The sequence below is a fragment of the Xanthomonas sp. genome (assembly GCF_017163755.1).
Lineage (GTDB): Bacteria > Pseudomonadota > Gammaproteobacteria > Xanthomonadales > Xanthomonadaceae > Xanthomonas_A.
Window position 1 is genome coordinate 57,030 of record NZ_JAFIWC010000014.1, and the last position, 81,049, is coordinate 138,078.

Annotated in this window: 61 protein-coding genes and 1 tRNA gene; 20 read left to right on the forward strand and 42 right to left on the reverse strand. The window is 68.5% G+C overall.

The window, feature by feature from the left end:
- Positions 1-11 precede the first annotated feature (11 nt).
- The 4 genes from JR065_RS11025 to JR065_RS11040 all read left to right on the forward strand — a co-directional run bounded on the left by JR065_RS11025 (position 12) and on the right by JR065_RS11040 (position 8,032).
- Positions 12-2,714, forward strand: a complete 2,703-nt coding sequence (locus tag JR065_RS11025) for a TonB-dependent receptor (RefSeq protein WP_206234203.1) — start codon at positions 12-14, stop codon at positions 2,712-2,714.
- 420 nt (positions 2,715-3,134) lie between these two features.
- Positions 3,135-6,026 (forward strand): TonB-dependent receptor, encoded by a 2,892-nt coding sequence (locus tag JR065_RS11030; RefSeq protein ID WP_206234205.1) that lies wholly within the window; start codon positions 3,135-3,137, stop codon positions 6,024-6,026.
- 96 nt (positions 6,027-6,122) lie between these two features.
- On the forward strand, positions 6,123-7,712 hold the full coding sequence (locus JR065_RS11035; RefSeq protein ID WP_206234206.1) for an alpha-N-arabinofuranosidase: 1,590 nt from the start codon (positions 6,123-6,125) through the stop codon (positions 7,710-7,712).
- Positions 7,713-7,774: 62 nt separating this feature from the next.
- Positions 7,775-8,032: a hypothetical protein gene (locus JR065_RS11040; RefSeq protein ID WP_206234207.1), complete on the forward strand. Its 258-nt coding sequence runs from the start codon at positions 7,775-7,777 to the stop codon at positions 8,030-8,032.
- On the opposite strand, the gene fusA is transcribed toward JR065_RS11040, so the two are convergent.
- Positions 8,008-10,044, reverse strand: a complete 2,037-nt coding sequence (fusA, locus tag JR065_RS11045; protein WP_206234208.1) for an elongation factor G — start codon at positions 10,042-10,044, stop codon at positions 8,008-8,010. The genes JR065_RS11040 and fusA overlap by 25 nt on opposite strands.
- Positions 10,045-10,995: 951 nt before the next feature.
- Here fusA and JR065_RS11050 point away from each other — a divergent pair.
- Positions 10,996-12,264, forward strand: coding sequence for a cation:proton antiporter (locus JR065_RS11050; protein ID WP_206234210.1), 1,269 nt, complete (start codon positions 10,996-10,998; stop codon positions 12,262-12,264).
- 211 nt (positions 12,265-12,475) lie between these two features.
- Here JR065_RS11050 and JR065_RS11055 read toward each other — a convergent pair whose 3' ends face one another.
- Positions 12,476-13,159, reverse strand: a complete 684-nt coding sequence (locus JR065_RS11055) for a hypothetical protein (RefSeq protein WP_206234211.1) — start codon at positions 13,157-13,159, stop codon at positions 12,476-12,478.
- Between the two features lie 304 nt (positions 13,160-13,463).
- On the reverse strand, positions 13,464-14,399 hold the full coding sequence (locus tag JR065_RS11060; RefSeq protein ID WP_206234212.1) for a LysR family transcriptional regulator: 936 nt from the start codon (positions 14,397-14,399) through the stop codon (positions 13,464-13,466).
- Between the two features lie 142 nt (positions 14,400-14,541).
- Between JR065_RS11060 and JR065_RS11065 the strand changes: the two genes are divergently transcribed.
- Positions 14,542-14,808, forward strand: a complete 267-nt coding sequence (locus JR065_RS11065; protein ID WP_206234213.1) for a DUF2798 domain-containing protein — start codon at positions 14,542-14,544, stop codon at positions 14,806-14,808.
- A 135-nt stretch (positions 14,809-14,943) separates the two neighbouring features.
- Here JR065_RS11065 and JR065_RS11070 read toward each other — a convergent pair whose 3' ends face one another.
- From JR065_RS11070 to araD1, 12 genes are all read right to left on the reverse strand, one after another.
- On the reverse strand, positions 14,944-15,663 hold the full coding sequence (locus tag JR065_RS11070; RefSeq protein WP_206234214.1) for a hypothetical protein: 720 nt from the start codon (positions 15,661-15,663) through the stop codon (positions 14,944-14,946).
- 96 nt (positions 15,664-15,759) lie between these two features.
- Positions 15,760-16,380 carry a glutathione S-transferase family protein gene (locus JR065_RS11075; protein WP_206234216.1) on the reverse strand — a complete coding sequence of 207 codons (621 nt, stop codon included), beginning with the start codon at positions 16,378-16,380 and terminating at the stop codon, positions 15,760-15,762.
- A gap of 207 nt (positions 16,381-16,587) precedes the next feature.
- Entirely contained in the window at positions 16,588-17,667 is a 1,080-nt protein-coding gene (locus JR065_RS11080; RefSeq protein WP_206234217.1) for an arabinan endo-1,5-alpha-L-arabinosidase, read from the reverse strand.
- On the reverse strand, positions 17,664-18,629 hold the full coding sequence (locus JR065_RS11085; RefSeq protein ID WP_206234218.1) for a glycoside hydrolase family 43 protein: 966 nt from the start codon (positions 18,627-18,629) through the stop codon (positions 17,664-17,666). The genes JR065_RS11080 and JR065_RS11085 overlap by 4 nt, the downstream gene beginning before the upstream one ends.
- Before the next feature lie 21 nt (positions 18,630-18,650).
- Positions 18,651-20,027, reverse strand: coding sequence for an MFS transporter (locus JR065_RS11090; RefSeq protein ID WP_206234219.1), 1,377 nt, complete (start codon positions 20,025-20,027; stop codon positions 18,651-18,653).
- A 142-nt stretch (positions 20,028-20,169) separates the two neighbouring features.
- Positions 20,170-22,131 (reverse strand): glycoside hydrolase family 127 protein, encoded by a 1,962-nt coding sequence (locus JR065_RS11095; protein ID WP_206234220.1) that lies wholly within the window; start codon positions 22,129-22,131, stop codon positions 20,170-20,172.
- Complete coding sequence (gene yjfF, locus JR065_RS11100) at positions 22,128-23,156, reverse strand: galactofuranose ABC transporter, permease protein YjfF (RefSeq protein WP_206234222.1); 1,029 nt, start codon at positions 23,154-23,156, stop codon at positions 22,128-22,130. Before yjfF ends, JR065_RS11095 begins: the two co-directional genes overlap by 4 nt.
- Positions 23,153-24,208: an ABC transporter permease gene (locus JR065_RS11105; protein WP_206234223.1), complete on the reverse strand. Its 1,056-nt coding sequence runs from the start codon at positions 24,206-24,208 to the stop codon at positions 23,153-23,155. Before JR065_RS11105 ends, yjfF begins: the two co-directional genes overlap by 4 nt.
- Positions 24,205-25,716, reverse strand: coding sequence for a sugar ABC transporter ATP-binding protein (locus tag JR065_RS11110; protein ID WP_206234224.1), 1,512 nt, complete (start codon positions 25,714-25,716; stop codon positions 24,205-24,207). The genes JR065_RS11105 and JR065_RS11110 overlap by 4 nt, the downstream gene beginning before the upstream one ends.
- A 143-nt stretch (positions 25,717-25,859) precedes the next feature.
- A complete protein-coding gene (locus tag JR065_RS11115) occupies positions 25,860-26,852 on the reverse strand; it encodes an ABC transporter substrate-binding protein (RefSeq protein WP_206234225.1) in 993 nt (330 codons plus the stop codon).
- A 98-nt stretch (positions 26,853-26,950) separates the two neighbouring features.
- Entirely contained in the window at positions 26,951-28,390 is a 1,440-nt protein-coding gene (locus JR065_RS11120) for an aldehyde dehydrogenase family protein (protein ID WP_206234226.1), read from the reverse strand.
- Positions 28,391-28,420: 30 nt separating this feature from the next.
- Positions 28,421-29,428: an AraD1 family protein gene (gene araD1 / locus JR065_RS11125; RefSeq protein ID WP_206234228.1), complete on the reverse strand. Its 1,008-nt coding sequence runs from the start codon at positions 29,426-29,428 to the stop codon at positions 28,421-28,423.
- A 152-nt stretch (positions 29,429-29,580) separates the two neighbouring features.
- Here araD1 and JR065_RS11130 point away from each other — a divergent pair, with 152 nt between their 5' ends.
- The 3 genes from JR065_RS11130 (at position 29,581) to JR065_RS11140 (ending at position 33,776) form a co-directional block, all read left to right on the forward strand.
- Positions 29,581-30,570 (forward strand): LysR family transcriptional regulator, encoded by a 990-nt coding sequence (locus JR065_RS11130; protein WP_206234229.1) that lies wholly within the window; start codon positions 29,581-29,583, stop codon positions 30,568-30,570.
- 562 nt (positions 30,571-31,132) lie between these two features.
- Positions 31,133-32,857, forward strand: a complete 1,725-nt coding sequence (locus JR065_RS11135; RefSeq protein WP_206234230.1) for an IlvD/Edd family dehydratase — start codon at positions 31,133-31,135, stop codon at positions 32,855-32,857.
- Between the two features lie 7 nt (positions 32,858-32,864).
- On the forward strand, positions 32,865-33,776 hold the full coding sequence (locus JR065_RS11140) for an SMP-30/gluconolactonase/LRE family protein (protein WP_206234232.1): 912 nt from the start codon (positions 32,865-32,867) through the stop codon (positions 33,774-33,776).
- A 514-nt stretch (positions 33,777-34,290) separates the two neighbouring features.
- On the opposite strand, the gene JR065_RS11145 is transcribed toward JR065_RS11140, so the two are convergent.
- Positions 34,291-35,139 (reverse strand): class I SAM-dependent methyltransferase, encoded by an 849-nt coding sequence (locus JR065_RS11145; protein ID WP_429001859.1) that lies wholly within the window; start codon positions 35,137-35,139, stop codon positions 34,291-34,293.
- A 225-nt stretch (positions 35,140-35,364) separates the two neighbouring features.
- Here JR065_RS11145 and JR065_RS11150 point away from each other — a divergent pair, with 225 nt between their 5' ends.
- A complete protein-coding gene (locus JR065_RS11150) occupies positions 35,365-35,892 on the forward strand; it encodes an RNA polymerase sigma factor (RefSeq protein ID WP_241093550.1) in 528 nt (175 codons plus the stop codon).
- Complete coding sequence (locus JR065_RS11155) at positions 35,889-36,944, forward strand: FecR domain-containing protein (RefSeq protein ID WP_206234235.1); 1,056 nt, start codon at positions 35,889-35,891, stop codon at positions 36,942-36,944. Before JR065_RS11150 ends, JR065_RS11155 begins: the two co-directional genes overlap by 4 nt.
- 633 nt (positions 36,945-37,577) lie before the next feature.
- On the opposite strand, the gene JR065_RS11160 is transcribed toward JR065_RS11155, so the two are convergent.
- The 21 genes from JR065_RS11160 to murJ form a co-directional block, all read right to left on the reverse strand.
- A complete protein-coding gene (locus JR065_RS11160) occupies positions 37,578-37,976 on the reverse strand; it encodes a DUF805 domain-containing protein (protein WP_206234236.1) in 399 nt (132 codons plus the stop codon).
- 414 nt (positions 37,977-38,390) lie between these two features.
- Positions 38,391-39,776, reverse strand: coding sequence for a DNA repair protein RadA (gene radA, locus JR065_RS11165; protein WP_206234237.1), 1,386 nt, complete (start codon positions 39,774-39,776; stop codon positions 38,391-38,393).
- A gap of 330 nt (positions 39,777-40,106) precedes the next feature.
- Complete coding sequence (locus JR065_RS11170; RefSeq protein WP_206234238.1) at positions 40,107-40,766, reverse strand: pentapeptide repeat-containing protein; 660 nt, start codon at positions 40,764-40,766, stop codon at positions 40,107-40,109.
- Between the two features lie 248 nt (positions 40,767-41,014).
- Complete coding sequence (locus JR065_RS11175) at positions 41,015-41,854, reverse strand: leucine-rich repeat domain-containing protein (RefSeq protein WP_206234240.1); 840 nt, start codon at positions 41,852-41,854, stop codon at positions 41,015-41,017.
- A gap of 92 nt (positions 41,855-41,946) precedes the next feature.
- Positions 41,947-42,594 (reverse strand): hypothetical protein, encoded by a 648-nt coding sequence (locus tag JR065_RS11180; protein WP_206234241.1) that lies wholly within the window; start codon positions 42,592-42,594, stop codon positions 41,947-41,949.
- A gap of 414 nt (positions 42,595-43,008) precedes the next feature.
- Positions 43,009-43,377, reverse strand: coding sequence for an immunity 22 family protein (locus JR065_RS11185; RefSeq protein ID WP_206234243.1), 369 nt, complete (start codon positions 43,375-43,377; stop codon positions 43,009-43,011).
- 1 nt (position 43,378) lies between these two features.
- Positions 43,379-48,223, reverse strand: coding sequence for an RHS repeat-associated core domain-containing protein (locus JR065_RS11190; RefSeq protein WP_206234244.1), 4,845 nt, complete (start codon positions 48,221-48,223; stop codon positions 43,379-43,381).
- 13 nt (positions 48,224-48,236) lie between these two features.
- Positions 48,237-48,365 carry a hypothetical protein gene (locus JR065_RS21715; RefSeq protein ID WP_277420141.1) on the reverse strand — a complete coding sequence of 43 codons (129 nt, stop codon included), beginning with the start codon at positions 48,363-48,365 and terminating at the stop codon, positions 48,237-48,239.
- A complete protein-coding gene (locus JR065_RS11195; protein WP_206234245.1) occupies positions 48,362-49,990 on the reverse strand; it encodes a hypothetical protein in 1,629 nt (542 codons plus the stop codon). The genes JR065_RS21715 and JR065_RS11195 overlap by 4 nt, the downstream gene beginning before the upstream one ends.
- Before the next feature lie 22 nt (positions 49,991-50,012).
- On the reverse strand, positions 50,013-52,256 hold the full coding sequence (locus JR065_RS11200; RefSeq protein WP_206234246.1) for a type VI secretion system tip protein TssI/VgrG: 2,244 nt from the start codon (positions 52,254-52,256) through the stop codon (positions 50,013-50,015).
- 533 nt (positions 52,257-52,789) lie between these two features.
- Positions 52,790-54,682 (reverse strand): M61 family metallopeptidase, encoded by a 1,893-nt coding sequence (locus JR065_RS11205; protein WP_206234248.1) that lies wholly within the window; start codon positions 54,680-54,682, stop codon positions 52,790-52,792.
- 188 nt (positions 54,683-54,870) lie between these two features.
- Positions 54,871-55,209, reverse strand: coding sequence for a cytochrome o ubiquinol oxidase subunit IV (cyoD, locus tag JR065_RS11210; RefSeq protein ID WP_206234249.1), 339 nt, complete (start codon positions 55,207-55,209; stop codon positions 54,871-54,873).
- Positions 55,209-55,832: a cytochrome o ubiquinol oxidase subunit III gene (gene cyoC / locus JR065_RS11215; protein ID WP_206234250.1), complete on the reverse strand. Its 624-nt coding sequence runs from the start codon at positions 55,830-55,832 to the stop codon at positions 55,209-55,211. The genes cyoD and cyoC overlap by 1 nt, the downstream gene beginning before the upstream one ends.
- A 1-nt stretch (position 55,833) precedes the next feature.
- On the reverse strand, positions 55,834-57,834 hold the full coding sequence (gene cyoB, locus JR065_RS11220) for a cytochrome o ubiquinol oxidase subunit I (protein ID WP_206234251.1): 2,001 nt from the start codon (positions 57,832-57,834) through the stop codon (positions 55,834-55,836).
- Positions 57,834-58,778, reverse strand: a complete 945-nt coding sequence (gene cyoA, locus JR065_RS11225) for a ubiquinol oxidase subunit II (protein ID WP_206234253.1) — start codon at positions 58,776-58,778, stop codon at positions 57,834-57,836. The genes cyoB and cyoA overlap by 1 nt, the downstream gene beginning before the upstream one ends.
- Before the next feature lie 403 nt (positions 58,779-59,181).
- A tRNA-Thr gene (locus JR065_RS11230) sits at positions 59,182-59,257 on the reverse strand.
- Between the two features lie 35 nt (positions 59,258-59,292).
- Positions 59,293-60,243: a 4-hydroxy-3-methylbut-2-enyl diphosphate reductase gene (gene ispH, locus JR065_RS11235; protein WP_206234254.1), complete on the reverse strand. Its 951-nt coding sequence runs from the start codon at positions 60,241-60,243 to the stop codon at positions 59,293-59,295.
- Between the two features lie 58 nt (positions 60,244-60,301).
- Positions 60,302-60,805, reverse strand: a complete 504-nt coding sequence (gene lspA / locus JR065_RS11240; RefSeq protein ID WP_206234255.1) for a signal peptidase II — start codon at positions 60,803-60,805, stop codon at positions 60,302-60,304.
- A gap of 129 nt (positions 60,806-60,934) precedes the next feature.
- Positions 60,935-63,766 (reverse strand): isoleucine--tRNA ligase, encoded by a 2,832-nt coding sequence (gene ileS / locus JR065_RS11245; protein ID WP_206234280.1) that lies wholly within the window; start codon positions 63,764-63,766, stop codon positions 60,935-60,937.
- A 6-nt stretch (positions 63,767-63,772) separates the two neighbouring features.
- Complete coding sequence (locus JR065_RS11250; RefSeq protein ID WP_206234256.1) at positions 63,773-64,801, reverse strand: bifunctional riboflavin kinase/FAD synthetase; 1,029 nt, start codon at positions 64,799-64,801, stop codon at positions 63,773-63,775.
- 217 nt (positions 64,802-65,018) lie between these two features.
- The gene (gene murJ / locus JR065_RS11255) at positions 65,019-66,611 is read right to left on the reverse strand and encodes a murein biosynthesis integral membrane protein MurJ (RefSeq protein WP_206234281.1); all 1,593 of its coding nucleotides are present in this window, start codon (positions 66,609-66,611) and stop codon (positions 65,019-65,021) included.
- Between the two features lie 116 nt (positions 66,612-66,727).
- On the opposite strand from murJ, the gene rpsT reads away from it, so the two are divergent.
- Positions 66,728-67,000 carry a 30S ribosomal protein S20 gene (gene rpsT, locus JR065_RS11260; protein ID WP_003469619.1) on the forward strand — a complete coding sequence of 91 codons (273 nt, stop codon included), beginning with the start codon at positions 66,728-66,730 and terminating at the stop codon, positions 66,998-67,000.
- Between the two features lie 112 nt (positions 67,001-67,112).
- Here rpsT and cgtA read toward each other — a convergent pair whose 3' ends face one another.
- From cgtA to rplU, 3 genes are all read right to left on the reverse strand, one after another.
- Positions 67,113-68,168, reverse strand: coding sequence for an Obg family GTPase CgtA (cgtA, locus tag JR065_RS11265; RefSeq protein WP_206234258.1), 1,056 nt, complete (start codon positions 68,166-68,168; stop codon positions 67,113-67,115).
- 365 nt (positions 68,169-68,533) lie between these two features.
- Positions 68,534-68,809: a 50S ribosomal protein L27 gene (gene rpmA / locus JR065_RS11270; protein ID WP_206234259.1), complete on the reverse strand. Its 276-nt coding sequence runs from the start codon at positions 68,807-68,809 to the stop codon at positions 68,534-68,536.
- A gap of 12 nt (positions 68,810-68,821) precedes the next feature.
- The gene (gene rplU / locus JR065_RS11275) at positions 68,822-69,142 is read right to left on the reverse strand and encodes a 50S ribosomal protein L21 (RefSeq protein ID WP_206234261.1); all 321 of its coding nucleotides are present in this window, start codon (positions 69,140-69,142) and stop codon (positions 68,822-68,824) included.
- A gap of 282 nt (positions 69,143-69,424) precedes the next feature.
- Between rplU and uvrA the strand changes: the two genes are divergently transcribed.
- Complete coding sequence (gene uvrA, locus JR065_RS11280) at positions 69,425-72,391, forward strand: excinuclease ABC subunit UvrA (protein WP_206234262.1); 2,967 nt, start codon at positions 69,425-69,427, stop codon at positions 72,389-72,391.
- Entirely contained in the window at positions 72,388-72,819 is a 432-nt protein-coding gene (locus tag JR065_RS11285) for an acyl-CoA thioesterase (protein WP_206234264.1), read from the forward strand. The genes uvrA and JR065_RS11285 overlap by 4 nt, the downstream gene beginning before the upstream one ends.
- Before the next feature lie 646 nt (positions 72,820-73,465).
- Here the strand turns inward: JR065_RS11285 and JR065_RS11290 are convergent.
- Entirely contained in the window at positions 73,466-73,951 is a 486-nt protein-coding gene (locus JR065_RS11290) for a copper chaperone PCu(A)C (protein ID WP_206234282.1), read from the reverse strand.
- Between the two features lie 48 nt (positions 73,952-73,999).
- Between JR065_RS11290 and JR065_RS11295 the strand changes: the two genes are divergently transcribed.
- The 4 genes from JR065_RS11295 (at position 74,000) to JR065_RS11310 (ending at position 77,577) form a co-directional block, all read left to right on the forward strand.
- Positions 74,000-74,779 (forward strand): enoyl-CoA hydratase/isomerase family protein, encoded by a 780-nt coding sequence (locus JR065_RS11295; RefSeq protein WP_206234265.1) that lies wholly within the window; start codon positions 74,000-74,002, stop codon positions 74,777-74,779.
- A gap of 72 nt (positions 74,780-74,851) precedes the next feature.
- Positions 74,852-75,760, forward strand: a complete 909-nt coding sequence (tesB, locus tag JR065_RS11300; RefSeq protein WP_206234266.1) for an acyl-CoA thioesterase II — start codon at positions 74,852-74,854, stop codon at positions 75,758-75,760.
- 10 nt (positions 75,761-75,770) lie between these two features.
- The gene (locus tag JR065_RS11305; protein ID WP_206234267.1) at positions 75,771-76,286 is read left to right on the forward strand and encodes a pathogenicity-like protein; all 516 of its coding nucleotides are present in this window, start codon (positions 75,771-75,773) and stop codon (positions 76,284-76,286) included.
- A 67-nt stretch (positions 76,287-76,353) separates the two neighbouring features.
- Positions 76,354-77,577: an RNA polymerase sigma factor gene (locus JR065_RS11310; protein WP_206234268.1), complete on the forward strand. Its 1,224-nt coding sequence runs from the start codon at positions 76,354-76,356 to the stop codon at positions 77,575-77,577.
- Between the two features lie 491 nt (positions 77,578-78,068).
- On the opposite strand, the gene JR065_RS11315 is transcribed toward JR065_RS11310, so the two are convergent.
- A complete protein-coding gene (locus JR065_RS11315) occupies positions 78,069-78,674 on the reverse strand; it encodes an EF-hand domain-containing protein (RefSeq protein WP_206234269.1) in 606 nt (201 codons plus the stop codon).
- A gap of 220 nt (positions 78,675-78,894) precedes the next feature.
- Here JR065_RS11315 and JR065_RS11320 point away from each other — a divergent pair, with 220 nt between their 5' ends.
- Together JR065_RS11320 and JR065_RS11325 are read left to right on the forward strand one after the other, a co-directional pair.
- A complete protein-coding gene (locus tag JR065_RS11320; RefSeq protein WP_206234270.1) occupies positions 78,895-79,656 on the forward strand; it encodes an arginyltransferase in 762 nt (253 codons plus the stop codon).
- 55 nt (positions 79,657-79,711) lie between these two features.
- The gene (locus JR065_RS11325) at positions 79,712-80,950 is read left to right on the forward strand and encodes an endonuclease/exonuclease/phosphatase family protein (protein ID WP_206234272.1); all 1,239 of its coding nucleotides are present in this window, start codon (positions 79,712-79,714) and stop codon (positions 80,948-80,950) included.
- Positions 80,951-81,049 lie beyond the last annotated feature (99 nt).

An 81,049-nucleotide genomic window follows, 5' to 3' on the forward strand; every position in this document is an offset into this window, starting at 1 on the left:
GGGTTACCGCGATGCATAACGTGATCAGCAACATTCCACGGCGCACGCGCCTGTCGCACGCCGCGCTGCCGGCGGCGCTGGCCCTCGCGCTGGCGGTTCCCGCCGCGAACGCACAGACCTCACAGGCCGCCGCCGCGCCGCCGAGCAGCCGCTGCCCCACCGCCGACGATCCGGACGCGTCGTGCGCGGCGGCCACGCAACTGGACACCGTCGAGGTCAAGGGCGTGCGCGGCAGCATCGCCAGCGCGATCGCGCTGAAGCAGGGCAATACCCAGATCACCGACTCGATCGTCGCCGAGGACGTCGGCAAGCTGCCCGACAACAGCGTCGCCGCCGCGTTGCAGCGCGTCAGCGGCGTGCAGGTGGCGCGCAGCGCCGGCGAGGTCAACACCGTGCTGGTGCGCGGCCTGCCCGACGTGGTGACCACGCTCAACGGCCGCAACGTGTTCACCACCACCGGGCGCAGCATGGCGCTGGCCGACATCCCGGCCGACCTGCTGCAGCGCGTGGACGTGTACAAGACCAGCGGCGCGGAGAACATCGAAGGCGGCATCGGCGGGCTGATCGACGTGCGCCTGCGCCGGCCGTTCGACTTCCAGGACGACTGGACCCTGGCCGGCAGCGCACGCGCGCTGTACAGCCGCAACTCCGGCGAGGCCGACCCCAATGGCAGCCTGACCGCGAACAAGCTGTGGGACAGCGACGCCGGCAGGTTCGGGGTGATGGCCAGCGTCTCCTACCAGTCGCAGCGGTACCAGGAAAGCAACACCTTCGACGGCATCTACACGCTGAAGGACAACCCGGCCAACCCCGGCGAACAGGTCTACATCCCCGATACGATCGGCTCGATCTACACCATCGGCGACCGCGACCGCCGCTCGGCCAACCTGACCTTCCAGTGGGCGCCGAACGAGAACACCCAGCTGTACTTCGAGAACTTCTACGTCGGCTACGACAACGACTCGCAGGTCAACTTCTGGATCCCGCTGCCGACCCTGGTCAACGCCGACAACGCGGTCGGCGTGACCACCAAGCCCGGCACCAACGTCGCCCAGAGCATCACCGCGCGCGATCTGTTCACGCTGACCAGCAACCAGGCCTACGCCAACAGCTCCGACACCTACCAGAGCGCGATCGGCGGCAGCTGGAAGGGCGAGCGGCTGAGCCTGTCCAGCGACCTGGCCTATACCTACAGCAAGGCCGACAACCGCAGCTTCATCCTGGACACGGCGTTCATCGCGCCGCTGATCACGATGGGCTTCGACAACAAGGGCGCCTCCGACGCGCGGGTCAGCAACGCCGACGGCAGCGCCTACGACGTGTCCGACGCGTCCAACTACTGGCTGCACCAGTACTACGACGCGTGGAGCCGGCAGGAAGGCAAGGACTGGTCGTGGAAGGGCGACGGCAGCTTCCGCCTCGACGCCGGCCCGATCGACACGCTGGACTTCGGCTTCCGCGCCAGCCGCCGCGAGGCCAAGAACGTCGCCGCCGACACCGGCGGGCGCACCAACGTCAGCGGCGCCACCGTGTTCGTCGACGACCTGCCCGGTCTGGCCGCGACCACGCCGAGCAATTTCCTCAACGGCGAGCGGTCGGTGTCCACCTCGCAGTGGATGGTGGCCGACCGCGGCTACCTGCTCGCCAACGCGGCGCTGATCCGCGCGGCGATGGGCTACGACGCCGCCGCGCCGGCGGAGAACCCGGCGCTGTACTTCAACGACAAGGAAGACAGCTACGCCGCCTACCTGCAGGCGCGCTACTCGGCCAGCGTGGGCGGCATGAGCCTGGACGGCGCGGTCGGCGTGCGCGCGGTGAAGCTGGATGCGCAGCTGGACGGCACCCAGATCGTCGACGGCGCCGATACCCCGGTCAGCATCGACAAGAGCGACACCGAACTGCTGCCCAGCTTCAGCGCCAACCTGTCGATCCGCGACGACCTGCTGCTGCGCGCCTCGTACGGCAAGTCGATCACCCGCGCCAGCTTCGCCGCGCTCAATCCGCAGCTGTCGCTGTTCCAGGCCACCGCCACCGTGCCGGCGACCGGCAGCGGCGGCAATCCGGACCTGGACCCGGTCACGTCGGAGAACCTGGACCTGTCGCTGGAATGGTATTTCCGCCCCGGTTCGCTGCTGTCGGCCGCGGCGTTCCACCGCCGCATCGACGGCTACATCCAGACCTACGCCAGCGACGAGGTCATCGACGGGGTGACCTACTCGGTCAGCCGCCCGCGCAATACCGGCAACGGCACGCTCAAGGGCATCGAGCTGGCCTATACCCAGTTCTACGACTTCCTGCCCGGCTGGCTGTCCGGCTTCGGCACCCAGCTCAACGCCACCTTCATCGACGCGCAGACCGAATCGCCGAGCGGCGAAATGCAGGACCTGGTCAACGTCTCCGACCGCGCCTACAACGCCGTGCTGATCTACCAGAAAGGGGCGTTCTCCAGCCGCCTGGCCTACAACTGGCGCAGCGAGTACGCGCTCAGCTACACCGCCAGCGGCGACCAGCCGCAATCGATCTACGTGGCGCCGACCGATTCGCTGGACTTCGCGATGAACTACGACATCGACGACGACATCACCGTGTCGCTGGAAGCGACCAACCTGCTCGGCCAGGTCACCCGCAACTACTTCGGCGACTCGTACCGGTTCCCGCGCGACATCGGGGTCATGGAACGCACGTTCTCGTTGGGACTGCGCTTCCGGTTCTGAGCGGCGGCCGCATCGCGATGGACGAAGGACGCTGCGGCGTCCTTCGTTTTCATGGCCACGCAGCGCCGCCGTTGCGTGCGCCGGGCGGCCGTTGCGCCGCGGCACCCGACGCATTGCCGCCGCGGCGCCGCCTGCAGGCGCCGGTGCCGCCGACGCGGGCGATTGTGCCGACCACGCTGCGCCTGCGCGGGAAACCGGCACACAACGCCGCCTGCGCGGCCACGCGCGGAATACCAATAACCATATCGAAACGGCTATTTAATTCATTAGTCGGTTATCCCGCGCCTGCCTATGCTCAGGCCGCGATCGAATTTCCCCCCACGACGATCGCACTCGACGCCAGCGTCCGTGCTCCGTCGCGGCGGCGTCGGTCGCCCGCGAGGCGCGTAGCTGGCCGCGCATCGAAACCTGGGAGGGGTCATGTCGAACAAGGGGAACGTCTCAACCTGCCGCCGGCCGCTGCCGGCGCTGCTGCCGGCCGCGCTGGCACTGGCGCTGTCGCCGCTGGCGCTCGCGCAACAACCGCCGGCACCGGCAACCGGCACCGCCGCCACCGCGCGCTGCCCCACCGCCGCCGACCGCGACGCCCCGTGCCCGCCCGCGGCCGCCAGCGAGGCCACCGAGCTGGACAAGGTCGAGGTGCGCGGCGTGCGCGGCAGCCTGATCAGCGCGCAGGCGATCAAGCAGAGCACGCGGCAGATCGTCGATGCGATCGTCGCCGAGGACATCGGCAAGTTCCCCGACAACAACGTGGTCGAAGCGCTGCAGCGGGTGACCGGCGTGCAGACCACCGGGCGCGGCAGCGGCGAAGTGTCGCAGGTCACCATCCGCGGCCTGGGCGACGCGTCGACCACGGTCAACGGGCGGCAGATGTTCACCTCCACCGGGCGCTCGGTGGCGCTGGCCGACATCCCGGCCAGCCTGCTGTCGGAGGTCACCGTGTACAAGACCCGCTCGGCCGACCTGATCGAAGGCGGCATCGCCGGCCAGATCGACATCCGCACCCACCGCCCGTTCGATTTCGACGGCGCCCGGGTCGCGGTCGCCAGCCGCGGCATCTACGCCAGCAACACCGAGAAGGTCGACCCCAACCTCAGCGCGCTGTTCAGCGACCGCTGGAACACCGACGCGGGCGAATTCGGCGCGCTGCTGAACCTGTCCTACGCCAAGACCCACTACCGCGACGAGAACATCTGGAACGGCTCGTCGGATCCGTACTACGCCGACAGCTACCAGCGCATCGCCGAGTTCGACGCCGCCGGCAACCGCATCGTCGACCGCGGCACGCCGCTGTCCACCGCCGCCGGCTCCACCTTGAACGTGGACGGCACCGCGCGCGAGTACGTGCTGCTGCGCGACGCGATGGGCGGCTGGAACCACTTCGGCGAGCGCAAGCGCCCGGCGGCGAACCTGGCGCTGCAGTTCAAGCCCAACGACTGGTCCGAGTACTTCTTCGAGGCCTTCTACAACGGCTACCGCAACACCGACTCCAATTCGCTGCTGTTCGCCTTCGTCAACAACCCCGACCGCTACCAGGATTCGGTGCTGTACCCGGGGACCAACGTGGTGAAGGAAAACTACGTCAACAACCCGTACATCTTCACCAGCACCCAGGCGCGTACCGCCAAGACCGATACCTTCCACTACGCGCTGGGCGGCAAGTGGCAGTTCAGCGACGCGTTCAAGGTCAGTTCCGAGGTGGTCTACCAGACCTCCGAATACACCTGGTTCAACCAAATCCAGGACATGGGCAGCGTGCGCTACCGGCTGGGCGTGGATTTCAACCGCAACGGCTCGGGCACCCCGTCGCTGGCGTTTCCCGACAACCCGGCCACCGCCGCGGTCGACGAGAGCGACCTGACCGATCCGCAAGGCTGGGACCTGGCCTGGTACTTCGACCAGCACGGCAAGGACACCGGCGATGCGCTGACCTGGCAGACCGACGCCGAGTACCGCCTGGGCGAGGGCTTCTTCGAGAACCTCACCTTCGGCCTGCGCCTGGACCGCCGCACCGCCACCTCGCAGGCCGGCGACCGCTCCGCGTCCTGCGGCGCGGTGGCCAGCTGCGCCGGGACCAGCGCGGTGTCCGCGCATCCGCAGCTGTACCGCACCACGCCGTTCGACTTCTACGAAGGCGAGGCGACCTTTCCGCGCAAGTGGATCGTCGCCGACTACGCCTACCTGCTCTCGCATGCCGACGACATGCGCACGCTGTACGGCTTCGACACCGGCATGCCCGCCTACAACCCGGCGCGCTACTTCGACATCGAGGAAAGCACCTACGCCGCCTACCTGCAGACCGACTTCAGCGCCGAGTTGCCGGTCGGCAGCGTCGACGGCCAGGCCGGCGTACGCGTGGTGCGCACCGATACCGACCTGGGCTACAACACCCTGCTCGGCGACTGGCAGGCGACCAGCCTGAGCAAGCGCCGCACCGACGTGCTGCCCAGCGCGGTGCTGCGCTACCGCCCCACCGACAAGCTGATGGCGCGGCTGGCCTACGGCGAGACCATCAGCCGGCCCTCGTTCGGCCAGCTCAATCCGGCGATGGTGCTGACCCCGCCATCGTCCACCAACGCCAGCTTCGGCTACGCCACCAGCGGCAACGCGAACCTGCAGCCGGTGGAAGCCAAGACCATCGACCTGGCCCTGGAGTACTACTTCAGCGACAGCAACAGCGTCTACGGCGTACTGTTCTGGCGCGACGTGGACGGCTTCATCTTCAACGCCGACCGCAGCATCCAGATCACCGACCGCACGCCCGAGCTCAACGGCAACTACGTGCTGACCTCGCCGCAGAACGCCGGCAGCGGCACGCTGAAGGGGCTGGAACTGGGCTTCCAGTACTTCCTCGACGGGGTGCCGGACTGGCTGCAGGGCTTCGGCGTGCAGGGCAACTACACCTGGATCGACGCGCAGTCCAAGGACCCGCTGTACGACGAGGTCGACACCACCCGCCTGCTCGGCTACCGCACCAACCCGGTGGTCGGCGTGTCCGACTGGTCGTACAGCCTGGTGCTGATGTACGAACGCGGCAAGTTCGGCTCGCGGCTGTCGTGGGTGGACCGCGACGAGTTCCTGACCGGCTACAACTACTGCTGCTCGATGCCGACCCAGGTGTATTCCAAGGGCGAGGCGTCGATGGACTTCCAGCTGAGCTACCAGGTCACGCCCGAGTTGATGCTGACCTTCGATGCGACCAACATCACCGGCGAGAAATACCAGGACTACTACGGCAATGGGAACCTGTTCAACCTGGGTACCAATCTGTACAGCCGGACCTACGCCGTAGGCCTGCGCTACCGGTTCTGATTCCGCTACGCGTACGGCGGCCGCCCCCGCGGCCGCCGCATGCGATCCCACCGCGCGTTCCGCCCGAACGCCATTTTCGTACCAAGGAGGCCACCGATGCAGCTGACCCGTTCCCTGAAGCACGCCGCCACGCGCTGGCGGCGCCTGTTGCCGCTGGCCGCCGCCGCGCTCGCCCTCGCCGCCGGCGTGGCCCATGCCGCCGACGTGGAGGTGCGCGGCACGCTGCGCGCCGACCAGCCCGGCGCCAAGGTGTCGCGCAACATCTTCGGCCAGTTCGCCGAGCACCTGGGCACCGGCATCTACGGCGGCCTGTGGGTCGGCCCCGATTCCAAGATCCCCAATACCCGCGGCTACCGCAACGACGTGGTCGCGGCGCTGAAGGACCTGCAGATCCCCAACGTGCGCTGGCCCGGCGGCTGCTTCGCCGACGAATACCACTGGCGCGACGGCATCGGCCCGCGCGCCAAGCGCCCGACCAGCATCAACACCCACTGGGGCGGCGTGGAGGAACCCAACAGCTTCGGCACCCACGAGTTCATGGACTTCGCCGAGCTGATCGGCACCGAGGCCTACGTGGCCGGCAACGTCGGCAACGCCGCGCCGGACGAGATGGCGCAGTGGGTCGAGTACATGACCGGCCCGGCCCGCTCGACGCTGGCCAAGGAGCGCATCGGCAACGGCCGCCAGCGGCCGTGGAAGGTGCCGTACTTCGGCGTGGGCAACGAGCTGTGGGGCTGCGGCGGCAACATGCGCGTCGAATACGCGGCCGACGTGTACCGCCGCTACCAGACCTTCATCAAGGCCCCGGCCGGCACCACCATCCTGAAGATCGCACCGGGCCCGAACAACGACGACTACCACTGGACCGAGGTGATGATGCGCGAGGCCGCCAAGTTCATGGACGGCCTGAGCCTGCACTACTACACCCTGCCCGGCGGCGGCTGGCCGCCGCGCGCCTCGTCCACCGACTTCGACGAGACGCTGTGGATCGAGACGCTGTCGCGCACGCTGCGCATGGACGAGCTGATCGCCAAGCACAGCGCGGTGATGGACAAGTACGACCCGGACAAGAAGGTGGCGCTGGTCGTGGACGAATGGGGCACCTGGTACAAGGGCCTGCCCGGCTCCAACCCTGGCTTCCTGCACCAGCAGAACACGCTGCGCGACGCGCTGGTGGCCTCGCTCAACCTGGACATCTTCACCGCCCACGCCGAGCGCGTGCGCATGGCCAACATCGCGCAGATGATCAACGTGCTGCAGGCGATGGTCCTCACCGACGGCGACAAGATGCTGCTGACGCCCACCTACCACGTGTTCATGATGTACAAGCCGTACCAGGACGCGACCTACCTGCCGTTGCAGATCAAGACGCCGGACTACAGGCACGACCAGTACACGGTGCCCGCCGTGCACGGCTCGGCGGTGAAGGCCAAGGACGGGCACGTCTACGTGGCGCTGACCAACCTGGATCCGAACCGCGCCGCGGACGTGTCGGTGCAGGTCAGCGGCGTGCAGGCCGGCGGCGTCAGCGGGCAGATCCTCACCGCGCCGGCGATGACCGCGCTCAACACCTTCGAGCAGCCGCAGGCGGTGAAGCCGGCCGCGTTCGGCGGCGCGCGCCTACAGGACGGCACGCTGAAGGTGGCGCTGCCGGCCAAGGCGATCGTGATGCTGAAGCTGCAGTAGCCGCGCACGGTCGCCGCCGGTCCTTGCGTCTCTCGTGCGGGGCGGGCGGACTACCGCGGACCATGCCGATGCACATCGGCATGGTCCTTTTTCGAGCGCCACGCCGCGCCTCGACCGGCACCGGCACCGGCATCGGAACAGGCTCGATCCGGATGACGCCGGTGGCGGGAATGGCTCCCGCATGCGTGACCGCCGGCAATGACCGGCCGCAGAAAGCGCTCGCGGCGACATGCGACGCAAAAAAAGAGGAGCCGGACTCCCGGCTCCTCATGCCCTTCCCTCTGCGACGGACGGCTTACGCCGCCCTGACCGCCTCGTAGCCGCTGAAGCTCACGCTGGCCGACGCGCGCCCCTGGGTCAGCGAGCGCAGCGCGGTGGCATAGGCCTGCAGGCGGGCCAACGGCGCCTGCGCGATCACCTCCGCGCGCGCGCCCCGGTCCTCGATCGCCACCACGCGGCCGTCGCGCCGTTGCAGATCGCCGACCACGTCGCCGACATTGCCTGCCGGGGTGTCGATCGCCAGCGCCATCACCGGCTCCAGCACCACGGTGCCGGCCTGCGCCAGCGCCGCTTTCACCGCGTCGGCCGCCGCGCGCTGGAACGCCAGGTCCGACGAATCCACCGCATGCGCCTGGCCATCGACCAGGGCGACCTCGATGCCGACCACCGGATGGCCGTGCGGCCCTTCCGCCAGCGCGTCGCGCACGCCCTTCTCCACCGCCGCGACATAGACCTTGGGCACCACGCCGCCGCTGCTGCGGTCGACGAAGACGATGCCGCCGTCGCCGCGCGGCGCGACATCCAGCACCACCCGCGCGAACTGGCCATGGCCGCCGGTCTGCTTGGACAGCTTGCCCTCCACGCCGCGCGCCTGCGTGCGCGGGGTTTCCTGGTAGGCCACGCGCGGCGAGCCGGTGCGCACGTCCACCTGCCACTCGCTGCGCAGGCGTTCCACCATCACCTCCAGGTGCAGCTCGCCCATGCCCCAGACCACGGTCTCGCCGGTCTGGGAGTCGGTGTCGACGCGGAACGATGGATCCTCCTGCGCCAGACGCGCCAGGCCCTGGCCGAGCCGGATCAGCTCGCCGGCGTTGGCCGCGCTCAGCCGCCACGACAGCACCGCCGGCTGCGCCTGGATGCTGTCCAGCGCCAGCTTCCGCGCTGCATCGCTGAGCGTCTCGCCGCTGACCGCGTCCTTCCAGCCCAGCACCGCGACGATCTCGCCGGCGCAGGCCTGCTGCACGTCATGGGTGCGATCGGCCTGCACCACCGCCAGGCGCCCGATCCGGCGCGTGCGCCGCGCGTGCGATGCCCAGACCGCGTCGCCGACGCGCAGCGTGCCCGAATAGACCCGCACGAACGCGAGCGGCGCGTGCGCCTGGTGCGCGATCTTGAACACCAGCGCCGCCAGCGGGCCGTCCGGGTCCGCCGCCAGGCGCTGTTCGCCGTCGTCGGCCAGCGCCGCCACCGGCGGGCGGTCCAGCGGCGACGGCAGCCAGTCGACGATCGCGTCGAGCAGCGACTCGATGCCCTTGTTCCTGAACGCCGAGCCGGCGAGCACCGGCACGCCGGCGCCAGCCAGGGTGCCGCGGCGCAACGCCGCGCGCAGTTCGTCCTCGCCGATCGCGCGCCCGTCGAGATAGGCGTTCGCCAGCGCCTCGTCGTGCTCGGCGACCATCGCGATCAGGCGTTCGCGCGGCGCGGCGTGGGCGTCCAGTTCCCCGGCCGCCCACGCGCGCGAGCGCGCCTGGCCGTCGGCGTCCCAGGACACGACGCGGCGGCCGACCAGATCGACCCAGCCGTCGAACGCGCCATCCTCCCCCAGCGGCAGGCCCACCGGCCATGGCGTGGCATCGAGCTTGGCGCGCATCTGCGCCAGCACGCCGTCGAACGAAGCGCCGGCGCGGTCCATCTTGTTGACGAAGGCGACCAGCGGCACGCCGTGCCGGCGCGCCTGGCGCCACACGGTCTCCGATTGCGGCTGCACGCCGTCGACCGCCGAGAACACCACCACGGCGCCGTCGAGCACGCGCAGCGAGCGCTCCACCTCGATCGCGAAATCGATATGCCCGGGGGTGTCGATCAGGGTCAGCCGGTGCGCCGGCTGTTCGCGCGGCGCCCACTGCGTCTGCACGGCGGCCGCGCCGATGGTGATACCGCGCGCGCGCTCGATCGCCGAGAAGTCGGTGGTGGCGGCGCCGTCATGGACCTCGCCGACGCGATGGATCGCGCCGGTGCGCCACAACAGGCGTTCGGTGAGCGTGGTCTTGCCGGCGTCGATGTGGGCGATGATGCCGAGGTTGCGCCAGCGCGACAGGGTTTGAACGTTCATGAGTTTTCTTCCGCAAGTTGCCAACACGGGAGGCCGCATGCCCCTGTTGGCGACGGGGCATGCGGCTAGGGTTTGGGATCGGCGACGCTGTGCATGGCACGTTCTCCTTGGCGATGTCGTACGGTGGAAAGGCAAAAAAAAAGCACCCAATCGGGTGCTCGTCTGCGTCGAATCGGTGGCGTCGGCCCAGCGCTACGGCTGGACCCTCACGATTCCTGGAGGCAGGCGCACCCGGCCCGCGCTCGCGCGTGGGTCGTTCGGCAATATCAGCAGCGGTGCGTGCGGCATGGGAGCATCGTGGTCGATGGACGAGGCGCGCATTCTGGACCCGGCCCGGCGCAGGGTCAACGGAACCGGCGCCTCGCCGCTGGAACAGTCAGGGGCGCTGGGCGCAACGGAGGGGCCGGGACTGGGGACTCGCGACTCGGGACTGGGGACTGGGGACTGGAGACTCGGGACTCGGGACTCGGAAAGGCGGGTCCTGGAGCGTCGCCGCGAGCGGGTTTCCAAACGCGCCGCCCGACGTCCGGCGCGTGTCTGGTGCGGTCGGTATCGCGATGCGCAGGCGCATGCGCATGCGCATGCGTGGACTGTCCGGGTGCTGCGAGGGCTTAGCGGTATCGAACCGTCGGCAAATGTCGTGTGCGGCGATGGGCACGGCGTGCCGGCCCAGAGGATCATCCAGCGTGCGACAGCGCCATGGTCGGCGACCGGCCTTGCCGATGGTGCGGCCGCATCGCGCAGGACCGCAGCGCCACGGTGCGTGCCGGCGCGAGCGCCGCTGGCGGCGGTCCATGCCGCCGTCGGCATCCCGCGGGACAAGGTCGCCGGCGCCGATTGTCCGGTCCTCCGACGCCTGCGCGCGTCCACGGCCGGCGGCGGGGCGACGGCGGCGATGGATTTATCCCCGGTCCGCTCCTATGATCCGCCGACCCATCCAGGAAGCGCCGCATGACCACTCCGCAGATGTCGGTGTATTTCTTTCTGCAAGCGGCAGCGATCCTGCTGATATGTCGCCTGGTGGGGCTGCTGGCCAGGCGCCTGGGCCAGCCGCAGGTGGTCGGCGAGATGATCGCCGGGGTCATGCTCGGCCCGTCGCTGTTCGGCTGGCTGCTGCCGGGCGTGCAGCAGGCGCTGTTCCCCAAGCCCACCCTGGACATGCTGTACGTGGCCGCGCAGTTAGGCGTGGGCCTGTACATGTTCCTGGTCGGCACCGACTTCCGCGGCGACCACTTCCGTGCGCGCTACCGCAGCGCGATGAGCGTGTCGCTGGCCGGCATCGCGGTGCCGTTCGTGCTCGCGTTCGCGCTGGTGCCGTGGCTGCTGCACGTGCCCGGGCTGTTCTCGGCCAAGGCCAAGGTGCTGGAGGCCTCGCTGTTCCTCGGCGCGGCGATCGCCATCACCGCCTTCCCGATGCTGGCGCGGATCATCCACGAGCGCGGGCTCACCGGCAGTTCGCTGGGCACGCTGGCGCTGACCGCCGGCGCGGTGGACGACGCGGCGGCGTGGTGCATCCTGGCCATCGTGCTGGCCAGCTTCGGCGGCAGCTGGGGCAGCGCCTACCTGGCGATCGGCGGCGGCGTGGGCTACGCGCTGTTCATGATGCTGGTCGGCCGCCATTGGCTGCGCCGCCTGGCCGACCACGTGCGTCCGGACCAGCCGCTCAGCGCCGGCGTGCTGTCGGTGGTGCTGATGCTGTTCTGCGTCAGCGCCTGGGCGATGGACGCGATCGGCATCCACGCGGTGTTCGGCGGCTTCCTGCTCGGCGCCTGCCTGCCCAAGGGCGCGCTGACCGAGAAGCTGCGCGAGCAGCTGCAGCCGTTCGTGGTGGTGTTCCTGCTGCCGATGTTCTTCACCTTCTCCGGGCTCAAGACCCAGCTCAGCGTGCTGCTGGATCCGCAGATCCTGCTCGCCGCCGGCGCGATCCTGCTGGCGTCGTTCATGGGCAAGGGCCTGGCCTGCTGGGCCGCGGCGCGGCTGACCGGCGAGAACAACCGCGATGCGATGGCGATCGGCGCGCTGATGAACGCGCGCGGGCTGATGGAGCTGATCATCATCAACATCGGCCTGCAGGCCGGGGTGATCGACCAGGGCCTGTTCTCGATCCTGGTGCTGATGGCGATCCTGTCCACGCTGATGGCCACGCCATTGTTCAACTGGATCATGCGCCGCCCGGGCGCGCGCGCCGGCGAAACGGCGGTGGTCGGCACGTTGCCGTAGGCGCAGCCCGCCTCGTCGCCGGGAAGGACCTGCCCTGGCATGCGATGTTCGGTCCGGGAGGAATCTCGGGTGCGGCGGCAAAATCACCTGCGCGCCGGAGCGCGGGTTCACGCATGGGACGCGCGGCCCGGCGATGTCCGCGTCCACCTTGCCGCATCGCCAGTGCAGCAACGCTTCCCGAACGCGCGCCGGTCCGGCGCGACGGGCGCCATCATTTCCTTAGAAATACCGAAATGTAGATCGTGCCATTGGCGTCGCCCCCGAGCACCGTGTGGGCGTCCGAGAAGCTGTCCCTGAACCAGGGCTCGCCATACGCGGAGGTGACGAGCGTCTGCCAGTCGGCATTCGCCGCCTTCGGCGACACCCCGGGCTTCACCACGGCGCTCATGTAGCACAGGGTCTTGCTGCAGGTGGGCGCCGACACCTCCAGTCCGCCGTACGCGTCTGCGTTCGAGCGCAGATGGGTGTCGAGATTCGCTTCGACCTGCGGCGACCACTCCGCGTCCCGTCCTTCCATCTGATGGAGCGCATGGAGATCCTTGAACAGCGACTCGCCGCCGCCCAGGTCGGCCTGCATCGCACCGACGCGCTTCATGTTGGCTTCGCTGATGGCCGACAAGGTCGAAGAATCGCGCGCCGCCGCCGGACCGACGGGCGCCTGCCGGGCGCTTGCGCTTGTCATGACCGATGCGTTGCCCGGTCCGCCATCCGCCAGGCCATCGGCGGCTCCCGCCTCCCTGGGAGTGGCCGCCAAGGGAACCGCATCCGCCGCGGACCGCGCATTCGCATGCCGGGCGCTACCGCCGGCCTGCGGTTCCTTCCGGAGGTAGAAATATCCGCCGGCCAACGCCGCGACGATCAAGATTCCAGCTACCGCAAGCAGTGGTCTGCGCATGGGGACTCCCTCCGGAACGGAGCCTCGGACTCGGCGCTCCATCCTTTCGATTCGATACCGCGGCCAAGAGAACCAGCTGTAATGCCATGGACCACGAACGTTCGCCGACTGCGCGACGCGGCGGCGAAATCGCCTGGATCGCTGCCATCGTAGCGGCTTTGCCGGCCGCTTGCGCCGCGCGGGCCAGGGGTTTTCGGCCAGCTGTCAGCGTGCTGCCAACCCGTTCGATGCACGCGACGCGCGGCGCAGCCGGCAAGGGGCAATGCGCCGCCCGGCTGCGGCTGGCCGGCGACGATCGCGCCGCTCATCCAGCGCTGGCCACGCGCCATGCCGGCGGCAGGCCGGCGACGATGTGCTCGTGCAAGGCGCGCACCTTGGGAGTGAAGTCGCGGCGATCGGCCACGCACAGGTACAGCCGCATCGGTTCCGGCGCGGCATTGACCTCGCCGCCGGCGTCGAACTCGAACAGCGCGCGCAACGCGCCGCGCTGCAGGTAGGGTTGCGCCACGAACGCCGCCAGCCGGGTGATGCCGCCGCCGGCCGCGGCCATGCCGGCCAGCGCGTCGATGTCGTTGCCGACCAGCGTCGGCACCACTTCGGCGTCGAAGCGCCGTCCGTCGCGGACGAATCCCCAGCGCAGGTAGCGGCCGTCCACCGCCCAGCGCAGCAGCAGGCAGGCGTGGTCCTTCAGCTGTTCCGGCGTCGTTGGGGTGCCGGCACGCGCCAGGTATTCCGGCGCGGCGCAGAACACGAACGGCACCGCGGCGATGCAGCGCGCGACCAGGCCGTCTTCCAGTTGCGGCTCGATGCGGATGCTGACGTCCACGCCTTCCTGCGCGTGGTCGACGCGGTGGTCGGCGCTGAGCAACTCGATCGCCAGGCGCGGGTGGCGCGCGGCCAGCGCCGGCAACAGCGGCGCCAGCACGTGGCGGCCGAACGCGGCGGTGCTGGCCACGCGCAAGCGCCCTTCCGGCGCGGCATGCACGTCGGCGACCGACTGGCGCGCGCGCTCCAGGTCCAGGTCCAGCTGCCGCACCTGCGCCAGGTACAGCGCGCCGCGCTCGGTCAGCGCCAGGCTGCGCGTGGTGCGGTTGAGCAGGCGCACGCCCAGGTGCGCCTCCAGCCGCGCGATGTTCTGGCTCACCGCCGCGGCGCTGATGCCCAGCGCCCTGGCGCCGCCGGCGACGCTGCCGGCGTCGACCGTGTGGATGAAGCTGCGGATGGACTGGAGGATGTTCAAGGAAGGCCGGTATACGCGATGCATTCGTAAGTTGCAGTTTACAAAGTCGCAACGCGCCCTCGCCTACTGCCGCGCGCGGCCCGTTGCTAACGTGCCGCCTCCCGAGCCGTACGGCCCGCCCACTGCCCTTCAGGAGCCACCGATGCAGGAATTCGAAATCGCCGCGCCACCGCGCTGGAAGCTTGGCGTGCGCGCCACCCCGTTCGTGTTCGCGTTCTACATGGCCACGATCATGGCGATGCTGATGTGCCTGGTGATCACCGCGGCCAATGCCGGGTGGAGCGATGGCTACCTGCAGCGCGTGCTCGGCGCCTACCGGCTGGCGATGCCGACCGCGTTCTGCTGCATCCTGGTGGTGCGACCGCTGGTGGTCCGGCTGGTGGCGGCCACGGTGCATCCGCCGCGCTGAGCGTTTTCGCCTGTGTCCTTGCAGTCGGCAGCGTGTATGGGGTCGTCGCGACAATGAAGGGTTCGGTGAGGTCCTGTCGCGGCTGAAGCCGCTCCTACATGTACGGCGGCCCGCCGTGCATCTCGAATCGCCGGCTCACACCGGCGTCAGCCGCCATAGCCCGTAGGGATTGGCGAACAGGTCGCCGGATTGGAACTGGGCGCGGGGTTCGGCCTCGAGCCGATAGCGCGGCGCATCCTCCGCGACGGCAAAGGTGTGGCCCTCGCGCATCGCAGGCGCTTCGGTGAAAAGATACCAGGTGAAGGTGTGCAGCAACGCCACCGGATCGGGCGCCGCCTGCGCATCGATGATCGCGTCCTTCATGCCGAAATGGTGCATGCCGCAGGAATGGACCTGCTCGCCGGTGACGTTCAGCACATACGCGCGATGGGCACTGAAAAAGGCCAGGTCCGCGCACAGTTGGCGCCACGCCCCTGGACCGTGCGCGACGCCGCTGCTCTCGACCTTCACTCCCAGGCCGCCGGCGTCCAGCAGCGCCGCGGCCGCCAGCATCATCGCCTCGGCGCGCGCCCGGGAGCCGCCATCGCCGATCAGGTACACGACCGAGGCGTGCGCGTGGATGCGTGCCATCTCGTCGGACTCGAGCCAATGCGGCCCGGCGGCGGCGAACGCGGCCGCCATGCGCGGGTCGTGCAGCTCGTATTGCAGCTCGAACGCGTCGCCGCTTTCCACCTGCAACAGGACCCGCCCGGCGAACAGATACCCGCCGCTGTCGCGGACGATGCGCGCGACCAGATCCGAGCGGTCCTGCCACGGACCGGGAATGCACAACACGATTTTCGGCGTTTCGATCAAGGGGGCGGCTCCTTGCCGTCGGATGTCGGGAGCGCGCGACCGGAACGGCCGCGCCGCGAAACGGCGCGGCGCTGCTGGTCGCAGACGGCGCCATGCTCAGGTCAGCGGCGTCATCACGCCCTTGCGGTAGGCCGGACGCTGTTGCAGGCGTGCGTACCAGTCCTGCAGATGCGGCAGCGCGGGCCGCACGATCGGCATTTCGAACCAGGCGTAGGCGAAGCTGCCCAGCGGGATGTCGCCCATCGCGAAGCGCTCTCCCGACAGCCACGGCTGCCGCGCCAGCGCGGCATCGGCGATGGCGAGCAGCTCGCCGGAATGCTTCAGCGCCGCGGCGATCCTGGCCTCGTCGCGCGCCTCGGGCGCGGTGCGCAGCGTGCCCCAGAACAGGTCGCGGAAGGCCACGGCGAAGCTGGAGGTGGTCCAGTCCATCCACTTCTCGCCACGCGCGCGCTCGGCCGGATCCTCCGGGTACAGCGTGCCCAGCGCATAGCGCGCCGACAGGTAGCGCACGATGGTGTTGGACTCCCACAACGGCAGCCCGTGATCCTCGATCGCCGGCACCAGGCCGTTGGGGTTCATCGCCCGGTACTCGGGATCGTCGGTCCCGCCGAAGGCGCCGCCGGCTTCGATGGACGCGTAGGCGATGCCGATCTCCTCGGCGCACCACAGCACCTTGCGGACATTGCTCGAGTTGTGCCGGCCCCAGATCTTCAGCATGACGACGCTCCTGACGTGAGCGGCAATTCTACGCCGGCGCGCCGCGTGCGGACCGCGACGCTGCGGACCGGTCGAAAGGGCCGCGCACGCGACCGCGGCCACGTACGCACCCGGTGGACGCGGCTGCGCACGAGCAAGAGCGCCACGCGCGACGGCAGCGCCCGGCGCGCGCGTTGGCCGCTGCGCGCCAGGCACGCGTCCGGCACGCTATTTCTGCAGCGCCTTGGCGTCCACCCGCGGCCATTGCTGCGCATCCCAGCGCAGCGGCAGCACCTTCAGCTTGGGCCGGCCGCCGTCGTTGCCGTCGTAGGCGTGGAACACCAGGTAGTCCTTGCCATTGAAGGTGTAGGCGCTGTTGTGGCCGGGGCCGAACCAGCGCGGCGTGCCTTCCAGCACCAGGCTGCCGCCGCCCTGGTCCAGGCGCTTGCCGTCCTTGTCCAGGTACGGGCCGGTCGCCTCGCGCGCGCGGCCGACCATGATCTTGTAATCGCTCTTGACCCCGCGGCAGCAGTGGTCCCACGACAGGAACAGGTAGTACCAGCCGTTCTTCTTGAACACGAACGGCGCTTCCAGCGCGGCGGGCTCGGGCTCGGCGTCGTCGACCAGCACCGAGCGCTCGCGCTTGGCCAGCGTATGCCACTGCTGCGGCTCGGCCAGGCTGACGCGGTCGGGATTGAGCCGGACCAGCTTCAGCCCGCCCCAGAACGAGCCGAAGCTGAGCCACGGCGTGCCCTGCGCGTCCTCGACCAGGTTCGGATCGATGGCGTTCCACAGGTCGCGCTGCGGCAGCGAGCGGATCAGGATGCCGTGGTCCTTCCAGGCGAAGGCCGGGTCCTTGGGATCGAGCGTGGTGTTGGTGGCCACGCCGATCGCCGAGGTGTTCTTGCCGCCGCTGGAGACGGAGTAGTACAGCGTGTAGACGCCGTCGTGGAAGGAGATGTCCGGCGCCCAGATATGGCCGTTGAAACGCGGCACCACGCCCTCGGTCCAGGCCGGAATCTGCGCGAACACCGGCGGCTCGGCTTTCCAGGTCCGCATGTTCCTCGAGCTGTAGACGCTGATGCCCGGGCCGGTGATGAACAGGTACCAGGTCTTGCCCTGGCGGATCATCACCGGGTCGTGGGCGAGCACGTCGGCGTGGTAGCCCTTGCGCGGCACCGCGATCGGCGGCTGCTCGAGCATCGAGGCGCCGGCGTCGGCGCCGGCCGGCGGGGCCTGCGCGAACGCCTGGCCCGCCAGCAGCACGGCCAGCGCCGCCAGCGTCAGCCGCAGCGATGCGGCGCTCATGCGCCACCGCCGATCTGCGCTTCGCGCTGCGGGCGGCCGAACACCGGCATGCCCTGCGCATCCCACTGCAGCGGCTGCACGCAGGCGTGGCGGTCGGGATTCCACAGCGGGTCGCCCTCGATCTGGCGGTAGTTGCGCGCGTGGTAGACCAGCAGGTCCTGGCGGCCGTCCGCCGAGACGGTGAAGCTGTTGTGGCCGGGGCCGTACACCTGCCGCTCCGCGTCGGTGGCGAACACCGGCTGCGTGGCCTTGTGCCAAGACGCCGGGTCGAGCAGGTCGGCATCCGCGTCGGCCCACAGCAGGCCCATGCAATAGCGTTCGTCGGTGGCGCTGGCCGAGTAGCTGACGAACACCTTGCCATGCCGCACCAGCACCGCCGGGCCCTCGTTGACCAGGAAGCCCTGCACCTCCCACTCCAGTTCCGGGCGGGTCAGCAGCACCGGGGCGCCGGCCAGCTGCGTGGGCGTGGCCATCGGCGCGATGTACAGGTTGGAGTTGCCGGCGATCTGCGGCGCCTTCTGCGCCCACACGTAGTAGCGCTGGCCGCGGTGCTCGAAGGTGGTGGCGTCCAGGCAGAACGCCTCGATGCCGCTGTGCACCTGGCCGAGGAACTCCCAGGGGCCGTCGAGCGGATTGTCGGCGGCGCAGCGCAGCGCGTACATGCGGTGCTGGAACAGGCCGTCGCGGATCTCGCGCGACGGCGCCGCGGCGAAGTACACGTACCAGGCGCCGTCGATGTGGTGCAGCTCCGGCGCCCAGATCAGCGAACTGGCCGGGCCGCTGGCAGGCGCGTGCCAGACCGCGACCGGCGCGGCGCCGGCCAGGTCCTGCAGCGTGGGTGCGCGGCGCAGCTCGATGCGGTCGTATTCGGGCACCGAGGCGGTGAAGTAGTAGTAGCCGTCGCGGTGGCGCAGCACGAATGGATCGGCGCGTTGCGGTATCAGCGGATTGGTGATGTGCATGGCTGCGTGGTCCGTGGATCGTCAGGTGGGTGTGGCCGGAGGGGCGGCCGCCACGCCTCGCAGCGATAGCGGCAACTGGCCCTGGGTGAGCCGGCGGTAGTAGTCGTCGGTGATGCGGTAGCCGAACATCAGCGCGCCCATCAGCGCGTGGAACACGCCGGGAATCACCGACAGCATCAGCGCGATGCCGGTCAGGGTGAAGGCGCTCTGCGGGCGGTCGGGCACGTACTGGTAGTAGGTCAGCAGCCAGCCGACCAGCGCGCCGGCAATGCCCATGCCGGCCTTCTGGCAGAACGAGATGCCGCCGAACGCCAGCCCGGCCACGCGCTTGCCGGTCTTGGCCTCGCCGTAGTCCACCGCCTCGGCGATCGCCGACCAGAACACCGGCGCGTGCAGGTCCACCACGAACGAGATCAGGAAATACAGCACGAACGCCAGCACCGTGTCGCCCGGCTTGACCAGCACGAACATCGCCACGCTGAGCAGCGCCACCAGCAGCTGGCTGTAGCGGAACAGCTTGATCTTGCAGAACGCCTTGGTGATCCAGGTGGAGGCGACCATCGCCAGGATCGCCGCGGCCACGCCGGTGGACAGGAACGCGGACAGCAGCTTGGCGTCGCCGCCCAGGTAGTACTTGGCGTAGTACGCGGCGACCGAGCCGCGCACCACGTAGCCCACCGTGCCGGTGACGCATACCGCGCACAGGATCAGCCACTGGTCGTTGCGCAGCAGCAGGCGCAGCTGTTCCATGAACGGCTTGCGCTCCACCTCGTGCTGCACGCGCTCGGTGGTGGTGAAGAAGCAGAACAGGAACAGCAGCGTGGCCATCGCCCCCATCAGCCCCATCGCCCACTGGTAGCCGCGCGCCAGGTCGCCGCCGCCCCAGGCCACCGCCAGCTGCGGCACCACGATGGTGACCAGGAACGCGGCGACCTTGGCGAAGAACAGCCGGTAGCCGTTGGCCGACAGGCGCTCCTTGGGATCGGCGGTGAGCACGCCGATGATGGAGATGTAGGGAATGGTGACGCCGGTGAAGATCAGCATCACCAGCAGGTAGGTGGCGTAGGCGTAGGCCAGCTTCAGGTTGTAGCTCAGGTCCGGGGTGCTGAAGGTCAGGAACACCGCCAGCCCGAACGGCACCGACAGGAACAGGAAGTACGGACGGTAGCGTCCCCAGCGCGTGTTGATGCGGTCGGTGACGATGCCCATCAGCGGGTCGGTGATCGCGTCGATCATGCGCACGGCGATGAACAGCATCGCCAGGTCCTGCGGCTTGAGGCCGTAGATGTCGGTATAGAAGAAGGTGATGATCAGCATCATCGACGACATCACCACGTTCACGGCCATGTCGCCGGCGCCGAAGCCGACCTTCTCGATCACGCTCAGTTTGTGTTGCATGCGCCCCTCCTGCGAAGCTCACGCGATGGTTCAAGGGCCCGGCCGTGCCCTCCACGCCGGGACGCGGGGCACGCTCAGCCTGGCTGCGGCATGACGCCTCCCCGCGGCCGCGCGCCGCCGCCGTGCATGCGGCGCGCCGGCATCAGAATTGCGGCTTCTTTTCCCACTCGGGCCTCGCTCGGCAATAGACCGAATAGCGTTCGTGGGCGATGCGGTACAGCGGCACCAGGGTCAGCGCGCCGTCGATGCCGTCGGCCTCGAACACCTGGGCCTGGCCGTCGCGCTTGCGCGCCCACAGGTTCTCCGGGGCGAAATACACCGTCGGCAGCTGGCGCCCGACGATCCGGTTCAACGACGGCCGCTGGTCGGACACGTGCAGCTGCACCGGGTCGATGCCGTCGCTGCCCAGCTGCGCGGCCAGCACCAGCGGGCCGTACATCATCGCCTGCAGGCTGGGCTCGTCGGCCAGCGGCGCGGCGTGCAGCGCCATCGGCAGGTCCAGTTCGATGCGGTCGCCGTCGGCGAAGCGGCGCTGCAGCGTCAGGTAGCTGCCCGGCGCCGCCTGCACCGCCTGCGGCACGCCGTTGACGCGCACGCGCACGCCCTGGGTGGCCCAGTACGGGATGCGCAGCCGCAGCGCCATCGGCTGCGCGCGCCTGCACTGGAACTCCAGCGCGGTGCCCTCCTGCTGCGGGAAGCGCGTGCGCTGGACCACGCGCAGGCCGCGCTCGGGCCAGTCCAGCTGCGAGGCGATGAACAGGTTGACGGTGAGCCCGGCATCGTCGCGGAAGTAGATGCTGTCGTTGCTCTTGGCGAACTCTTCGGCGCCGGTGCCGGTGCAGCACCAGAACGAGGCGAACGGGCTGTTGTACAGCTTCCAGTAGCCGGCATCCATCGGCACGAAGTACATCATCATGCCGGCTTCGTCCTGGGTGCCCAGGCGCGCGTTGAACAGCACGCGCTCGTAGTAGTCCATCAGCGCCGCGTCCGGCTGCCAGGTGTACAGGTGCCGGGTCAGCTTGAGCATGTTGTAGCTGCAGCAGCACTCGTGGCTGTGCCCGCTCAGGCGCCCGGCCATGTGGTCCGGCCTGCCGAACAGTTCGTAGTCGCTGGTGCCGCCGGTGCAGTAGGCATGGTGGCCGCTGACCGTGCGCCAGAAGAACTCGGCGATGCCGCGCTGGCGCGGATCGCCGTCGATCTCGTAGGCGCGCGCGGCGGCGACGATCTTCGGGATCTGGGTATTGGCGTGCAACCCGGCCAGCGCGTCGCGCTGCTGCGCCAGCGGCTCGAGCAGCGAGGCCTGCTCGTAGCGCGCCGCCCAGCGCCGGTACTTGGCGTCGCCGCTGTGCAGGTACAGCTCGAGCAGCGACTCGTGCACGCCGCCGAACTCCACGCCGAGGATGCGCTGCCACTGCGCATCGTCGAAGCCGTCCATCCACGCGCCCAGCCAGTCGGCGAAGCGCTGCGCGGTGCGCAGCGCCTGCGCGTTGCCGGCATGGCGGGCCATGTCCAGGTGCCCGGCCAGGATCTTGTGCGCGGTGTAGATCGGCACCCACACCTCCTCGCCGCGGCCGAGCCGGTCGTAGAACGAGGCCGGATACGCGCCGAGGTAGCCGTCGGCGCGCTGGCAGCGCGCCAGTTCGGCGACCAGCGCATCGGCCTTGTCCTTCAGCGCGGCATCGCCGGTGGCCGCGTACAGCAGCGCGCAGGCGGACAGGTAGTGGCCGCCGGCGAAATGCCCGCGGATTTCGCAGCGCGGCGACTCCCAGCCGCCCAGCGGCTCGGCCTGCGAGTCCAGGCCCGCGGTGAGCCGGAAGCTGTGCAGCAGGCGCTCGTTGGGGATCGACATCAGGTAGCGGCGGTCGCGCTCGCGCGCCTGCAGGAACGGGCCGTCCAGCAACTGCACCTGGCCCAGCGCGAACGGCCGCTCGCGCAGTTGCAGGACTGGCTGCCGCTTCGCTGTCGCCGGCGCAGCTGCCGGTGTCGCCGCACCAAGCGCATCGCCTTGCGCCAGCACCCCCAGCGCGGCCAGCGAGGCGCCGCCGTAGTGCAGGAAGTCGCGCCGCGAACAGGCGCCGAAGGCGTCGTCCGTGTGTTCCTTCATGAGTCCACTCCCGTTGTCCGAGTGCGCCGGGTCAACAGCCGCTGCAGCAGGCAGAACACCAGCAGCAGCGCGCCGATCACGATGCGCGTCCACCACGAGCTGAGCGTGCCGTCGAACACGATCAGGGTCTGGATCACGCCGAGGATCAGCACGCCGAACACGGTGCCGACCACGTAGCCGCTGCCGCCGGCCAGCAGCGTGCCGCCGATCACCACCGCGGCGATCGCATCCAGCTCCAGACCCAGCGCATGCAGGCTGTAGCCGGACAGCATGTAGAACGTGCACACCACCCCGGCCAGCGCCGAGCAGAACCCGCTGAAGGCGTAGACCCCGACCTGGGTGGCGGCCACCGGCAGGCCCATCAGCCGCGCCGAGGCTTCGCTGCCGCCCAGCGCATACACGCAGCGGCCGAAGCGCGTGCTGTGCGCCAGCCACATGCCCAGCGCCACCGTGGCCAGCGCGATCAGCGCGCCGATCGACAGCGAGGCGCCGGCACCGATCGGCACGCGGACCTGCGCGATCGCCACGTACAGCGCATTGGCGATCGGAATCGAATCGACGCTGATCAGGGTGCTGGCGCCGCGCGCCAGGAACATGCCGGCCAGGGTCACCACGAACGGCTGCAGCCGGTAGCGCTGGATCAGCGCGCCCATGAACGCGCCGAACAGCGCGCCGAGCAGCAGCACCAGCGGGATCGCCGCCAGCGGCGACCAACCGTGGCGTTCGACCAGCGACGCCGACAGCACCGTGGTGAACGCGATCACCGCGCCTACCGACAGGTCGATGCCGCCGCTGAGGATCACGAAGGTCATGCCGACCGCGGCGATGCACAGGAACGCGTTGTCGATCAGCAGATTGGCCAACACCTGCGGCGACAGGAAGCCGTCGTAGAGCACGCCGCCGGCGCCGGCCATCGCCACGAACAGCGCCACCGTGATCGCCAGCGGCAGCCGCGGGCCATGCAGCAGCGTGCCGGCGCGGCGCAGGCCGCGCGCGGTCTGGATCGGCGCGCTGGCCGCGTTCATCGGCGCGCTCCGGTCGCCGGGCGCAGCACCCAGCCGCGCACGCTGGCGCGGAACGGCGGCGATTGCAGCAGCATCACCGCGAACACCAGCAGCGCCTTGATCAGCATGTTGACCTGCGCCGGCACGCCGATGGCGTAGATCGTCGCGGTCAGGGTCTGGATGATCAGCGCGCCGACCACCGTGCCGGCCAGGCTGAAGCGGCCGCCGTTGAGCAGGGTGCCGCCGAGGGTCACCGCCAGGATCGCGTCCAGCTCCATCAGCTGCCCGGCGTTGTTGGCGTCGGCGCTCTTGACGTTGGAACTGACGATCAAGCCGGCCAGGCCGGCGCTGAAGCTGCAGAACACGTACAGCAGCACCGCAATCAACCGCGCCTTGACCCCCGCCACGCGCGCGGCCACCGGGTTGTGGCCGATCGCGCGCACGAACAGGCCCAGCGCGGTGCGCCCGAGCAGCAGCTGCAGGGCCAGGAACACCGCCGCGACCACGAACAGCGCGAACGGCAGCCCGAGCAGGAAGCCGTTGCCCAGGTAGAAGTACGGCGGGTAGTAGATGGTCAGGATCTGGCCGTCGCCGATCAGCTGCGCGACGCCGCGCCCGGCCACCATCAGGATCAGCGTGGCGATGATCGGCTGCATGCCCACCTTGACCACCAGCAGCCCGTTCCACAGCCCGCACGCGGCGGCGATCAGCAGCGGCGCGGCGATCACCGCCCACAGCGGGAAACGGCTGTGCTCGCCGCCGCCGATCATCCATGCCGCGACCGTGGCGGCGATCGCCACCACCGCGCCGACCGAGATATCCAGGCCGCGCACCGCGATCACCAGGGTCATGCCCAGCGCGACCAGGATCAGCGGCGCGGCGCGGTTGGCGATGTCGACCAGGTTGCCGTACAGGTGCCCGTCGCGCCATTGCAGCGCCAGGAAACCCGGGTTCCACAACCCGTTGCCGAGCAGCAGCAGCGCCAGCGTCGCCAGCGGCCAGAACAGCGGATGGGCGGCGATGCGCGCCGGCAGCCGCGGCGCGGTCGAAGACGGCGTGGCCGCGGCGCTCATGCCGCCGCGTTCCCGGCGATCAGCTCGAACACCGCACGCTCGCCGCAGCCGCCGGGCAACTCGCCGACCAGGCGCCGCTCGCGCAGCACCGCGATGCGGTCGGCGATGCGCTCGAGCTCGCCGATCTCGGCGGAGATGAACAGCACCGCCATGCCCTGCCGGGCCAGCGTCAGGATGCGCATCATGATGTCCTGCTTGGCGGCGATGTCGATGCCGCGGGTGGGTTCGTCGAGGATCAGCAGCCGCGGCTGCGTCGCCAGCCAGCGCGCCAGCACCACCTTCTGCTGGTTGCCGCCGGACAGCAGCCCGACCGGCGTCTCCACGCTGGCGGTCTTGATGCCGAGCAGGTCGACGAACTCGGCGGCGATGCGCCGCTGCTCGCCCGGCGCGAGAAAGCGGCGCAGGCCCATGCGCGCCTGCAACGCCAGCACGATGTTCTCGCGCACCGACAGCTCGGCGACGATGCCTTCGGTCTTGCGCTCTTCCGGGCACAGCGCCAGGCCGTGGCGGACCGCGTCCGGCGGGCCGCGCAGGGCGACGTCGCGGCCGTCGATGGACACGCGCCCGCAATCGGCGCGGTCCAGGCCGAACAGCAGCCGCGCCAGTTCGGTGCGCCCGGCGCCGAGCAGGCCGGCCAGGCCCAGCACCTGGCCGCGGCGCAGCTGCAGGTCGAGCGGATGCAGCTGGCCGCGCCGGCCCAGCCCCTGCGCCTGCAGCACGACCGGCGCGTCCTCGGGCGGCGCCGCGTCCACCGCCGCCGCGGCCTGCGCCACGTCGAGCTCGCGGCCGACCATCGCCGCGATCAGCCGCGGCTGCGGCAGCGCGGCGGCCGGATACTCGCCGACCAGGCGGCCGTTGCGCAGCACGGTGATGCGGTCCGACACCGCGTACACCTGGTCCAGGAAATGGGTGACGAACAGGATCGCCATGCCCTGCTCGCGCAGCGCGCGCATCACCCGGAACAGTTCGGCGACCTCGCCTTCGTCGAGGCTGGAGGTGGGCTCGTCGAGGATCAGCACGCGCGCCGACACGCTCAGCGCGCGCGCGATCGCCACCATCTGCTGCACCGCCACCGGGTAGCTGGACAGCGTGCGGCGCACGTCGATGCGCAGGCCGAGCCGGTCCAGGCACTGCCGCGCCTGGCGGTCGACGCCGCGCCAGTCGATGCGCCGCGGCCAGCCCTTCATCGGGTAGCGGCCAGCGAAGATGTTCTCGGCCACCGACAGGTTCGGGCACAGGTTCACTTCCTGGTACACGGTGCTGATGCCCAGCCGCTGCGCCTGCAGCGGCGAGTCCGGCGCGATGGCCTCGCCGCCGAGCGCGATGCGGCCGGCATCGGGCGCGACCACGCCGGTCAGCAGCTTGATCAAGGTCGACTTGCCGGCGCCGTTCTGGCCCATCACCGCGTGGATCTCGCCGGCGCGCAGGCACAGCGCCACGTCGTCCAGCGCGGCGACGCCGGCATAGGCCTTGCCCAGACCCTGCGCGTGCAGCACGACCGGGTTCATCGGCCGCACCCGGCGCGCGGCCGCGCACTGGCGGCGGCCGGGCGCGCCGCATCCGCGGCCGGGGACCGCGTCGTGCCGCGCCAGCGCGCAATGATCCCGCGTGCGGCTGTACCGGAACCGCGAAGCTTCATCGCCGCGCTCCGTCAGTACTTGCGCCTGGGCAGCTCGGCGGCGGCCTGCTCCTGGGTGTAGACCGACTCCTCGACCCCGATGCGTTTGGGCAGCGGCTTGCCGGCCTTGATGTCGCGGATCGCCTGCACCAGCTGCGGGCCGAGCAGCGGATTGCATTCGACGGTGACGTTGAGCTTGCCGGCCTGCATCGCCTCGAACGCGCCCTTCACCCCGTCGATGGAGATCACCAGGATGTCCTTGCCCGGCTTCAGCCCGGCTTCCTCGATCGCCTGGATCGCGCCGATCGCCATGTCGTCGTTGTGCGCGTACAGCACGTCGATGTTGCGCCCTTCCGCCTTCAGGAACGCCTCCATCACTTCCTTGCCCTTGGCGCGGGTGAAGTCGCCGCTCTGCGAGCGCACCACCTGGAAGCGCGGGTGGGCCGCGATGATCTCCTTGAAGCCGCGCATGCGGTCGATGGCCGGCGCCGAGCCCACCGTGCCCTGCAGCTCGACGATGCGCACCGGCGTGTCGCCGTCCTTCAGCGGCGACTGCTCGAGCAGCCAGCGCCCGGCCTTGCGCCCTTCCTCGACGAAGTCCGACCCGATCAGCGTGGTGTACAGCGTATCGTCGGACACCTTCACCGCGCGGTCGGTCAGCACCACCGGGATGTTCGCCGCCTTGGCCTCGCGCAGCACCGTTTCCCAGCCGGATTCGACCACCGGCGAGAACGCAATCACGTCCACGCGCTGGGCGATGAACGAGCGCAGCGCCTTGATCTGGTTCTCCTGCTTCTGCTGCGCATCGGAGAACTTGAGCTTCATGCCGGCCTGTTCGATCGCCCCCTTCACCGACGCGGTGTTGGCGGTGCGCCATTCGCTCTCGGCGCCGACCTGGCTGAAGCCGACGGTGATCTGCCCCTGCGCCTTGCCCGCGTCGCTGCCGCCGCCGGAACATGCCGCCAACGCCGCGCCCAGCAGCATCGCCAGGCCCAGCGCCGTCGCACGCACTACAGACTTCTGCATAACCCCTCCTCGTTCGTTGCACGCTGGCGGCCGTGCGGCGCTCGGCGCCGCGGCGGCCGCCCACCCTCCCAGGCAGGCGCGCGAGTGGATCGATCAGTTCATCCTGCGGATGTATAGGCCGTCTTGACCGTGGTGTAGAACTCCACCGCGTACCGCCCCTGCTCGCGCGGGCCGTAGCTGGAGGCCTTGCGCCCGCCGAACGGCACGTGCGGATCGACGCCGGCGGTGGGCAGGTTGACCATCACCATGCCGGCCTGCGCATGCCGCTTGAAATGCGTGGCGTACTTCAGCGAGCGGGTGGCGATGCCGGCGCACAGGCCGAATTCGGTGTCGTTGGCCAGCGCCAGCGCGTGCTCGTAGTCGTCGGCCGGCATCACCGCCGCGACCGGGCCGAACACTTCCTCGCGCGCGATGCGGTGCTGCGGCTGCGCGGCGATCAGCGCCGGGCTCATGTAGTAGCCCTTGTGCTCGCATTCCAGCGCCTCGCCGCCGTACACCACCTCCGCGCCTTCCTCGCGGGCGATGCGCACGTAGTCGCGGTCCTGGTCGAACTGGCTGCCGCTGGCGACCGGGCCGATGTCGATGCCCGGGGTCAGCGCATGGCCGATCTTCAGCGTGGCCAGGCGCTTGCCCACCCGCGCGACGAACTCGTCGTACACCGCGCGCTCCACGATCAGCCGGCTGGAGGCGGTGCAGCGCTGGCCGGTGGAGAAGTACGCGCCGTTGACCGCGATCTCCACCGCCACGTCCATGTCCGCGTCGGCCAGCACCACCAGCGGATTCTTGCCGCCCATTTCCAGTTGGATCTTCAGCCCGCGCTCGGCAGCCTGCTTGAGCAGGCGGTTGCCGGTGGGCACCGAGCCGGTGAAGCTCAGCGCGTCGATGCCGCGCTCGGCCACCAGCGCCTGGCCGACGGTGCGGCCGCTGCCGATCACCAGGTTGAACGCGCCGTCGGGCAGCCCGGCGCGGCTGAGGATCTCGGCGATCGCCCAGGCGCAGCCGGGCACGATCTCGGCCGGCTTGAACACCACGGTGTTGCCGTAGGCCAGCGCCGGGGCGATCTTCCACGCCGGGATCGCCAGCGGGAAATTCCACGGCGCGATGATGCCGACCGTGCCCACCGGCTCGCGGGTGATCTCCACGTCCACGCCGGGGCGGGTGGAGGCGAGCTTCTCGCCGGGAATGCGCAGCGCCTCGCCGGCGAAGAACTTGAAGATCTGCCCGGCGCGGGCCGCCTCGCCGATGCTCTCCGGCAGGGTCTTGCCTTCTTCTGAGGCCAGCAGCGTGCCCAGTTCCTGCTTGCGCGCCAGGATCTCGCTGCCGACGAAATCCAGCGCGTCGGCGCGCTGCTGCGGCGTGCTCGCCGCCCATTTCGCCTGCGCCGCGTTGGCCGCGGCGATCGCACCGCGCACCTCGTCGGCGCCGACGCTGCCGTATTCGCCGATCGGCGCCGACAGGTCGGAAGGATTCTCGTCCGCGGCGGTGTCGGTGCCGGCCACCCACTGGCCGTCGATGTAGCTCTGGAAACGCTGGTTCATGCGGGACTCCTGTTGTGGCCGCGCGTGTGGTTACAGCGCGCGCACGCCGCCCAGATCGAACCCGGCGGCGACCCGCTGCAGCGGATTGACCAGCGGCGCGCCCAGTTCGGGCAGTTCGATCTCGAAACGGTCGCCGGGCTGGGCCTGCACGCCGTCGGCGAAGCTCAGCGTGGCGGTGCCGAAGAAATGCAGGTGCACGTCGCCGGGCACGCGATGCGCGGCGTACTTGAAATGGTGGTATTCCAGGTTGGCCAGCGAATGGCACATGTTGGCCTCGCCGGTGACGAATGGCTTCTCCCAGATCACCGCCTCGCCGCGGCGGATGCGGCTGCTGCCGCGCAGGTCGCGCGGCAGCTCGCCGGTGCGCAGCTCCGGGCCGACCGCGCAGGCGCGCAGCTTGGAATGGGCCAGATAGAGATAGTTCTGCCGCTCGGTGACGTGGTCGGAGAACTCGTTGCCGAGCGCGAAGCCGAGCCGGTACGGCACCGCGTCGGCGCCGATCACGTACAGGCCGACCAGTTCCGGCTCCTCGCCGCCGTCCAGCGCGAAATCCGGCGACGGCAGCGGCGCGCCCGGCGCGACCAGGATGCTGCCGTCGCCCTTGTAGAACCATTCCGGCTGCGCGCCGGGCCGGCCGTCGCGCGGAATGCCGCCTTCCACGCCGAGCTGGAAGATCTTCATCGAATCGGTGAGCGTGCCCTGGCTGGCCTGCTGCTGCAGGTTCTGGTGCATCGCGTCGCGGGTGGCGGCGCTGCCCAGGTGGGTCAAGCCGGTACCGGTGACCCGGCAGTGCGCCGGGTCCGGATGGGTCAGCGGCGACAGCACGCGTCCGGCGCCGAGCAGCGCGGCGTAGTCCAGCACGATGTCGCCGAGGTGGCGCTCGGCGTAGTCGGCCAGCGGCAGCCCGGCCTCGATCGCGGCGCCGGCCAGCGCGTAGGTGGACGACACCTCGCGCAGCAGCCGCACCTGGGTGCCGGCCGGGCCGATCGCGCCCACGCTGGGAATACCGGAATCGTCTAGCAGTTGGATCAATCGCATGGAGTCGGTCGCCTGCACGGGCTCGCGGGAAGGAAGATGCAGCGCGCCGGAACGGGCTGCAGGAACGGGCCTATTCTGCTGTCATTGAGCTATATGCAACAAATATCTGTTTTGGCTTAATGTATACGAACATTCATATCTTTTAGGTCGCCATGCCTGCCGCCACGCCCTGGTTCGTCCGCGCCCGCCTGAAGACCCGGCAGCTGATGCTGCTGCTGGCGATCGAGGAGGAAGGCAACATCCACCGCGCCGCCGAGACCCTGAACATGTCGCAGCCGGCGGCGTCCAAGCTGCTGAAGGACCTGGAGGACATGATGGCGGTGCCGCTGTTCGAGCGGCTGCCGCGCGGCATGCGCCCGACCTGGTACGGCGAGGCGATGATCCGGCACGCGCGCATCGCGCTGTCCAGCCTCGGCGAAGCCGGCGCCGAGATCGAGGCGCTGAAGGCCGGCTACTTCGGCAGCGTCAGCGTCGGCGCGATCGCCGGGCCGGCGATGAGCCTGCTGCCGGCGGCGCTGGCCCAGGTCACCGAGCAGCACCCGCTGCTGCGCGTGTCGCTGCTGGTCGACGGCAGCGACGTGCTGCTGGAGCGGCTGGCGCAGAACAAGCTGGACATCCTGGTGGCGCGGCTGTTCGCGCGCCACGACAAGCGCAACCTGCACTACCGCGCGCTGGCCGAGGAAGAGGTCTGCGCGATCGCGCGCCCTGGCCACCCGATCCTGGCGATGCCGCAGCCGTCGCTGCGCGAGCTGGCGGCGGCGGGCTGGATCGTGCCGCCGGACGGCAGCGTGCTGCGCCACCGCTTCGAGCTGATGTTCCAGAACGGCGGACTGGAGGCGCCGCGGCGGGTGATCGAGACCTCGGCGCTGGTGGTGCTGCCGCAGATGCTCCAGCGCAGCGACTACCTGGCGGTGGTGCCGGTGGACGTGGCGCGGCATTTCGCCGATCACGGCAGCGTGGCGATCGTGCCGGTGGAGCTGTCGTGCCGGATGGACTCGTTCGGCATCATCACCCGCACCGACTGGCTGCTGTCGCCAGGCGCGCGGATCATGCTGCAGGCGCTGAAGGACGCCGCCGGCCCGGTCTACGGCTATGTCGCGCCGGCCGAGGACGTGCCGGCGCCGGCGGATGTGCGAGCGTAGGCGGATCCCGGGGCCGCAGCCCTCCGGTGGCGCCTCCGGCCGACCGAGCGCCACCTGTGGGAGCGACGTCACGGCGACGAACGAGGCGGCAGCATTCGGTCGCGGATAGCGTCGGTACAAAACCCACCCTCGCAGCTAAGACCCGACGCGAGCCATCTGTGGGAGCGACTTCAGTCGCGACGAATGGAGCCGCGCGCATTTCGAACAGACTCCGCCAGGGCGGTGCCCTGCCCAGCTGTGGCCCCAGCCGCCTGCGCGCCCGCGCGGCGAAGCCGTCCACCAGCGCCGCACCGGGAGCGGGCCGCCGCCGGTGACCGAGGCCAACCCCTTGCCATGCCCGCAGGCCGCCCTGCCGCGCACCGGAACGACCACCGCAGCCGCGCCGTCATGCCGTTTTCGCGCGAATTTCAACGCATTTTTGCTATACGAGAAAAAATATCGATAGGCAGATATTTGTTATTTTTCAGATATCAATATGCTGGTTAGCATCGCCGACATAAAGTGCAACCGGCGAGCGCCGCCAGGCGTCCCGGCCGTCCCAGGACTCGAGGATTCCGCCAGCATGGGCTCACCCACCAAACCGGTCCGCCGCAGCCAGGCGTGGTTCGGTCGCGAAGGCAAGCAAGGCTTCTACTACCGCAGCTGGCTCAAGAGCGCAGGCCATCCGCACGACATGTTTGACGGCCGCCCGGTGATCGGCATCTGCAACACCTGGTCGGAACTGACTCCGTGCAACGGCCACTTCCGCGAGCTGGCCGAACACGTCAAGCGCGGCGTCTACGAGGCCGGCGGCTTCCCGCTGGAATTCCCGGTGATGTCGCTGGGCGAGACGCAGATGCTGCCGACCGCGATGCTGTTCCGCAACCTGGTCAGCATGGACGTGGAGGAATCGATCCGCGCCAATCCGCTCGACGGCGTGGTGCTGCTGATGGGCTGCGACAAGACCACCCCGGCATTGCTGATGGGCGCGGCCAGCGTCGACCTGCCGACCATCGGCCTGTCCGGCGGCCCGTCGCTGTCGGGCAACTGGCGCGGGCAGCCGCTGGGTTCGGGCACCGGCGTGATCCAGATGTCGGAGATGGTGCGCGCCGGCACCCTGAGCCAGGCCGACTTCGTCGAGGCCGAGGCCTGCATGCAGCGCTCCAAGGGCAGCTGCATGACCATGGGCACCGCCTCGACGATGGCCAGCATGGTCGAGGCGCTGGGCATGTCGCTGCCGGAGAACGCGGCGATCCCGGCGGTGGATTCGCGCCGCGCGCGGCTGGCGCAGCTGACCGGGCGGCGCATCGTGCAGATGGTCGAGGAGGACCTGCGCATGTCGCAGGTGCTGACCCGGCGCGCGTTCGCCAATGCGATCAAGGTCAACGCGGCGATCGGCGGTTCCACCAACGCGGTGATCCACCTGCTGGCCATCGCCGGTCGCCTGGGCGTGGAGCTGACCCTGGAGGACTGGGACCGGCTGGGCTCGCGGCTGCCGTGCCTGGTCAACCTGAAACCGTCGGGCCAGTACCTGATGGAGGACTTCTACTACGCCGGCGGCCTGCCGGCGGTGATGCGCGAGCTCGGTGCCGAGCTCGACCTGGACGCGCCCACGGTCAACGGCCGCACCCTCGGCGAGAACGTCGCGCAGGCGCCGTGCTGGAACCGCGAGGTGATCCGCAGCATCGACGACCCGTTCCGCAAGGAAGCCGGCATCGCCGTGCTGCGCGGCAACCTGGCGCCGGATGGCGCGGTGATCAAGCCGTCGGCCGCCTCCGAACACCTGCTGCGGCATCGCGGCCGCGCGGTGGTGTTCGAGAGCATCGAGGACATGAAGGCGCGCATCGACGACGAGGCGCTGGACATCGACGCCAGCTGCGTGATGGTGCTGAAGAACTGCGGCCCGCGCGGCTACCCCGGCATGGCCGAGGTCGGCAACATGCCGCTGCCGCCCAAGCTGCTGCGCGCCGGCGTCACCGACATGGTGCGCATTTCCGATGCGCGCATGAGCGGCACCGCCTACGGCACCGTGGTGCTGCACACCTCGCCCGAGGCCGCCGCCGGCGGCGCGCTGGCGCTGGTGCGCGACGGCGACATCATCGAGCTGGACGTGCCCGGGCGCTCGCTGCACCTGGAGGTCAGCGACGAGGAGCTGCTGCGCCGCCGCGCCGAATGGACGCCGCCGCAGCCGCCGCAGCGCGGCTGGTGCAAGTTGTACGTCGACCACGTGCAGCAGGCGCACCTGGGCGCGGACCTGGACATCCTGGTCGGCGGCAGCGGCGCGAGCGTCGCCCGCGACTCGCACTGAGCGGCGCATGCACGCCGCGATCCCTGCCGCGCTGTCGCCGCTGCGCTGCGTCTGGCCGCTGGCCGCCACGCTAGGCGAAGGCGCGCTGTGGTCGCAACGCGAGCAGGCGCTGTACTTCGTCGACATCCTCGGCCGCGCGCTGCACCGCTACGCGCCGGGCGACGGGGGCCGCGGCCAGGCGCGCCGCAGCTGGTCGTTCGACGAGGAAATCTCCGCCGTCGCCGAGCGCGAGCGCGGGCCCGGGCTGATCGTGTCGCTGCGCCGGCACCTGGCCCTGTTCGATCCGGCCACCGGCACGCTGCAGCCGCTGCACATGCCCGAGCCCGAGCGCCCCGGCAACCGCTTCAACGACGCCAAGTGCGACGCGCAGGGGCGGCTGTGGGCCGGCAGCACCGACTTCGCCTGCCAGCGGCCCACCGGCGCGCTGTACCGCTACGACCCCGACGGGCGCTGCAGCCGGCACCTGGACGCGGTGCACATCGCCAACGGTCCGACCTGGTCGGCCGACGGGCGCACGCTGTACTTCAACCAGACCGGGCACGGCCAGACCTGGGCGTATCCGTTCGACCCCGACGCCGGCACGCTCGGCGAAGGCAGGCTGTGGCTGCAGCACCAGGACGCCGACGGCGCCCCGGACGGCATGACCACCGATGCGCAAGGCCGCGTGTGGATCGCGCGCTGGGGCGGCGGCGGCGTCAGCTGCCACGATGCCGACGGCCGCCTGCTGGCGCGCATCGAACTGCCCACCGCGCACATCACCAGCTGCGCGTTCGGCGGCCGCGACCTGCGCACGCTGTACGTCACCAGCGCACGCACCGGCCTGGACGAGGCCGCACTGGCCGCGCAGCCGCTGGCCGGCGCGCTATTCGCGATCGACCTGGACGCGCAAGGCGTCGCCGCAGGCCGCTTCGCCGGTTGATCGGTTGCGCCGCCGGTCGATCGGTCGCCGCGGCGTGGTGACGCTGCGGATCGGAGCGTCTTGCTTTGGTCTACCGCAGCAGTCCGGCAGAGTGGCTCCGGGTAGCTCAGGGGCATCGGCCACGCCGGCGCCCTCGATGAATGCTGTCGCGACCGAAGCCGCTCCCACACCGCTTCGCCAAACGCAATCGCCCGCTTTAAATGCTTCGGACTTCAGCTCGCCGCGCACAGTACCAGGCTCGGCAGGAACGGCGCGGCCATTCCGCCACGAGCCTACAGCGCCGAACGCATCGGCTCTCTCTTCAGGTGCCGCCCGGAGCGGCAGCAGGCACGGGCACGGTGCACGCAAATGCGCTCCTCTCGAACATCCATCATGTGGAGAGCGACTTCAGGCTGCGACGGACGGCCGACCTAGAGCCTTGGAACCGGCGAATCCTGTCACGACCGATGCTGCTCCGAAGCCATCCACAGCCGGCCACGGCACTTCGCCGGCGGCGAGCGCCTGCGGCGATGCGCTAACGCGGCGGCAACGTCGCCAGCACGCCATCCAGCGCGAGCTGCGCCTTGAATCCGGCCTTGGCCAGCCGCTTGGCGACTTCGCCGGGCACGTCGCGGCCGCTGGTCAGGCGGTTCGGCGTGCCGGTGTAGTGGAACAGACGCCCGCCGCGGCGCAGGACGCGCGCGAACTGGTCGTAGAACGCCTGCGAATAGAGTTCGCCGGCGATGCCGAAGCGCGGCGGATCGTGCAGGATCGCATCGACCGACGCATCGGCCAGATCGCCGATGGCGTGCAGCACATCGCCGTGGGTCAGCTGCAGGCGTCCGCCATGGGCCGGATCGTCCGCGTCCGGCGACCATGGGTTGAGCGTGCGCAGCCACAGCACGTCCGGGTTCTTCTCGAACGAGCGCAGCTGCGCCACGCCCGCCTCCAGGCACGCGGCAGCGAAGTAGCCCAGGCCGCCGCAGGTATCGAGCACGGTCTTGCCGCGCGGATCGACCAGCGCCACCTTGCGCCTGGCGTCCTCGAACGGCGACACCTGCGCCGACGGCAGCATCTTGATGCCGTCGATCTCGAAGGTGGGCGCGCCATGCTCGGTCGGCACCAGCTTGATCAGCGCGCCGCCGTAGCGGGACGCGGCGGCGAATGCCTCGCCGTCCCAGTAGTAGATCGTGCGCTCCTTGAGCTTCTCCGGGTACGGATAGGCCTGGCCCTGCCACTGCCACTGCTGCGCAGCGACGCTTGCGCTGGCGAGCGAGCGGCCCAGGTCCAGCGAGCCCGACCACGTCGCGGCGCCGGAGGCCGCGGCGGCGCGCAGCGCCTCGGCGATGGGACGGGTCAGCAGAGGGCCGGAATAGTGGCTCACGTAGGCAGGCAGCTCGGGCAGGCCGGCGAGGACCGCGGCACGCGGGGCATCGGCGGCGACGATGGCGGGGACGCATCGTAACCGACCACGCACGCCCCGTGCGCCGGCTCGGACCGGTGCGGCGCCCGGCCGCGTTCGGCACGAAGCCGGCGACGAACCCGCATCGCGTAACCGCAGCGTCATGGAGGTCCCCTAGCCTGCGCCGCTTGGGCGGGGATCGGTTCGATGACGACGGGACACGCAAAACGCGCATGGGCCCGGATGTTCGCCGAACACGGCCCGGTGCTGCGCGGCTTCTTCGCGCGCCGCGGCGCCAACGAGGACGCCGAGGACATGGTGCAGGAAACCTACCTGCGCCTGCTGCGCGCGCACCAGCGCCAGGGCGAGGCGATCGCCAATCCGGAGGCCTACCTGTACACGGTGGCGACGAACCTGGCGCGCGAACAGGCGGTGCGGCGCAAGCAGGCGCCGTTGCGCATCGACGAGATGGAACAGTTCTCGCAGCTGCTGGTGGCGGGGGAAGACGTGGAGGACGCAACCGAACGCCAGCAGCGCCAGCGCCGGCTGCAGGCGCTGCTGGCGACGCTGCCCGCGCGCACCCGCGCGGTGCTGGTGATGCAGTACCGCGACGGCCTGAGCTACAAGCAGATCGCCGAACGCATGGGCGTGTCGGCGCACATGGTCAAGAAGCATGTGGTGCGCGGCCTGTCGGCGTGCCGGCGGGCGATCGCCGAGCGGGAGGACGCTTGGTGAAACGCCTGCCCGCCGCTTCCCATCACGCCACGCGTGAGGCCGCGCACTGGCATGCCATGCAGCGCCAGGACGGCCTGGACCCCAAGCAGCAGGCGCAGTTCCTGGACTGGCTGACCGCCTCGCCCGAGCACCTGCGCGAGTACCTGGCGATCGTGCGCGTGGCCGGCGAGCTCGGCGCCGCGCTGCGCGGCATGGAACTGGACGTGGACGCGCTGCTCGATGCGGAGCGCCGCGATCGCGGCGCGGGCGGCGACAACGTGGTCGCGTTGCCGCTGCCGCGCATCGCACCGCGCGCCATGGCCGCGGCCCCGTCGCCACGCCGCGCGCCACGGCGCGCCTGGAGCGCGGGCCTGGCCGCGACCCTGGCCTGCGCCAGCGCGCTGGCATGGTGGGCGTGGCCGCGCACCGAGGTGTACGTCGCCGCGCACGGCGAGCAACGCACCGTGCTGCTCGCCGATCGCAGCGTGGTGCACCTCAATGCGCAGAGCGAACTGCGCGCCACGCTGAGCCCGTTCCAGCGCCGCATGCACCTGCTGCGCGGCCAGGCCGCATTCGTGGTAGCCCCGGACCGGCGCGCGTTCGACGTGCGCGCCGGCGGACTGCGCATCGAGGACATCGGCACCACCTTCGGCGTCTCGCTGCAGCGCGACCAGGCCCGCATCGACGTCGCAGAAGGACGGGTGCACGTGTGGCGCGACGCGTCCGCGCAGCCGCCGCGGCGCGTGGCGGACCTGGGCGCAGGCCAGAGCGCGCGCATCGATCGCGCCTCGGGCAGGCTGACCATCGCCAACGAGGACGTCGCGGCGATGACCGCCTGGTGGCAACGCCGCATCGTGTTCCGCGACGAGCCGCTGGCGACGGTGGCCGAGGAGTTCAACCGGCTCAACCGCACCCGGCTGGTGATCGAGGATGCGCGCGCCGGGGCGATGCGCCTGACCGGCAACCTGCGCGGCGACGACATCGCCTCGCTGCGCGCCTTCCTCGCCGACCAGCCGACGCTGCGCGTGGCGACCACGCACGACAGCATCCGCGTCAGCAGCCGCCCGCACTAGGTACCGGTCTGTGTGCAGCCGGTACGTCCAGCGGCGCCGTTCGACGCGCGTTCTCGCTATCGCACTCGCGGTAGAGCTTCGCCCAACGCTTCCGCAACAGGCGACCTTCCCACCGCAATGATCGCGGCCGAAGACGCTGAAAAGCCTTGGTTGTCAGCTCTGGATCCCTGTAGGAGCGGCTTCAGCCGCGACCGCATCAGTGGGCGCCATCGATTCCGCAACCAGCGCACGCGCGCCCACCACGGCAGCGACGCGGCCCGGCGCCGGGCGTGGGATCGATCACTGGATGCGCGGTGCGAGGACTTCAGCTCCGCCTGATTCCCGCGACCGGAAAGATGCCGCTTCGATCGTCGCGACTGAAGCCGCTCCTGCAGGCGTCTCGGGGCAGTGTCGCCGACTCACTGCGGGAGCAACGGCTGCCCTCATCGCTACCACGCGCACCGGCCATTTCGGCACCAACTCGCCAGCATCGCTGGCAAATGAGCGCCGACCAGACGCATCGATTGATGGGCACGCGATTGTGGGAGGAGCTTCCGTCCGACCCTTGCAGCATGGATGCCCGCACTGGGCCGCAGCGGCCGCGTCCAGCGCCGTTGCACCGCAGAGCGGCCGGGCGCACCCGGCCGCCTCGCATCAGATCGCGCGAGCGGACTGCTTCGGATCCGGACCGTAGGGGTTCGGGCCGTGGGTGCCTTCCATGAACATGAAGACCATCACCACCACGCCGCCCAGGTAGGGAATCAGGCCCAGCAGCACGTACCAGCCGGACTTGCCTTGGTCGTGGAACCGGCGTACCTGCACCGCCAACGACGGAACGACCATCGCCAACGCATAGATGCATACCAGCGCAAGCGCCGCACCCGACAGCACGCTGGTGCCGTTCTGCCCGCCGACGCCGCCGCCAACCCCGACCAGGACCAGCAGGACCGTCAGCACCACGATATTCAACAGCGTGAACATCCAGTACTCCTTGCGCCGCGAACGCCCGGAGAAATCCGCGTAGCGCTTGAGCGGCATCAACATCCATTCCATTGTGTTTCCCTTGTAGTTTTCCGCTGCCTCACTGCAGCGGGCGGCATGGTGTCATAAATGCGCGGAACTGGAAACGCTTTCATCGAGGGCCTGTTGGTGCCGACTCGGGCTGCGGAAACTCCGCGCAGTTGCGGTGCAACGACCTCGCCACGCGGCATGGCGGGCGGCGCTCCAGCGTCAATGCACTCAGCGCGATCGGAGGCAGGCCCACGCGATGTTTGGTCGGTACGGGAAGAAGAGGACGAGGAAGCCGCGCCCAAACGCCATGGCGCATTCATTACGCCGAACGCCGTCCGGCTTGCTTGTACCCGGTGTCGGGCCGCGCACGGTTGGGACAAGCGGGAAGCCCCTAAGGCATCGCGCGCGGCTGCCGGCTCCGGACAGGCACGCGGCCTGTCCAGCGGCGTAAACAACCTAGTCGCCAGCGGCCTCCAGCGCCTGCGACAGGCGCTCCACCGCCACCACTTCCATGCCCTTCACCACCCCGGTTTTCGGCGCGTTGGCCTTGGGCACGATCGCGCGCTTGAAACCGTGCGTGGCCGCCTCGCGCAGCCGGTCCTCGCCGTTGGGTACCGGGCGGATCTCGCCGGACAGGCCGACCTCGCCGAACGCGATGGTCTTCTCCGCCAGCGGCTTGTCGCGCAGCGACGACAGCACCGCCAGCAGCACCGGCAGATCGGCCGCGGTCTCCTGCACGCGGATGCCGCCGACGACGTTGACGAACACGTCCTGGTCGCCGACCACCACTCCGCCATGCCGATGCAGCACCGCCAGCAGCATCGCCAGCCGGTTCTGCTCCAGGCCCACCGCCACGCGGCGCGGATTGGACAGCGGCGACGCATCGACCAGCGCCTGCACCTCCACCATCAGCGGACGCGTGCCCTCGCGGGTCACCATCACGCAGCTGCCCGGCTGCAGCGCGCTGCCGCCGGACAGGAAGATCGCCGAAGGATTGGAGACCTCCTTCAGGCCCTTCTCGCCCATCGCGAACACGCCCAGCTCGTTGACCGCGCCGAAGCGGTTCTTGAACGCGCGCAGCAGGCGGAACCGGCTGCCGCTCTCGCCTTCGAAATACAGCACCGCATCGACCATGTGCTCGAGCACGCGCGGCCCGGCGATGCCGCCTTCCTTGGTCACGTGGCCGACCAGGAACACCGCGGTGCCGGTTTCCTTGGCGTAGCGCACCAGCCGCGCCGCGCTCTCGCGCACCTGGCTCACCGAGCCGGGTGCGGCGGTCAGCGACTCGGTCCACAGCGTCTGCACCGAGTCGGCCACGATCAGCTTGGGCTTGGCCACGCTGGCGTGCTGCAGGATGTTCTCGATGCCGGTCTCGGCCAACGCGTTCAGGCCGTCCAGCGGCAGGTCCAGGCGCACCGCGCGCCCGGCCACCTGCGCCAGCGATTCCTCGCCGGTGACGTACAGCACCGGCAGCGTGCCGGCCATCTTCGCCAGCGCCTGCAACAGCAGCGTCGACTTGCCGATGCCCGGGTCGCCGCCGATCAGCACCACCGCACCCTCGACCAGGCCGCCGCCGAGCACCCGGTCGAACTCGCCGATGCCGGTGGACACCCGCGCCTGCTCGCTGTGCTGCACGTCCTTGAGCGCGGTGATCTTCGGCGCTTCGGTCTTGCCGGCCCAGCCGCTGCGCCGCGCCGCGGCCGGCGCCTTGGCCCCCGACGCGCTCTCCAGCACGATCTCGCTCAGCGTATTCCACACCCCGCACTCGGCGCACTGGCCCTGCCACTTGTTGTACTCGGCGCCGCATTCGCCGCAGACATAGGCCGTCTTCGCCTTCGCCATCTCACTCGTGCCCGTCGCTAGGAAGGCGCCAGCATAGTGGCTGGCGGTCTCAGGGTCCGCGACGGGGTTCAGAAGCGGCTTTGCCCCCCCGGTCGCTACCGGACCGAACATGCGAAATACGGCTTCCGATTCTCTAACTTGTCTGCTGGCGTGCGCGCGAGCCCCAGTCGAGGCAAGCCGTACTGCGACAGCTGCATTAATTTGAAGCCCTGAGCGGCCGTCCTTCTGTCGGAACGTTGCAGCACGTGCATGGGTTGAAGCGCTTCAACCATGTTGTTGCGCAAACACTGCATTGCCCGCAAGCGCTTCTTGACAACGCTCACGTCCAGATCAAACTCGCAAGTATTTATCGGGATTAAAATCAACCCCCACAACATCTTCGCCGTTTATTTTCATTTTATCCGTAAGACACCCACTAAATATAGCTACGTCAACAGCACCAAAAATTTGGCTTCCGGCAAAAGATACCCCATCCAATTTAGCGCCATCGAACTGACATTCGTCAAAAATACAATGGGAGTAAATTGCCCCAGCCATATTGGCTTCAGAAAAATTGCAGCGCTTGAACTTCGAACCCATCGCTACGGACTTGCCCATTGCGGCGCCCGTAAAATCGCAGTCAACATAGTCTGTGCCTGGACGCATTCCAGTCAGTTTGGCGCCAATAAAGCTGGTCGCCTCAAAACGCCGCGTCACAATCGTACCACGCATATCTATCCCGTCAAACACGCAGCGCAGGAATTCGGACTGACTCAAGGATGCTCCTTCCTTGAAAACGGCATAAGACATGTCTATATCTTCCACCCTCATGTACCTAATGGACTCGTAAACATCGAGCCCACGGAAGTCAGCCTTATGATTGTCGGTAAACCCGAAAGGCGACATAGGCATAGAGCCGAGATTCATCTTGCCAGACGCTTCGCGGACGGCCTTGTTCGCGGCACTCTGCAAGTCCGGCGTCCATCTCGCACGTAAATCCTTCTTTTTCATCAACAAGAGCCTCTTCGCCGGTTTACCGCCGCTAGATCTTCCTGCTAAGAGCCATCGTGCCCAACCTCAAGCCACGGATCCTAGGTTCCAACGAGATATCCAAGCGATTCCTTTAGAAACGACATCCTGGCGCTTTTTTGCGGCTTGCTGGGTGCGAGTACGCGACTCTTTCACTACCGGCCAACCCCTCTAATCCTCTAAACTCCATAGGATCCGGAACTTTATTTTCATCAAGCCAGGATCCAACATTAGGTCGTAGCCCCAATTGTAACCTTATTTATATTCTTTATTTTGTCCGCAATACGGTCAAGCCCAATTTTGCCACACCCGACGATAGTCAGCACCTGCAATCTATCCAATGGCGCGATGGATTCTATGTTCTGTATTTTACAATACTGAATATCAAGCGCCTCAAGGGAAGATAATTTCGACATACTGGAAATATCAATGAGCGAAGTCAAATTCTTCAATCTAAGAGAAGTAATGCCCCGGATATTTTCAATTCCGTTCAGCGTGGTCAGCGACCGACCGCCAGAGAGGCCCAACGACTTTAATGGCAATCCAGAAAGAAATTCAAATACCTCGCTACCTAATGGCAAGCTCAACAAATAGATTTCACTCAAATTTAGCTTCAATACCTCCTTGAGATTGGACAACGACTTTTCAGGGTAAATGGCAACCGAGCCAAGTGAAGGGAAATTTTCCGCCTTGAATTTCAAAGGAGTTTCGGACACCAAATGTTTCAGCCCCGGAAGAACAAGATCCGCAGGCCACTTGACGGCCCCCTTCCCTATGTGAATTTCAAGTCTTTCCACACTTTCCGGGATATCATTGGCAGATAGTTCTGATACTACTAACGGATCAATGTTTCCCGGCCCAATACTTAACACTTTTAAATTAGGCATCTTTGAAATAATTTTTGGAAAATCCACCAGCCCGTCACCAGGCGGCGCCCGCACATGCGCAAAACGCACGTCTGCGAGAAGCCGTTCATCAAAAGGTCTATTAAAAAATATCGGCGAAATAGCCTCGCCAAAAAACTGGTCGTAATTTCGGCTATGCATCACCACGAATTTAGTGGAATCCATTCATCATCCTAGCGGCACTCGAATGTACGCGGCGAATCTACGACCACCCGTTTTCTTTAATGTTTTAACTTTGCATATATTTGCGCAGCACACTAACTCACGCTGCGCATTAGCTTTAGAACTCTAGATAATGTAAACCTATATTCGGAAAAATCGTAATTCCTCCCCCCTCCGTTATCCAAGTTAAGATAAAACCCCTTCGCATTCACACTCGGGTATTCGGATAACGTACTGAAGTCGTCAGACACCAGGCACGGAAACGATGCAAAAAATCTATCGGCTCGAGCCGATAAACTGCTGGGCAGCATCATGTTATTTTTCACCCACGAAACAATTTCGAATTGGAAAAGTTCGACTCCGTGACGCCGCAGATTCTCAAAATAATCCTCCATCATCAAGAAGGAATCATCATCAGCCAGCACAAAAAATCCATTGGCAATTTTGGGGCGATCTACTTGAGCCAACATACGCAACTCATCAGCCAATTCGTCCTTCTTTTCTGGCTCCGAGGGGGTAAACTCAAAATAGTCAGCCGATATTTCGCTTACAAGACGCGCAAGATCTCCTAGGGTCCAGCCACTGTCTGGAGCCGCAGCCACCGAGGACTTCTGGTGGATGATGCGGAGCTTAGCAAAGTCCTCCACTCCGAGGCGATCCTTCGCAAGGCAAAATCCTAGGATATCAGCGCGATTTAGCCGATCAATCTCAGCCTGCTTCGTTACTTGATTGACTTTGATCACCCTTATCCTCTACATGCTGCGCTTCTTCCAGCCGCTCGGCTCATATCGCTGATTTAGATTATTCAAGTCCGCCTTATAGGATGCCGAACCATCCGGTGCTGGCGGTACTCGAACGCACGCGGCACGCCCAGCGGATCCTCCGCGGCGACAGGGTAGCCCTGCGCATAACGATAGGCCCACCGGTAGAGGGGTCAACCCGGTCGCCGGATGTGCAGTTGCAGGCGCTCGATGTGGCCGTGCCGCGACTCGACCTCGATGAAGCGGCCTTGCAGGCGTTAGCCGCTAGAATGCTATTTATATTCATCACGCGCCCATCAACGTACAGGCAGCACCACCCAACGACGAGGCAAAACATCGCACCTGCCCATGCTACTCGCGCGCCATCCCAGCAAGGTGATTTTTAAAGCTCAGTGGTCAAGACTTCCTATACTCATACACTCCCAGAAAGCTCAGCGGAGCGCCCGTAACAGCTGCAGTTGGAGAACCGTCGAAGTCGTATACGACGTATACCGAGTTAACTTTATTTAGGTCGATGGCCGGAGCTAGATTATGCACAAATGACGCCCCCCAAGACAGCTCGCCAAGAGCAGACTCAATATCACCGTCCCTATCCAGATAAACACCCTCGGCAAAATCCTCGTCATACCATTGCACATTCAGATCAGAAATGAAGCGACTGCTAACCGAGTCGCCCTCATATGTTTTCTCCACATAAGAGAAAAATTCGTCCTCGTTATCAAAATATCCCGCCCAAACAGATACCTGCCCAGTATTTTTACTCATATTACCCACACCCTCTTAACCTTAGACCCTCAGGAAGATCATCAACGCCATTTCGAAGCCTATAATTAGCCCAATTATTAAGGCGCCGCTTAAAATCGCCGTACGTTAAACTCGAATCTATTATTCCCAGTATCTCATTATGAGCCGTTGACGATCCAGTTCTACCATGGTTCCAACTTGGATTAATGCCTCCAGTAGATCTCGTCGGCGTTCTCCACGCCCATATTTGCTCCGCGCTGACCCCCCAGCGCTTAAAGACATTAGCCCTACTAACTAATAACCACTCATGCATACCACCAGGATGGCGTAGCCTATTTTTGATTGTGGATGCATGCTGCTCCCAAACAGCGTCGAACTCGTCAGGCGTAAGATTGTTGAACCACTGAGCAAATTCACCATTGGCGACACCTGGAACATCGCCGGTAGTAGGTCGCAACCCCAGAGGATCCGACCACTCCAAGCAATTCAGCGCATAATCGTATAGATTCTCTCCAGCTAACATACGCAAAGGATCAGCAGAAGAGAACGCCCCAAGCTCCGGAAGATAATATCGATGCCTATTATAATTCCAACCTGTGTCGCAATCGAAATATTGCCCTTGGAAGCGCAGATTATTCTCAATAAAGTCCACATGCTGCGTCGCTACACGTCCCCATCCAGCATAGCTGACTGACCACGCGACCGCCCCAAGCGAATCGGTCAAACGTGTTGGGCATCCATTTGCATCGACATGATAGTGATAACTTACTGGCCGCCAAGACATATTTTCAACTGTCTTGCGAGGACAGTATTGGTCGCTTCCAGTTTCTTCACTTCCCTTATCGGCCTCGCCGGCAGGGATGCTGACCTCCGATGACCTAGTGTCATCCACATGAACGCCCGTTGCGGGTGTTTTGCGTGGCTCAGACTGCTCGCCTCCCAGCCACATACCCAACGCGGCCACGTTCGACGGCTTTTGCTTGCCGTCTACCGATGCCTCTTCGGATTTCGCCACGCCAGTTGGCGGATCGATCGAAGCGCCCGATATCGCAGACGTTTTGGTTACCGCGCCCTGTCCCAGCGCCAGGTCTCCGCCCAGCGTGCCCAGCCCGCCCCCGCTAAACGGCTTGCTGGACGTAATGGCTGCCGGCGCCGCCATCGTCGCTGACCTTTCGGCTCCGTCGGCCGACGCCGGTTTGGGTGCGGACGACGCCAGCACGCCCAGCGGCCCGGATGGCGTTCGCTGCGGGGGCGGCACGCCTGCGGAGGCGGATGGTGCGGGAGATTGGACGGAATCCGAGCCACGACCCTCGGCCAATGCGTGCTCTGCCACAGCTGGCGCATCGGATTGCGATGCCGGCAAGGCAGGAGTCGTCGTGGCGGTCGGCGCTTCTTGCAGCGTAGGACCCGGTTCCTTCTCGATCAACGCCAGCGGCACAAAACTGCCCGGGTAATACACGTACTCCCGTGTGCGCTCGTGCAGACGCTTGAGCTTCTCCTGGCGCTTGCGTACCTCGATCAGGTTGGCCACATTGCCCACCCACACCGGCGCCGCATCCGGTTCGTCGTGGGCCTGCTTGACCTCGCCCAGCAGCGCGTCGCCGTCCCAGTAGAACCATGTGGTGTGGGTCGGGTTGCGCTTGAACACGCGGCGGCCCAGCGGATCGTAGCCGTAGTGGGTGGCCTGCCCGGCCTTGCGGCTTTCGGCCAGGCGGTGGTTGGCGTCCCAGAACAGTTCCAGATCGTCGGGTTCCGGGCCGTTCGGGCTGCCCTTGCGGACCAGGTCGCCGGCACGGTCGAACACGTAGTGCACGCCGTCGTAGCTGCCTTCGCGGGTCCACTGCACCTGCTGTTCGTCGTCGCCGCCGACCACCTTTCGCATCTGCACCTGGTGGATGCGCGTGGCCAGGCGGTCGCCGGCCGGATCGTTGAAGAAGCGCTCGATGCGGCCCTTCGGGTCGGTGTGCTGCAGCAGCCGGCCCAGCACGTCGTAGCGGTATTCGTCCACGCCTTGCGCGCTGTCGCGGCGGTGGGTCAGGTTGCCGGCGCGGTCGTAGTCGTAGGTGGTCTCGAACAGCGGCGCGGCATCGCGCAACACGGTCTGCGCAGTCAGCAGGCTGCGGCCGTCGTACGCGAACTGCCTTTGCACCTGCGCGCTGAGCTGTTCGCGGGTGGTGCGGCCCAGCGCGTCGCGCTCGATGGCGATGGGCGCATCGTCGTTGATCGCCACCTCGACCACCTGGTCGCGCAGGTCGTAGGCGAAGGCGATACGGTTGCCGGCGGATGTCTCGCGCAGCACGCGGTTGCCCACTTCGTCGTAGCCGTAGCCGACGCGGAAGCCGTCCTGCACTTCCTCCAGCAACTGCCCCAACGCGTCGAACCTGCGCGTGGCGGTGCGGTGCCGGTTGCGCAGCTCCACCAGCTGGCCGCGCGCATCGTAGGCGAACTGCTCGTGCACCTGCTGGCCCGGCGCGCGCACGTCCGGCACGGTCTTCCTGACGATGCGCCCGAGCGGATCGGTGGCGAAGGCGATGCGCTGGCCAAGCGGGTCGACCGTGGCGGTCAGTCGCCCGGAGGCGTCGTACTGGTAGTGCCGGGACTGGCCCCAGTAGTCGGTTTCCTCGACGATGCGGCCCAGCGGGTCGCGGCGCAGCCGGTACTCCTCGCCGCGCTGGTTGATCACCGCGACCAGTTGCTCTTCGCTGTCGTAGCGGTATTCCACCGCATGCCCGTCCGGCTGCACGCGCTTGCCGATCTGGCCGATGCCCACGTAGTGCAGCCGGGTCTGCGCGCCGGCTTCGTCCACGTAGCGCACCAGCTGGTCCTCGGCGTCGTACTCGCACTGCACCTGCCCGCCGTCGGCCGAGCGCACGCGCAGCAGCCGGCCCTTGGCGTCGTAGTCGTAGTGCGTGGCCTGGCCCAGCGGATCGACCTGCTTGTGCAACCGCCCGAGCGCATCGTGCTCGTAGCGGCTCTCATAGCCCAGCGCGTCGCGCAGCGACGCCAGCAGGCCGTAGCGGTCGTAGCCCAGCCGGGTCTGCGCGCCGCGCGGGTTGCGCTGCGCGACCAGCAGCCCCTGCGCGTCGTAGTCGTAGTACGTGGTGGCGCCCAGCGGGTCGGTCTGCGACTGCAGCAGGCCACGCGCGTCATGCGCCTGGCACCAGGCATGGCCGCCCGGGTCGGTGACCGACAACAGCCGGTCGTCCTCGTCGTAGACCTGGCTCAGCGTGCTGCCGTCGGGGCGGCGCAGGCTCAGCAGGTTGCCGCGCGCGTCGTAGTCGAACTCGGTGCGCAGGCCCTCGGCGTCGGTGACCGCCACGGTGCGGCCGACCTCGTCGTATTCGAACACGGTGACGCCGTCCAGCGCGTCGATCTCGCACAGCGGCAGGCGGTTCTCGTCGAACTTGACCAGCGATACGTGGCCGAGCGAATCGGTCACCTGGGTCTCGCGCAGCAGGTCGTCGTAGGCGAAACGGTAGTCGTACAGGCCGCCGTCGCCCCAGGCGCGCACCACCCGCCATTGCGCGTCGTAGGCGTAGTGGAACGACAGGCCGACGCGGTCGGTATGCCGGACCATGCGGTGCTGGCGGTACTCGAACGTGCGCGGCGCGCCCAGCGGGTCCTCGGCGGCGACCAGGTCGCCCTGCGCGTAACGGTACGTCACCAGCGGATGGGTCAGTCCGGTCGCCGGATCGTGCAGTTGCAGGCGGTCGATGCGGCCGTGCCGCGACTCGACCTCGATGAAGCGGCCCTGCAGGCCGTCCGCGCCGCTCTCGACGATGCGCACCAGGTGGCCGTCGCCGCGTTCGAAGCGCCAATGGTTGCCGCAGGCGTCCTCGATCTGCGCGATCGGCAGCGTCCGCGCGCGCGGCAGCACGCCGATGCCGGTGGCCGGTGCGTAGCCGAAGCGGTAGCGCAGGTCGGACTTGGTGCGCACCAGCAGGTCGGTGCCCTCGCGCAGCAGCCGCGCGCCATCGACGAACTCGAACACCGGCGCGCCGTCGGCCTCCGGCAGCTGCGGAAACACCGCGACGCTGTGGCCGTCGTGGAACAGCACCACGCCATCGGCGTCGATCTCCAGGCGGATGTCGGCCGGCGTCTGCCAGCCGTGGCCGCAGGCGCCGGCCTCGTCGCTGCGCCCGGAGCCGTAGCCGCGCGACCATGCCAGCGGCAGCCGCCCGGGGATCGCGAAGTCCTCGTGCTGCACCGACACGCTGCCGTCGCGGATGTCCACCGGCTCGGCGCGCAGCACCTTGCACTTGAGGAAGCCGGGTTTCATGTTGCCGAACAGCCGCTGGCGCAGCCCCTTGAACGCATCGGCCGCGCGCGTGCCGAGCTTGGAGCGGCGCAGCGCGCCCAGCGCGGCGAAGCCGGCATGGAACGCCAGCGCCATCCACGACACGGTCAGCGGGCCGCCCACCTTGACGTTGGTCGGGATCGCGACGTTGATGCCGGTCGGCAGCCACAGCGAACGCAGCGGCTTCTTCAGCTTCTTGATCCGGAACGGCGGAATCAGCCCGGCCAGGTTGCAATCGAGCACCGGCGCCGCCAGCCGCGAGAACGGGTCGCCGTCGGCCGACACCGTCTTGCTGCCCATGAAGATCTCTTCGCCGTCGAACTGCGGCCCCATCGGCATGCTCAGCTGCGGCGCCCACATGCCCAGCGGGATATGGATGTCCAGCCCGCCGGTGCCGGCGGTGGCGCGCTTGACCCCGTTGACGGTGACCGTGGCGCCGAGGAACGGCAGGTAGTCGAACGGGTCGAGCACGATGCCGATGTGCGGCGTGGGCAGCGGGAACGGCGGCATCGCATACATGTGGATGTCGATGCCCAGCTGCGGATCGAAATGCTTGGCGGCGGTGCTCATCGCTACGCTCCTTCTACAGCGCCCGCGCCAGCGCGCGCAGGAACGCGCGCACGTCGTCGCGATACTCCACGCCCAGCCACACCGCCGCGACCATGCCGATCAGGACGAAGACGGCCAGCACGGCCAGTTTGCGCGAACTCATGCGGTGACCTCGGTCAGTCCGGAGCGACCCGGCGCCTGCGCGTCGCGCGCGGCGGCGGGGGAATCGGTAAGGGCGGACGGATCGGGCAGCGGCTGCGTCGCCGGCGGCTCGGTCCAGGCGGGGATCTCGTTGTCCAGCGGATGGCGGATGTCCGGCAGCCCGTTCCAGGTCGGATGCAGGAACTCGCGTCCCACCGCCACCACCTTGCGGAAGAACTCGTCGCCGCCCTGGATCAGGCGTTCGCGCTCCTGCGCGACGCGGTGGAAGGCCTGTTCGAAGCCGGCGTGCAGCGTGGCCTCGATGCGGTCCAGCTGCGCGCTGTCCGGGCGCGGCCCGAGCTGCGCGGCCTGCGTCTCGGCCTGCGCGTGCAGCGCGGCCACCGCCTCCAGATACGACGTGGCGCACTGCTCGAGCTTCTGCGCGCGCGGCTTGTCCTGCAGCAGCAGCAGGTCCTGCAGCGCCTGCGGCAAGGTGGTGGTGCGGCGGTCCTCGGGCGGCAGCGGCTTGGCCGCGCGGATCGCCTCCAGCCCGTGCACGCGCGCGGCCTCGCGCTGGCCGCCCTGGGCCAGGCAGAACGCGGCCATGCGATAGCCTTCGATCACGAACATCGGATTGGGAATCTCGGCGGCGGCCTTGGCCGCGGCGACGTAGCTCTCCGCGGCGCGGCTGGGCTGGCCGGCGACGAACCAGGTGCCGGCCTCGCCGTACCAGCTCTGCATCACCAGGTCGCGCGCGGCCGGATGCTGCACGGCCAGCGCCTGCAGGCCGCACTCGCGTGCCTGGCGATAGCTGGCGATGGCCTGCGGATACTGCTGTTCCTTCAGCCAGCCGCCGGCCAGCATCATGTTCAGCACCACCTGCTGGTCGGGCCAGCCGTGCCGCTGCGCCAGCGCCAGCGGCCGCTCGACGCGCTGCGCCAGCTGCGTGGCGCTGCCGCGTTCGAGCACCGTCATCAGGTCGCTCAGCATCTGCCGGTAGGCCACCGCGGGCCCCGAACCGCCGGACTGCGCCGCGGTCTCGCGCGCGATGTCGAACATGTCCAGCGGCGGCTCGATGCGCGCGGCGAGCGCCGCGTGCCGCTCCAGCAACGGCTGCCAGCGCGGATCCTCGTGGCTGTCGACCAGCACCAGGCGCAGCGCCGGCGACGGCGCCGCCGCCAGCGCCGCGTCCACCCAGCGCGCGAACGCCTCGCTGGAGGTGGTGCGCTCCGGCTCCAGCACCACCGCCAGATAGCGCAGGTGGGCCTGGTGGTAGGCGGCGAAGGAATCCAGCACCTCGATCGCGCCCAGCGCGCTGTCCGGGTGCGACGGCCCCGGGCCGCGCCAGCCCAGTTCCACGCCCTGCTCGCGCAACGCGCTCTGGCTGCCCAGGTAGCTGGCGTCCAGCGCCTGTTTCAGCGCGCGGCTGTAGCCGAAGCCGGTGTCGAACGGCGTATCCAGACGCAGGAAGTAGTCCGGCGCGTTCCAGTCGCCGGGATGTTTCTGCGCTTCGAAGAACGCGGCCAGCAGGCGCGCGGCGTTGGCCGGCACGCGCCACACCAGCAGGCGCAGCGCAGGGTCCTCGCTGGCCTGCATCCACGCATCGCGCAGCAGCTCGATACGTCGTTCGACCGGATTCTTGCTCACGGTTCGGGCGCCCTCCCAGGCTTCAGCAGTTCAGCTTGATTTCCGAGCCGTTGACCGAAACCCCGGAGCCGTCGATGACGATCACCGAGCCGCCGGCGGAAATGGTGATCTTGTCGCCGAGGATCTCGATCGCCGCGCCCCCCACCGTCGCGGTCAGGTTGCTGCCCGAGGCCAGGGTCATGTTGCCGTTGGACATCACGGTGTGGGTGCCGGTGATGCCCTGCTCCATGTTGCCGTCGACGCTGACCGTGCGCGCGCCGAGGTTGGCGTCCTCCACCGCGCCCTGCACGCTGCGCTTGTCCAGGCCGGTGATGCTGACCTCGCGCCCGGCGCTCAGTTCCTCGGTGACCTTGCCGATCACCTGGCGCAGCGAGGTCTGGGTGACGGTTTCCTTCCACGCGCCGGTGCGCTGGCTGGTGTAGTTGCCGGTCAGGCTAGTGGTGAAGTCGCCGGTGATGGTCTCGGTGTAGCCGGCCGCGGCGATGGTCTTGGTCTCGCCGGCCTGGTAGGTTTCGGTGACCGCGCCGGTGACGCTGGTGCTGCGGGTGCCGGTGACGCCCAGCGTGTCGTTGCCGGTCACGGTGATGCCGCGGTTGGCGCCGACGCTGATGGTCTGGTTGGAGCCCACGTCCATGCTGTGGTTGACCGCCACGCTGGTGCTCTTGTTGTTCTTCACCGTCGCGTTCTGGTCGTTGAGCACGGTGGTGACCATGTCGCGCTGCGCGCGCATGTTCAGCAGCTCGCCGCCGGCGGTGTCGTGCATGGTCATTTCGTTGTAGCCGCCGCCCTTGACCGTCTTGGACTTCAGGCCGCTGACCTCCATGCCGAACGGCGGCATGTTGTCCTCGTTGAACACGCGTCCGGTGATGATCGGCCGGTCCGGATCGCCGTCGAGGAAGTCCACCACCACTTCCTGGCCCACGCGCGGCGGCGACACGCCGCCCATGTCGGCGCCGGCCCACGGGCTGGCGCTGCGGATCCAGCACGAGCTGTTCTCGCGGAACTGGCCCTTGCGGTCCCAGTGGAACTGCACCTTCACCCGCCCGTAGCGGTCCGCGTACAGCTCTTCGCCCGGCGGGCCGACCACGGTGGCGGTCTGCGGCCCGGGCATGCGCTGCTGCGGGGTGTTGCGCAGCGGCCGGTACGGGATCTTGCGCCGCAGCGCGGTGGCGCTGCAGTGATAGGTCGGCGCCTCGGCCTGGCTGTAGTCGCTGGAGAAGTTGTTGCGGCCTTCGCGGTGCAGCTGCACGACGAAGAACTGCCGGTCGTCCTCGCTGCGGCCGATGAAATCCGGATGCCGATCCAGGGTGAAGCAGCCGCCGGCCTGCAGGTCGGTGCTGTTGCCGGCGCCCTCGAACAGCTTGGTCGGCCACGCCGCCTCCTCGCTGCGGATCGCCGCCAGCGCCTCGCCGACGCGGCTGTCGGCGAAGCGCGCCGCGCCGTCGTACTGGTAGCGCTCCAGTTCCGGCAGCACGCCGACCGGGATCGACCGCGCCTTGCTGGCCGACAGCGCGGTGCGCGGCTGCTTGAAATCGAAGCTGCTCACCGCGTGCGCGGTCGGGCCGACCCGGCGCCGCGCCGACCAGCTGTGCAGGCCCGGGGTCTTCAGCACGCCCTGGTCGGACACGAACGCCACCGGCGCCGGCTCGCCCAGCGCCGTGGAGGCGGTGGAGTCGTCGGCCAGCACCATCGTGTGCGCGCCGTCGGCGTGCACGAACGTGTAGTAGATGCCTGCGTCCTCGAGCAGACGCGAGACGAAGGTGAAATCCGATTCGTTGTACTGCACGCAGTACGGCAGCTTGGGGAAGTTGCCGACGTTGAGCTCGTACTTGTAGTCGGCCAGCTGGGGGTATTCCCCGAACACCTGCTCGACGATCTCCAGCACGCTCAGGTCCTGGAAGATGCGGCAGTTGCTGGTGTACTGCAGGAACGCGAACCATGGGGCGACCTCGGCGCGGTACGCGGCCAGTTCGCCCTCGGCGCCGATCAGCGCGAATTCCTTGACGTAGCCGTGCACGACCCGGTCGTCGAACTCGTCGCCGAGGCTGAGCTGGATCGGCTGGCCGACCAGTTGCTTCAGCTCCAGGCGCCGTTGCGCGGACAGCAGGTCGACGGCGAACGCGTAGGGCGCCGAGACCGTCTCCGTGCCTTCGAATCGCTTGACGATGAAGGTGTCCGGATCCAGCGCGGTGGTGACCCGGATCAGGCGGCGATCCTGGCTCAGACGTAGCGCGGCAACTCCACTGGATATCACTTCGGCGTGCACGGTATCTCTCCTGATCCGTTCCATCGCGGGCGTAGCCGGTGCGGCGCCGCCCGCCAATCTCCATACGCGTCGTTGTACCGACTGCATGCTCGTCGTCGCAGCGGTCAGCGAACCCCGCTCACTGCGAATGCGGGCGGCTGCGATGCCGCGACGGGCAACCGGACTTTGCCTGATCCTGCACGCAGGCGCCAGCATTTTTGCCCGCAGGCCGCCGCATCGCGCCCCAGACTGAAGGCATTAAGAGTTGTGCAGGATGCTTAACGCAGCGTCTACCGATCTGTCATCCGATTGTGCTGCCGCCGATGCTGGGCCTGCCGAAGTGGCCACAGCCGCATCGCGCCTGCCGATGCTGCGCCGCGCAATTACGGCAGCGGCCCCCATGCCGCTGCCGACAGCTGGACTTTGACAGCGACCTCGGCGGCATGACCACCAAACCCGCATCGGCTCGCGCTACGAAAAGACCGGCGTAGCCTCCACCTCGCAGATGGCGCCCCCGGTCGCGTCGCAGCGGCAGGCCAACAAGGTCGCCGGCCTCAGCGCGGCTTGAGCAGTTCGCCCAGACGATCCGGCCTTCCGGCGATGCGCTGCAGATGCGGATACCGCAGGCCGCCGCGATAGTCGATCCGCACGCTGTCGTAGCGGTCGTAGCGCTTGAGCAACAGTTCGATCGGCGCCGCCGCGCCCTTGGCCGCCGTGATCGCGTCCTTGATCACGTCGGCGCTGTAGGCGCGGCCGTTCACCGCCACGATCGTGTTGCCGCTGCTCAGGCCGGCGTCGAACGCCGGACCGTCCCACAGCACCTCCTGCACCTCGCCTTTCGCATCGATGTTCAGGCCCAGCGAATAGGTCAGGCTGATGCCCTTGCCTTCGCTCTCGGACGCCTTGACCGCCTCGTTCGGCTCGTCGGTGTAGACCAGCTTCCAGCCGCTGGCCTCGATGCCGCCGGTCAGCGGGCCGTGACCGTCGACGCGGCTGCGCAGGAACGCGGCCCAGTCGTACGCGGCCACGCCATCGAGCGCGGCGACGATGTCGTCGAAGGTGTACGGGTTCACGTCCCAGGCGCCGTCGTGCATGCCGAAGAAGGCCCTGGCGAAATCGTCGATCGAACGCTTGTTGCCGCTCAGCTCGCGCAGCCTGGCGTCCACTTCCAGCCACAGCATCTGTCCGCCGGAATAGTAGTCCTCGCTCAGCTGGTAGTTGCGGTAGGCCCTGGGCCGGCGCATCGACATGGTCGGGTCGTTGGTGGTGTCCTGCAACGTGCGCCACGCCAGGCCGGGACGGCCGCGATCGTAGGTGGCGGCGACGGTGGCGAGCATGTCGCGCGCCTGCGCCACGCTCCACAGGCCCGAGCGCGCCGCCAGCACTTCGCCCCAGAACTGGGTCTGGCCCTCGTACAGCCACAGCAGGCTGTCGCCCATCGGCACGTTGAAGCTCGGCGTGGCCAGGTCGGCGCCGCGCCGGTACTTGCCGTTCCACGAGTGGTTGTACTCGTGCGCGAGCAGGTCGCGCATGGCCCAGCGCTTGTCCCACTCGGTGAAATAGCCGACCGGGCCGCTGTTCTCGCTGGAGCGGTGATGCTCCAGGCCGATGCCGCCGAGGCGGTCGGTCAGCGCCAGCAGGAACTCGTAGCGGTCGAAGTGGCGCGCGCCGTACAGCCGGTCCATCTGCTGCACCAGCGACACGTGCGCCTTCAACTGCTCCGGCGTGGCTTCCAGGTACTTGGCCTCGTCGGCGAACACGTTCAGGTGCACCGGCGCCTTGCCGCCGGCGTCGAGTGCGATGCGCTTGTAGTGCTTGCCGGCGAACATCGGCGAGTCGACCAGGTCGTCGAAGTCGATCGGCTTGAACGTCACCGTGTCGCCGACCCGGCGCTCGGCTTCCAGCGCGGTGGCGTAGCTCCAGCCCGGCGGCAGGGTCACGCTGGCCTGGGTCTTGATGTTGCGCGCGTAGTAGCCGGCCGGATACAGCGCGGTGGTGTTCCACTGCAGGTTGAGCATCTCAGGGGTCATCATCACCCGGCCCTGGCCATCGCCCTGCGAGGACAGGAACTTGAACTCGGCGACGATCTCACTGGCACCCTGCGGCACGTCCACGTCGAACGCGTACACGTCGAACGGATCGCGCCGCCACGGCAGCACCTGGCCACCGGCCTTGACCACCAGCCCGGCGAGCTTGTCGATCGGCCCGGTCGGGGAATGGTTGCCGGGAATCCACTGCGGATACAGCAGGGTCATCGGGCCCGGCCTGGCCGGGATCGTGGCGCGCACGCGGAATATCCGGTGCTGCAGGTCGGTGGCGTCCACGTCGATCTTCAGCGTGCCGGCGAACGGTACGTCCTGCGGTGGAGGCGTCTGCGCCGCGGCCTGGCCGGCGACGGTGGCGGCGGCCAGCAACAGCGACGCCATCCAGGCGGTGGACTTGTTCATGCGGTCTCCAGTGGGTGGGGTACGACAGCTATCGGTCGTCGATGCTATGCCGCGCGGACGCGTGCGCATCCATGCCATAGGTCATGCCCGACGCACCGGCGCGCAGGCACGCGCATGCCTGGCGCTGTCGCCGATACGAAGAAGGCCGCCCGGAGGCGGCCTTTCGAGAACCGGACCTGCGTGGCGGCTCAATGCATCATGTTGACGTTGAGGTTGTGCATGACCCACAGCGAGCCGACCACGACGATGCCGATGATCAGGATCGAGAACAGGCCCACGTGCACGTTGGAGCGCTGCTCCTCGGAACGGTCCATGTGCAGGAAGTAGATCAGATGCACCAGCATCTGCACCGCCGCCAGCACCGCGATCACGATCACGGTGAGGCCCTTGGGGAAGGCGCCGCTCATCACCATCGCGAACGGGATCACGGTGAGGATCACCGCCATCACGAAGCCGATCAGGTAGGACTTCAGGCCGCCGCCATGCGCGTGGCCGGCATGCGTGTCGGAAGAAGGATGATTGGCCATTACAGCGCTCCCAGCAGGTAGACGATGGTGAACACGCCGATCCAGATCACGTCGAGGAAGTGCCAGAACAGGCTCAGGCACGCCAGGCGGGTGCTGTTGCGCGGGGTCAGGCCGTTCTTGGCGATCTGGATCACCAGCACCGCCATCCACAGCAGACCCGAGGCAACGTGCAGGCCGTGGGTGCCGACCAGGGTGAAGAACGCCGACAGGAACGCGCTGCGGCCGGGGCCGGCACCTTGGTGGATCAGGTGCTGGAACTCGAAGATTTCCATGCCCAGGAAGCCCACGCCCAGCGCCGCGGTGACCGCCAGCCAGCCGTACAGGCCGCCGAGGCTGCGCTTGTGCGCGGAGATCATCGCCAGGCCGAAGCTCAGGCTGCTGAACAGCAGCAGGAAGGTCTCCACCAGCACGAACTTCAGGTCGAACAGCTCCTTGGCCGTGGGTCCGTCCACCGTCGCGCCGGCCAATACCGCGTAGGTCGCGAACAGGCCGGCGAAGATGAGGCAGTCGCTCATCAGGTAGACCCAGAAGCCGAAGACGGTGTTGCCGCCGGCGTCGTGGTGCTCGTGCTCGTGGTGGCCGTCCGCGTGCGCGGCGTGATTGTCGAGAGTCGTGGTGGACATGTCAGACCGCCTTCGCGGCCTGCGCCGCCTGTTGCTGTTCCAGCAGCGCGAAACGCTCGTTCTCGATGCGTTCCACCTCTTCCGCCGGCACCCAGTAATCGATGTCGTCGTCGAACGTGCGTGCGATGAACGCGCCGACCATGCCGACCAGGCCCACGATCGCCATCCACCAGATGTGCCAGGTCAGGCCGAAGCCGAGCACCACGCTGAACGCGCCCATCCACACGCCTGCCGAGGTGTTGCGCGGCATATGGATCGGCTCGTACTTGGACGGACGCGCCCAGGCCTTGCCCTTCTGCTTGTCTTCCCAGAACTGGTCGCGGTCGTCCACGTGCGGCAGCACCGCGAAGTTGTAGAACGGCGGCGGCGAGGAGGTGGACCATTCCAGCGTGCGGCCGTCCCACGGATCGCCGCTCAGGTCCAGGTTGTCCTTGCGCTTCCAGACGCTGTAGCCGATCTGCAGCAGGTTCAGGAAGATGCCGACGCCGATGATCGCCGCACCGGCGGCGGCCACCATCAGCCACGGCGCCCACTCCGGATGGTTGTAGCTGTTCATGCGCCGGGTCATGCCCATGAAGCCGAGCACGTACAGCGGCATGAAGGCGACGAAGAAGCCGATGATCCAGCACCAGAACGAGGCCTTGCCCAGCTTCTCGTTGAGCTTGAAGCCGAACGCCTTCGGGAACCAGTAGGTCAGGCCGGCCAGGTAGCCGAACACCACGCCGCCGATGATCACGTTGTGGAAGTGCGCGATCAGGAACAGGCTGTTGTGCAGCACGAAGTCCACCGCCGGGATCGCCAGCATCACCCCGGTCATGCCGCCGATGACGAAGGTGATGATGAAGCCGATCGTCCACAGCACCGGCGAGGTCATGTGCACGCGGCCTCGGAACATGGTGAACAGCCAGTTGAAGATCTTCACCCCGGTGGGGATGGAGATGATCATCGTGGTGATGCCGAAGAAGGCATTGACGTTGGCGCCCGAGCCCATGGTGAAGAAGTGGTGCAGCCACACCACGAACGACAGCACGCCGATGCACGCGGTCGCGTACACCATCGAGGTGTAGCCGAACAGGCGCTTGCGGCAGTACGTGGCGACCAGCTCGGAGAAGATGCCGAAGGCCGGCAGGATCAGGATGTACACCTCCGGGTGGCCCCAGATCCAGATCAGGTTGACGTACATCATGGCGTTGCCGCCGCCGTCGTTGGTGAAGAAGTGCGTGCCCAGGTAGCGGTCCGCGCCCAGCAGCGCCAGCGCCACGGTCAGGATCGGGAACGCGGCGATGATCAGGATGTTGGTGATCAGCGCGGTCCAGGTGAAGATCGGCATGCGCATCAGGGTCATGCCCGGGGTGCGCATGCGCATGATCGTCACGAAGAAGTTCACGCCGGTCAGCAACGTGCCCAGGCCCGATATCTGCAGCGCCCAGATGTAGTAGTCGACGCCGACCCCAGGACTGTATTCCAGCCCCGACAACGGCGGATAGGCCAGCCAGCCGGTCTGCGCGAACTCGCCCACGCCCAGGGAGATGTTGATCAGCGCCGCGCCGGCCACGAACAGCCAGAAGCTCAGCGAGTTCAGGAACGGGAACGCCACGTCGCGCGCGCCGATCTGCAGCGGCACGATCAGGTTCAGCAGGCCGGTCATGAACGGCATGGCCATGAAGAAGATCATGATCACGCCGTGCGCGGTGAAGATCTGGTCGTAGTGGTGCGGCGGCAGGATGCCCTCGCTGCCGCCGTGGGCGATGGCCTGCTGGGTGCGCATCATCGCCGCGTCGGCGAAGCCGCGCAGCAGCATCACCAGCGCCACGACGATGTACATCACGCCGATGCGCTTGTGGTCGACCGAAGTCAGCCACTCGTGCCACAGGTAGCCCCACTTCTTGTACTTGGTGATCGCCGCCATGATCAGCAGGCCGATCAGGCCGGCGCCGGCCAGCGCGCCCATGACGATCGGCTCGTGGTACGGAACCGCCTCGAGCGTGAGTTTGCCTAGCATCACTTGTCTCCAGAAGTGCACATGGCGACCGGCTCAGCAGCCGATGCCGGATGGTCGTCGTGGCCCTGCTTGTGCGGGTGGCCCTTGCCCATCATGTATTTGTCGATCAGCGACTTGAACATGCCGTCCTGCACCGACGAGTAGTACGTCACCGGGTAGTGTTCCTTGTCGTTGCGGTTGGCCGCCAGGACCTGGTACTCGGTCGCGTTGAGCGACTTCGGCGACGCCTTGACCTTGGCCACCCAGGCGTCGAATCCGGCCTGGTCGGTGGCGCGCGCGTCGAAGCGCATCTTCGAGAAGCCATGGCCGCTGTAGTTGGCCGATAGCCCGAAGTAGTCGCCCGCCTCGTTGGCGATCAGGTGCACCTTGGTCTCCATGCCGGCCATGGCGTAGATCTGCGTGCCCAGGTGCGGGATGAAGAACGAGTTCATCACCGAGTCGGAGGTGATCTTGAAGTTCAGCGGCGTATCGACCGGGAACACGATCTCGTTGACCGTGGCGATGCCCTGCTCCGGGTAGATGAACATCCACTTCCAGTCCAGCGACACGGCCTCGATGGTGATCGGCTTGACGTCCGAGTCCAGCGGCTTGTACGGGTCCAGCGCGTGCGAGGAGCGCCAGGTCAGCACCGCCAGCACCAGGATGATCAGGCACGGGATCGACCACACCACCACCTCGATTGCGGTGGAATGCGACCAGTTCGGCTCGTAGCGCGCCTTGGTGTTGGAGGCGCGGTAGCGCCAGGCGAACGCCAGGGTCATCACGATGACCGGGATCACCACCAGCAGCATCAGCACCACGGAGGTGATCAGCAGGGTCTTTTCGTCCTGGCCGATCTGCCCCTTCGGGTTCAGGATGGCCGAATTGCAGCCGGCCAGCAGCGCACTGGCAAGCAGCAACAGACTGGGGCGCAGCACGCGCCCAAGATGTTTCAACGGAATCATCGAACGATCCAATTGCGTAGGGGATGCAACCGCGCATTTGCGGAAGCGCGGAACGGCGTGCAGAGGCCTTCCGCGGTTCCCGCGGCATCCTGGCCGGCGATGCGCGACTAACGACGTATTTTATGCTGCCGTGCGCCATTTCCGAAAGGCTTCGGCCATGATCCGGCGCAATCGGCGCCTGGTTTTGCGTGCGACACATTGCCGCACCTGCAGCTATGCATACGGCCGTCACATCCGCCAACGCAGAGCGGGCACGCGCGCAAGTTCCGTGACGAGACGGCGCTGCTGCAACCCGCACCAGGCGGCGACCGCCGGCCGCGGCGCAGGAAGCTCCGGCGGCGTCCGCGGGTCCATTGCGTGAAACGAAGAAGGCAGCCTTGCGGGCTGCCTTCTTCGCTGCAACTGGTGCCGGAAATAGGAATCGAACCTACGACCTACGCATTACGAATGCGCCGCTCTACCAACTGAGCTATTCCGGCTGAACCGCCAATTCTAGGGGGGCGCCGGGCGCCGGTCAATTGACCAGGCGCAGGCGCAGTTCCTTGGGCAGGGCGAATACCATCGACTCCGGTTCGCCGGCCAGTTCGCCGACGCCGTCGGCGCCCAGTTCGCGCAGCCGCGCGATGACCCCGTCCACCAGCACCTGCGGCGCCGAGGCGCCGGCGGTCAGGCCGATGCGGCGCTTGCCGGCGACCCAGGCCGGGTCGATCTCGTCGGCGCCGTCGATCAGGTAGGACTCCACCCCGTCGCGCCGCGCCAGCTCGCTGAGCCGGTTGGAATTGGAGCTGTTCGGCGAGCCGACCACCAGCACCAGGTCGCACTGCCGGGCCAGGTCGCGCACCGCGTCCTGGCGGTTCTGGGTGGCGTAGCAGATGTCGTCGTTCTTGGGCCCCTGCATCGCCGGGTAGCGCGCGCGCAGCGCGTCGATGATGCCGCGGGTGTCGTCCACCGACAGCGTGGTCTGGGTGGTGTAGGCCAGGTTCTCGGGCTGCTGGATGTCCAGCGTGGCGACCTGCTCGATGTCCTCGACCAGGTAGATGCGCCCGGCGCCGCGTTCGCGGTTCCACTGGCCCATCGTGCCCTCCACTTCGGGGTGGCCGGCATGGCCGATCAGCACCACGTCGCGGCCGGCGCGGCAATGCCGGGCCACTTCGAAATGGACCTTGGTGACCAGCGGGCAGGTCGCGTCGAACACCTTCAGCCCGCGCCGCTCGGCCTCCTGGCGCACCGCCTGGGACACGCCATGGGCGCTGAAGATGACCGTGGAGTCGTCCGGCACCTCGTCCAGCTCCTCGACGAAGATCGCGCCGCGGCGCTTGAGGTCGTCGACCACGAAGCGGTTGTGCACGACCTCGTGGCGCACGTAGATCGGCGCGCCCAGCGTCTCGATGGCGCGCTTGACGATCTCGATCGCGCGGTCGACGCCGGCGCAGAAGCCGCGGGGATTGGCGAGCAGTACGTCCATAAGTTAGACAGTCCGGCCAGGGATGGCCGGTCGCTTCGGCAGGGAGGTGGGCATCGGATTATCCCGCTTTTTGCTTCGGCTTGCCGTCGAACACGCCGAACAGGGCGATGCCGACCGCGCCGGCGACGATCGCCGAGTCGGCCAGGTTGAACGACGGCCAGTAGTGCCCGCGCCAGTGCCACTGGATGAAGTCGACCACGTGGCCGTGCATCAGCCGGTCGATCACGTTGCCGATCGCCCCGCCGATCACCAGCGCATAAGGCACCGCGCTGCGCCAGTCGCGGCGCGGGGTCTTGGCCAGCCACCAGGCCAGCAGGCCGCTGATACCCACCGCCAGCGCGGTGAAGAACCACAGCTGCCAGCCGCCGGCCTGGCTCAGGAAACTGAACGCAGCGCCGGTGTTGTAGGTGCGGTACCAGTTCCAGAAGCCGTCGATCACCGGCACCGCGGTGTACTCGGGCAGGCTGGACAGCACCCAGGCCTTGCTCCACTGGTCCAGGCCGATGACGGCCAGGGACAGCAGCAGCCAGATCAGCGCGGAGGGTTTGGGTCTTGCGGTCATGCGCGGGTTCCGCCTTGGGCGAATGGTGGGGTGGGAGCGCCGGCGCGGAAGGCTTCGGCGCGACGAAGCCGCTCGGCGACGTCGGCGCGGGAGCTCCCCGCCCGGGCAGCGGCGCGGCGGCGCGGCGGATCAGAACCAGCGCCGCTCCTCGCCCGGGCCTTCGATGTTGCTGACGCAGCGGGCGCACAGTTCCGGGTGGGCCGGCTCGGCGCCGACGTCGGCGCGGTGGTGCCAGCAGCGCACGCACTTGTGCTTGGCGGTGGGCTCGGCGCTGACGAAGATCTCGTCGGTGCTGGCCTCGCGCACGTTCACGTCGCCGCTGATGAACAGGAAGCGCAGTTCCTCCTGCAACGGCTGCAGCCTGGCGGCGGTCGCGGCGTCGGCGGCGACGGTGATCTCCGCCTCCAGCGCCGCGCCGATCACCCCGTTGGCGCGCATCGGCTCGAGCACCTTGGCCACCTGCTCGCGCAGCGCCAGCAGCTGCTCGAAGTCGGCCGCGCTCAGCGCCGCGTCGTCCGGCAGCGGCGCCAGGCCTTCGTACCAGGTCGCGAACAGCACGTTGCCGACATGCTCGCCGGGCAGGTAGCCCCACAGCTCGTCGGCGGTGAAGCTCAGCACCGGCGCGATCCAGCGCACGAACGCCTCGGCGACGTGGAACATCGCGCTCTGCGCCGAGCGGCGGCCGCGCGAATCCTCGGCCATCGTGTACAGCCGGTCCTTGGTCGCGTCCAGGTACAGCGAACCCAGGTCCACGCTGCAGAAGTTCAGCAGCGCCTGCACGATCTCGGCGAAGTCGTAGCGCTCGTAGGCGGCCTTGATCCGCTCCTGCAGCTCGTAGGCGCGATGCACGATCCAGCGGTCCAGCGCCACCATCTCCGCCAGCGGCAGCAGGTGCGCGGCCGGCGCGAAGCCGTGCAGGTTGCCGAGCAGGAAGCGCGCGGTGTTGCGCAGGCGCCGGTAGGCGTCGGCGTTGCGCTTGAGGATCTCCTGCGACAGCGACATCTCGTTGCTGTAGTCGGCCGAGGCGATCCACAGGCGCAGGATGTCCGCGCCCAGGGTCTTCATGATGTCCTGCGGCTCGATTCCGTTGCCGAGCGACTTGGACATCTTGCGGCCGTGCTCGTCCACGGTGAAGCCGTGGGTCAGGCATTGCCGGTACGGCGCCGCCTTGTCCAGCGCCACGCCGGTCAGCAGCGAGGACTGGAACCAGCCGCGGTGCTGGTCCGAGCCCTCCAGGTACAGGTCGGCCGGCTTGGGGATGCCGCGCTCGGCCAGCACCGCCTCGTGGGTGACGCCGGAGTCGAACCACACGTCGAGGATGTCGGTGATCTTGTCGTAGTCGGCGGCCTCCTCGCCGAGCAGTTCGGCCGCGTCGAGCGTGTACCACACGTCCACCCCGCTCTCCTCGACGCGGTCGGCGACCTGGCGCATCAGCTCGGTGCTGCGCGGATGCGGCTCGCCGGTCTCGCGGTGCACGAACAGCGCGATCGGCACGCCCCAGGTGCGCTGCCGCGAGATGGTCCAGTCCGGGCGCCCGGCGACCATGCCGGCGATGCGCGCCTGGCCCCAGGCGGGATACCAGTGCACGCCTTCGATCGCCTGCAGCGCGTCGGCGCGCAGGTTCGCCTGCTCCATCGAGATGAACCACTGCGGGGTGGCGCGGAACGCGATCGGGGTCTTGTGCCGCCAGCAGTGCGGATAGCTGTGGGTCATCGTCGCGTACGCCAGCAGCGCGCCGCGCGCGGCCAGCACCTCGGCGAGGGTGTCGTTGGCCTTCCAGATGTGCAGTCCGGCCAGCGCCACGCCATCGGCCGGCGGCGTCGACGGCAGGTACACGCCGCGGCCGTCGATCGGGTTGATCTGCGCGGCGGTATAGCGCTCGATCAGGCCGTACTGCTTGGCCGCGACGTAGTCCTCCTGGCCGTGGCCGGGCGCGGTATGCACCGCGCCGGTGCCGTCCTGGTCGGAGACGTGGTCGCCCAGGATCAGCGGGATGTCGCGCTCGTCGTAGAACGGATGCGCCAGCAGCTGGTGCTCCAGCGCCGCGCCGGCCGCATGGCCATGCGCCACCAGTTCGTTGACCCCGTAGCGCTGCAGCGCACGCTCGGCCAGCGCCGCGGCCAGCACCAGCCAGCGGCGGCGGCCGTCGCGCGGCGGGCCCTCGACCAGCGCATAGTCCAGCTGCGGCCCGAGCGACACCGCCAGCGAGGCCGGCAGCGTCCACGGCGTGGTGGTCCAGATCGGCACCGCCACCTCGGTGTCCTCGGGCAGGCTCGCCCCGAACAGCGCGGCCAGCGCCGCGCCGTCGCGCGCCACGTAGGCCACGTCCACCGCCGGCGACTGCTTGTCGGCGTACTCGATCTCGGCCTCGGCCAGCGCCGAGCCGCAGTCGAAGCACCAGTGCACCGGCTTCACCCCACGGGTGAGATGGCCGTTCTCGACGATCCTGGCCAGCGCGCGGATTTCGTTGGCCTCGAAATGGAAGTCCAGCGTGCGGTACGGGTTGTCCCAGTCGCCGATAACGCCCAGGCGCTTGAAGTCGCGGCGCTGGATCTCGATCTGCTCGTTGGCGTATTCGCGGCACTTCTGCCGGAACTGCGCCGCGTCCAGCTTGACCCCGACCTTGCCGAACTTCTTCTCGATCGCGATCTCGATCGGCAGGCCATGGCAGTCCCAGCCCGGGATGTACGGCGCATCGAAGCCGGCCAGGTACTTGGACTTGACGATGATGTCCTTGAGGATCTTGTTGACCGCGTGGCCGAGGTGGATCGCGCCGTTGGCGTACGGCGGGCCGTCGTGCAGCACGAACAGCGGCCGGTCCTGGGCGTTGTCGCGCAGCCGCGCGTACAGGCCCTCGCTCTCCCACCGCGCCAGGATGTCCGGCTCGCGCTTGGGCAGATCGCCGCGCATCGGGAAGTCCGTCGCCGGCAGGTGGAGGGTGGCTTTGTAGTCTTGGGTCACGGGCATCTACCGTTGTGCAGCATCAATTGAAGAGTCCGCACATGGATGTGCGGGCTGTTGCGAAGGACTCGCACTATCGGCACCCGCAGACGGGCGTGCGGACGCCTGCTCGGAAATCAGCAGGCCGCGCGCCCGTTCGGCGTCGCGGTGCATCTGCTCGGTCAGCGCCTGCAGACCGGAGAACTTCTCCTCGTCGCGCAGCTTGGCGACGAATTCCACTTCGATGTGCCGCCCGTACAGGTCGCCGTCGAAGTCGAACAGATGCGCCTCCAGCAACGGCTCCACGCCCTGCACCGTGGGCCGGGTGCCGAAGCTGGACACCGAGGGCCATGGCCGCGCCGACACGCCGTGCACCCAGGTCGCATAGATGCCCGACAGCGCCGGCGTGCGGGTGAAGCGCAGGTTGGCGGTGGGATAGCCCAGCGTGCGCCCCAGTTGCTTGCCGCGCACCACCCGGCCGTCGATCGCGTACGGGCGGCCGAGCAGTTCGGCGGCATGGGCGAACTCGCCGGCCACCAGCAGCTCGCGGATGCGGGTGCTGGAGATGCGCTCCTCGCGCAGGTGCACCGGCTCGATCTCGCCGGCGCTGAAACCCAGCTGCGCGCCCATCTGCTGCAGCAGCGCGATGTCGCCGCCGCGGCGGTGGCCGAAACGGAACGCCGGGCCGATCCACACCTCGCGCGCCTGCAGGCGTTCGACCAGGGTGCGCTGTACGAAGTCCTGCGCGCTCATCGACGACAGCCGCCGGTCGAAGCGCAGCAGGCCGACGCTGTCCACGCCAAGCTTGTGCAGGCCCTCGACCTTGGCCCGCGCCAGGGTCAGCCGCGGCGGCGGGAGCTCGGTGGCGAAGAACTCGCGCGGCAACGGCTCGAAGCTCAGCGCCACCGCCGGCACGCCCAGCGCGCGGGCACGCGCCAGCGCATGGCGCACCAGCGCACGGTGGCCCAGGTGCAGGCCATCGAAGGCGCCGATGCAGACCACGCTTCCCTGCGGGAACAAAGTCCCGCCCTCGACGTCTCTAAACAGCCTGCTCATTCCTCGGTCCGAAGCGCCGGCGCGCATGCGCCGGCCGATGATGCGTAACTCGTGAGTATAGCCGGGACCGGGGACCGGGGACCGGGGACCGGGAGAAGCCCATCGCTGCAACACCACGAGCGCGGCCAATAACCAGATATATCCTCAGCGCCCCACGATCCCGCAACTTCAGCGCGAACCACACCGGGTCCCCGGTCCCTGGTCCCTGGTCCCGGCGCTAATGCTCCCGCAAATCCCGTAGCCGGAATCCCAGCGCCAGCAGCGCCGCCAGGTACACGGCACCGCCGCCGCCGACCAGCGCCAGCAGCGCGCCGATGCGGTGCCACTTGTCCATGGCGGTGAACGCCGGCAGCCAGTGCAGGCCCAGCGCCAGCAGCGCGGCCATCGCCGCGCAGGCCAGGCCCAGCCGCAGCAGGTAGCCGGCCCAGCCCGGGCGCGGCTGGTAGACGCCGGCGCGGCGCAGCCAGCGCCACAGCAGCGACAGGTTGATGTAGCTGGCCACCGCGCTGGCCAAGCCCAGCGCCAGGTGCAGGCCGGGCACCGCGGCCAGCGCCGCGCGCAGGCCCTGGGCACGCAGCTCCGCCGGCACCCACAGCTGGTACAGCACCGCCAGGAAGATCAGGTTCAGCACCATGTTCGCGACCAGCGCGACGATGCCGGCGCGCACCGGCGTGCGCGTGTCCTGGCGCGAATAGAACGCCGGCAGCAGCACCTTCAGCAGCGCGAACGCCGGCAGGCCGAAGCTCAGCCCGAACACCGACATCGCCGCCATCCGCGTGTCGAACGCGGTGAACTTGCCGTACTGGAACAGCGTGGCCACCAGCGGCTGGCTCAGCAGCATCAGCCCCAGCATCGCCGGCACCGCGATCAGCAGCGTGGTGCGCAGGCCCCAGTCCAGCGCGTTGGAGAAACCGGCCCGGTCGGTCTTGACGTGGTGCCGCGACAGCGCCGGCAGGATCACCGTGCCCAGCGCCACGCCGAACACGCCCAGCGGCAGCTCCAGGAAGCGGTCGGCCTGCGACAGCCAGCTCTGCGAGCCGGCGAACAGGAACGAGGCGATCACCGTGTCCAGCAGCAGGTTGATCTGCGCGATCGACGAACCGAACAGGGTCGGCACCATCAGCGTCAGCACCCGGCGCACGTCCGGGTGGCGCCAGCCCCAGCGCGGCAGGGTCAGCAGGCCGATGCCGCGCAGCGCCGGCAGCTGGAACAGCAGCTGCAGCACGCCGGCGACCAGCACCGCCCAGCCCATCGCCAGGATCGGCACGTCCAGCCGCGGCGCCAGCCACAGCGCCCCGGCGATCATGCACAGGTTGAGGATCACCGGGGTCAGCGCCGGCAGGCCGAAGCGGTTGAAGCTGTTCAGCGCCCCGCCGGCCAGCGCGGTCAGCGACACGAACAGCAGGAACGGGAAGGTCAGGCGCAGCAGGTCGACGATCATCCCGAACTTGGCCGAGTCGTCGGCCGAGCCGGGGTTGAACAGCAGCGCCACCTGCGGGGTGAAGATCAGCCCCAGCGCGGTCACCAGCAGCAGGATCCCGCCCAGGGTGCCGGACACGCGCGCCATCAGCGCGCGCAGGTCGGCGTGCGGCCGGGTCTCCTTCACCTCGGTGAACACCGGCACGAAGGCGGTGGCGAAGGAGCCTTCGGCGAACAGCCGGCGCAGGAAATTGGGGATCCGGAACGCCACCCAGAACGCATCGGTGGTAGCGTTGGCGCCGAACGAATAGGTGATGGCCTGGTCGCGGACCAGTCCCAGCACCCGCGACACCATGGTCATGCTGCTGAAGGACAGCAAGCCGCGAAGCATTCGTGGCGGGCTCACGCAGCGACCCTCTTGACAATCGGCTTGACGCGGATATTCGTACGCTTCATACTCTCCCGCTTGTTTTTATCCACCACATAGCTTTCCAGGAAACCACCACCGTGGCCAATATCAAGTCCGCCAAGAAGCGCGCCAAGCAGACCGTCGTGCGCAACGCGCGCAACACGGCTCAGCGTTCGATGCTGCGCACCGCCGTCAAGAAGGTCATCAAGGCCCTGGACGCCAACGACGCCGCCGGCGCCGAAGCCGCTTTCGCCGTTGCCCAGCCGATTCTCGACCGTTTCAGCTCCCGTGGCCTGATCCACAAGAACAAGGCCGCGCGTCACAAGAGCCGCCTGACCGCCCGCATCAAGGCGATCAAGACCGCCGCCTGACCGGCTGCGGTGGATGCCGGAGGCGCCAACGCTTCCGGCAACACGAAAAAGCCCGGCCTTGGCCGGGTTTTTCGTGCGCGCGCGATTCGGGGAACAGCGCCGGCCGACGCGCTCAACGCGCATTGGCCGCCGCTTCCAGCGCATCCTCGCGCTGGCGGTCGAAGAACGCCATCACGTCCTTCATGATCGGCCAGGTGCCGTCGCGGCCCAGCGCCGAGACCAGGTACCACGGCTGGGTCCAGCCCAGCTCGGCCACCACCTGCTCGGCCAGCGTGCGGGCCTCGTCCTCGAACAGCAGGTCGGCCTTGTTCAGCACCAGCCAGCGCGGCTTGGCCAGCAGCTCCGGATCGTGCTTCTCCAGCTCGCGCTCGATCGCACGTACCTGCTCGATCGGCGCCACGCCGTCCACGCCACCCTCCATCGGCGCCAGATCCACCAGGTGCAGCAGCAGACGCGTGCGCTGCAGGTGGCGCAGGAACTGCGCGCCCAGGCCGGCGCCGTCGGCGGCGCCCTCGATCAGGCCCGGGATGTCGGCGATCACGAAGCTGCGGTAGGCCTCCACGCTGACCACGCCCAGGTTCGGATACAGCGTGGTGAACGGATAGTCGGCCACCTTCGGCGTGGCCGCGGACACGGCGCGGATGAAGGTGCTCTTGCCGGCGTTGGGGAAGCCGAGCAGGCCCACGTCGGCCAGCAGCTTCAGCTCCAGCTTCAGCCTGCGCTCCTCGCCCTCCTCGCCCGGCGTGGCCTTGCGCGGCGCGCGCGTCACCGAGCTCTTGAAATGCATGTTGCCCAGGCCGCCCTTGCCGCCCTGCGCCACCAGCAGGCGGTCGCCGTGCGCGACCAGGTCGCCGATGGTCTCGTCGGTGTCGACGTTGATCACCACGGTGCCGACCGGCACGGTGATGACCAGGTCCTCGCCGGCCTTGCCGTACATCTGCCGGCCCATGCCGTTCTCGCCGCGCTGGGCGCGGAACGCGCGCTGGTGGCGGAAGTCGACCAGGGTGTTGAGGTTCTCGTCGGCGACCAGCCACACGCTGCCGCCGTTGCCGCCGTCGCCGCCGTCCGGCCCGCCGAGCGGGATGAACTTCTCGCGGCGGAAGCCGATGCAGCCGTTGCCGCCATTGCCGGCACTGACCTGGATTTCTGCTTCGTCTACGAGTTTCATGGGGTACGGCCTGATAGAAAGTGAAAAAGTGCAGCGGGGACCGGGGACCGGCAAGATGGTGTCCCAGCGAAAATTGCTGTCAAGCGATTTGGTGAAAAAGTGCCGAATTTTTGGGAAAAACCGGCGCTTTTTGGCACTTCGGCCCGACCGCTCTTCTGTGGGAGGGGCTTCAGCCCCGACGCCTTACCGGTAACGCGTCGGGGCTGAAGCCCCTCCCACAAAAAGCAAAAACGCAGCACGCTTGCGACCATCCCCGGGTCCCTGGCCCCTGGTCCCTGGTCCCGGCTCCACCAAACAAAAACCCCGCCGAAGCGGGGCTTTCGTCAGCAAGCCTGCGCCAGGCGCAGGCCCTGGAGGCGAAACGCTCAGGCCTCGGAGGCGGCCGCTTCGGCGACCACGCTCACGGTGCGACGCTTCTTGGCGCCCTTCACCGAGAACTCGACCTTGCCGTCGACCAGCGCGAACAACGTGTGGTCGCGGCCCAGGCCGACGCCCGAACCCGGGTGGAACTGGGTGCCGCGCTGACGCACGATGATGTTGCCGGCTTCGATCGCTTCGCCGCCGAACATCTTCACGCCCAGGTACTTCGGGTTGGAGTCGCGGCCGTTGCGCGAGGAACCTACGCCCTTTTTATGTGCCATGACTGCTGCTCCTTACTTCTTGTCGCCACCGGCGATGCCGGTGATCTCGATTTCGGTGTAATGCTGCCGGTGACCCTGACGCTTCATGTGGTGCTTGCGGCGGCGGAACTTGATGATGCGCACCTTGTCGGCGCGGCCATGGGCCACGACCTTCGCGGTGACGCTGGCGCCCTTGAGCGCGTCGCCGAGCTTGATGCCGTCGCTGTCGCCCAGCATCAGGATGTTGTCGAACTTGATTTCGTTGCCGGCTTCGGCCTCGAGCTTTTCGACGCGGAGCGTTTCGCCCTGCGCCACGCGGTATTGCTTACCGCCGGTTACCAGTACTGCGTACATGACCAGACTTCCTCTGTAGTTATTGTGGTCGCCCCTGCCGTGCCTCTTCGGGCAGACAGGAGCGGAATTGTAATGGCTTCAGCGGGTTAGGGTCAAGCCCCGGGGTCGGCGCCGGCGCGCGGGCCGCGGCGGGCGCGGCAGCCGGATCGCGCGGCCGTGCCGAGCTGGCAATCCGGGCAATTGCCCCCACCTGACAAGCTGGGTAGGCTGATCGATTGCCGTCCCCTCTTCCGCCCCCAACGCCGGCCCGGCTCCGTCCGGCCGACCCAACCCGGATTTCTCATGGCGATGGATTTCATCCGCATCCGCGGCGCGCGGACGCACAATCTCAAGAACCTCGACCTCGACCTGCCGCGCGACAAGCTGATCGTGATCACCGGCCTGTCCGGCTCGGGCAAGTCGTCGCTGGCGTTCGACACCATCTACGCCGAAGGCCAGCGCCGCTACGTGGAGTCGCTGTCGGCGTACGCGCGGCAGTTCCTCAGCGTGATGGAAAAGCCCGACATCGACCACATCGAAGGCCTGTCGCCGGCGATCGCGATCGAGCAGAAGTCGACCTCGCACAACCCGCGCTCGACCGTCGGCACCATCACCGAGATCTACGACTACCTGCGCCTGCTGTACGCGCGCGTCGGCCAGCCGCGCTGCCCGGACCACGGCTATCCGCTGGAGGCGCAGACGGTCAGCCAGATGGTCGACCACGTGCTGGGCCTGGACCCGGAGCAGCGCTACATGCTGCTGGCGCCGGTGATCCGCGACCGCAAGGGCGAGCATGCGCAGGTGTTCGAACAGCTGCGCGCGCAGGGCTTCGTGCGCGTGCGCGTGGACGGCGAACTGTACGAGATCGACGCGGTGCCGGCGCTGGCGCTGCGCCAGAAGCACACCATCGAGGCGGTGATCGACCGCTTCCGCCCGCGCGAGGACATCAAGCAGCGCCTGGCCGAGAGCTTCGAGACCGCGCTGAAGCTGGCCGACGGCATGGTCTCGGTGCAGAGCCTGGACGCCGCCGACGCCGCGCCGCACCTGTTCTCGTCCAAGTACAGCTGCCCGGTGTGCGACTACTCGCTGCCGGAACTGGAACCGCGGCTGTTCTCGTTCAACGCGCCGATGGGCGCCTGCCCCAGCTGCGACGGCCTGGGCGTGGCCGAGTTCTTCGATCCGGAGCGGGTGGTGGTGCATCCGCCACTGTCGCTGTCGGCCGGCGCGGTGCGCGGCTGGGACCGGCGCAACGCCTACTACTTCCAGCTGATCGCCTCGCTGGCCAAGCACTACAAGTTCGACGTGGACGCGCCGTGGCAGTCGCTGCCGGCGAACGTGCGCCAGGCGGTGTTGTACGGCAGCGGCGAGGAGACCATCACCTTCACCTACTTCACCGACGCCGGCGGCCGCACCCAGCGCAAGCACCGCTTCGAAGGCATCATCCCGAACCTGGAGCGCCGCTACCGCGAGACCGAATCGTCGGCGGTGCGCGAGGAACTGGCCAAGTACATCAGCGAACGGCCGTGCCCGGAATGCAAGGGCGCGCGCCTGAACAAGGCCGCGCGCAACGTGTTCGTCGCCGACCGCCCGCTGCCCGAGCTGGTGGTGCTGCCGGTGGACGATGCGCTGGCGTTCTTCCGCCAGCTGAGCCTGCCCGGCTGGCGCGGCGAAATCGCCAGCAAGATCGTCAAGGAGATCGCCGAACGGCTCGGCTTCCTGGTCGACGTGGGCCTGGACTACCTGACCCTGGAGCGCAAGGCCGACACCCTGTCCGGCGGCGAGGCGCAGCGCATCCGCCTGGCCTCGCAGATCGGCGCCGGCCTGGTCGGGGTGATGTACGTGCTCGACGAGCCGTCGATCGGCCTGCACCAGCGCGACAACGAGCGCCTGCTCGGCACGCTGACCCGGCTGCGCGACCTGGGCAACACGGTGATCGTGGTCGAGCACGACGAGGACGCGATCCGCCAGGCCGACTACGTGCTGGACATCGGCCCCGGCGCCGGCGTGCACGGCGGCGAGATCGTCGGCCAGGGCACCCTGGACGACCTGCTCAAGGCGCCGCGCTCGCTGACCGGCCAGTACCTGTCCGGCAAGCGCCGCATCGAGATCCCGGCCAAGCGGCACAAGCCCAACCCGAAGATGACGCTGCACCTGCGCGGCGCGACCGGCAACAACCTCAAGGGCGTGGACCTGGCGATCCCGGCCGGGCTGATGACCTGCGTCACCGGCGTGTCCGGGTCCGGCAAGTCGACGCTGATCAACGACACCTTGTTCACCCTGGCGGCCAACGAGATCAACGGCGCCTCGCACACCGTGGCGCCGTACCGCGAGATCGAGAACCTGGACCTGTTCGACAAGGTCGTGGACATCGACCAGTCGCCGATCGGGCGCACCCCGCGCTCCAACCCGGCCACCTACACCGGCCTGTTCACCCCGCTGCGCGAACTGTTCGCGCAGGTGCCCGAATCGCGCGCACGCGGCTACTCGCCGGGCCGTTTCAGCTTCAACGTGCGCGGCGGACGCTGCGAGGCGTGCCAGGGCGACGGCCTGCTGAAGGTGGAAATGCACTTCCTGCCCGACGTCTACGTGCCCTGCGACGTGTGCCACGGCAAGCGCTACAACCGCGAGACGCTGGAGATCCTGTACAAGGGCTTCAACATCAACGACGTGCTGGAGATGACCGTCGAGGATGCGCTGAAGCTGTTCGAGCCGGTGCCCAGCATCGCGCGCAAGCTGGAGACGCTGGTCGACGTGGGCCTGAGCTACATCAAGCTCGGGCAGAGCGCGACCACGCTGTCCGGCGGCGAGGCGCAGCGCGTCAAGCTGTCCAAGGAACTGTCGCGCCGCGATACCGGGCGCACGCTGTACATCCTCGACGAGCCGACCACCGGCCTGCACTTCCACGACATCGAGCACCTGCTCGCGGTGCTGCACAAGCTGCGCGACGAAGGCAACACCGTGGTGGTGATCGAGCACAACCTGGACGTGATCAAGACCGCGGACTGGGTGGTGGACCTGGGCCCGGAGGGCGGCCATCGCGGCGGCACCATCCTGGCCACCGGCACGCCGGAGGACATCGCCGCGCATCCGGACTCCTACACCGGCCAGTTCCTGCTCAAGCTGCTGCCCGCCGGCACCGTGGCCAAGCCGACCAAGCCGGCGGCGATGGCCAACAAGCCCGACGCGCTGCCGCCGCGCAAGAGCAAGGCCGAGAAGGCCGCCGCCAAGAAGGCGGCCAAGAAGACCACGACCAAGAAGGCCGCACGATGAGCGCATCCCCCGCCGAGTCCTCCTCCACTTCGCACAAGCCGCTGGCGCGCGTGCCGATCAGCGTGCGCTGGCGCGACATGGACAGCATGGGCCACGTCAACAATGCCAAATACGTGTCCTACCTGGAGGAAGCGCGCGTGCGCTGGCTGCTGCACGTGGAAGGCTTCTCGATGCGCAACCGCATCGCGCCGGTGGTGGCGGCGACCAACGTCAACTACCGCCGCCCGATCGTGTGGCCCAACGACATCGTCGTGGAGCTGTTCGTCGAGCGCATGGGCACCAGCAGCATCACCGTCGGCCATCGCATCGTCGACCAGAAGGACGACAGCGTGCTGCATTCGGACGGCAACGTGGTGGTGGTGTGGATCGACACCCAGACCGGCCAGAGCGCGCCGCTGCCGGACGAGATCCGCGCGGCGTGCAGCTGAAAAGCCGGGACTCGGGACTCGGAACTCGGGACTCGGGACTCGGGACTCGGGACTCGGGACTCGGGACTCGGGACTCGGGACTCGGGACTCGGGACTCGGGACGGCAGGATGATGTCCTGGGTCAAATCGATGTCAAGCGATTTGATGCAAAAAAGGCCGCTTTTTTTCAGAAAAGCGGCCTTTTTTTGCGGCTCCAGCGCAACCGCTTTTCTGTAGGAGGGGCTTCGGCCCCGACGCCTTACCGGTAAAGCGTCGGGGCTGAAGCCCCTCCTACATCGCGTCCGGCTGGCTGGCCGCAGATCTACAGCTTGGCTGACCGCCGGTACTGCAGGAGCGGCTTCAGCCGCGACAAACGAAGGCGGCGAACCCGACAGCGACAGGCAACGTCCGGACTGACGCCGCCCTTACGTGCACCCAATTGCCAGGCCAGTCCCGCGCCCCTGTAGGAGCGGCTTCAGCCGCGACGAACGAAGCCGCGAACACAACGGCTTCGGGACCGGTCAGAAGCCCACGGTGCACCTGGTTGTTGGCCGTACCGCGCACCTGGTCGCTGGCCGCAAGCCCCTGTGGGAGCGACTTCAGTCGCGACGCGCCGAATCCGCAGGCTGCAGCGGCAACCGCGAACGCCGACATGCCCAGCCAACCGCTACGGCTTGCTCGCACTCACCTTCATTTCGCCCTGCACCTCGCGCCCGTCTTCCAGCACGAAGGTGATCGGCAGGCGCGCACCCTCGCGCAGCGGCTGCGCCGGCTGCATCAGCATCAGGTGCAGGCCACCGGGCTGCAGCACGGCGTCGGCGCCGGCGGCCAGCGGCAGGCGCTCGATGTCGCGCATCCTGCTGACCCCGTCCACCTGGGTGGTCTGATGCACGCTGACCTCGGCGAAGGCCGGACTGCGCGCCGACACCACCGCCAATGCCTGCGCGCAAGGGTTGTGCAGGCGGCCGAAGCCGGCGGCCATCGGCATCGCCGCGTTCGGCGGCAGCCGTACCCAGCCCGCCTGCCATTGCGGCACGCAACGATCGGCCTTGGCCGCCGCTGGCGCGGCGAACGCGGCCCCCGACGCGAACACCGCCAGATACGCCAGCCCGACGGCCAGCCTCCGTACGCATGCGGATGGTATGAGCTCCATAGGCTCTATGATAGCCGTCCCAACCTCGCCGCCTTCCGGAAAACCCGCATGAACCCGCTGATCCAGGTCCTCGACCACGGCCCCATCCGCCAGATCCAGCTGGCCCGCGCGCCGGTCAATGCGCTCGATACCGCGCTGTGCGGCGAACTGGCCGCGGCGATCGCACAGGCGCAGGCCGATGCGGTGCACGCGGTGGTGCTGTCCGGCAGCGAGCGCATCTTCTCCGCCGGCATGGACGTGCCGCACCTGCTGGCGCACGGCGACGACCGCGCCAAGCTGCTGCACAGCTGGCAGGCGTTCTTCGGCGCCGCGCGCGCGCTGGCCGCCAGCCCGATGCCGGTGGTCGCAGCGCTGACCGGGCACGCCCCGGCAGGCGGCTGCGTGCTCGCGCTGTGCTGCGACTACCGGGTGATGGCGCGCAGCCCCGACCCGGCGCATCCGTTCGCCATCGGCCTCAACGAGACCCAGGTCGGGCTGGTCGCGCCGGAAGGCATCCAGCGCCTGCTGCGCCGGGTGGTCGGCGCGCACCGCGCCGAACGCCTGCTGGTCGCCGGCGAGCTGGTCAGCGCCGAGCGCGCGCTGGAGATCGGCCTGGTCGACGAACTGACCGAGGCCGAACTGGTCGTGGCGCGCGCGGTGGCCTGGCTGCAGGACCTGCTGAAGCTGCCGCGGCAGCCGATGCTGCAGACCCGCGCGATCGCGCGCGCCGACCTGCTCGCGGCGCTGGCCGACGAGCACATCCAGCTGGAGCGCTTCGTCGACAGCTGGCAGGCGCCCGATACCCAGGCGGCGCTGCACGCGCTGGCCGCGCGCCTGCGCAAGGATTGAGCGCCCCGCCGCCACGGGCGCGCGGTGGCGGCCCGCTATAATCGCGGCCTGATATCGCCCAGGCCCCGCCTCTTGTCCGCCAAGCCCGAACCCGTCGTGTCCGAACTGATCGAACTGCTGTCGCTGGAACGGCTGGAGGACAACCTGTTCCGCGGCCAGAGCCGCGATATCGGCACCAAGTACGTGTTCGGCGGCCAGGTGCTGGGCCAGGCCCTGTCGGCGGCGCAGGCCACGGTGGAGAACGGACGCCGCGCGCATTCGCTGCATGCCTATTTCCTGCGCGCCGGCGACATCGACCACCCCATCGTCTACGACGTGGACCGCACCCGCGACGGTGGCAGCTTCTCGGTGCGCCGGGTCACCGCGATCCAGCACGGCCAGGTGATCTTCTTCTGCGCCGCCTCGTTCCAGGAACACGAGGACGGCGCGACGCACCAGCTGAAGATGCCGGAGGTGCCGCAGCCGGAGGACATCGAGCCGACCCAGGCGGTGCGCCCGGAGGTGCTGGCGACGCTGCCGACGAAGGTGCAGCGCTGGCTGTCGCGCGGCGGCCCGTTCGAGTTCCGTCACGTGTATCCGCGCGACGAGCTCAACCCGCCCAAGCGCCCCCCGTTCCAGCACATGTGGCTGCGCCTGAGCGAGCCGGTCGGCGATGCGCCGGAGCTGCACCAGGCGCTGCTGGCGTATGCGTCGGACTTCCACCTGCTCGGCACCGCGACCTTCCCGCACGGCATCAGCTACTACACGCCGAACGTGCAGATGGCCTCGCTGGACCATGCGTTGTGGTTCCACCGCCCGTTCCGCGCCGACGAATGGCTGCTGTACTCGCTGGACAGCCCAAGCGCGCAGGGCTCGCGCGGATTGGCGCGCGGCCAGTTCTTCACCCGCGAGGGGGTACTGGTCGCCAGCACCGCGCAGGAAGGGCTGATCCGCGTGGTGCCGGACCGCGGCGCCGCGGCCCAGGTTCCAGCGAAGAACTGAGGACACGACGATGCGGCAGGTATTCAGCAGCCAGCGCGTGGAAACCGCCGAAGGCGTGGCCAAGATGCTGCGCGACGAAGGCATCGCGGTGCGGCTCAGCAATGGCCGCTCCTACCGCAGCAAGCGCAGCGGGCAGTTCAGCTATCTCGAGCCGGTGGCGTCGCAGGCGCAGCCAACGGTGTGGGTGGTGCACGCCGACGACCAGCCGCGCGCGCGCGAGCTGCTGCGCAACGCCGGGCTGCTCGACAGCACCCGCCGCGACGCGTCCGCGTCGCCCTACCTGAGCGAATTCCGCTCGCAGGCGGTGCCGGACAGCGGCAAGCGCCTGGCGTGGCGGATCCGCATCGGGCTGCTGCTGGCGATCGGCGCGGTGGCGCTGGTCACCGTGCTGCGCCACCGCGGCAACCAGGCCCCCGCGCCGGCCGTGCCGGCCCGCGCGGTGCCGGCGCAGCCCGCGCCGGACCAGCCGCCGCGCGACGACGACGAAGTCCGCGTGCGGGTGCAGCCGGCGCAGCGCGGCCAGTAGCCGGCACGGTCACATTCGCCGGCGTGGCGCGTCACCGTTCTGCCCAACCGAGCCGACCGAGTCCGCCATGAGTACCGTTTCCCCGCCGCTGGAATTGCTGCTGCAACGCGAACTGCCGGCCGCCGCGCGCGGCTGCCAGCACGCCTATGGCCGCGTGGTCGCCGCCTGCCAGAACACCGTCAGCGCGATCGCGCTGGCGATCACCCGCGACGTGCAGGCCAGCGAGGACATCGCCCAGGAGGCGTTCCTCAAAGCGTGGCAACAGCTGTCGCGGCTCAACAGCCACGCCAGCTTCCTGCCCTGGCTGCGCCAGATCACCCGCAACCTGGCGCGCGACTGGCTGCGCGCGCAGCGCGGCCGGCCGATGTCCGGCGAGGCCGCGGAGATCGCGCTGACGATGGCCGCCGACCCTGCGCCCTCGCCGGCCGAACGCCTGCTGCGCCTGGAAGAGGAGATCGTCGCCGCGGACATCATCTCGGCGCTGCCCGAGGACAGCCGCGAGACCCTGCTGCTGTACTACCGCGAAGGCCAGCAGTCGCAGCAGGTGGCCGCGCTGCTCGGGCTCAGCGACGCGGCGGTGCGCAAGCGGCTGTCGCGCGCGCGCGCAAGCGTGCGCGAGGAACTGCTGCAGCGCTTCGGCGATTTCGCGCGCGGCAGCGCGCCGGGCGCGGCGTTCGCGGCCACGTTGGCGTCGTCGCTGCTGCTGGCCGCGCCCGGCACGGCCGGCGCGGCGATCCTGTACGCCGGCGGCGCAGGCTCGCTGGGAGCGGGCAAGCTCGGTGCCGGCGGACTGGGCGTGTCCTCGTTATCCGGCGGCACCGCACTCGGTTCGCTCGGCGCGCTGGCCAGCCAGGGCAGCATGCTGCAGGGCCACCAATGGGCGGCCATGCTCTGCGGACTGGTCGGCGGCATGCTCGGCGCCTATCTGGGCGGCCTGTACCTGCTGCGCTATGCCGAGAGCGCGCACGAGCGCGCCTCGGTCAGGCGCTTCATCCACCTCAACACCGGCAGCGCCGCGGCGATCTGCGTGGGTACCGCGCTGCTGGAGGCGCTGGGCGCCGCGCCCGGCCTGGCGCTGGGTTTCCTCGCCGCGGGCATGCTGGTGATCAACTACCAATGCCTGTTCCCGCTGCAGCGGATCATGGCGCCGCTGCTGGCGCGCGATGCGGCGCGGCATGGCCGCCGCGGACCGACCTGGCTGTACCACAGCCTCTATGGGCGGCCGGCGATCGTGGCGACGAACGTGCTGGTGGTGGCCGCCGTGGCGCTGGGCGAGGGCTGGATCGGCTAGGACCTGCCGACGCCATCGGAAAGGGCGCATTTCCTGGCAGGCGACCACGGTCGGCGACGTGTCGTGGGCGCGAACGCGGCCGCCCTGAGCCATCGGTTGCCAAGGCCGGTGCAGCCGAGCCTGTCGCGGCCGAGGCCTAAGGCCTCGCCCCAAAATCGTCCAGCCGGTTTCTTCACTGGACGATCGTGGGCGGCATGCGGATGGGGCATGCGCGCGCTGCCATGGGTGCATCGCGCGTGCGCGCCGCTCATCGCTGCACCTGCACGCGCGTGCTGGTGGGCTGGTGCGCTGGTGGGCTGCAGCGTGTCGGACTCGACGTGCAACGTGAGCGTGCAGGTCTTTCCCGGCGGCGCGCGCACGATCGCCAGCGCCAGGCAGGGGTTCCGTTGTCCGCAACGACGGGGAAGCTCTGATCCGCGGCGGCAAAAAAAGCCCCTGGCGTTGCCGCGCAGGGGCTGTCGATCGGCGCCTTGTTGCGGGGTGCGGATGGATCAGCCGCGCTCGGGCGCGCCCGCCGGCTTGTCGCCCATCGGCCGGTGCAGGTGGCGCATGCCGCGTTTGGCGTGCGCCACGTCGAACTCGGCGCGGCTGAGCTTGCCGTCCTTGTCGGTGTCGGCCTCGGCGAACCACGCGTCGCGATGCTGCTTGGCGCGCAACTGGCGGTCGGCTTGATCGACGAAGCCGTCCTTGTTCGCGTCCATCGCATCGAAGCGCGCGGCGAACTTCGGATCGGCCTTGGCCTCGTCGCGGCTGATGCGCCCGTCCTTGTCGGCGTCCAGCTTGGCCAGCGCGCCGCCGTCGTGCATGCGGCGTTCGCCGTGGCGGCGGTGGCGCGGCGATTCGTCCGGCGTCAGCTTGCCGTCCTTGTTCTTGTCGAGCTGGTCGAAGCGCCCGGCCAGGCGCGGACTGGCCGCCGCCTCGCTGCGGTCGACGACGCCGTCGCCGTTCTTGTCCAGCCTGGCGAAGCCGCCACCGTGGCCATCGGCGGCGTCCTGTGCGGGCGCGGGGGTCGCCGCCGGCGGCGGGTTGGCGGCATGGGCGGCGCCGGACAGCGCGGCGAGCACGGCCAGGGCGAGCAGCGGATTGCGATACTTCATGGAGAACTCCCGGGGTAACAGCGGGTAGAGGAAACCTGCCAGCGCGACGGGCGCGACCTGCAGACGCGAGGGACGGAGGCGGCGGCCGCGCAACGGGCCGGCGCATCGGCGCCTTCATGGCAGTCAACGCCCCGCCGTCGGCACGGTTGACGTGCGCCGGGGCGCATTCATCCGGCGGACAGTCGCGGCCGTTGCGACCGCAAGGCGCTATGCTGGCTGCATGGCCATCCACGCCGACGCCAGCGACGACCTGCGGCTGTTCCAGACCGGCCAGCACGCGTGCGGCTATTGGCCGGACCGGCAGGCGCGCGACCTGGTGCTGGACCCGCACGACCCGCGCCTGGGCTCGCTGTATCCGCTGGCGCTGAGCTGGGGTTTCCGCCGTTCCGGCGATCTGGTGTACCGGCCGCACTGCGACCAGTGCCGCGCCTGCGTGGCGGTGCGCATCGCAGTGGCCGGCTTCGTGCCCGACCGCAGCCAGCGCCGCTGCCTGGCGCGCAACGCCGACATCGAAACGCGCATCGTCGCCGCCGAACGCACCCCCGAGCAGCTGGCGCTGTACCAGCGCTACCTGCAGCTGCGCCATCCCGGCGGCGGCATGGACGAGCACGGCGCGCGCGAGTTCGACCAGTTCCTGATCGGCCGCTGGTCGCACGGCCGCTTCCTGGAACTGCGCGAGGCCGCCGCCGGCGGCGAGCGCGGACGGCTGCTGGCGGTGGCGGTCACCGACGTCACCGAACAGGCGCTGTCGGCGGTCTACACCTTCTACGACCCGGACGCGGCCGGGCGCGGCCTGGGCACGTTGGCGATCCTGCGCCAGATCGAATGGGCCAGGCGCGACGGCCTGGCGCACCTGTACCTGGGGTACTGGATCCGCGGCCACCAGAAGATGGACTACAAGCGCCGCTATCGTCCGCTCGAAGCCTACGACGGGCGCCACTGGCGCGACTTCGACGACTACGCCGCGCGCCTGGAGCGCTGACCCACGGCGCACGGTCGCCATCGATCCGACATCGAACGCATGCGAAACTGCGCCGATGACCCGATACCTCCTGCCGCTCGCCCTGATCCTGCTGTGCGCCGCCTGCGCGCACACCCCCGCCCCCGCCACGACCGATGCCGGCACCGCGCGCCACGACGGCCAGCTGCGCCTGGCCACCTACAACACCTCGCTGTATTCGGACCAGACCGGCGGGCTGATCGCCGAACTGCAGGGCGACAGCGCGCATGCGCGCAAGATCGCCGCGGTGCTGCAGCAGGTGCGCCCGGACCTGGTGCTGCTCAACGAGTTCGACTACGACGACGCGCACCGTGCCGCCGACCTGTTCCAGCAACGCTACCTGGAAGTGGCCCAGCCCGGCGGCGGCGCCGCGCTGCGCTATCCCTACCGCTACCTGGCCGCGGTGAACACCGGCGTGCCGAGCGGACTGGACCTGGACAACGACGGCCACAGCGGCGGCGAAGGCCGCGCGCGCGGCAACGACGCCTGGGGCTACGGGCTGCACCCGGGCCAGTACGGCATGCTGCTGCTGTCCAGGTACCCGATCGACGCCAGCGCGGTGCGCAGCTTCCGCCTGCTGAAGTGGAGCGCGCTGCCCGGCGCGCTGCGCCCTATCGACCCGGCCAGCGGCCGCCCGTTCCATCGCGACGAGGTGTGGGCGCAGCTGCGGCTGTCGTCGAAATCGCACTGGGACGTGCCGGTGCGCACGCCGCTGGGCGTGGTGCATGCGCTGGTCTCGCACCCGACCCCGCCGGTGTTCGACGGCGTGGAGAAACGCAATGCCGCGCGCAACCACGACGAACTGCGGCTATGGCGCGAATACCTCGGCGGCGGCGCGCAAGGCTGGCTGTGCGACGACGCCGGGCGCTGCGGCGGCCTGGACCCCGGCGCGCGCTTCGTGATCCTCGGCGACCTCAACAACGACCCGGTCGACGGCGAAGGCCGCCATGACGCCATCGTCGAACTGATCGAGCATCCGCGCGTGCTGCGCTACCCGACCCCGCGCAGCGCCGGCGGCGAAGAAACCGCGCGCGCCTACGCCGAACAGGGCATCGTCCGCCGCGGATCGCCCGCCCAGGTCACCGGCGACTTCGGGCCCAAGGCCGGCGCGATGCGGCTGGACTACGTGCTGCCGTCGGTCGGCTTCCGCTACCTGGACAGCGGCGTGTTCTGGCCCGCGTCCGGCACGGCGGCCGCGGCGATCGCCGACGGCAGCGACCACCATCTGGTATGGGTGGACGTGGCTGGGGAGCCGGGACTGGGGATGCGGGATTAGGGATCCGGCGTCAGCGAAGGCTGCGACGGTGTGGAGCATCCGCCTGGCGGCGGCGCGGTTCGCGCCGCCGGCCTAGAGGCTGGGGATTGGGGATTGGGG

Coding starts and splice junctions, on each gene's coding strand:
- JR065_RS11025 (WP_206234203.1), top strand. CDS start 12: ATGCATAACGTGATCAGCAACATTCCACGGCGCACGCGCCTGTCGCAC.
- JR065_RS11030 (WP_206234205.1), top strand. CDS start 3,135: ATGTCGAACAAGGGGAACGTCTCAACCTGCCGCCGGCCGCTGCCGGCG.
- JR065_RS11035 (WP_206234206.1), top strand. CDS start 6,123: ATGCAGCTGACCCGTTCCCTGAAGCACGCCGCCACGCGCTGGCGGCGC.
- JR065_RS11040 (WP_206234207.1), top strand. CDS start 7,775: ATGCCGATGCACATCGGCATGGTCCTTTTTCGAGCGCCACGCCGCGCC.
- fusA (WP_206234208.1), bottom strand. CDS start 10,044: ATGAACGTTCAAACCCTGTCGCGCTGGCGCAACCTCGGCATCATCGCC.
- JR065_RS11050 (WP_206234210.1), top strand. CDS start 10,996: ATGACCACTCCGCAGATGTCGGTGTATTTCTTTCTGCAAGCGGCAGCG.
- JR065_RS11055 (WP_206234211.1), bottom strand. CDS start 13,159: ATGCGCAGACCACTGCTTGCGGTAGCTGGAATCTTGATCGTCGCGGCG.
- JR065_RS11065 (WP_206234213.1), top strand. CDS start 14,542: ATGCAGGAATTCGAAATCGCCGCGCCACCGCGCTGGAAGCTTGGCGTG.
- JR065_RS11075 (WP_206234216.1), bottom strand. CDS start 16,380: ATGCTGAAGATCTGGGGCCGGCACAACTCGAGCAATGTCCGCAAGGTG.
- JR065_RS11080 (WP_206234217.1), bottom strand. CDS start 17,667: ATGAGCGCCGCATCGCTGCGGCTGACGCTGGCGGCGCTGGCCGTGCTG.
- JR065_RS11085 (WP_206234218.1), bottom strand. CDS start 18,629: ATGCACATCACCAATCCGCTGATACCGCAACGCGCCGATCCATTCGTG.
- JR065_RS11090 (WP_206234219.1), bottom strand. CDS start 20,027: ATGCAACACAAACTGAGCGTGATCGAGAAGGTCGGCTTCGGCGCCGGC.
- JR065_RS11095 (WP_206234220.1), bottom strand. CDS start 22,131: ATGAAGGAACACACGGACGACGCCTTCGGCGCCTGTTCGCGGCGCGAC.
- yjfF (WP_206234222.1), bottom strand. CDS start 23,156: ATGAACGCGGCCAGCGCGCCGATCCAGACCGCGCGCGGCCTGCGCCGC.
- JR065_RS11105 (WP_206234223.1), bottom strand. CDS start 24,208: ATGAGCGCCGCGGCCACGCCGTCTTCGACCGCGCCGCGGCTGCCGGCG.
- JR065_RS11110 (WP_206234224.1), bottom strand. CDS start 25,716: ATGAACCCGGTCGTGCTGCACGCGCAGGGTCTGGGCAAGGCCTATGCC.
- JR065_RS11115 (WP_206234225.1), bottom strand. CDS start 26,852: ATGCAGAAGTCTGTAGTGCGTGCGACGGCGCTGGGCCTGGCGATGCTG.
- JR065_RS11120 (WP_206234226.1), bottom strand. CDS start 28,390: ATGAACCAGCGTTTCCAGAGCTACATCGACGGCCAGTGGGTGGCCGGC.
- araD1 (WP_206234228.1), bottom strand. CDS start 29,428: ATGCGATTGATCCAACTGCTAGACGATTCCGGTATTCCCAGCGTGGGC.
- JR065_RS11130 (WP_206234229.1), top strand. CDS start 29,581: ATGCCTGCCGCCACGCCCTGGTTCGTCCGCGCCCGCCTGAAGACCCGG.
- JR065_RS11135 (WP_206234230.1), top strand. CDS start 31,133: ATGGGCTCACCCACCAAACCGGTCCGCCGCAGCCAGGCGTGGTTCGGT.
- JR065_RS11140 (WP_206234232.1), top strand. CDS start 32,865: ATGCACGCCGCGATCCCTGCCGCGCTGTCGCCGCTGCGCTGCGTCTGG.
- JR065_RS11150 (WP_241093550.1), top strand. CDS start 35,365: ATGACGACGGGACACGCAAAACGCGCATGGGCCCGGATGTTCGCCGAA.
- JR065_RS11160 (WP_206234236.1), bottom strand. CDS start 37,976: ATGGAATGGATGTTGATGCCGCTCAAGCGCTACGCGGATTTCTCCGGG.
- radA (WP_206234237.1), bottom strand. CDS start 39,776: ATGGCGAAGGCGAAGACGGCCTATGTCTGCGGCGAATGCGGCGCCGAG.
- JR065_RS11170 (WP_206234238.1), bottom strand. CDS start 40,766: ATGAAAAAGAAGGATTTACGTGCGAGATGGACGCCGGACTTGCAGAGT.
- JR065_RS11175 (WP_206234240.1), bottom strand. CDS start 41,854: ATGGATTCCACTAAATTCGTGGTGATGCATAGCCGAAATTACGACCAG.
- JR065_RS11185 (WP_206234243.1), bottom strand. CDS start 43,377: ATGAGTAAAAATACTGGGCAGGTATCTGTTTGGGCGGGATATTTTGAT.
- JR065_RS11190 (WP_206234244.1), bottom strand. CDS start 48,223: ATGAGCACCGCCGCCAAGCATTTCGATCCGCAGCTGGGCATCGACATC.
- JR065_RS21715 (WP_277420141.1), bottom strand. CDS start 48,365: ATGAGTTCGCGCAAACTGGCCGTGCTGGCCGTCTTCGTCCTGATCGGC.
- JR065_RS11205 (WP_206234248.1), bottom strand. CDS start 54,682: ATGAACAAGTCCACCGCCTGGATGGCGTCGCTGTTGCTGGCCGCCGCC.
- cyoD (WP_206234249.1), bottom strand. CDS start 55,209: ATGGCCAATCATCCTTCTTCCGACACGCATGCCGGCCACGCGCATGGC.
- cyoC (WP_206234250.1), bottom strand. CDS start 55,832: ATGTCCACCACGACTCTCGACAATCACGCCGCGCACGCGGACGGCCAC.
- cyoB (WP_206234251.1), bottom strand. CDS start 57,834: ATGCTAGGCAAACTCACGCTCGAGGCGGTTCCGTACCACGAGCCGATC.
- cyoA (WP_206234253.1), bottom strand. CDS start 58,778: ATGATTCCGTTGAAACATCTTGGGCGCGTGCTGCGCCCCAGTCTGTTG.
- ispH (WP_206234254.1), bottom strand. CDS start 60,243: ATGGACGTACTGCTCGCCAATCCCCGCGGCTTCTGCGCCGGCGTCGAC.
- lspA (WP_206234255.1), bottom strand. CDS start 60,805: ATGACCGCAAGACCCAAACCCTCCGCGCTGATCTGGCTGCTGCTGTCC.
- JR065_RS11250 (WP_206234256.1), bottom strand. CDS start 64,801: ATGAGCAGGCTGTTTAGAGACGTCGAGGGCGGGACTTTGTTCCCGCAG.
- murJ (WP_206234281.1), bottom strand. CDS start 66,611: ATGCTTCGCGGCTTGCTGTCCTTCAGCAGCATGACCATGGTGTCGCGG.
- cgtA (WP_206234258.1), bottom strand. CDS start 68,168: ATGAAACTCGTAGACGAAGCAGAAATCCAGGTCAGTGCCGGCAATGGC.
- rpmA (WP_206234259.1), bottom strand. CDS start 68,809: ATGGCACATAAAAAGGGCGTAGGTTCCTCGCGCAACGGCCGCGACTCC.
- rplU (WP_206234261.1), bottom strand. CDS start 69,142: ATGTACGCAGTACTGGTAACCGGCGGTAAGCAATACCGCGTGGCGCAG.
- uvrA (WP_206234262.1), top strand. CDS start 69,425: ATGGCGATGGATTTCATCCGCATCCGCGGCGCGCGGACGCACAATCTC.
- JR065_RS11285 (WP_206234264.1), top strand. CDS start 72,388: ATGAGCGCATCCCCCGCCGAGTCCTCCTCCACTTCGCACAAGCCGCTG.
- JR065_RS11290 (WP_206234282.1), bottom strand. CDS start 73,951: ATGGAGCTCATACCATCCGCATGCGTACGGAGGCTGGCCGTCGGGCTG.
- JR065_RS11295 (WP_206234265.1), top strand. CDS start 74,000: ATGAACCCGCTGATCCAGGTCCTCGACCACGGCCCCATCCGCCAGATC.
- JR065_RS11305 (WP_206234267.1), top strand. CDS start 75,771: ATGCGGCAGGTATTCAGCAGCCAGCGCGTGGAAACCGCCGAAGGCGTG.
- JR065_RS11310 (WP_206234268.1), top strand. CDS start 76,354: ATGAGTACCGTTTCCCCGCCGCTGGAATTGCTGCTGCAACGCGAACTG.
- JR065_RS11315 (WP_206234269.1), bottom strand. CDS start 78,674: ATGAAGTATCGCAATCCGCTGCTCGCCCTGGCCGTGCTCGCCGCGCTG.
- JR065_RS11320 (WP_206234270.1), top strand. CDS start 78,895: ATGGCCATCCACGCCGACGCCAGCGACGACCTGCGGCTGTTCCAGACC.
- JR065_RS11325 (WP_206234272.1), top strand. CDS start 79,712: ATGACCCGATACCTCCTGCCGCTCGCCCTGATCCTGCTGTGCGCCGCC.